The 115,020-nt window shown below is 60.4% G+C and carries 106 protein-coding genes and 4 tRNA genes (2 of these 110 only partly in view); 71 read left to right on the forward strand and 39 right to left on the reverse strand.

The window, feature by feature from the left end:
- Window positions 1–293 carry the 5' portion of a L,D-transpeptidase family protein gene (locus CYJ07_RS01335; RefSeq protein WP_104201859.1) on the reverse strand. It extends 784 nt beyond the left edge of the window, so only the first 293 of its 1,077 coding nucleotides appear in the window; the start codon lies at window positions 291–293; its stop codon lies beyond the left edge, outside the window.
- A 185-nt stretch (window positions 294–478) separates the two neighbouring features.
- Window positions 479–3,928, reverse strand: a complete 3,450-nt coding sequence (gene mfd / locus CYJ07_RS01340; protein WP_104201860.1) for a transcription-repair coupling factor — start codon at window positions 3,926–3,928, stop codon at window positions 479–481.
- A gap of 237 nt (window positions 3,929–4,165) precedes the next feature.
- Here mfd and CYJ07_RS01345 point away from each other — a divergent pair, with 237 nt between their 5' ends.
- The 29 genes from CYJ07_RS01345 (at window position 4,166) to CYJ07_RS01480 (ending at window position 38,374) form a co-directional block, all read left to right on the forward strand.
- On the forward strand, window positions 4,166–5,629 hold the full coding sequence (locus tag CYJ07_RS01345; RefSeq protein ID WP_104201861.1) for a glyceraldehyde-3-phosphate dehydrogenase: 1,464 nt from the start codon (window positions 4,166–4,168) through the stop codon (window positions 5,627–5,629).
- 363 nt (window positions 5,630–5,992) lie between these two features.
- Complete coding sequence (locus CYJ07_RS01350; RefSeq protein ID WP_104201862.1) at window positions 5,993–7,342, forward strand: Na(+)-translocating NADH-quinone reductase subunit A; 1,350 nt, start codon at window positions 5,993–5,995, stop codon at window positions 7,340–7,342.
- Entirely contained in the window at window positions 7,342–8,568 is a 1,227-nt protein-coding gene (locus CYJ07_RS01355; RefSeq protein WP_104201863.1) for an NADH:ubiquinone reductase (Na(+)-transporting) subunit B, read from the forward strand. The genes CYJ07_RS01350 and CYJ07_RS01355 overlap by 1 nt, the downstream gene beginning before the upstream one ends.
- On the forward strand, window positions 8,568–9,380 hold the full coding sequence (locus CYJ07_RS01360) for a Na(+)-translocating NADH-quinone reductase subunit C (RefSeq protein ID WP_104201864.1): 813 nt from the start codon (window positions 8,568–8,570) through the stop codon (window positions 9,378–9,380). The genes CYJ07_RS01355 and CYJ07_RS01360 overlap by 1 nt, the downstream gene beginning before the upstream one ends.
- A gap of 11 nt (window positions 9,381–9,391) precedes the next feature.
- On the forward strand, window positions 9,392–10,060 hold the full coding sequence (locus CYJ07_RS01365; protein ID WP_104201865.1) for an NADH:ubiquinone reductase (Na(+)-transporting) subunit D: 669 nt from the start codon (window positions 9,392–9,394) through the stop codon (window positions 10,058–10,060).
- A gap of 1 nt (window position 10,061) precedes the next feature.
- Window positions 10,062–10,679, forward strand: coding sequence for an NADH:ubiquinone reductase (Na(+)-transporting) subunit E (nqrE, locus tag CYJ07_RS01370; protein ID WP_104201866.1), 618 nt, complete (start codon window positions 10,062–10,064; stop codon window positions 10,677–10,679).
- A gap of 68 nt (window positions 10,680–10,747) precedes the next feature.
- Window positions 10,748–11,980: an NADH:ubiquinone reductase (Na(+)-transporting) subunit F gene (gene nqrF / locus CYJ07_RS01375; protein ID WP_104201867.1), complete on the forward strand. Its 1,233-nt coding sequence runs from the start codon at window positions 10,748–10,750 to the stop codon at window positions 11,978–11,980.
- Between the two features lie 56 nt (window positions 11,981–12,036).
- Window positions 12,037–12,750, forward strand: coding sequence for a hypothetical protein (locus CYJ07_RS01380; RefSeq protein WP_156085456.1), 714 nt, complete (start codon window positions 12,037–12,039; stop codon window positions 12,748–12,750).
- Window positions 12,751–12,768: 18 nt separating this feature from the next.
- Window positions 12,769–13,038, forward strand: coding sequence for a (Na+)-NQR maturation NqrM (nqrM, locus tag CYJ07_RS01385; protein ID WP_104201869.1), 270 nt, complete (start codon window positions 12,769–12,771; stop codon window positions 13,036–13,038).
- Window positions 13,039–13,088: 50 nt separating this feature from the next.
- Complete coding sequence (sthA, locus tag CYJ07_RS01390) at window positions 13,089–14,480, forward strand: Si-specific NAD(P)(+) transhydrogenase (protein ID WP_104201870.1); 1,392 nt, start codon at window positions 13,089–13,091, stop codon at window positions 14,478–14,480.
- Window positions 14,481–14,921: 441 nt separating this feature from the next.
- Window positions 14,922–16,997: an acyltransferase family protein gene (locus CYJ07_RS01395; protein WP_104201871.1), complete on the forward strand. Its 2,076-nt coding sequence runs from the start codon at window positions 14,922–14,924 to the stop codon at window positions 16,995–16,997.
- A gap of 29 nt (window positions 16,998–17,026) precedes the next feature.
- Window positions 17,027–18,073, forward strand: a complete 1,047-nt coding sequence (locus CYJ07_RS01400) for an NAD-dependent epimerase/dehydratase family protein (protein ID WP_104201872.1) — start codon at window positions 17,027–17,029, stop codon at window positions 18,071–18,073.
- A 54-nt stretch (window positions 18,074–18,127) separates the two neighbouring features.
- On the forward strand, window positions 18,128–18,904 hold the full coding sequence (gene rfbF / locus CYJ07_RS01405; protein ID WP_104201873.1) for a glucose-1-phosphate cytidylyltransferase: 777 nt from the start codon (window positions 18,128–18,130) through the stop codon (window positions 18,902–18,904).
- Window positions 18,905–18,956: 52 nt separating this feature from the next.
- Complete coding sequence (locus tag CYJ07_RS01410; protein ID WP_104201874.1) at window positions 18,957–20,279, forward strand: NAD(P)H-dependent oxidoreductase; 1,323 nt, start codon at window positions 18,957–18,959, stop codon at window positions 20,277–20,279.
- Between the two features lie 9 nt (window positions 20,280–20,288).
- Window positions 20,289–20,837: a dTDP-4-dehydrorhamnose 3,5-epimerase gene (gene rfbC, locus CYJ07_RS01415; protein WP_104201875.1), complete on the forward strand. Its 549-nt coding sequence runs from the start codon at window positions 20,289–20,291 to the stop codon at window positions 20,835–20,837.
- A gap of 46 nt (window positions 20,838–20,883) precedes the next feature.
- Entirely contained in the window at window positions 20,884–21,915 is a 1,032-nt protein-coding gene (locus CYJ07_RS01420; RefSeq protein WP_104201876.1) for a glycosyltransferase family 2 protein, read from the forward strand.
- A gap of 110 nt (window positions 21,916–22,025) precedes the next feature.
- Window positions 22,026–23,840, forward strand: coding sequence for an ABC transporter ATP-binding protein (locus CYJ07_RS01425; RefSeq protein ID WP_104201877.1), 1,815 nt, complete (start codon window positions 22,026–22,028; stop codon window positions 23,838–23,840).
- 30 nt (window positions 23,841–23,870) lie between these two features.
- Window positions 23,871–25,079, forward strand: a complete 1,209-nt coding sequence (locus tag CYJ07_RS20230; protein ID WP_156085457.1) for a NosD domain-containing protein — start codon at window positions 23,871–23,873, stop codon at window positions 25,077–25,079.
- Between the two features lie 564 nt (window positions 25,080–25,643).
- Window positions 25,644–26,765, forward strand: a complete 1,122-nt coding sequence (locus tag CYJ07_RS01430) for a polysaccharide export protein (RefSeq protein WP_104201878.1) — start codon at window positions 25,644–25,646, stop codon at window positions 26,763–26,765.
- 114 nt (window positions 26,766–26,879) lie between these two features.
- Window positions 26,880–29,117 carry a polysaccharide biosynthesis tyrosine autokinase gene (locus CYJ07_RS01435; protein ID WP_197038220.1) on the forward strand — a complete coding sequence of 746 codons (2,238 nt, stop codon included), beginning with the start codon at window positions 26,880–26,882 and terminating at the stop codon, window positions 29,115–29,117.
- Window positions 29,118–29,214: 97 nt separating this feature from the next.
- Window positions 29,215–30,546 carry a hypothetical protein gene (locus tag CYJ07_RS01440; protein ID WP_156085458.1) on the forward strand — a complete coding sequence of 444 codons (1,332 nt, stop codon included), beginning with the start codon at window positions 29,215–29,217 and terminating at the stop codon, window positions 30,544–30,546.
- Between the two features lie 53 nt (window positions 30,547–30,599).
- Window positions 30,600–31,547: a glycosyltransferase family 2 protein gene (locus CYJ07_RS01445; protein WP_104201881.1), complete on the forward strand. Its 948-nt coding sequence runs from the start codon at window positions 30,600–30,602 to the stop codon at window positions 31,545–31,547.
- A 39-nt stretch (window positions 31,548–31,586) separates the two neighbouring features.
- Window positions 31,587–32,456: an ATP-grasp fold amidoligase family protein gene (locus CYJ07_RS01450; protein ID WP_104201882.1), complete on the forward strand. Its 870-nt coding sequence runs from the start codon at window positions 31,587–31,589 to the stop codon at window positions 32,454–32,456.
- 48 nt (window positions 32,457–32,504) lie between these two features.
- Window positions 32,505–33,650 carry a glycosyltransferase gene (locus tag CYJ07_RS01455; protein ID WP_104201883.1) on the forward strand — a complete coding sequence of 382 codons (1,146 nt, stop codon included), beginning with the start codon at window positions 32,505–32,507 and terminating at the stop codon, window positions 33,648–33,650.
- Window position 33,651: 1 nt separating this feature from the next.
- On the forward strand, window positions 33,652–34,821 hold the full coding sequence (locus tag CYJ07_RS01460) for a glycosyltransferase family 4 protein (RefSeq protein ID WP_104201884.1): 1,170 nt from the start codon (window positions 33,652–33,654) through the stop codon (window positions 34,819–34,821).
- Window positions 34,776–35,396, forward strand: coding sequence for a sugar transferase (locus tag CYJ07_RS01465; RefSeq protein WP_104201885.1), 621 nt, complete (start codon window positions 34,776–34,778; stop codon window positions 35,394–35,396). Before CYJ07_RS01460 ends, CYJ07_RS01465 begins: the two co-directional genes overlap by 46 nt.
- On the forward strand, window positions 35,393–36,361 hold the full coding sequence (locus CYJ07_RS01470) for an ATP-grasp domain-containing protein (protein ID WP_197038222.1): 969 nt from the start codon (window positions 35,393–35,395) through the stop codon (window positions 36,359–36,361). The genes CYJ07_RS01465 and CYJ07_RS01470 overlap by 4 nt, the downstream gene beginning before the upstream one ends.
- 37 nt (window positions 36,362–36,398) lie before the next feature.
- Window positions 36,399–37,571 (forward strand): DegT/DnrJ/EryC1/StrS family aminotransferase, encoded by a 1,173-nt coding sequence (locus tag CYJ07_RS01475; protein ID WP_104201887.1) that lies wholly within the window; start codon window positions 36,399–36,401, stop codon window positions 37,569–37,571.
- A gap of 38 nt (window positions 37,572–37,609) precedes the next feature.
- Window positions 37,610–38,374: a YdcF family protein gene (locus tag CYJ07_RS01480; RefSeq protein WP_104201888.1), complete on the forward strand. Its 765-nt coding sequence runs from the start codon at window positions 37,610–37,612 to the stop codon at window positions 38,372–38,374.
- A gap of 90 nt (window positions 38,375–38,464) precedes the next feature.
- On the opposite strand, the gene CYJ07_RS01485 is transcribed toward CYJ07_RS01480, so the two are convergent.
- A complete protein-coding gene (locus CYJ07_RS01485; RefSeq protein WP_104201889.1) occupies window positions 38,465–40,474 on the reverse strand; it encodes a polysaccharide biosynthesis protein in 2,010 nt (669 codons plus the stop codon).
- Between the two features lie 690 nt (window positions 40,475–41,164).
- Between CYJ07_RS01485 and CYJ07_RS01490 the strand changes: the two genes are divergently transcribed.
- From CYJ07_RS01490 to CYJ07_RS01500, 4 genes are all read left to right on the forward strand, one after another.
- Window positions 41,165–41,602, forward strand: coding sequence for a low molecular weight protein-tyrosine-phosphatase (locus CYJ07_RS01490; RefSeq protein WP_104201890.1), 438 nt, complete (start codon window positions 41,165–41,167; stop codon window positions 41,600–41,602).
- Between the two features lie 391 nt (window positions 41,603–41,993).
- Window positions 41,994–43,019, forward strand: coding sequence for an O-antigen ligase family protein (locus CYJ07_RS01495; RefSeq protein ID WP_197038223.1), 1,026 nt, complete (start codon window positions 41,994–41,996; stop codon window positions 43,017–43,019).
- Between the two features lie 245 nt (window positions 43,020–43,264).
- On the forward strand, window positions 43,265–43,387 hold the full coding sequence (locus tag CYJ07_RS20725) for a hypothetical protein (RefSeq protein WP_269320526.1): 123 nt from the start codon (window positions 43,265–43,267) through the stop codon (window positions 43,385–43,387).
- A complete protein-coding gene (locus CYJ07_RS01500) occupies window positions 43,384–43,740 on the forward strand; it encodes a hypothetical protein (RefSeq protein WP_104201892.1) in 357 nt (118 codons plus the stop codon). Before CYJ07_RS20725 ends, CYJ07_RS01500 begins: the two co-directional genes overlap by 4 nt.
- Here the strand turns inward: CYJ07_RS01500 and CYJ07_RS01505 are convergent.
- Window positions 43,737–44,180, reverse strand: a complete 444-nt coding sequence (locus CYJ07_RS01505) for a DUF488 domain-containing protein (protein ID WP_104201893.1) — start codon at window positions 44,178–44,180, stop codon at window positions 43,737–43,739. The genes CYJ07_RS01500 and CYJ07_RS01505 overlap by 4 nt on opposite strands.
- 282 nt (window positions 44,181–44,462) lie before the next feature.
- Between CYJ07_RS01505 and CYJ07_RS01515 the strand changes: the two genes are divergently transcribed.
- Window positions 44,463–46,277: an asparagine synthetase B family protein gene (locus tag CYJ07_RS01515; RefSeq protein ID WP_156085459.1), complete on the forward strand. Its 1,815-nt coding sequence runs from the start codon at window positions 44,463–44,465 to the stop codon at window positions 46,275–46,277.
- Between the two features lie 23 nt (window positions 46,278–46,300).
- Here CYJ07_RS01515 and CYJ07_RS01520 read toward each other — a convergent pair whose 3' ends face one another.
- The 5 genes from CYJ07_RS01520 to leuS all read right to left on the reverse strand — a co-directional run bounded on the left by CYJ07_RS01520 (window position 46,301) and on the right by leuS (window position 52,049).
- Window positions 46,301–47,191 (reverse strand): PA2778 family cysteine peptidase, encoded by an 891-nt coding sequence (locus CYJ07_RS01520; RefSeq protein ID WP_331280917.1) that lies wholly within the window; start codon window positions 47,189–47,191, stop codon window positions 46,301–46,303.
- A 67-nt stretch (window positions 47,192–47,258) separates the two neighbouring features.
- The gene (locus CYJ07_RS01525; protein WP_104201897.1) at window positions 47,259–47,651 is read right to left on the reverse strand and encodes a PA2779 family protein; all 393 of its coding nucleotides are present in this window, start codon (window positions 47,649–47,651) and stop codon (window positions 47,259–47,261) included.
- A gap of 214 nt (window positions 47,652–47,865) precedes the next feature.
- On the reverse strand, window positions 47,866–48,924 hold the full coding sequence (holA, locus tag CYJ07_RS01530) for a DNA polymerase III subunit delta (protein ID WP_104201898.1): 1,059 nt from the start codon (window positions 48,922–48,924) through the stop codon (window positions 47,866–47,868).
- 21 nt (window positions 48,925–48,945) lie between these two features.
- Entirely contained in the window at window positions 48,946–49,443 is a 498-nt protein-coding gene (locus CYJ07_RS01535; protein ID WP_104201899.1) for an LPS-assembly lipoprotein LptE, read from the reverse strand.
- 23 nt (window positions 49,444–49,466) lie between these two features.
- Window positions 49,467–52,049 carry a leucine--tRNA ligase gene (leuS, locus tag CYJ07_RS01540; protein ID WP_104201900.1) on the reverse strand — a complete coding sequence of 861 codons (2,583 nt, stop codon included), beginning with the start codon at window positions 52,047–52,049 and terminating at the stop codon, window positions 49,467–49,469.
- A 206-nt stretch (window positions 52,050–52,255) separates the two neighbouring features.
- On the opposite strand from leuS, the gene CYJ07_RS01545 reads away from it, so the two are divergent.
- Window positions 52,256–52,771, forward strand: coding sequence for a zinc ribbon-containing protein (locus CYJ07_RS01545; RefSeq protein WP_104201901.1), 516 nt, complete (start codon window positions 52,256–52,258; stop codon window positions 52,769–52,771).
- Here CYJ07_RS01545 and CYJ07_RS01550 read toward each other — a convergent pair.
- From CYJ07_RS01550 to CYJ07_RS01565, 4 genes are all read right to left on the reverse strand, one after another.
- A complete protein-coding gene (locus CYJ07_RS01550) occupies window positions 52,695–53,453 on the reverse strand; it encodes a sugar transferase (protein ID WP_197038224.1) in 759 nt (252 codons plus the stop codon). The genes CYJ07_RS01545 and CYJ07_RS01550 overlap by 77 nt on opposite strands.
- A gap of 60 nt (window positions 53,454–53,513) precedes the next feature.
- A complete protein-coding gene (locus tag CYJ07_RS01555; RefSeq protein WP_104201902.1) occupies window positions 53,514–54,389 on the reverse strand; it encodes a hypothetical protein in 876 nt (291 codons plus the stop codon).
- A 198-nt stretch (window positions 54,390–54,587) separates the two neighbouring features.
- On the reverse strand, window positions 54,588–55,883 hold the full coding sequence (locus CYJ07_RS01560) for a hypothetical protein (RefSeq protein ID WP_104201903.1): 1,296 nt from the start codon (window positions 55,881–55,883) through the stop codon (window positions 54,588–54,590).
- A gap of 96 nt (window positions 55,884–55,979) precedes the next feature.
- Window positions 55,980–56,870 (reverse strand): LysR family transcriptional regulator, encoded by an 891-nt coding sequence (locus CYJ07_RS01565; RefSeq protein WP_104201904.1) that lies wholly within the window; start codon window positions 56,868–56,870, stop codon window positions 55,980–55,982.
- A gap of 282 nt (window positions 56,871–57,152) precedes the next feature.
- Between CYJ07_RS01565 and leuC the strand changes: the two genes are divergently transcribed.
- The 20 genes from leuC (at window position 57,153) to CYJ07_RS01665 (ending at window position 78,665) form a co-directional block, all read left to right on the forward strand.
- A complete protein-coding gene (leuC, locus tag CYJ07_RS01570) occupies window positions 57,153–58,598 on the forward strand; it encodes a 3-isopropylmalate dehydratase large subunit (protein WP_104201905.1) in 1,446 nt (481 codons plus the stop codon).
- A gap of 3 nt (window positions 58,599–58,601) precedes the next feature.
- A complete protein-coding gene (gene leuD / locus CYJ07_RS01575) occupies window positions 58,602–59,255 on the forward strand; it encodes a 3-isopropylmalate dehydratase small subunit (RefSeq protein ID WP_104201906.1) in 654 nt (217 codons plus the stop codon).
- Window positions 59,256–59,432: 177 nt separating this feature from the next.
- Window positions 59,433–60,512: a 3-isopropylmalate dehydrogenase gene (gene leuB / locus CYJ07_RS01580; protein ID WP_104201907.1), complete on the forward strand. Its 1,080-nt coding sequence runs from the start codon at window positions 59,433–59,435 to the stop codon at window positions 60,510–60,512.
- 106 nt (window positions 60,513–60,618) lie between these two features.
- On the forward strand, window positions 60,619–61,731 hold the full coding sequence (gene asd, locus CYJ07_RS01585) for an aspartate-semialdehyde dehydrogenase (protein ID WP_104201908.1): 1,113 nt from the start codon (window positions 60,619–60,621) through the stop codon (window positions 61,729–61,731).
- 207 nt (window positions 61,732–61,938) lie between these two features.
- The gene (locus CYJ07_RS01590; protein ID WP_104201909.1) at window positions 61,939–64,617 is read left to right on the forward strand and encodes a type IV pilus assembly protein FimV; all 2,679 of its coding nucleotides are present in this window, start codon (window positions 61,939–61,941) and stop codon (window positions 64,615–64,617) included.
- 7 nt (window positions 64,618–64,624) lie between these two features.
- Complete coding sequence (truA, locus tag CYJ07_RS01595) at window positions 64,625–65,566, forward strand: tRNA pseudouridine(38-40) synthase TruA (RefSeq protein ID WP_104201910.1); 942 nt, start codon at window positions 64,625–64,627, stop codon at window positions 65,564–65,566.
- A gap of 5 nt (window positions 65,567–65,571) precedes the next feature.
- Complete coding sequence (locus tag CYJ07_RS01600; protein WP_104202031.1) at window positions 65,572–66,213, forward strand: phosphoribosylanthranilate isomerase; 642 nt, start codon at window positions 65,572–65,574, stop codon at window positions 66,211–66,213.
- Window positions 66,214–66,281: 68 nt separating this feature from the next.
- Window positions 66,282–67,496, forward strand: coding sequence for a tryptophan synthase subunit beta (gene trpB / locus CYJ07_RS01605; RefSeq protein ID WP_104201911.1), 1,215 nt, complete (start codon window positions 66,282–66,284; stop codon window positions 67,494–67,496).
- Between the two features lie 2 nt (window positions 67,497–67,498).
- Window positions 67,499–68,314 carry a tryptophan synthase subunit alpha gene (trpA, locus tag CYJ07_RS01610; protein ID WP_104201912.1) on the forward strand — a complete coding sequence of 272 codons (816 nt, stop codon included), beginning with the start codon at window positions 67,499–67,501 and terminating at the stop codon, window positions 68,312–68,314.
- An 88-nt stretch (window positions 68,315–68,402) separates the two neighbouring features.
- Entirely contained in the window at window positions 68,403–69,431 is a 1,029-nt protein-coding gene (gene accD, locus CYJ07_RS01615) for an acetyl-CoA carboxylase, carboxyltransferase subunit beta (protein WP_104201913.1), read from the forward strand.
- A 5-nt stretch (window positions 69,432–69,436) separates the two neighbouring features.
- The gene (folC, locus tag CYJ07_RS01620; RefSeq protein ID WP_104201914.1) at window positions 69,437–70,723 is read left to right on the forward strand and encodes a bifunctional tetrahydrofolate synthase/dihydrofolate synthase; all 1,287 of its coding nucleotides are present in this window, start codon (window positions 69,437–69,439) and stop codon (window positions 70,721–70,723) included.
- A 24-nt stretch (window positions 70,724–70,747) separates the two neighbouring features.
- On the forward strand, window positions 70,748–71,440 hold the full coding sequence (locus CYJ07_RS01625) for an SPOR domain-containing protein (protein WP_197038225.1): 693 nt from the start codon (window positions 70,748–70,750) through the stop codon (window positions 71,438–71,440).
- Window positions 71,441–71,444: 4 nt separating this feature from the next.
- Window positions 71,445–72,005 carry a CvpA family protein gene (locus CYJ07_RS01630; RefSeq protein ID WP_104201915.1) on the forward strand — a complete coding sequence of 187 codons (561 nt, stop codon included), beginning with the start codon at window positions 71,445–71,447 and terminating at the stop codon, window positions 72,003–72,005.
- Between the two features lie 58 nt (window positions 72,006–72,063).
- Window positions 72,064–73,587, forward strand: coding sequence for an amidophosphoribosyltransferase (gene purF / locus CYJ07_RS01635; RefSeq protein WP_104201916.1), 1,524 nt, complete (start codon window positions 72,064–72,066; stop codon window positions 73,585–73,587).
- 8 nt (window positions 73,588–73,595) lie between these two features.
- Window positions 73,596–74,792 carry an O-succinylhomoserine sulfhydrylase gene (locus CYJ07_RS01640; protein WP_104201917.1) on the forward strand — a complete coding sequence of 399 codons (1,197 nt, stop codon included), beginning with the start codon at window positions 73,596–73,598 and terminating at the stop codon, window positions 74,790–74,792.
- Window positions 74,793–74,924: 132 nt separating this feature from the next.
- The gene (locus CYJ07_RS01645; protein ID WP_104201918.1) at window positions 74,925–75,479 is read left to right on the forward strand and encodes a cytochrome b; all 555 of its coding nucleotides are present in this window, start codon (window positions 74,925–74,927) and stop codon (window positions 75,477–75,479) included.
- Between the two features lie 40 nt (window positions 75,480–75,519).
- On the forward strand, window positions 75,520–76,104 hold the full coding sequence (locus tag CYJ07_RS01650; protein ID WP_104201919.1) for a YceI family protein: 585 nt from the start codon (window positions 75,520–75,522) through the stop codon (window positions 76,102–76,104).
- Between the two features lie 120 nt (window positions 76,105–76,224).
- Window positions 76,225–76,716, forward strand: coding sequence for a PAS domain-containing protein (locus tag CYJ07_RS01655; RefSeq protein WP_104201920.1), 492 nt, complete (start codon window positions 76,225–76,227; stop codon window positions 76,714–76,716).
- 29 nt (window positions 76,717–76,745) lie between these two features.
- Window positions 76,746–78,116 carry an MATE family efflux transporter gene (locus tag CYJ07_RS01660; RefSeq protein ID WP_104201921.1) on the forward strand — a complete coding sequence of 457 codons (1,371 nt, stop codon included), beginning with the start codon at window positions 76,746–76,748 and terminating at the stop codon, window positions 78,114–78,116.
- An 81-nt stretch (window positions 78,117–78,197) separates the two neighbouring features.
- Window positions 78,198–78,665, forward strand: a complete 468-nt coding sequence (locus tag CYJ07_RS01665; protein WP_104201922.1) for a Spy/CpxP family protein refolding chaperone — start codon at window positions 78,198–78,200, stop codon at window positions 78,663–78,665.
- A 261-nt stretch (window positions 78,666–78,926) separates the two neighbouring features.
- Here CYJ07_RS01665 and CYJ07_RS01675 read toward each other — a convergent pair whose 3' ends face one another.
- Window positions 78,927–80,465, reverse strand: a complete 1,539-nt coding sequence (locus tag CYJ07_RS01675; protein WP_104201924.1) for a uracil permease — start codon at window positions 80,463–80,465, stop codon at window positions 78,927–78,929.
- A 234-nt stretch (window positions 80,466–80,699) separates the two neighbouring features.
- On the opposite strand from CYJ07_RS01675, the gene CYJ07_RS01680 reads away from it, so the two are divergent.
- Complete coding sequence (locus CYJ07_RS01680) at window positions 80,700–81,443, forward strand: Crp/Fnr family transcriptional regulator (RefSeq protein WP_331280918.1); 744 nt, start codon at window positions 80,700–80,702, stop codon at window positions 81,441–81,443.
- A gap of 68 nt (window positions 81,444–81,511) precedes the next feature.
- Here the strand turns inward: CYJ07_RS01680 and CYJ07_RS01685 are convergent, their stop codons facing one another.
- From CYJ07_RS01685 to cfa, 3 genes are all read right to left on the reverse strand, one after another.
- Window positions 81,512–82,699, reverse strand: a complete 1,188-nt coding sequence (locus CYJ07_RS01685) for an amino acid aminotransferase (RefSeq protein ID WP_104201926.1) — start codon at window positions 82,697–82,699, stop codon at window positions 81,512–81,514.
- 117 nt (window positions 82,700–82,816) lie between these two features.
- Window positions 82,817–83,674, reverse strand: coding sequence for a GGDEF domain-containing protein (locus CYJ07_RS01690; protein WP_231489495.1), 858 nt, complete (start codon window positions 83,672–83,674; stop codon window positions 82,817–82,819).
- A gap of 274 nt (window positions 83,675–83,948) precedes the next feature.
- Entirely contained in the window at window positions 83,949–85,100 is a 1,152-nt protein-coding gene (gene cfa / locus CYJ07_RS01695; protein WP_104201928.1) for a cyclopropane fatty acyl phospholipid synthase, read from the reverse strand.
- 218 nt (window positions 85,101–85,318) lie between these two features.
- On the opposite strand from cfa, the gene pyrF reads away from it, so the two are divergent.
- Entirely contained in the window at window positions 85,319–86,020 is a 702-nt protein-coding gene (gene pyrF / locus CYJ07_RS01700) for an orotidine-5'-phosphate decarboxylase (RefSeq protein WP_104201929.1), read from the forward strand.
- A gap of 4 nt (window positions 86,021–86,024) precedes the next feature.
- Here the strand turns inward: pyrF and lapB are convergent, their stop codons facing one another.
- From lapB to CYJ07_RS01715, 3 genes are read right to left on the reverse strand one after another with little or no spacing between them, the layout of a single operon-like run.
- Entirely contained in the window at window positions 86,025–87,212 is a 1,188-nt protein-coding gene (gene lapB / locus CYJ07_RS01705; protein ID WP_104201930.1) for a lipopolysaccharide assembly protein LapB, read from the reverse strand.
- Window positions 87,213–87,518: a LapA family protein gene (locus CYJ07_RS01710; RefSeq protein ID WP_104201931.1), complete on the reverse strand. Its 306-nt coding sequence runs from the start codon at window positions 87,516–87,518 to the stop codon at window positions 87,213–87,215. It abuts the gene before it with no gap.
- Between the two features lie 28 nt (window positions 87,519–87,546).
- Window positions 87,547–87,843: an integration host factor subunit beta gene (locus tag CYJ07_RS01715; protein WP_104201932.1), complete on the reverse strand. Its 297-nt coding sequence runs from the start codon at window positions 87,841–87,843 to the stop codon at window positions 87,547–87,549.
- Window positions 87,844–88,047: 204 nt separating this feature from the next.
- Here CYJ07_RS01715 and CYJ07_RS01720 point away from each other — a divergent pair, with 204 nt between their 5' ends.
- Together CYJ07_RS01720 and CYJ07_RS01725 are read left to right on the forward strand one after the other, a co-directional pair.
- Window positions 88,048–88,341: an FAD assembly factor SdhE gene (locus CYJ07_RS01720; RefSeq protein WP_104201933.1), complete on the forward strand. Its 294-nt coding sequence runs from the start codon at window positions 88,048–88,050 to the stop codon at window positions 88,339–88,341.
- Window positions 88,342–88,351: 10 nt separating this feature from the next.
- Window positions 88,352–88,696: a hypothetical protein gene (locus tag CYJ07_RS01725; RefSeq protein WP_104201934.1), complete on the forward strand. Its 345-nt coding sequence runs from the start codon at window positions 88,352–88,354 to the stop codon at window positions 88,694–88,696.
- A 30-nt stretch (window positions 88,697–88,726) separates the two neighbouring features.
- On the opposite strand, the gene nadB is transcribed toward CYJ07_RS01725, so the two are convergent.
- Window positions 88,727–90,316, reverse strand: coding sequence for an L-aspartate oxidase (nadB, locus tag CYJ07_RS01730; protein WP_104201935.1), 1,590 nt, complete (start codon window positions 90,314–90,316; stop codon window positions 88,727–88,729).
- 554 nt (window positions 90,317–90,870) lie between these two features.
- On the opposite strand from nadB, the gene CYJ07_RS01735 reads away from it, so the two are divergent.
- Window positions 90,871–91,056, forward strand: a complete 186-nt coding sequence (locus tag CYJ07_RS01735; RefSeq protein ID WP_104201936.1) for a hypothetical protein — start codon at window positions 90,871–90,873, stop codon at window positions 91,054–91,056.
- A 5-nt stretch (window positions 91,057–91,061) separates the two neighbouring features.
- Window positions 91,062–91,364 carry a tyrosine-type recombinase/integrase gene (locus CYJ07_RS20870; RefSeq protein ID WP_422666935.1) on the forward strand — a complete coding sequence of 101 codons (303 nt, stop codon included), beginning with the start codon at window positions 91,062–91,064 and terminating at the stop codon, window positions 91,362–91,364.
- Between the two features lie 39 nt (window positions 91,365–91,403).
- On the opposite strand, the gene CYJ07_RS01745 is transcribed toward CYJ07_RS20870, so the two are convergent.
- The 6 genes from CYJ07_RS01745 to uvrY all read right to left on the reverse strand — a co-directional run bounded on the left by CYJ07_RS01745 (window position 91,404) and on the right by uvrY (window position 94,946).
- Window positions 91,404–91,490: transfer RNA gene (locus CYJ07_RS01745), tRNA-Leu, on the reverse strand.
- Window positions 91,491–91,527: 37 nt separating this feature from the next.
- Window positions 91,528–91,601: transfer RNA gene (locus CYJ07_RS01750), tRNA-Cys, on the reverse strand.
- Between the two features lie 80 nt (window positions 91,602–91,681).
- Window positions 91,682–91,756: transfer RNA gene (locus CYJ07_RS01755), tRNA-Gly, on the reverse strand.
- Window positions 91,757–91,820: 64 nt separating this feature from the next.
- Window positions 91,821–92,369, reverse strand: coding sequence for a CDP-diacylglycerol--glycerol-3-phosphate 3-phosphatidyltransferase (gene pgsA / locus CYJ07_RS01760; protein ID WP_104201938.1), 549 nt, complete (start codon window positions 92,367–92,369; stop codon window positions 91,821–91,823).
- Window positions 92,370–92,434: 65 nt separating this feature from the next.
- On the reverse strand, window positions 92,435–94,249 hold the full coding sequence (gene uvrC, locus CYJ07_RS01765) for an excinuclease ABC subunit UvrC (protein WP_231489505.1): 1,815 nt from the start codon (window positions 94,247–94,249) through the stop codon (window positions 92,435–92,437).
- 49 nt (window positions 94,250–94,298) lie between these two features.
- Window positions 94,299–94,946 carry a UvrY/SirA/GacA family response regulator transcription factor gene (gene uvrY / locus CYJ07_RS01770; RefSeq protein WP_104201940.1) on the reverse strand — a complete coding sequence of 216 codons (648 nt, stop codon included), beginning with the start codon at window positions 94,944–94,946 and terminating at the stop codon, window positions 94,299–94,301.
- Between the two features lie 258 nt (window positions 94,947–95,204).
- Here uvrY and CYJ07_RS01775 point away from each other — a divergent pair.
- Window positions 95,205–95,280: transfer RNA gene (locus CYJ07_RS01775), tRNA-Ala, on the forward strand.
- Window positions 95,281–95,405: 125 nt separating this feature from the next.
- Here CYJ07_RS01775 and CYJ07_RS01780 read toward each other — a convergent pair.
- The 7 genes from CYJ07_RS01780 to CYJ07_RS01810 form a co-directional block, all read right to left on the reverse strand.
- Complete coding sequence (locus CYJ07_RS01780; protein WP_104201941.1) at window positions 95,406–96,347, reverse strand: hydroxymethylglutaryl-CoA lyase; 942 nt, start codon at window positions 96,345–96,347, stop codon at window positions 95,406–95,408.
- Window positions 96,340–96,876, reverse strand: a complete 537-nt coding sequence (locus CYJ07_RS01785) for a TRAP transporter small permease (RefSeq protein WP_104201942.1) — start codon at window positions 96,874–96,876, stop codon at window positions 96,340–96,342. The genes CYJ07_RS01780 and CYJ07_RS01785 overlap by 8 nt, the downstream gene beginning before the upstream one ends.
- An 11-nt stretch (window positions 96,877–96,887) precedes the next feature.
- Window positions 96,888–97,934 (reverse strand): TRAP transporter substrate-binding protein, encoded by a 1,047-nt coding sequence (locus tag CYJ07_RS01790; protein ID WP_104201943.1) that lies wholly within the window; start codon window positions 97,932–97,934, stop codon window positions 96,888–96,890.
- A gap of 79 nt (window positions 97,935–98,013) precedes the next feature.
- A complete protein-coding gene (locus CYJ07_RS01795) occupies window positions 98,014–99,303 on the reverse strand; it encodes a TRAP transporter large permease (protein WP_104201944.1) in 1,290 nt (429 codons plus the stop codon).
- Window positions 99,304–99,312: 9 nt separating this feature from the next.
- Window positions 99,313–100,527: a CaiB/BaiF CoA transferase family protein gene (locus tag CYJ07_RS01800; protein ID WP_104201945.1), complete on the reverse strand. Its 1,215-nt coding sequence runs from the start codon at window positions 100,525–100,527 to the stop codon at window positions 99,313–99,315.
- Between the two features lie 22 nt (window positions 100,528–100,549).
- Complete coding sequence (locus CYJ07_RS01805) at window positions 100,550–101,260, reverse strand: GntR family transcriptional regulator (protein WP_231489496.1); 711 nt, start codon at window positions 101,258–101,260, stop codon at window positions 100,550–100,552.
- A 208-nt stretch (window positions 101,261–101,468) separates the two neighbouring features.
- The gene (locus CYJ07_RS01810; protein ID WP_104201946.1) at window positions 101,469–101,711 is read right to left on the reverse strand and encodes a hypothetical protein; all 243 of its coding nucleotides are present in this window, start codon (window positions 101,709–101,711) and stop codon (window positions 101,469–101,471) included.
- A 163-nt stretch (window positions 101,712–101,874) separates the two neighbouring features.
- On the opposite strand from CYJ07_RS01810, the gene CYJ07_RS01815 reads away from it, so the two are divergent.
- Window positions 101,875–102,852: an SDR family oxidoreductase gene (locus CYJ07_RS01815; protein ID WP_104201947.1), complete on the forward strand. Its 978-nt coding sequence runs from the start codon at window positions 101,875–101,877 to the stop codon at window positions 102,850–102,852.
- Here CYJ07_RS01815 and CYJ07_RS01820 read toward each other — a convergent pair whose 3' ends face one another.
- Complete coding sequence (locus tag CYJ07_RS01820) at window positions 102,853–103,383, reverse strand: HD domain-containing protein (protein WP_104201948.1); 531 nt, start codon at window positions 103,381–103,383, stop codon at window positions 102,853–102,855.
- A 126-nt stretch (window positions 103,384–103,509) separates the two neighbouring features.
- On the opposite strand from CYJ07_RS01820, the gene CYJ07_RS01825 reads away from it, so the two are divergent.
- A complete protein-coding gene (locus CYJ07_RS01825; RefSeq protein ID WP_104201949.1) occupies window positions 103,510–104,922 on the forward strand; it encodes an amidase in 1,413 nt (470 codons plus the stop codon).
- A gap of 17 nt (window positions 104,923–104,939) precedes the next feature.
- Here CYJ07_RS01825 and CYJ07_RS01830 read toward each other — a convergent pair whose 3' ends face one another.
- The gene (locus CYJ07_RS01830; RefSeq protein ID WP_104201950.1) at window positions 104,940–106,682 is read right to left on the reverse strand and encodes a putative bifunctional diguanylate cyclase/phosphodiesterase; all 1,743 of its coding nucleotides are present in this window, start codon (window positions 106,680–106,682) and stop codon (window positions 104,940–104,942) included.
- A 277-nt stretch (window positions 106,683–106,959) separates the two neighbouring features.
- On the opposite strand from CYJ07_RS01830, the gene CYJ07_RS01835 reads away from it, so the two are divergent.
- Entirely contained in the window at window positions 106,960–108,966 is a 2,007-nt protein-coding gene (locus tag CYJ07_RS01835) for a sensor domain-containing diguanylate cyclase (RefSeq protein WP_104201951.1), read from the forward strand.
- A 264-nt stretch (window positions 108,967–109,230) separates the two neighbouring features.
- Here the strand turns inward: CYJ07_RS01835 and CYJ07_RS01840 are convergent, their stop codons facing one another.
- From CYJ07_RS01840 to flgA, 3 genes are all read right to left on the reverse strand, one after another.
- Window positions 109,231–109,680, reverse strand: coding sequence for a flagella synthesis protein FlgN (locus CYJ07_RS01840; protein ID WP_104201952.1), 450 nt, complete (start codon window positions 109,678–109,680; stop codon window positions 109,231–109,233).
- Window positions 109,677–109,958 carry a flagellar biosynthesis anti-sigma factor FlgM gene (gene flgM / locus CYJ07_RS01845; protein ID WP_231489497.1) on the reverse strand — a complete coding sequence of 94 codons (282 nt, stop codon included), beginning with the start codon at window positions 109,956–109,958 and terminating at the stop codon, window positions 109,677–109,679. Before flgM ends, CYJ07_RS01840 begins: the two co-directional genes overlap by 4 nt.
- A 185-nt stretch (window positions 109,959–110,143) precedes the next feature.
- Window positions 110,144–110,848 carry a flagellar basal body P-ring formation chaperone FlgA gene (gene flgA, locus CYJ07_RS01850; protein ID WP_104201954.1) on the reverse strand — a complete coding sequence of 235 codons (705 nt, stop codon included), beginning with the start codon at window positions 110,846–110,848 and terminating at the stop codon, window positions 110,144–110,146.
- 181 nt (window positions 110,849–111,029) lie between these two features.
- Here flgA and flgB point away from each other — a divergent pair, with 181 nt between their 5' ends.
- From flgB to flgG, 6 genes are all read left to right on the forward strand, one after another.
- Window positions 111,030–111,443: a flagellar basal body rod protein FlgB gene (gene flgB / locus CYJ07_RS01855; protein WP_104201955.1), complete on the forward strand. Its 414-nt coding sequence runs from the start codon at window positions 111,030–111,032 to the stop codon at window positions 111,441–111,443.
- Window positions 111,444–111,474: 31 nt separating this feature from the next.
- The gene (flgC, locus tag CYJ07_RS01860) at window positions 111,475–111,882 is read left to right on the forward strand and encodes a flagellar basal body rod protein FlgC (protein ID WP_104201956.1); all 408 of its coding nucleotides are present in this window, start codon (window positions 111,475–111,477) and stop codon (window positions 111,880–111,882) included.
- Window positions 111,883–111,884: 2 nt separating this feature from the next.
- Window positions 111,885–112,574, forward strand: a complete 690-nt coding sequence (locus tag CYJ07_RS01865; RefSeq protein WP_104201957.1) for a flagellar hook assembly protein FlgD — start codon at window positions 111,885–111,887, stop codon at window positions 112,572–112,574.
- A 69-nt stretch (window positions 112,575–112,643) separates the two neighbouring features.
- On the forward strand, window positions 112,644–113,912 hold the full coding sequence (gene flgE / locus CYJ07_RS01870; RefSeq protein WP_104201958.1) for a flagellar hook protein FlgE: 1,269 nt from the start codon (window positions 112,644–112,646) through the stop codon (window positions 113,910–113,912).
- A 20-nt stretch (window positions 113,913–113,932) separates the two neighbouring features.
- On the forward strand, window positions 113,933–114,685 hold the full coding sequence (locus tag CYJ07_RS01875; RefSeq protein ID WP_104201959.1) for a flagellar basal body rod protein FlgF: 753 nt from the start codon (window positions 113,933–113,935) through the stop codon (window positions 114,683–114,685).
- Window positions 114,686–114,711: 26 nt separating this feature from the next.
- Window positions 114,712–115,020, forward strand: partial view of a flagellar basal-body rod protein FlgG gene (gene flgG / locus CYJ07_RS01880; RefSeq protein ID WP_104201960.1) — the 5' end (the start) only. The gene runs 474 nt beyond the window's last position; the window shows 309 of its 783 coding nt (coding positions 1–309); its start codon is at window positions 114,712–114,714; the stop codon falls past the right edge of the window.

The raw sequence follows: 115,020 nt of genomic DNA on the forward strand, positions 1-115,020 counted from the left end.
TCGGTGCCCGGCCGGGGGGCCCAGACGCTGACTTCGGGGTTGGCCATTCGCATCCCCTCGTAGCCCACGTTGTGGCGGCGTCCGATATCGAGCAGGGTCTCCCCTTCCTCTACGGTCACGGTGTAGATCCCACCGATCACGTTGCCCTCGTCCGGCATGTGATAGTGGCCACGGGGCAGGGAGTCGCGTTCTTCCGCGTCCTCCTCGGCGATGGCGGGAAAAGTCAGCAGGGTAGCCAGGCCCAGCAGGGCGGCACCAAGACCGATCCGCATGGCCAATGTCGGGTTCTTCATCAACGTTGCTTTCTCGTCATTGGGTCGCCTGCCGGAGGGACGCTTCCTGGCATCCGGCACCGTTCAGCACGACGATCAAGCGCCACTCAAGGTGGCGCAGAGGTTGTGTCGGACTGCGATAAGACACTTGCGCATAGTATAGCGTTCTGCGGCGCGGGGGGAGCCCCAGCACCGACGGGGTGCGCTCAGGCGGCCTCGGTCTTGCGGTTGAGCGTGTCGAGAAGCTCTTCCACGGCCTGGAATCGGGCCTCCTCGTTATCCATGGCGGCCTCGAAGCGCAGCGTGTCGGCGCCGTCGAGCCGGTAACGCTTGGGTGCACCCTGGATCAGCTTGACCAGGATCAGCGGGTCGACGCGAGTCTGGGCGCCGAAGATTACCCGCCCGCGTTCGGTGCCGGCCTCGAGGCGCACCACGCCGAGACGCTCGGCACGCTGGCGTAGCCGAGTCTGGCGCATCAGCGTCTTGACCGGTGCCGGCAACAGGCCGAAACGATCGATCATTTCCACCTGCAGCTCCTTGAGCTCGCCTTCGTCGCTGGCGCTGGCGATGCGCTTGTACATCACCAGGCGTTGCTGTACGTCGGGCAGATAGTCGTCGGGGATCAGGGCGGGCAGGTTGAGGCTGACTTCGACGCCTTCGTTGAGCGGCGCCTCGATGTTGGGCGTCTTGCCCGCGCGGATGGCGGCCACGGCACGGTCGAGCATCTCCATGTAGAGGGTGTAGCCGATGGCTTCCATCTGGCCGCTCTGCTCATCGCCGAGCAGCTCGCCTGCGCCACGAATCTCCATGTCGTGGCTGGCCAGGGTAAACCCGGCGCCGAGATCCTCGGCGGCGCCGATCGCCTCAAGGCGCTTGACGGCGTCCTTGGTGATGGCCCGCGGTGGCGGAGCGAGCAGATAAGCGTAAGCCTGGTGGTGGCTTCGGCCCACGCGGCCGCGCAACTGGTGCAACTGGGCCAGGCCGAACTTGTCGGCTCGCTCGATGACGATGGTATTGGCGCTCGGCACGTCGATGCCGGTCTCGATGATCGTGGAACAGACCAGCACGTTGTAGCGCTTGTGATAGAAATCCGACATGACCCGCTCCAGCGCCCGTTCGGGCAACTGGCCGTGGGCGACCGCCACCCGTGCTTCCGGCACCAGCGCGCGAATCGTCTCGGCGGCGGTCTCGATGGTCCTGACTTCGTTGTGCAGGTAGTAGACCTGGCCGCCACGCAGGATCTCGCGCAGGATCGCCTCCTTGATGATCGATTCGTCGCGCTGCTGGACGAAGGTCTTCACCGACAGGCGGCGCGCCGGCGGTGTGGCAATGATCGACAGGTCACGAATGCCGCTCATGGCCATGTTGAGGGTGCGCGGGATCGGCGTGGCGGTGAGTGTGAGGATGTCGACCTCGGCACGCAGTTCCTTCAGTCGCTCCTTCTGGGAGACGCCGAAGCGGTGCTCCTCGTCGATGATGAGAAGTCCCATATTGGGCAGTTTCATCGACTTCGACAGCAGCTTGTGGGTGCCAATGACGATGTCCGCCTGGCCGTTCTCGATACGCTTGAGCGACTCAGCCTGTCCCTTGCCGGCGGTGAATCGCGACACCAGCTCGATTTGCACCGCGGTATCGGCGAAGCGATCGCGGAAGTTTTCGTAGTGCTGTCGGGCGAGAAGGGTGGTGGGAACCAGTACCACCACTTGGCGTCCCGAATGCACGGCGAGGAAGGCGGCACGCATGGCGACTTCGGTCTTGCCGAAGCCGACATCGCCACAGACCACGCGATCCATGGGGCGCGGTGCGGTCATGTCGCCGATGACGGCGGCGATGGCGGCGCGCTGATCGGGAGTCTCCTCGAACGGGAAGCTGGCGGCGAAACGAGCGTATTCTTCATCGGGCGGGGTGCAGGCGAACCCCTCGCGGGCCTCGCGGCGTGCGTAGACGTCGAGCAGCTCGGCGGCGGTGTCGCGGATCTTCTCGGCGGCACGACGCCGCGCCTTGTCCCACTGGTCGGAGCCGAGGCGATGCAGCGGGGCGAGCTCGTCGTCGGTACCGGCATAGCGTGAAATGAGGTGCAGATTGTCCACCGGCACGTAGAGCTTGGCGCCCTCGGCGTACTCGAGCGCCACGAATTCCGCAGCCTGGCCGCCGGCCTCGAGTCGCTCGAGACCGCGGTAGCGTCCCACGCCATGGGTTTGGTGCACCACCGGTGCCCCTGGGCGCAGCTCCGAGAGATGCCGTATTGCCAGTTCGCCGAGGTCCGTCGCCTTCTCGCGGCGTCGGCTCTGGCGCACCACGTCGCCGAACAGCTCGGTCTCGCTGATCACGACGAGTTCCGGGTCCTCCAGCCACAGCCCGGCATCGATCTCGCCCTCGGTGACGGCCAGACGCATGTCGCCGGCCAGGAAGGTGGCGAAGTCTGCGACATGAGGAAGCGTCAGAGGCAGCGGGGCCAGGGTTTCCTCCAGCGCCTCGCGGCGTCCCCGCGATTCGGCGACGAACAGTACCCGGGTCTCGCCTTGCTCCTCCAGAAAGCGCGCCAGCGATGCCAGCGGCCGCTTCGCACGGGCGTTCACCGCCACTTCAGGCAGGGCGCGAGCGGCAGGTGTCAGGGCATGACGACGTTCGGGGTCGGCGACCAGTTCGACCCGAGGGTGGCGCTTGATGGCGCCGAACGCCTCGGCCACCGGGACGAAGGCGCGATGGGGTGGCAACAGCGGCCGGGTGGGATCGACGCCGAGATTCTCGTAGCGACTCTCGATCGCCGCCCAGTGGTGCTCGGCGGCGGGGTAGGTCTCGGGAAGCAGCGCGATCCGGGTGCCTTCGGCCAGATGGTCGAACAGCGTCGCTGTCTCCTCGAAGAACAGCGGCAGATATTGCTCCAGGCCGGGGGAGGGTATGCCTTTGAGGGCGTCCACGTAGAGCGGACACTGGCGGGGGTCGACATCGAACAGGGTCTCGAAGCCCTCGCGGAAACAGGCAATGGCCGAGCGCGACAGCGAATATTCGTGGGCGGGCAGCAGCTCCACCCGCTCCACCTTGTCCTGGCTGCGCTGGGTATCTGGGTCGAAGCGGCGCAGACTGTCGATCTCGTCGTCGAACAGGTCGATGCGCAGCGGGCCGTCACTGCCCATCGGGAACAGATCGATCAGCGCACCGCGCAAGGCGTACTCACCCGGCTCGTAGACGGTTTCCACGGCTCGATAGCCAGCCCGGGAGAGGCTCTCGCGAAATCCCTCGCGATTCAGCGTCTGCCCCACTTCGAGCGTCATCACGCGCCCGGCGATGTAGTCGACCGGTGGCAGTCGCTGCATCAGGGTGTTGATCGACACCAACACGATGCCATGCTCGCCGTTCTGCAGCCGACGTAGCGTGCGCAGGCGCTCCGAGACGATATCCTGATGCGGCGAGAAGCTGTCGTAAGGCAGGGTCTCCCAGTCGGGAAACGGCAATACCGACACCGAGGCGAAGAAACGCAGGTCGTTCTCGAGCCGCTGGGCGGCAGCGGTATCGGGAGCGATCACCAGCAGGGGAGCATCCTCGGCGAGATGGGCCAGCGCCAGGGCGGGCGCACTGCCGGGCGGCATGTGCCAGTAAAGTGTGTCACGCACGCCTTGAGGGCGTGGCGGGTCGAGCGGCGAAAAGTTGGGCATGGTGTCGTCAGGCCATGTCGTGTGTCGTGAATGCGAGCGGTCAGGGCCGGTCGCGACGCCTGTCAAAGGGCGTTTGCGAAGAGTGGAAGAGCATCATACCAGCCCGATGCGACGCTTGTAGTCAAACTCGGTTTCCTGTAATCCCCCTACAGCGTCTGCGACTATCCTTCGATTGCCCCACCGAAGCGTGAACGGGATAATGTGACGGAATTCCCGACTATATGAGAGAGGCTTCACGTGAGTCAGCAACCCCTCGAGACCGTCTTCCAGGAGTGGCACGACAACCAGGCGCTCGCCGAGCAGATGATCCCGCTGATCGGCAGCCTCTATCGCCAAAACAATGTGGTTACCACGCTCTACGGGCGTTCACTGTTCAACCGCTCGGTGATCCGCATTCTGAAGGATCATCGCTTCGTCAGGAAGGTCGAGGGAACCGAGCTCTCGGTGCGGGATACCCTGCCGCTGGTCCAGGCCATGGCCGAGCTCAACCTGGGGCCGGCTCACGTCGACGTGGGCAAGCTGGGCGTGGCGTTCAAGAAGCGCGGCGGCGTCGACGCCAAGGCCTTTCTGCGCGAGGAGCTTGCCGAGATCGTCGATGCGCACGATCAGAACGGTAACAACGGCCAATCCAAGGATGTGGTGCTCTACGGCTTCGGCCGCATCGGCCGTCTGTTGGCCCGGGTGCTGGTGGAGAAGGCCGGCGGCGGCAACCTGTTGCGCCTGCGTGCGATCGTGGTGCGTGGGCGCGGCGACATCGCCAAGGACCTCGAGAAGCGGGCGAGCCTGCTGCGCCGTGACTCGGTCCATGGTCCTTTCGACGGCACCATCCACGTCGATACCGAAGCGCGTACCATCACCGCCAACGGTAACGTCATTCATGTGATCTATGCCGACAAGCCCAGCGACGTCGACTATACCGCCTACGGCATCGACAATGCCGTGGTAGTCGATAACACCGGCATCTGGCGTGACGAAGAGGGCCTCGGCCAGCACTTGCAGTGCAAGGGCGTGTCCAAGGCGCTCCTGACCGCACCGGGCAAGGGCGACATCAAGAACATCGTGTTCGGCATCAACCATGGCGATATCGAAGAGAACGACACCATCCTCTCGGCGGCGTCATGCACCACCAACGCCATCGTGCCGGTGCTCAAGGTGCTCAACGACGAGTACGGCATCGAATGCGGTCACGTGGAGACGGTGCACGCCTACACCAACGACCAGAATCTGATCGACAATTACCACAAGGGCGACCGTCGCGGTCGCAGCGCGCCGCTCAACATGGTGTTGACCGAGACCGGGGCGGCCAAGGCGGTGGCCAAGGCGCTGCCGGAGCTGACCGGCAAGCTGACCGGCAACGCCATCCGCGTGCCGATTCCCAATGTCTCCATGGCTATCCTCAATCTGACCCTGGGGCACGAGACCGACGCGGCGGCGCTCAACGACTACCTGCGTCGCATGTCGATCGACTCCGCCTATCAGAAGCAGATCGACTTCGTCGATTCGCCCGAGGTGGTCTCGTCGGATTTCGTGGGCAACCGCCACGCTGGTATTGTCGACGCCAAGGCGACCATCGCCAGCGGCAAGCAGGCCGTGCTCTACGTGTGGTACGACAACGAGTTCGGCTACAGTTGCCAGGTGGTGCGGATCCTGCAGCACATCTCCAACGTACACTTCCTCAAGCTTCCTCGCGCCCAGGCCTAGCCTTGCGGCACCGGCCATTCCCGACCTCGCGGGTCGGGAATGGCTGATCCAGGTCATCTTCACGTCATTTGAGCCAATGTCCCGGTTGGCCGGTTCGATCCACCAGGACCTTCCCAGCCCTTGAACGAGCGCCTTTCAACGCCTATTGAACCTAGCCGAAGCCGCGTGACAGGCGCTTTTCTCCCCTCTTTTGCGACCTTAGGCCGTGTGGTCTTTGGTCGCGCTTGTCTTTATAATACTGTGGATTTTTTCGGGGTGGCCCGAACCGCTCGGGCCTGACTGGTAACGTACTGACGCAATAAGAATTCGAATCCATTCGAACCCCTTTCCTTCGTATATCCGATCCATCAACTGGGCGAGACTATGATCGAAGTCAAGAAAGGCCTGGATCTCCCCATCATGGGGGCGCCCGAGCCGCGCATCGACGATGCTCGGTCCGTGCGCCACGTGGCCATCCTGGGTACCGACTACGTCGGCATGAAGCCGACCATGGAGGTCCGGGAAGGGGACAAGGTGAAACTGGGCCAACTCCTCTTCACCGACAAGAAGAATGAAGGCGTACGCTTCACGGCTCCGGCGGCCGGTGAGGTCGTCGCGATCAACCGTGGGGAGAAGCGCAAGCTGCTCTCGGTCGTCGTCAAGGTCGACGAGAACGAGGAGGCGGTGGAGTTCACCGCTCACGATCGCGACAAGCTCGAGAGCCTCGAGCGCAAGACGGTCGTCGAGCAGCTGGTCGAGTCGGGCCTGTGGACGGCCCTGCGTACGCGTCCTTATTCCCGCACGCCGGCGATCGACAGCGAGCCGGCGGACATCTTCGTCACGGCTATCGACACTCACCCCCTGTGTGCCAATCCCGCCGACGTCATCGGTGAGCAGCCGCAGGCGTTCGAAGATGGTCTCAAGGTGCTCACGCGGCTGACCCAGGGCAAGGTTTTCCTGTGCACCGCGCCCAACGCACCCATTCCCGGCGGCGACGTGGCGGGCGTGCAGGTCGAGACCTTTGGCGGCCCGCATCCGGCCGGTCTGGTCGGTACGCACATCCATTTCCTGTCGCCGGTCGCTCTGCACAGGCGTGTCTGGCATATCGGCTATCAGGACGTGATCGCCTTCGGCAAGCTTTTCACCGAAGGCAGGCTCGACATGTCGCGAATCGTCGCCGTGGGCGGGCCGCGTGCCGAGAAGCCGCGCCTGCTGCGGACACGAATCGGGGCCAGCACCGAGGAACTGTTGGCGGGAGAAATCCTCCAACCCGAAGATACGCGCGTGATCTCCGGTTCGGTGTTCTCGGGGTTCACTGCGGAGGGCAGCCTGCGTTATCTGGGACGCTTTCACAACCAGTTCAGCCTGCTCGAAGAGGGCAACAAGCGCAGCTTCCTGGGCTGGCTGTCGCCGGGCAACAACCGCCATTCCGTGCTGGGCATCTACCTGTCGAGGTTCATGGGGCTCAACAATTATGCGCCCAACACCTCCACCAACGGCTCCGAGCGCGCCATGGTGCCGGTGGGGGTCTACGAGGAAGTGATGCCATTGGACATTCTTCCGACCCAATTGCTGCGTACGCTGATCGTCGGCGACATCGAGGTGGCCATGCAACTCGGGTGCCTGGAGCTGGATGAAGAGGACCTGGCGCTGTGCACCTACGTGTGCCCGGGCAAGTACGAATACGGTCCCATCCTGCGTGAAAACCTCACCATGATCGAGAAAGAGGCCTGATGATGGGTATCCGACAGACACTCGACAATCTCGAACCCCATTTCCACAAGGGTGGCAAGTACGAGAAGTGGTATCCGCTCTTTGAAGCGGTCGACACCATCTTCTATTCGCCGCCCAGCGTGACCAAGACCACGGCGCATGTGCGCGACGGCATCGACCTGAAGCGCATCATGATCACCGTATGGTTATGTACCTTCCCGGCCATGTTCTTCGGCATGTGGAATGTCGGCTGGCTGGCCAATATGGCGATCGCTGACGGCTACGAGGCGCTGGGTGGGTGGCGCGAAGCCGTGGTGATGCTGCTGGCGGGCAGCCACGACCCGGGCAGCCTGTGGGCCAACTTCGTGCTCGGCGCCACCTACTTCCTGCCGATCTACCTGGTGACCTTCGTTGTCGGTGGGTTCTGGGAAGTGGTGTTCGCGATCAAGCGCGGCCACGAGGTCAACGAAGGCTTCTTCGTCACGTCCGTGCTCTACGCCTTGGTTCTGCCCGCGACCATCCCGCTGTGGCAGGTGGCGCTGGGTATCACGTTCGGCGTGGTGATCGGCAAGGAGATCTTCGGCGGCACCGGCAAGAACTTCCTCAACCCGGCGCTGACCGGTCGTGCCTTTCTTTACTTCGCCTACCCGGCGCAGATCTCGGGCGATGAGGTCTGGGTGGCGGCCGACGGTTATACCGGCGCGACGCCTCTCTCCATCGCCTTCCAGGAGGGCATGGTGGAGCTGACTTCCCAGTACAGCTGGTGGGATGCCTTCCTCGGCTTCCTGCCCGGTTCCGTGGGTGAGGTTTCGGCCCTGGCCATTTTGATCGGCGCCGCGGTGCTGCTGTGGACCAAGATCGCCTCCTGGCGAATCATGCTGGGTTGCTTGATCGGTATGGTCGGCACCAGCATGCTATTCAATCTGGTCGGCTCCGAGAGCAATCCCATGTTCGCCATGCCGTGGTACTGGCATCTGGTAATCGGGGGCTTCGCTTTCGGCATGGTCTTCATGGCGACTGATCCGGTGTCCGCTTCGATGACCAATCCCGGTCGACTGATCTTCGGCATTCTGATCGGTGTAATGACCGTGCTGATTCGCGTGGTGAACCCGGCATTCCCTGAAGGCATCATGCTGGCGATCCTGTTTGCCAACCTGTTCGCTCCGCTGATCGATCACTTCTTTGTTCAGGCCAACATCAAGCGTCGCATGCGGCGCGTCGGTGTGCCGGCCGGGGAGACCGCCTGATGGCACAGAGCAATAACTCCATCAAGAAGATTCTCACGGTGGCGTTCGCACTCTGTATCGTGTGTTCGGTCATCGTGTCGACCGCGGCGGTGGCGCTGCGGCCCAAGCAACAGCTCAACCAGGAACTCGATCGCAAGACGAACATCCTGAGCGTGGCCAACCTGTACGAGCCGGGCATGGATGTCGAGGAGGCATTCAGCGAGGTCACCCCACGCGTGGTCGATATGCGCACGGGGGAGTACACCGATGAGCTCGATCCGGAGACTTTCGACCACTTCCAGGCAGCGCGCGATCCGGCCATGGGGCGTACTCTGTCGGGTGACCGCGACATAGCAGGTCTGAGCCGCGTGGAGAACTTCGCCACGGTCTATCTGGTCGGTGACGCCGAGGACCCGGACCAGATCATTCTGCCGATTCGCGGTCAGGGCCTGTGGGGGCTGATGCGTGGCTTCATGTCGGTGGAAGGCGATGGCAACACCATCGTCGGTATCACCTACTACGAGCACAGCGAGACGCCTGGGTTGGGCGCCGAGGTCAACAATCCGCGCTGGCAGGCCCAGTGGGAAGGCAAGAAGATCTTCGCCGACGGGGAAGATCTGACACCTGCCATCCATCTGACCAAGGGTGGCGCTGATGACGAGACCGAAATCGATGCGCTGTCTGGCGCTACCCTGACCAGCAACGGCGTCACCAATATGCTGCAGTTCTGGTTGAGTCCGGAGGGCTTCGGTACCTACCTGGCGCGCTTCCGTAGCGAAGTCGACCGGGAAGAGGTGCAGGAAGCCGACGTCGAACTCGAAGCCGAAGCTTAAGGAGCCTGAACATGTCCGCTGTGACTCCCAAGGGCGTCCTGACGACCCCGATCTTCAACAACAACCCCATCGCCCTTCAGGTACTCGGTATCTGCTCGGCGCTGGCGGTGACGACCAGCATGAGCGTTTCGCTGGTCATGGCGCTGGCCGTTATCTCGGTAACGGCGTTCTCCAACCTGTTCGTGTCACTCATTCGCCACCATATCCCATCCTCGATTCGCATCATCGTCCAGATGACCATCATCGCCTCGCTGGTGATCGTGGTGGATCAGGTGCTCAAGGCGTTCGCCTACGAGATGTCCAAACAGCTCTCGGTGTTCGTTGGCCTGATCATTACCAACTGTATCGTGATGGGGCGTGCCGAAGGCTTCGCCATGCAGAACTCGCCGGGCCTCTCGTTCCTGGACGGTGTCGGCAACGGGCTGGGCTACGGTTTCATTCTGATGACCGTCGGCTTCTTCCGTGAGCTGCTCGGTTCTGGGAGCATCTTCGGTTTTACCGTGTTGCAGACGGTGCAGGATGGCGGCTGGTATGTGCCCAACGGCCTGCTGCTGCTGCCGCCGTCTGCGTTCTTCATCATCGGCCTGATCATCTGGGCGCTGCGCGAGACGCATCCGGAGCAGGTCGAGAGGAACGAGTTCGTGATGAGAAAGAACAGCATGCCGAAGGAGGCCGTGTAACATGGAACACTACATCAGCCTGTTCGTCGCCTCGGTCTTCGTCGAGAACCTGGCGCTGGCGTTCTTCCTCGGCATGTGTACCTTCCTGGCGGTTTCCAAGAAGGTCTCGGCGGCCATTGGTCTCGGCATCGCGGTGATCGTGGTGCTGACCATCTCCGTGCCGGTCAACAACGTCATCTACAACGCGTTGTTGGCCGAGGGGGCTCTGACCTGGACCGGTATCGAAGGTGCCGAGAACATCGATCTATCCTTCCTGGGCCTGCTCTCCTATATCGGCGTCATCGCCGCTCTGGTGCAGATCCTCGAGATGTTCCTCGACAAGTACGTGCCGGCTCTCTACAACGCGCTGGGTGTATTCCTGCCGCTTATCACCGTGAACTGCGCCATCCTCGGTGGCGTGCTGTTCATGGTCGAGCGTAACTACGGCTTCGGAGAATCCGTGGTCTACGGCCTGGGTTCCGGTGTCGGCTGGGCGCTGGCCATCACCGCACTGGCGGGGATTCGCGAGAGGCTCAAGTACAGCGACGTGCCGGCCGGTCTGCAGGGACTGGGCATCACTTTCATTACCGTGGGGTTGATGTCGCTGGGCTTCATGTCTTTCTCGGGCATCCAGCTCTGAGCCAGGGCGCGTTTCCGGCGGCGCTCGCGCCGCCGGGAAACAGGTCACACAGCAAATAGGAAACCGACATGGTTGAAACATCTATCATCTTGCTCGGTGTGTTCATGTTCACCGTGGTCGTCATCGGCCTCGTCGCGGTGATCCTGGCGGCGCGCAGCAAGCTCGTCAGCACCGGCGACGTGTCCATTGAGATCAACGGCGACCCGGAGCACACCATCACGACCCAGGCCGGTGGCAAGCTACTCAACACACTGGCGGCGAATGGCATCTTCCTTTCCTCCGCCTGTGGCGGCGGTGGTTCCTGCGCTCAGTGCAAGTGCCGGGTGGAAGAGGGCGGCGGCTCCATTCTGCCGACCGAGGAGTCCCACTTCACCCTGCGCGAGAAGAAGGAGGGCTGGCGCCTCTCTTGCCAGGTGCCGGTGAAGCAGGACATGAAGATTGAAGTGCCGGAGGAGGTTTTCGGCGTCAAGAAATGGGAGTGCGAGGTCATCTCCAACCCCAACGTCGCCACCTTCATCAAGGAGCTGAACCTGCGTCTGCCCGAGGGCGAGGAAGTGGCCTTCCGCGCCGGCGGTTACGTTCAGCTGGTAGCACCGCCCTACGATATCAAGTTTTCGGACTTCGATATCGAGGAGGAGTATCGCGGCGACTGGGAGAAATTCGATCTGTTCAAGATCTCCCACAAGAACGACGAGGAAGTCATTCGCGCCTACTCGATGGCGAACTACCCCGAAGAGAAGGGGATTCTCAAGTTCAACATCCGTATCGCCACGCCGCCTCCCGGCTCCAACCATCCGCCGGGCCTGATGTCGACTTACGTCTTCAACCTGAAGCCGGGCGATAGGGTCACGGTGATGGGGCCCTTCGGCGAGTTCTTTGCCAAGGAGACCGACGCCGAGATGGTGTTCATCGGCGGTGGTGCCGGCATGGCGCCGATGCGCAGCCATATCTTCGATCAGCTCAAGCGTCTCGACTCGAAGCGCAAGATCAGCTTCTGGTACGGTGCGCGCTCCTGGCGCGAAACCTTCTACAACGAAGAGTACGACAAGCTGGCCGAGGAGCACTCCAACTTCGAGTGGCACCTGGCCCTGTCCGATCCGCAACCCGAAGACAACTGGACCGGGCCGACCGGGTTCATTCACAACGTGCTGTACGAGAACTACCTCAAGGACCATCCGGCTCCCGAGGATTGCGAGTACTACATGTGCGGACCGCCCATGATGAACGCCTCGGTGATCAAGATGCTGCTCGATCTGGGGGTAGAACCCGAAAACATCCTGTTGGATGACTTCGGCGGATGATCTCCCTCGCCCTAGGGCGATTTTCAGGGCTGACCCGCAGCGGGTCAGCCCTGTTCATGTTCGTCGTGATGCTGCCCATGGCGCTGAGCGCCTGCCGCCATCAAATCAGCGAGCACCATCTACAGGGCGCGACCCTGGGAACGGGCTACCATATCACCCTGTATGCCGATCTGAGTGACGCGGCGCTCCTGGCGCTGGAGACCGGCATACAAGGTGAACTGGAAGACCTGCAACGTCAGCGCGAACTCTACGTACGCGCACTCGATGCCGCTTTCGCTCGGGTCGGGATGTCGGCGCCGACCATTCTATTGGGCGAATTGGATCACATGGTTCATGCTCTGGCCGTCGACCGCATGGTTGAATGGCTGGATGCACGCGAGGACTTGGCCGCGCTGGTCGAGGTGGGCGGCGTGATGCGCGCTGCGGCTGCCCCGCCGAATGGCGGCTGGCGCTTGTCACTGGAGCGCGCCGGACTGCCCAAGCTATCCGAAGAGCGTTACCTCTACCTGCATGACGCTGCACTGGTGCATCGTTTCACGGAACTGGAAGCATCTCCGCTGATGTCGCTTCCGACACCGCTGGGTGTTAGCGTCGTGGCCGAAACGGCGAGCGAGGCCATGCGGCAAGCCAACCGGATGATGCTGGCCGAGCCGGGCGACGCCCTGGCATATGCCGCGCGTACGGATAGAGCGGCCAGGCTTGTTGTCAAGACACCCCAAGGCATCGTCATTCATCAAACCGCGGCGCTCGAACCCTGGTTCGAGGGATAGCCGCAAGGAGTGCTATCCATGACCACATTCTTCGTTGTCCTGGGCTTCATGCTCTTGATCATGGCCGCCATGGCGATCGGTGTGATAGCCGGGCGCAAGCCCATTGCCGGCTCATGCGGAGGGCTCAACAAGCTTGGCCTCAAGGAAGGCTGCGATATCTGCGGTGGCAAGGACGAGGTCTGCGAGGAAGAGAACCGCAAGCGCAACGAGGGGCAGCAGGCCAGTGCCCGCCGCCGCAGCGACGAGAGTCGCGGTGCCGACCTTGGCTACGACGCCACCAAGCGCTGAGCGCAGGAGCCGACGACTACATCGACAAGGGATAGGAGACGCGAGAGCCCATGGCAGTGCATAACTACGACGTGGTAGTGATTGGTACCGGGCCGGCCGGCGAGAGCGCCGCGATCAATGCAGCCAAGCATGGCAAGCGAGTGGCGGTTGTCGAGAAACAGCCGGTACTTGGCGGCAACTGCACGCACTGGGGCACGATTCCCTCCAAGGCGCTGCGCCATCAAGTCAAGCAGATCATGCAATTCAATACCAATCGCATGTTTCGGGATATCGGCGAGCCGCGTTGGTTCTCCTTTCCCAGGGTAATGGAGCGTTCGCGCATGACCATCGACCAACAGGTCGAGATGCGCACCAAATTCTATGCCCGTAACCGCATCGACCTGTTCAGCGGTGTGGCACGCTTCAAGGACGAACATACCCTGCTGGTACGCGACCGCCAGGAAGCGCTGGAGGAACTGGTGGCTCAGAAGGTCGTCATCGCCACCGGTTCGCGTCCCTATCGGCCGGCCGACATCAATTTTCGGCATCCGCGCATCTATGATTCCGATACCATCCTCAGTTTGTCGCATACGCCACGGACCCTGATCATCTTTGGTGCCGGTGTGATCGGCTGTGAGTACGCCTCGATCTTTTCCGGGCTGGGCGTCAAGGTCGATCTCATCAACAACCGGGACCGGCTGCTGTCTTTCCTGGATGACGAGATCTCCGATGCGCTCTCCTACCATCTGCGCAAGCATGGCGTACTGATTCGCCACAACGAAGAGTACGAGCGCGTCGAAGGCGATGAGTCCGGGGTCGTGGTCTACCTCAAGTCGGGCAAGAAACTGCGTGCCGACGCTTTCCTGTGGGCCAACGGCCGCACCGGTAACACCGACGAGCTGGGGCTCGAGAACATCGGCCTCGAGGCGAACGGTCGCGGGCAGCTACAGGTCGACGATCACTACCGCACTGCGCGTCCGCACATTTATGCCGCGGGTGATGTAATCGGCTGGCCGAGCCTGGCGAGTGCCGCTTACGATCAAGGGCTCAATGCATGCGATGAGCTGCTCGAGCGCGATTACCGCTTCGTCAGTGAAGTACCGACAGGCATCTACACCATACCCGAGATCAGCTCTTTCGGTCGCAGCGAGCGCGAGCTGACCGAGGCGAAGGTGCCTTATGAAGTTGCTCAGGCTTTCTTCAAGGATACCGCCCGTGCCCAGATCACCGGCGATACAGTGGGTATGCTCAAGATCCTGTTCCATCAGGATACTTTGGAGATCTTCGGCATCCACTGTTTCGGTGACCAAGCCTCGGAGATCGTCCACATCGGCCAGGCGATCATGCAACAGAAGGGCGAGGCCAACACGCTCAAATATTTCGTCAATACCACCTTCAACTATCCCACCATGGCTGAAGCTTATCGGGTAGCGGCCCAGAATGGCCTGAATCGGGTGTTCTGAGCCCTACTTCCTTTCAGCTTCATCACTGTTTAATAGTCTGTAGCCTGCTCTCTTAAGAGGGCAGGCTTTTTTGTCTGTAGCTCGCCTATCAGAACACCTTTTCTCAGGTTACCGAACCGTAGAAAAACCCTAATAACAAAGCATCAGATTTTTAGCCGAATCAGGAAAGCCCATTCGTCAGGATGACGTTCGCCTCAAACCAGGTATGGGAAAAACCAACTACGCAAAAAGTAAGTACGTTTAGTAACATGCCGAAGGAAAACATAACAATGGAAGCAATCCAGTTGGAACGGAAAGGGAGATCCACCATGAGCTCCTCTGGCGGTAGCGTGGCCTGGAATAATCCACCCTGAGATTTATTAACTTAATTGATTGTTTTTAAAGGGCGAGGGTGTCTATGACACATACTTCAGATTGAAATAAAGGCGCGTCGAGGACAAAATGACGACTCATTATAGGCCTGAGGTCGATGGGCTAAGAGCCGTAGCCGTTATACCCGTTATATTCTTTCACGCAGGGTTTGATACCTTTAGTGGCGGGTACGTTGGTGTCGATATATTTTTCGTAATAAGCGGCTATCTGATCACTGGAATAATTTACAATGAAATAGTCGAAAAGAAATTTTCGATCGTGAATTTTTACGAGAGACGGGCGAGGAGAATTCTTCCGGCGCTATTCTTTGTCAGCATCATATGTATGGCCGTGGCGTGGGTATGGATGCTACCGGAAGAATTCGCGAGCCTGAGCAAGAGCCTGATTGCCGTCAATCTGTTCGTCTCAAATATTCATTTCTGGCAGGACATGGATTACTTTGCCGGCCCGGCAGAGATGAAGCCCTTTCTGCATACATGGAGCCTGGCCGTCGAAGAGCAGTTCTATTTGTTCTTCCCTCTTTTCATGCTGTTGGCGGGGTGGCTCAGAAAAGGGCTGCTCATGGGCATCCTGCTGTTGGGTTTCCTTGCCAGCTTAGCCCTATCGGAATATGGCTCAACCCATCACCCTTCAGCCAATTTCTATTTGCTGCCGACTCGGGCCTGGGAACTGCTGGCGGGATCGATCGTGGCTGTCTATCTGCACCGGCACAAGTCGCAGCCTCCCGCCTGGCTCGGCAATCTGGCAGGTTTGTTCGGACTAGCGCTGCTCCTGTATGCAATCTTCGTATTCGATCAGAGTGTTCCTTTCCCTGGCCTGTGGGCCCTCGTACCCGTCCTCGGAACCGTTCTCATCATACTCTTTGCCGGTGAAAGAGATATTGCAGGAAGGTTGCTGTCCTTCAAGCCTATGGTCGGGATCGGTCTGATCAGTTACAGCGCCTACCTCTGGCACCAGCCGGTCTTTGCCTTCGCCAGGGAACGTAGCATGGGGCCCATCTCCGATGTCGACTTCATTCTGCTGAGCATACTCTCACTGCTGTTGGCCTGGTTCTCCTGGCGCTATGTCGAACTACCCTTCCGTAACCGTCTTAACTTCACCCGGCCGCAGATATTCAAGTCGGCATTGGTTATGTCCTGCCTGATGATCGGGGTTGGTCTCTACGGCAGCCACTCCCAAGGTATTCCGTGGCGCTTCGACGAAGAGGTTGAAAGCCTGGCGATGGTGCGCTCCCAGAAGCACATCAACTCCGAGAATTGCCAGAGCACGCCGGGTAACCTGCGGCCTCTCGATGCGATCTGCGTATATAACGAGAGCGGAGAAAGAACCGTGGTGGTATGGGGTGACAGCCAAGCGACGCCACTAGTCGGACCGATAGCCGAACGAGTGGATGCGTTGGGGATGCAAGTCAAGCAGTTCGTTTATACCAACTGCCTGCCTATTGCGGGCTATACCCGTAGCGATGATCCGCTGTGTGGTCGCCACAACGAGCAGGTGCTGGAGTACGTGCTGGAAGATGCAAGTGTCGAGCTCGTGGTCATGCTGGGTCGTTATCCTCTTCAATTCGAAGGCCTCGCATTCAATAACGGAGAAGGAGGTATCGAGCACGATGAGGCCGTGCGTGCCGTACCCATGGATCGTCTCGATATGGCAAACAACCCACTTCGAGTGGAGGAGGTTGGCAGACTGCTGCAGGAAACCGTCAACAGGATGATCGAGGCGGGGAAGCGGGTCGTCTTGATTTATCCGGTGCCCGAGGTGGGGTGGGATGTGCCCTATCTGTTGAGCAAGGAGAGATTATACGGTATCGAACGGTTTTCGCCCTTATCAACCAGCTACGAAGTTTTCAAGCAGCGAACGTCATCTTCTTACGAGCAGTTTTCCAGGATAGGGGAACACGATAACTTGCTGAAAGTCGAGCCGGCCAGCTTGTTCTGCAATACCTACATACCCAGTCGATGTGCCGCTCAGATCGAAGACGAAATCCTCTATTACGACAATAACCACTTGAGCGTAACCGGCGCCTCGATGCTGGTATCGCAAATATTCGTAAAAATGAGAAGAAAGGGATGGATGAGCGAAGAGGAACACAAGTTGAGCATGCTGAGCGATGACTCAGCGGTTAGTGTCATGCAGCAAAGGTGAGTTAAATATCCACGAAGAGAGGGAAAATAATGAGAGTATTGATTCTCGGGAACATGGGGTATGTGGGGCCCGAAGTCGTCAAGGAGCTAAGGCGTCAACATCCCGAATCGGTATTGCATGGCTATGACAATGCCTATTTCGCTCACTGTCTTACGGGTGTGGACCGCATTCCGGAGAGTTACCTGGACAAGCAATATTACGGAGACGTTCGCCATCTCCCTGAAGGGATGCTGGAGGGCTATACCGCCGTGGTGCAGCTTGCCGCCGTTTCCAATGATCCCATGGGCCACCGTTTCGAGACTGTCACTCAGGAGATCAATCAGGAAGCCTCCATAAGGATTGCTCGGCAGGCGGCGCAGGCTGGCGTGAGCCATTTCGTCTTCGCGTCGAGCTGCAGCGTCTATGGACTCGCCAGTGGTGAGCCGCGCAAGGAAACCGACCCGCTCGCACCGATGACCGCCTATGCCAGGTCCAAGATCGGCTCCGAAGATGCACTTGCTGGAATCGGTGGCGACATGGTCATTACCAACCTGAGATTCGCGACCGCTTGCGGCATGTCTGCGCGGCTCCGTCTGGATCTGGTTCTGAACGACTTCGTCGCTTGCGCCCTGTCACAGAAGAAAATCACCGTGCTCAGCGATGGAACACCATGGCGGCCTCTTATCGACGTCAGCGATATGGCGAGGGCGATCGACTGGGCCATTCAGCGGCAGGCAGCCAATGGGGGGCGTATCCTGAGCGTCAATACCGGCTCCAACCGTCGCAATCACCAGGTACGCGACCTGGCAGAGGCCGTCTCCGATGCGATTCCAGGCACGACCGTGCACATCAACGAGAAAGAAGCAGTCGATAGCCGCTCTTACAAGGTGGATTTTGGGCTCTTCGAAGAGCTTGCTCCCGATCATCAACCCCAGATGACTCTTCAGGACTCCATTCAAGAATTGATTGATGGGCTTTCTCGCATGCAATTTACGGATTCAGATTTCCGCAACTCACACTGGATGCGGCTAAGAGTTCTACAAGCACACGTCGAGCAGGGGCGCCTGTCAGAGGGTTTGGAATGGAGAGTGAGATGACACTCGCCAGCCAAAGAACTTTGCTGTAGCACCTAATTAAAAAGGGGATATGCCATGAAAGTCGTGATACTTGCAGGTGGTTTCGGAACGCGGCTCAGTGAAGAAACTTCCATTCGACCGAAACCGATGGTTGAAGTAGGGGGGCGCCCCATACTTTGGCATATTATGAAAATATATTCACATTATGGCTTCAAGGATTTTGTGATCCTTGGTGGCTACAAGGTCGATTACATCCGAGATTACTTTCTCAATTATCGCGGAAAGCAGACTGACTACAGCATCGACTTGAAGACCGGGCGAGTCGAATGGTTGAACGGAGTCAGTGAGGATTGGAATGTGACGGTCCTCGATACCGGAGCTGATTCGCTGACAGGTGGCAGGATAAAGCGTGCAAAACATCTTATCGACGACGAGACGTTCTGCTTGACATATGGAGACGGTGTCAGCGATGTGAATATCGGTAAGCTGGTGCAAAGCCACAAGGAATCAGGTTGCTGGTGCACGCTGACGGCGGTGACTCAGCCGGGGCGTTATGGTGCTCTCAGACTGGACGAGGACAGCAATCACGTCAGGGCATTCCGTGAAAAGGGAGCCGTGGACGGAGGTTTGATAAATGGTGGATTTTTTGTCTGCGAGCCCGAGGTGCTGGACCTGATCGACGATGACCGCACGACTTGGGAGAACGAGCCCATGGAGCGCATGGTGCAGATGGGGAAGCTGGGTTACTACCATCATCAGGGCTACTGGCAGAGCATGGATTCGCTGCGTGACAAAATGGTGCTCGAAACGGCCTGGGCCGATACGCCACCGTGGAAAGTCTGGAAGGATTGAGTAGGGAGTCAGCCTTCCGTAGCCCATCAGCAGCCAGGATAAAAAGAAAGCGATGATTATTGTAGATACGGCACTAGCGAAACGAAAAGCGGATAACAATCCAATACGCGTCGGCATGGTCGGCGCGGGATTTCAGGGCAAAGGTATCGGATTGCAGATCATGACCGCGACACCCGGCATGACGCTCTGCGCCATCGCGAATCGCCATGTCGAGTCGGCAATCGACGTATACGGCCAGGTAGGGATTGAGCCTCAGCGATGCGAGACGACGGCGGAGATCGAATCGGCGATCGCCAGCGGCCGGCCTGTGGTCACGGAAGACGCCAAGGCCATGGCCGCATCTGATGGCCTGGATGCCATCATTGAAGTTACGGGTTCGATCGAATATGCGGCAGAAGCGGTACTGGCAGCCATCTCATACGGTAAGCACGTCATTCAGATGAATGCGGAACTCGATGGGACGATCGGCCCGATCTTGAAATACAAGGCGGAACAAGCCGGACTGATCTACACCTTCTCGGATGGCGACCAACCGGGCGTGCAGATGAACTTGTTTCGGTTCACCGAAGGGCTAGGTATCAAGCCTGTATTGTGCGGAAATATCAAGGGATTGCATGATCCGTACCGCAACCCAGAAACACAACGCGCGTTTGCGGAGCGGTGGGGACAGAAACCCGCCATGGTCGCCTCATTCGCCGATGGCACGAAGATATCCTTCGAGCAGGCGATAGTAGCGAATGGTACGGGGATGCAGGTGGCTCGCCGCGGCATGTTGGGACCCGATTTCTCGAACGGCGATCCCGGCTCGCCGCTGGTGCCTATCGAAGAGACGCTATCGCGCTTCGAACCTTACCTGGATCCTGCGGGGCCAGGGCTCGTCGACTATGTAGTGGGCGCGCGGCCAGGTCCTGGCGTCTTTGTCATCGGGACATTAGCTGATCCGCGAAAACAACACTACCTTGAGCTCTACAAGCTCGGAAAGGGCCCTTACTACTGTTTTTACACGCCCTACCATCTATGCCATTTCGAAGTGCCCACCTCGGTCGCGCGAGCAGTTTTGTTCAATGATCCTGTGTTGACACCTCGTGGCGCTCCGCTGGTAGGGGTGATAGCCATGGCCAAGAAGGATCTGAAAGAGGGAGAAGTAATCGGAGAGTTCGGAGGTTTCGAAGTTTACGGAGTCGCCGATAACATGGAAAATATTCGTCAAGAGAGGCTTCTGCCCATTGGCCTGGCACTCGATTGCGTCGTAAGAAAAAGTGTTAAACAGGATACGCCGCTGACTTTCGATGATGTCCAGTTCCCCGAGGGACGCTTGGTCGACCGACTCTATGGCGAGCAGGAAAACATATTCTTTGGAAAAAGCGGAGAATAAGGGGGACATATGAAGTTCATCCAGACAGATCTCAAGGATGCCTACCTGGTGGAACTCGATCTTCGTGGCGATGAAAGAGGATTCTTTGCAAGAACGATGTGCCGCGAGGAGTTCGCCACGATTGGTATCGAAAGCAGCTTCGTTCAGCAGAACACGTCCTACTCGGCGCATCGAGGGACTCTTCGCGGACTCCACTTCCAAAAGACTCCTCATGGAGAAAGTAAGCTGATTCGCTGCATCAGCGGAGCCATCGTTGATGTCATCGTGGATATCCGACAGGACTCCCCCACTTACATGCAGCACCAGATGTTTGAGCTGACAAGCAGGAATAGGTTGCAACTCTTTGTTCCCAAAGGCTTCGCCCACTCTTTCATGACGCTGGAGGACAATGTAGAAGTCAGCTATCTAGTGAGCGCACCCTATACACCTTCCGCCGAAGATGGGCTCAGATACAATGACGAGGAACTCGGAATCGAATGGCCCTTGCCGGTTTCGGTAATTTCAGAAAAAGATGCCAGTTGGCCATTGGTAAGAGAACGCACCCATCAGCTTTATTGATGATGGTCACCATATAACCTATAGCGATGATCGCAGGGAGAACATCATGGCCACCAAGGTGATCGGCGTTATCCTTACGTACAATCGAAAAGAACTTCTCGAACTCTGTCTAAAGGCCATTCATTCGCAGACCCGGCCATGTGACATGATCCTGGTTATCAATAATGCTAGCACCGATGGAACGCTGGAATTTCTGAAAAGTGGAAAATACCCGAATATAAAAGTTTATTCATTGAAGATAAACGTTGGTGCAGCTGGTGGCTTTAATACTGGATTCCGGCTAGCATACGATAATGGTGCTGATCATGTCTGGATGATGGATGATGATGTTATTCCTGAGTCCGATGCCTTGGAAAAGCTGCTGGTCGCTGATGAGCTGCTTGAAAGAAAGGGAATGAGCAGAAGCTATCTTCTCTCAACTGCCTATACCGAACATGGCCAGGTGACCAACACGCCACAGGTTAGTAATGCTAGGAACAGAGCGGGTTACTTTGGTTGGCCCGAACAACTTGAGCATGGCCTGGTGGCGGTCGGAAGTGGTACTTTTGTCTCGATACTAGTGCCTCGTAACACTTTGGAAAAATACGGTCTTCCTATTTCATCAATGTACATCTGGGGTGAGGATGCCGAGTTTACCTTGCGAATCACGAGGGACAAGCCCGGATATTTGGTCGGTACTAGCCGTGTCGCACATCTACGGCATGGAGGCGGCACGATCAGTATCGTCACCGAGTCAAATCCCATTAGAATCAGGTACTATAAAAACTTCATTAGAAATAATCTGTATATATCCAGAAAATACAAGACAAGGCGCCGGACAGTCTCGATCTTGTTTAATAATGTAGTGCTCGCTCTGAAAATGTTAGTGAAAAGACGGCCCCGCAAAGCCTGTATCATAGTATTGGGGCTGGTGCAAAGTTTTGGTTTTCGTCCAAAAATTGACTTTGTGAATAGTGATTACGATTATTCAAACGTCAGAGTGTCGTTTCCTGCTGCGGATTGTGAGGAAGTTGAAGCCAACAACAGTCAGGAGCGAGTGGAAGGGATTTCACAATTAGAGTATGTGCGTCAAACTTGAAGTTTATTGATGTAAAGCATGAGGGGAGGGTGAGTTATTGCAATAATAACGTCGATGGTTGAATGGGGTTTCCATATCATAATGGTAGAAAACGGTGCAAGGAAGGTATCATGCTGAGAAGTCTAAAGGAGTTATACTCACTGCTAACAAGAGAGCAGCGAAAAAAGCTCCTGAAGTTGCAGGGCCTTATCATCATAATGTCCTTTGCAGAGATTGCAGGTGTCATGTCTATTGGCCCCTTCATGGCGCTTGTGGGGGACATGACCTTGCTGGAAAACTCAGAAGGGATTGCCTCGACACTGTATCGTATGAGTGGTGTTGAAACACCTCGAGATTTTCTTTTCTGGCTGGGCATCATGGTCTTGTTGGTGTTAACAGCAGCCTCTATCGTTTCCATGTTTACGGTTTGGCGCTTATCGCTATACGGAGCAAAAGTAGGTGCAGAGTTAGGCAACAGGCTTTACCGCTACTATATGTATCAGCCTTGGCTGTATCACGCGAACACGAGCAGCAGTCATCTTACCAAGCAGATTTCACAAGAAACCCTGCGAATGACTAATTTCGTTATCAATCCATTGCTTCATATGAATGCGAAACTGGTCATGGCCTTCTTCATGGCGATTGTAATATTTCTTTATGACCCTATGGTTGCAGTTACAGGAATCACGATATTCGTTGTTTCATATTACCTTCTCTTCGTGACGGTGCGCCGGCGGCTTGTAAAAAATGGCAAGGCAATCTCGGAAACACAATCACTGAGGTTTAAGTTAATGGCGGAGGGTTTTGGCGGAATCAAAGACGCATTGCTGCTGGGGCATCAAAAAACTTTTATAGACAGATTCCAGAAACCCAGCCTGCATTTTGCGCAAGCGGCTGGCAGCAACCAGGCCATTAGTCAGGTTCCGCGGTATGCGATGGAGCTCATAGCCTTCTCCAGTGTGATCTTCTTAGTGCTGTACCTGCTGGCCACGCACAATGGCAACCTTGGCACCATTTTACCCGTGCTCTCCATTTATGCGATGGCAGGCTTCAAAATATTGCCAGCACTGCAGAAGGTCTATTCCAGTATGTCACAGATTCGCGGAAATCTAGCCTCTTTCGATGCGGTGAGGGATGACCTTTACGAAAGTTCTGAGCCAAGGGAACAGGAGCGAGGTTTAATGGTAAGAGAGAGTGCAGGGGAAAGTCTGATTCCTCATGATGTTATTCGTCTCGACAACATAGTTTTTACTTATCCCGGGACCCGTGAATTCGCCCTTAACGGTGTCAACATGGAGATTCCTGCAAATCGCATGATTGGTATTGTAGGTGCATCAGGCTCCGGAAAATCCACCATTATTGATATTCTGCTTGGCCTAATCGAACCGGATCAGGGCGATATCAGCGTCGATGGCGTCCGCATCGAAAAGCGCAACAGGCGTCAATGGCAGAATACACTCGGGTTCGTGCCACAAAGCATTTTCCTCGCGGATGCAAGTATTCGGGAAAATATCGCATTTGGCGTAGCGCCTGAAGAGATAGACGAGGAAGGCGTCATGCGTGCCGCCAGCATGGCCAATCTACACGAGCTGCTCAATGAGCTGCCAAATGGGCTAGATACTTGTGTAGGGGAGAGGGGCGTTCAACTCTCCGGTGGGCAGCGCCAGCGCATTGGCATCGCTCGGGCTCTGTATCATGACGCAGAAGTGCTTATTCTGGATGAAGCAACCAGTGCCTTGGATGGAATAACTGAGAAGCTCATCATGGAAGCCATTCATGAGATCATGGGCAAGAAAACGATCATCATGATCGCGCATCGACTTGCTACAGTTCGCCAATGCAACCGTATCTATCTTATGAAAGAAGGTAAGGTAATCGATTCAGGAAGCTACAGTGAGCTGTCCAGCAGCAATGAAATATTCAAGCGAATGGCAGCACATAGCTGAACCAGCTGAGCACGTGAAGGAGGTCTGATCATGTCACTCGGGTCAGTAACAGGCGCGGCCAATATTCCGCAAACTTCTTTGGCGGCCGGTACGCAAGCCATGGCCAATGCTAGCAAAGCAAGGGGGACAGTCGCAGCAAGGTGCAGGCCTCATAGCGTGACAACCAGCGAAATGGGCATGGCACCCTCGGGTGATCCCATTCATGATCAGCAGCAGTTGCAAACATTCCTAGATAATATTGCCACCGATGGCACGGTCGGCATAATCGAGACGGGGCATTGGTTGATTCATCGAAAGCTACGGTTGCACGATGGAATTCGCGTCTGTGGGCAAGGTATGGAAAGGACCATTCTGGAAGCCCGACCCGAGGACTGGCGTCAGGACGACTATGTCGCAATGCATCTGGACGTTGGCGAGACCCTTCATCCGCACGGAATATTTCTTTCCGACTTTTCCGTGGTTGGCGCTGATAAAAGTGCCACAGATAACGGGCCACTGATTCGGCTCGAGGGGATGTCTGATTTTTTGATAGAAAGAGTGAGGACAGTCGATGCGTCGAGTTATGGAATCTTCGTGACTGGTTATGGCATTGGCCGCTTTACTAACGACATACATAGTAATTTCTGGAATTCGACCCACCGTGGCATCATTCGTCAGTGCCGATCACTGCGAGGTCAAGTCGGGATAGGCTGCGAAGGGGGGGCGCAGAACATTCTAATCATGGGCAACCATACAGATGGTCAGGTACTCCATGGATTTCGCCTAGCCTCGGCTTATGATACTCAGCTCATAGGGAATAGTGCAAAGAACACAAGAAACGGTTACTGGATAGACCGTCACCGAGGCGTTCATGTCTTGCACAATACTGCAAGCCATGTAGAGCGAGGGTGTGTCTATGGTGGCTTCCATAAGTCGCGTGACGATGAGATTTCGACAGGTCTATGGATAATGGGAAATCAGTTCAAGTCATCGAAATCAGCTATCACTGATGCCTATCAAGGGAATAATGAAAAATACACGCGTATAGTAAAGATAAAGGACAACTATTTGCAAGGGGGAGGCATACGACTTCTCTGGTCAAGGCAGGTGGATGTTCAAGGTAATGATGGCGATGGCCGAAATGCCATTGTAACCTCTCACCAAGTCACCGGCATGATAGGAAACAATTTTATGCGCTTAATCAACAGGGCCGACGGGGTGGAAGACATCGGAAGAAACACTTCTCCTTCTATGCACTAGATTAAAGAGCTTCCTCTGTATTCGATTAAGCGCGCCATTTTCGTAGCAGTTACCTCGCTAACGAATGCCCTCGTCGAGGCTGGCTTTCCGGGTCCAGCGTAGCGTCCGACTGCGTATACGATACTAATACAGAACTGGCTAAGACGGTGCGCAATCGTACATTCGGTTGCTCGCACAACCTCTGTTGCTGCTTGAACGTCGACTAATGAAGGCCTATCTAGCCCCTTATTCGAATGCTGAATCTAAGTAGTTCAGTGGATTAGACTATGCGCGTATGAATTGAAGCACACTACCAATAATGTCCCGGCTCAACATTCAAGGATGAAAAAAATCATGCTCTTACGAATTCGTATTTCTTGTAATCTTGTGTAAGTATTATTTTAGTCCTGTAACCTTGCGCCTTGTGGTCAGTGGCTATATGGCTTTCAGATTGCGGAAGTGAAGCAGGCAAAGGATACGAATCTAGCCATGCAATAACCCTAGAGTTTCTCTGTCTCTTGGTTGCATGCGTTAGGGGATCTCGGCAAGAGCACGCGGAATGTCTCGAAAGCAAGGGAGAAGACAATGAATAAGTTCGCACGTGGTACATGCCTCGCTGTTGCGTTATTGCCATTGGGAGTGATAGGTGGGTGTGCCCTTGCGCCTGGAGGTCATATCGACTATGAAGCCCAGGAAGTCTCCTTGGATGAGCAAGTGGATATCGTTACGATTACCCCAGAGCTGATATCAATTTATCGAACTGATAACGGTACCAGTAAAGCACAAGGTGTCACTCCTGAGTTGGAACTTGAACTAGAGAATTATGAGTATCGCGTTGGTCCCGGTGATGTACTGAATATCGTTGTCTACGAGCATCCTGAACTTACTATTCCGGCGGGTGGGGAGCGAAGTGCAGAAGAATCGGGTAACATCGTTCATGCGGATGGAACCATTTACTATCCTTACATCGGTGTCGTAAAAGTCGAAGGGCGTACAATTGGAGAAATCAGAAATATCATTACCAGTCGCTTAGCGACTTACGTTACAGAGCCGCAAGTTGAAGTTAGAGTGGCTGCTTTTAACTCAAAGAAAGTTTACGTAAGCGGGGAAGTCAATGCCCCTGGAACCCAGCCCATTACAAATGTCCCTTTGACTATCCTAGACGCTATCAGCGCGGCTGGGGGAGCAACAGAAAACGCCAACTGGCATAGCATTACTCTAACCCGAAATGGGCAAGAAAGAACTCTCTCCCTTTATGAAATGCTCAAGAGGGGTGACCTTGCTCAAAATTCGCTTTTACAGCCAGGCGACGTTCTTCATATAGCGTCAGCTGAAAACCAAAATATATCGGTAATGGGACAAGTACGAAATCCCGGAAATATTACAACGGGTAGAGAGCGTATGAGCCTTACCGATGCGCTCGGTCGCGCAGGAGGCGTTGTCGAGTCTAGAGCGGAGCCTTCAGGTATTTTCGTGATTCGTGGTAATCCTGCTGGAAGCGAAAAGATGGCTACGGTTTACCAGCTTGATATTTCGAATGCCGTTGCACTCAATATGGGATCTTATTTTCCACTCGAGCCACATGATGTGGTTTACGTAACGTCGGCACCGCTGGCGCGCTGGAACAATGTTATTAGCTTGCTCCTGCCATCGATCTCACTGCCAGGTAATGTGGCGTCAACTTCCAATGAAGTGGGCGACCTCTAAAAATATAGATGCACTTATTATGGCGGATACTTTCTAGAAGTGCTTAGGAAAGTGTTCGCCATGGTCTAGAGTTTTCCGAATCATATCTTAGCGCGTTCAGAGGGATGACTGACGATGAATAGCTTGAGTTCAAATAGTCCGGTGCTACAGACCGGATCCGGCTCGGCGCCGGCCTCAAGCATGCCTCCTGGAGAAGAAAACATCGACTTGGGGCGCATGCTGGGCATGCTTGTAGACAATAAATGGAAAATTGTTTTCATAACCCTGCTTTTTGGTGTTGGAGGAGCTATATATTCGCTGTTGGCTACGCCCATTTATCAAGGCGATGCGCTGGTTCAGGTCGAAAAAACAGGGCCCAGAACGGGGGCTGATGAGGTTGCAGCGATGCTGTTACAGGAAGAGCCCATCACCGGAGCTCAGATTGAAATACTCCAATCCAGGCTCATTGTTGGCCAAGCTGCCAACCAACAAAATCTTGATATCAGCGTGACCCCTGTCGTGTTTCCCGTCATCGGCAATGCTCTTATCCGCTATGACATTACTCGTCCTGATTTCGCACAGGGAAGGCCCGAAATTTGGGGGGGGGAAAGCATTTTTGTCGAATCATTGAGCGTTGCGCCGGAGCTAGTTAACAAATCGCTGACGCTTGAAATAATGGAAGGTGGATATCGCATTTTGGGACCGGAGGGAGAAGAGCTTCTATTCGGTCGTGCTGGTGAGCGCTCCGAGTCTAACAATCCTTGGCTGGAAATCTATGTGAGCGAGATACAGGCGCCAGCAGGGGCTCAGTTCTCCTTACGCAAGCGCAGCCAGCAGGCCACCATCGATTATCTCCGAAGTCGCTTTGTCGTTGCTCAGAAAGGGGAGCGAGATACTGGGGTTCTGCAACTAGTCCTGACCGGGCCTGATATCAACGAAGTCGAGTCGTCGCTCAACGCGATTACCGAAGTCTACCTGGCCCAAAATATCGCACGGCAAGCTGCCGAAGCGGAGAACAGTCTCCAATTCTTGGACGAACAGCTGCCAAACGTACGCGAGCAGCTGGTGGAGGCGGAGAATCGGCTCAATGCCTACAGAATGGAACAGGAAAGCGTGGATCTTACTGAAGAGACGCGAAATATGCTTACTGGGATGGTGGATATCGAAAGCCGATTAAATGATCTGGAAATGCAGGAATCAGAGCTGTCACGTCGCTTCACTCCCAATCATCCAGTCTATGCCGCGCTGCTGGAAAAAAGGGCGCAGCTTGAGAGGGAGCGCGCCAACCTGGAACAGCGTACCAGCAACCTGCCAGAAACCCAGCAGCAGATTTTGCGCATGACTCGTGACGTTGAGGTCACCCAACAGATCTACGTGCAGTTGCTGAATCGTATGCAGGAACTGAACATTGCTAAGGCTGCGACCGTAGGCAACGTCAGAATTATTGACTTCGCCATGACCCGATCAAGCCCCATCAAACCAAAATCCGCCTTGATCGTCATTATCTGTCTATTGGTAGGTTGCTTGCTGGCAGTAAGCTGGATACTGCTTCGTGGATTCCTCAGCAAAGGAGTGGAAAATGCTGAGCAGCTAGAAGATATAGGCTTACCTGTCTATGCAACGGTTCCGCGATCTGCAGACCAGATGAAACTGGTCAAGCGCATCAAATATCGTAATAACAAGACTAGCCAACATGCCATAGGCAGCTTTCTCGCTAAGCTATACCCGACAGATATGGCAGTAGAGGCCATACGTGGGCTCCGTACCAGTCTGCATTTCGCCATGATGGACGCACGCAATAACGCCATCATGATTACAGGGCCCAGCCCGGGTATAGGTAAGAGCTTCGTTACGATTAACCTTGCATTCGTCTGCGCGCAAGCAGGTCAGCGAGTTTTAGTCATCGACGCGGATATGCGCAAGGGTAATATGCATTTTACCTTTAATGACAAGTCGGAGAACGGACTCTCGGAAGTCCTTTCGGGAAAACTTGCTGCCGAAAAGGCGATAAGAAGATCGGATGTGCCTGGCATGCACTACATGACCCGAGGCGTAGCACCGCCCAACCCATCGGAACTTCTAATGCGCCATAGCTTTGCTGAGATGATCGGTGAGGTGGGGAAGAACTATGATCTTGTGCTCATCGATACTCCTCCAATTCTGGCGGTCACTGATGCCTCCATTATTGGCAAGGTTGCTGGAACTTCTCTTCTCGTTGCACGTTTTGGTGTCAATCCGGTCAGGGAGGTCAAGGTTGCTGCACGCCGTCTGGCAAATACAGGCGTTCATGTTCAAGGTTGCATTCTAAATGCCATCGAGAAGACGGCAGCCATCAGTTACGGCTACGGCTATTATAGTTATTCCTACAAGTAAGGTAGAGCGATCCGCCCCAGGCTGAGAAGCAAGGATCAGTCTGGCGGCGGAGCAGACTTGTAAGTTTATCGAAATTGATATATTGAGGTGGGTAACCGTGAAGTACACGACCAAAACTGCAGATGTAGATAGCTTTCGCGGTGGACTCCGTTATATACATGGCATTACCTATACGCACGTTTGCTGGCTTACGCTATTTCTCTATCTTTACCTGTTGAGTCCATATTTTGATCTGCGAGTTGCCGTGCTTCATGGTGGGATGTTGTCGATTGTTCTTTTTCTAGGTGCTCATCCGGCTATTGCTCTTAAGGCCATACAGCAAATTCCATTGGTAGCAACCTTCATCGGGCTTTGTCTTTTTTGTTTATATAATTTAGTTGTTTTTATCTTCTATACAGAGATATTTGCCACGACCTTCTTGACATATATGTTTCAAGTCGCTCTATATATAATGCTTGGTTATGTCATGGCCTTGTCATTAATCATTAAAGCGTTGGACATGGATCAAGTCTTGACATTGATGTTTAAACTTGTGGCGTTTGTCGTTTTTGTTAATTCAATAATAATTCTCGTCGAATATAACTTCCCTCCTTTCAGGAATTTCATTGAGTCGATGCTTTATCTGCCAGAGAATTCAAACATCGATTATCTGACGAGAGAGTTTCGGCTTCGTGGAATTGCTTCCGGAGGTGCGGCTAATCTCTCATTGTTCCATGGCACAGTCTTGATACTGCTGCAGGCGCTTTATATTAAACGAAAGATTGGCTTTCTTTACTTCTTAGCTGCATCGGTGACTATTTTTACGTCGCTGTTGTTTATTGGGCGGACAGGCATTGTTGTGGCAATTATTGGAATTGTTTTGTTTCATATTCTTAATTTTATCCTTTCCAAGAACAAGTTATCGATTCGCCGAGTGTTGCTATACGCTACCATTGCTGCGACCGTCATGTCTGTTCCTCCTGTATTTGCCATCTTATTTCCCGAGAATGTACTTTCCTATTCAATTTCTTTTCTTTATCAGGGAATAGAAGGTGTTCAGAAGGAAGGCACCACAGGGGCGCTAATGAGGATGATAAATATTCCAAATGAATGGCCTAAGCTTTTATTTGGCGTGGGTGTGCATAGTGGAGACTTTGATTTGAGAGGAAGTGTGGATCTTGGCTATATGCGCATGTTCACAGCATTGGGAATCCCCGTAGCCATTGCATTCTATATCTTCGTGGCATATCTCGGTAAATGTGTATTCAGCGTTACACATTACAGAAGCTTTTGGCTCGTGTTCATGATTATTATGTTTATCGCTGAGTACAAGGAGCCTTTTATCTTTAAAGGTTATTCGGCACGGCTTATGTGGTTGGTTATCGGTGTGGGGCTCTGCTACAAATTCTCTAGTTTGCATTATTTTTATAGAAAGTCAGTCGCCGTGTAGTGCTGGAATATTATCTAAAATTGCAGTCTTTGCATAAATTTGGGGAGCTTGCCATGCACACACTTATTTCCATTATTATGCCTGTTTATAACAAGGAAAAATACATATCCCGTGCGATACAGTCTGTGCTAAATCAGACATATTCAGAGTTTGAGCTTCTCATCGTAGATGATGCTTCCAGTGATCAAAGCTTGAACAGAGTGGCGGAATTCAGCGACCCGAGAATCCGAGTGCTGCGCCGATTGAACCCCGGTCCGGGAGGTTATGCCGCTAGAAATCACGGTATCAGAGAAGCTAAGGGGACTTGGGTCGCCTTGCTCGATGCGGATGATGCCTGGTTTCCCGAGCATCTTACCCAATCGATGCGCATTGCCAGTGAATTTCCAGACATTCCGATTTTAAGCGCCGCTCGGATGAGCGAGATGGGCGGCAAGGAGAAGTTGGATCCTTTTGCAAAGCGTTTTATCTCGCAAGGCCCACAGATACTTTATTTTTCCGACTACCTTGAGTTCGCTTGCAAGGGGTTGCGGGCAATGGGTACCAATTCGATTCTTCTCAAGCGTGAGTCGCTATATCGGGACTCAATTTTTCCTGAAGGCCGTACCGACCGTTCAGGTGACCTGTATACTTGGGTGGAGTTACTGGCAAGGATGAAGCTCATGGTCTGGTCGCCTCATGTCGCTTCCATTTCCTATCGCGATGCATCCCATGTCTCGAAAAATAGCACTCCTTCGATCGAACTTTTCCGTGAAATGGTAAGTGATTTGAAGCCATATATAAGTTCTCGTGATGAAAAATATTTGCAGCTCTATGCGAACAAGATGATCAAGTACGCGTGGCTAGAAAATAAAAAACAACACATGCCCGTTTCGCTATCCCAGCTACCTAAATCTTTCTTTTGGGCACACGATCTTTTTTATTGCATGAAATGGACTCTTATTTCCATGCTTCCCTTCGGCCTGCTTGAGTCTCTGCGCAGACGCTTCCTGACCGACAAGTAACCCCTATATCGCAGATCAAAATGCATCCAAGGGTTGAATATGAAAAAGCTTTATCGGCTGGTTCCCGTTCCAATTCGTGAGCGCGCGGCTTTTGTAGTGCGCGCCGGTTATTTTCCTCAATTCAAACACCCGGTTACGTATAACCAGAAGATCAATCATAGAAAATTCAATTGGCGAAACCCGCTCTTCGTTACTTGCGCTGATAAGATTGCCGTCAAGGATTATGTCGCCGAGAAGATTGGGCGGGAATATGTGATCGAGAATGTATTCTTGGGCGATAAAATAACGAACACTGAGGCTAAATGGTTGCTAGGGCAGCATGGTGCGCTAGTCGTCAAGGCTAATCATAACTCCGGCCCCGTTCAGTTTCTCTATCCTGGAGATCGTGATGATCGCATTCAGGCGGTCTGCCAAAGTATTAATCAGCAGCTAAAGGAAGATTACGGGAAGGACAAGCAGGAGCCATGGTACAGCCATATCAAACCACGGGTACTTGTAGAGCGGAAGCTTCGGATGGATGATGGAAGTGATCTTCGCGATTATAAATTTCATGTATTCAATGGCAAGCAGGAAGGTAGCCAGACGGTTCTGTTGCACATCGATTATGACAGGCACGGTCAACCACATCGCTCCTTTTTCAGTGAATCACTTGAATGGCTTCCTTTTTCTTTGACTCATCCCTGTCTCAAAACCAGTATTGATCGGCCCGAGAGTTACGATTTGATGGTAAAGATAGCCAAGTTGCTTGCGCGTTCTTTTTCTTACGCCAGAATAGATCTTTATAACGTTAATGGAAAAATTTATTTCGGCGAAATAACTTTTGCTCATGGTGCAGGCAGGTCTAAATTTTCTTCCATCATTTACGACAAGTGGATGGGAAAGCTGTGGGAGCTTGACCCTGCCGTTTAAAGTTTGAATGTTGGTTTGTACTATTCGCTATCGGGAAAGTTTTTCGTAATGCATATACTTCATATAATCACCAGTCTTTATTCTGGTGGAGCGCAGTCGGCATTATGCCGTCTATGCTTGAACGATAGAAGTAACAGACACACCGTCGTTACCATGATCGGTGGTGGCGAGCTTGAGAGGAAGCTTGGGGACCAAGGCATTACTGTCGAGACGTTGGGGTTTACTCGCCGAGATGGGCTATTCAAGGGTTCCTTGGCGCTCTGGAGATTATTAAGGTCACATCGTCCGGATCTCGTGCAGACATGGATGTATCACCCGGACTTGATTGGCGGCCTTTGTGCTCGTCTTGCTGGCATTCGCCATGTCTGTTGGGGGATTCGTCATACCGCACTGGAATCTGGCAGGAGTTCGCGATCTTCAATATTGATCGCGCGCTTGTGCGCCTCGCTGTCGGGAATGATTCCCGCCAGGATAGTTTGCTGTGCACATGAAGCGGCTCGAGTGCATGAGGCACTTGGGTACCGGTCCGACAAGATGGTTGTGATACCTAACGGTTACGATCTTTCGGATTTTTATCCTTATGTCCTGGACGACAAGCGCTGTCGGGCCTTTCTGGAGGCCGACGAGCTTCATTTGCCCATCCTGGGGATGGTGGGACGATTCAATGCCCAGAAGGATCATAAAAATCTTCTGCGAGCATTGGCTGAGCTCAAATCACGCGGCGTGGACTTTCGCTGCCTATTGGTGGGGGCCGACCTCAATGCCGGCAATGAGATACTGGCCGAGTGGATTGACGAGCTAGGTCTGCAGAACAAAATAGAATTGTTAGGATTGCGTTCGGATATCCCGGCAATCATGAATAGGCTCGACCTGCATATTCTCTCGAGTTCCTTTGGTGAAGCTTTTCCCAATGTAATTGCCGAGGCAATGGCGTGTGGAACTCCCTGCGTCGGCACGGATGTAGGTGATACAGCGATGATTATCGGGGAGTGGGGCTGGGTTGTTCCCCCCCGCGATTCGCTGCGGTTAGCCGACGCCATTCATGCGGCCATCCAGGAGCGCGAACTATCCCCTTCGCTTTGGGCTCAGCGTCGCCGCTCCTCAGCGGAGCATATAAGAATGCATTTCACTATCGACAAAATGGTAACTGCTTTCGATAACGTGTGGTCAGGCTGCATGGAGGCCAGGAAATAATATGAAATTTCTCATCATTGCCGGCGCGTCGGGATCGCTGATAAATTTTCGCGGTCAGCTCATCATGGAACTTATCAAAAGCGGACTCGAGGTACATGCTGCCGCACCGGATCTCAACAAGGACGAGCTGACACGTATGAAACTGGTGAGGATGGGAGCAAGGGTACACGATATTCATCTTAATCGGACCGGTATGAACCCTCTTCACGATCTGCGCACACTATTGGGCTTGGTGCGCCTCATGGGTAACTTGAAGCCCGATTATGTGATGGGCTACACGATTAAACCTGTCATCTTCGGCACTCTGGCAGCAGTCCTGACACGTTGTCCAAGGCGCTTTGCGCTGATTACTGGTTTGGGATATTGTTTTTCGGGCTATGGTCAAACGCCTAGAACCCGCTTCATCGGAAGCATCGCCGCCAGCCTTTATCGGCAATCGTTGCGTTTCGCCAACAAGGTTTTCTTCCAGAATCCTGACGACCAAGCTTTGTTTCGCGATCGAAACATCATAGGTGAGTCTGTTCCCTCCGTTGTCGTCAACGGTTCCGGCGTCGACATTGATCACTTTATGCCGCGTGAGTATCCTCGACAGGTTGTGTTCTTGCTGATTGCCCGGCTATTGGTGGACAAGGGTGTCCGCGAATACGCTGAGGCGGCTTATCGCCTCAAGGCCGAATACCCCGAGGCCGTCTTCATGCTGGTGGGTGATCTCGATAGCAATCCCAATTCCATTACCGCTCAGGAACTCGATCGCTGGGTGCAGGACGGTGTCATTAACTATCTAGGCAAGTTGGACGATGTGCGTGATGCTCTGGGTAGCGCCAGCGTCTTCGTGCTACCCACCTTTTACCGCGAGGGAATACCCCGAACGATCCTAGAAGCCTTGGCAATGGGACGTCCCATCATCACTACGAATACCCCCGGATGTCGTGAGACGGTCATAGATGGTGTAAACGGTTACCTGGTGCCACCCCAAGATACCACAGAGCTGGCGAACGCCATGCGCGCTTTCATTCATACACCGCAGCTTATCGCCACCATGGGCAAGCGTTCACGCGAGCAGGCGCTTCGGAAGTACGACGTATGCAAAGTCAATGCTGTCATGCTCAGGGAGATGGGGATTCCATGTTCAAGCGTTTCTTCGATATCGGCGTTGCCGCGGTCCTGTTGATCGTTCTGTCGCCACTCATGCTCGCGATTGCCGCCTTGGTTCGGCTCAAGCTCGGCACTCCCGTGCTGTTCAGTCAAGATCGTCCCGGCTTGCAGGGGCGACCTTTTCGGATGTTCAAGTTCCGCACCATGCTGGATATGCGTGATGCCGATGGTGAGCTGCTGGCCTCGGACAGGCGATTGACTCGTTTTGGCAAGAAATTGCGAGCGACGAGTCTGGACGAGCTACCGGAACTCTGGAACGTGCTCAAGGGTGAGATGAGTCTTGTCGGGCCCCGGCCGCTACTCATGGAGTATCTTCCTCTCTACACCCCGGCCCAATACCGTCGACACGAAGTGCGCCCGGGCATAACCGGCTGGGCTCAAGTCAACGGTCGCAACAATCTGAGCTGGGAAGAGAAGTTTCGTCTAGACGTATGGTATGTCGATCATCAATCACTATGGCTCGACGTCAAGATACTGTTTCTCACCTCGGCGAAAGTCGTGGCTCGCGAAGGGGTCACTCCCCGCAGCCATGAGGTAACTCCGCGTTTCAGTGGCACTCACAATGCTCACTCATCGGAAAGAAGTACATGATGCGGTCCAACATACTTCTCCTTTCGGCGGGGCGCCGCGTCGAGTTGCTTCGATCCTTCCGATATTCGCTAGACATTCACTTGCCGCAAGCCAAGATATTTGCAGCCGATACGGCGCCTCAGTACTCAGCCGCCTGTCAAGTAGCTGATGAATGCTTCGACATACCCCGTGTATCGGCTCCCGGCTATATCGACGCCTTGCTGGCGCTGTGTCGGGAGTTGCGGGTTGGGTTGATTATCCCGACGATCGATACCGAACTCATGGCCCTCTCGCGTTATCGGTATCGATTTCTTGAGGAATCGATCCAGCCTGTCATATCGGATGCCATGCTTATCGCACAGTGTCGCGACAAGCGGCTTACCGCCAAGCTGTTCAAGTCGATCGGGGTCGATACACCCGTGATCTATCCGCGGAACTCTCTGGCATACCCCTGCTTCTGCAAGCCGTACGACGGCAGCAGCGGTGAAGGTGCCGTCGTTGTCTCCGGGCCCGAGCGTCTCAGCCGTTCGATGCTCGATGATGAGCGAAACATGTTCATGGAACTGGTTGGCAACGACTATCAGGAGTACACCGTCGACGCCTACTACGACCGGCATGGACGTTTGCGGTGCCTTGTGCCGCGTCAGCGGCTCGAGGTTCGAGGCGGCGAAGTCAGCAAGGGCATCACCCGCAGAGGATATGTATACGACTACCTGGCCAGGCGACTCACGCGGCTAAGTGGCGCGCGTGGCTGCATCACCGTGCAGCTCTTCTTTCATCCCGTTACTCGAAGCATCAAGGCCTTCGAGATCAACCCGCGCTTTGGGGGCGGCTTCCCGCTGGCTGATGCCGCCGGCGCCCGTTATCCCGACTGGCTGATTCGCGAATACCTCTTGGGGCAAGCGATCGATAGCTTCGACAGCTGGCAACAGAACCTTCTGATGCTTCGTTACGACGCCAAGGTGTTGGTGCCACTCGACAGGTAGCGTCTTTCAGCGTGCATTCACAAACGAAGGGGTATTTATGTTGAATACAAATTTTTCTCCATGGCCCTCCTTTACCTTGGAAGAAGCCAAAGCGGTCGAGCAGGTGCTGCTGTCCAATAAAGTCAACTACTGGACCGGCGATGAAGGTCGGTCTTTCGAGCAGGAATTCGCCATGGCATCTGGCTGCGAGTATGCCATCGCTGTCAGCAATGGCACGGTCGCCCTCGAACTGGCGTTGCGTGGACTGGGCATTGGCCCCGGTGATGAGGTCATCGTCACCTCTCGCACATTCATGGCTTGCGCTTCCTGTATCGTCGCGGTGGGCGCGACGCCGGTCTTTGCCGACGTCGACCGGGAATCCCAGAACGTCTCTCTCGCTACCGTTGCCGCCAAGATCACCCCACACACGCGCGCCATCATCGCGGTTCATCTGGCAGGGTGGCCCTGCGACATGGATGGCCTCATGGCACTGGCGCGCAACGGCATCGAGGTGATCGAGGACTGCGCCCAGGCTCATGGAGCGCGCTACCGGGGCCGCGGCGTCGGATCCATCGCCAAGGTTGGCTGCTGGTCCTTCTGTCAGGACAAGATCATGACGACAGGTGGAGAGGGCGGAATGGTCACGACCAACGACCCGGACCTCTGGCGGCGTATGTGGTCCTACAAGGATCATGGCAAAAACTGGGATGCCGTGTACCAGGAACGGCATCCGCCCGGCTTTCGCTGGCTGCATCACCACTTCGGCACGAACTGGCGACTCACCGAGATGCAGGCGGCCATCGGAAGGCTCCAACTGCGCCATCTGGCGGAATGGTCGGAGAAGCGTCGGTACAATGCCCAGCGCATCTGGGAGGCCGCCCGGCAGTGCCCGGGGTTGCGGGTGCCGACGCCTCCCGAGTACATTCAGCATGCTGCCTACAAATGCTACGTGTTCGTCGAACCGGAGGCGCTAGCGGAGGGCTGGAATAGGGATCGCATCGTTGACGAGATCGGCTCTCGCGGCGTGCCTTGCTACAGTGGCTCCTGTTCCGAGATATACCTGGAGAAGGCCTTTGACGGAACCGGCTGGCAACCGCCGGAGGGGCTGCCGGTGGCGAGGGAGTTGGGTCGGACCAGCCTGATGTTCCTCTGTCATCCCACACTCACTGAGGCAGAGATAGATCTCACCTGCCGGGTACTGACCGAGGTGATGTCGCTTGCCGTTGATTGAATTGGCATCACCCTTCGCGCTGCACTTACAGGAGCTTCATGTTCTCCACCCTGAAGGAACTGATCGCCGTCTACGCGATGCCGTTACCGCTCTTTCTCTGCCTTCTTGGGCTCGCTGCGCTGTTGTTCTTCAGTGGCCGGCGGCGAGCTGGGCTTGGCACAGGTGTGTTGGCAACGGTCATGCTGCTGCTGGCCGCTTGGAGTCCGGTGGCCGACCGGTTACTGGAGCCCCTCGAGAGTCGTTATCCGCCGCTGCAGATATCGGATGGCGAGCCGTGGGTGGAAACCATCGTGGTGCTGGGAGGAGGGTGGCAGCCTGAGCGGGGCGGCTCCAGCCTGTCGCGTCTGAATGAAAGCTCACTTTATCGGCTGACCGAGGGGCTGAAGCTGCTGAAGGATTTCCCCCAGGCTCGCTTGGTGGTCAGCGGGGGCAGTCGGGTGGAGGGATTGGCCCCGGTGGCAGAAGCTTATGCCCGGGCCGCCAACGAGCTTGGCGTATCTTCCGAGAGGTTGGTGGTTATCGACTGGCCCACTGATACCGCAGGCGAGGCCCAGGCGGTGCGCGATCTGCTCGGTGAGGACAGTCGGCCATTGTTGGTGACATCAGCCTCCCACATGCCCAGGGCCATGGCCCATTTCCGAGCGGTGGGCCTCGATCCCGTGGCGGCCCCAACCCATCGGATGGTCAATCCCGGGATGAAATGGAGCTTGATTGATTGGCTGCCCACTAGCCAGGCTCTCAGCAAGACCGAGCGGGCGCTTCATGAATACATGGGGCTGGCCGCTTTGCAATGGGAGCACTAAAAGACCCTCTCGCCATGTCTCGAACGCGTTGCGCCGTGGCCTCGAGCCATTTCCCGTTTGTCATCTCTTGGGCGGCTTCTGCTCATCCCTTTAGGGAAGTGGAGGATATGAAGCGGTGGGAGCGGACTCGCGTGAATCCCGTGTCGTTGCCGACCGGTTTCCGGCTTCAGTAGGCAGATCCAGCAAGCGTTGCCTGGTAGGGGCGGGTGTACGACCGAGCCATATCAGGTCGACGATCTCGTCTCGTGGAACATAGCCCGTGGGGGCCGTCATCAGCAGTTCCCGGATTCGCTCTTGCTGATGGTGTTCGACAGCTTGCAGCAGCTGACCCAAATAGGCTTCCAGGCGTGACCAGGGCCAGTAGTGTTCCCTGGCGGTCTTGATACGCGGGTGGGCCGTAGGCGCTTCGTTCTCTCCGATCAACAGCTCTTCATAGAGCTTCTCGCCGGGTCGCAAACCGGTATGACGAATCTCGATGTCACCTTCGGGATTTTTCGCGCTCAACACTTCCAGCCCCGACAGCCGGACCATTTCCGCTGCCAGGTCCGCAATGCGTACCGGTTTGCCCATGTCGAGGACGAAGACATCGCCACCGCTACCCATCGCTCCCGCCTGGATCACCAGTTGGGCGGCCTCTGGAATGGTCATGAAATAGCGTGTCACTTCGGGGTGGGTCACGGTAATGGGGCCTCCCCGGGCGATTTGCTCACGGAACAGCGGAACTACCGAGCCCGAGGAGCCCAGGACGTTGCCGAAACGCACCATGCTGAAGCGCGTCTGTGATTGATGGTCGGCCAGCGCCTGGCAGATCAACTCCGCAATCCGCTTGGTGGTGCCCATCACGTTGGTCGGACGTACCGCCTTGTCGGTCGAGACCAGCACGAAGGTCTCCACCTTGCAAGCCACAGCCGCCTGAGCCGTGGCCAAGGTGCCGAAGACATTGTTGAGAATGCCCTGGGTCACATTGTGCTCCACCATGGGAACATGCTTGAAGGCGGCAGCATGGTAGATGGTTTCCACGCCGAAGGTACGCATCACGCTATCCAGGCGCGGTCGATCTTGCACAGAGCCCAGCAAAGCCTTCACCGATACCTCCAGTCCCTGCTCCTGCACTCGCTGCTGCAGGGTGCGTTCAATGGCGTAGAGCGAAAACTCGCACAGTTCGAACAGCAGCAGCTGACTGGGACCCTGCTGGAGCAACTGGTGGCACAGCTCTGAGCCGATGGACCCTCCCGCGCCGGTGACCATGACCACCTTGCCACGAACATTGGCGTCCAGCAGTTCCTGATTCGGCGGCACGGGGTCGCGTCCCAGCAGGTCCTCCACGGTGACATCGCGAATCTCGTTGAGGCGTGCATGGCCGGCGATCATGTCCTCCATGCTTGGCAGGGTCTGAACGGGGACGGACAAAGGCTCCAGAATACGCAGGATTTCCCGCCTGCGGGACCGCGGCGCACTGGGCATGGCCAGCAGGATTCGTTCGGCCCCGTAATGCTTGAGCAGGCGCGGCAGCGCATCAGGGTCATAGACTTGCAACCCCTCGACGAAGGTGCCATGCATACCCCGCCAGTCGTCGACGAAGGCAACCGGGGCATATTCCGACCCCTGCCGGAGGCTATTCACTAGCTGCGAGCCCGCCGCACCGGCCCCGTAGATGATGACTCTCGCCTTGTAGCGGATCATGCTGTGCATGTTCAGTGAGCGCAGGAAATAGCGCACGCCGCCTACGCTGAGCAATGCCAGCATCGGATAGATCAGGCAGGTAGTCCGCGGCAGGGAGATGGAGAGCAGGCTGGAGATGATCACGAGCAGAGCCGCAGAGGCCGTAATTCCGATCAGTAGCGTTTTCATCGCCTTGACGCTCAGATAGCGAATCACCGCGCGGTAGAATCCCAGTCTCGCGAATATGGCCAGGCTTATCGGAAGCACGGTCAACCACATCATCCAGATTCCATGGTCGCGGAGTGGCTCCAAGTTCTCGAGGCGCAACCAGATGGCCATGACGAAGCTGAATGTCAGTAAGATGGCATCAATGAAAAGCTGGATCAGGCGCTTGTATTGGCGTGGCAAACGAAAAAGACGATAGAGAATCCCCACCATGTCGGGTCCTTCCTTTGGCTAAATAACGTAACAATCCTTGAACCAACCTTCCACTTCGGTAGTCTGTGTCTGCCGTCGTTGTTTGTTAATCAATGTTACAAAGCATATGAAAGTTGATCTGAATTCCCAAGTTGGTTTTCCTCAACTCGGATGTGCTAGTAAGAACGCTGTTCCCATTGCGAACGCATGAGAAAATAAGAAAAGAATAGGGAGGGGGCTCATTAGTGATGGTATGAGTGGTGAGACCGGCTTTGCTAGCTGCTCTGGTTAGAGAGGAGGAATGATTAACCATGTTATCAACTGATTTGTTTGATTCTCTTGAGTGCTAGGAACGGCATTACAAGAGCGCAATGAATCTCTCAGCACATGACATGTCAACACATGGCATGATAATTTAATAAGCATATTGAACGATTTTGCTAATCATGGATCGCATTGTGTCATTGCTTGGAGCAGGCAAGTGAGTGATTCCTTGCCTAATACACCGAGATAGCGGAAAACTATTCTCGTGCCTTGGCGAATAAAGCATCATGCTGCCATTGGCGATACAAATCTTTATTCATAGGACTCCGCTGGATAAGCTATGGATCGTGACTGTGCTCTACATGAAGCGATGTGCCTGGGCGTGGCTGTCTTATGATTGACCGACCGAAGCCTGGCCAACCCGGCCAACGACATCATTGAGGCGTTATGTTTCAACGAATCCTGGTTCTTTGCACTGGCAATATCTGTCGCAGCCCTGTCGCTGCGGCCATGTTGGAGACTCGACTACCCCACAAGCAGATCGAGACAGCGGGCCTGAACGCTTTGGAAGGCCAAGGGGTGGAACCCACGGCTCGCTCCCTGGCCGAGGCCGAGGGGCTGAACGTCAGTGCCCACCAAGCGCGTCAAGTCAGTTTGGACATCCTGCACAGGGCCGATCTCGTACTGGTGATGTCCGATGGACAACGCCTCGCCGTCGGTCAGATGGCTCCCTCCGTACTGGGCAAGACAATGCTTTTCGGTCGTTGGCTGGATGGTGGCCAGGGGCGCGAAATTCCCGATCCCTACCGCAAGAGCGCCGAGGCTTTTCGGCAAGTGCACCAACTGCTCCACGAGGCTGCCGATAGCTGGGTGGGAAAGCTGTGAGCAGAGCGCCTGGGCGCAGCTCGGATAACTCGTGACGGAGCAGGTCGATCAACGCAGGTTGGGAGCGTAGCGAATGTCGCAAGCGACGTTGGGGCAACGAGTGTCCGAGCTAGGCAGCAGTCCTTGGCGAGGCGTGAATACGATGCTGCTGGGAGCCTTCGTTTCACTACTGCTCCTGGTACCCTGGGGATACAAGGTAGTGCCTTCGTTGGCATTGGTGCTGGCTCTCGCTGGGACAGTGCTGTACCGCGACCCGACAAGGGAGGGAGCGGGGAGGCTGGATGGTGAGGATCGGCTCTGGGTGCTGTCTCTTGCGGCTTTCTCCGGTCTGTGGTGCTTGGATATAGCACGTAGCGGTGTATTACACGCCTCGGAGCAGGGTAGTGGGACGATGCCATGCTGGCCTCTGTTGGTGGCGGGGCTCCTGGTATGGTGGCGACGACATCCCCCCCTGGGGGTGGGCTTGTGGCTGGGTCTGGTGGTGGGAGGGTCGGGAGCCGGTGTCATCGCCTTGTACGAACGCTTCGTGCTCGGCGCCTATCGCGCCGACAACGGCATGAACGCCATACCCTTCGGCAATCTCTCCCTCCTACTCGGCGTGCTGGCACTGGTGGCCATGCTGGGTCGCCTGTATCGTCCGACCCCCTCCTGGTCCTGGCTCACTCCGGCATTGGGGCTAGCCGCGGTCGCCGGTCTTGCTGCCTCTTTCCTGTCCGGCACCCGCGGCGGCTGGGTGGCCGTACCCCTGCTGGCCTGGATGAGCTACAGCACCTTTCGTCCGGTTCTTTCCCGGCGCCAGCGACTGAAGCTGGCCGGGGGGAGCTGGTTACTGACGATAGGTCTGGTGGCGATGACCGCAATCACGGACTACGGCGTAACCAAGCGAGTGGAACGAGCCATTGACGATATTCGGGACTACATGGTCGAGGGGGATGGTGGTAGTTCAGTGGGGCTGCGGCTGGAGATGTGGCAAGCCGGAGGACGAATGTTCATGGAGAAGCCGCTGCTGGGTTGGGGAGAGAGGGGGCTCGAGGAGGCACGCAATACCATGGTTGATCGCGGGCTGCTGCACCCAGGAGCGAGACGTCACGACCAACTGCACAGCGACTTAGTGGATACAGCGGCACGGCGCGGGCTGGCGGGGGTTGTGGCGTTATTGACGCTCTACGGTGTGCCGGCCGTACTGTTCATGCGCCACTTGCGTCGCTCCCGCGACGCCCGGACGAGGGTCTTGGCTTTATCAGGCTTGTTGGTTGTCATCGCATTCATAGGATTCGGGTTGACGCAGTCCATGCTGCGTGACGTGAGGGGATTGAGCGGCTACATGGGGTTGTCAATGGCCTGCTGGGTATTGCTGAAGGCACGTCTGGCTGTACTGGATTTCGAATCACGCGGCGGGATCGGTGCGACAAGATAAGGTATCGGGATGGCGTACCTCGGCGAACGGTGGCATAACGAAAAACATGTTAATTTCTGTATCTGTGTTATTTTGTGTATAGAGATAGTCGCATTGAATCCTCTGTCTGCGACGGTATGGCAAGAGTTTGGTCGAGAATAAAGAGGCATCGACTATTTCATTCATGAGAACGGATGCTGACAGAGGCCTGCAACACTAAATGTGTCATGATCAAGCAGGAATAACATCAGATAAATGGCGGTTTGATGCAACCGAATACGCCTCTTCACCTGATGAATTTAATGATCATTGCAACGCATTTTTTTGCTGCTGGCGCTACTGAAAGCAACTCATCAAAAACCGGTTTTTCTGATGAGGCGCTTAAATGAACAAGATGAATACCGTAAGTCTTCCCGTGGCCCGATCATCGAAGGAGCTGCGCAAGGAGATGCTGCACGCCAATCGATTCCTGGGGAAGCATCAGGCATGGTGGGGGCTGGTGCTGACGCCTGTGGTCCTTTGTTTATTCGAATCGCTGACTGTCGGTGGCTGGAGATGGTGGTGGCCCTTCACCGCCTTCGTGCTGGCGTGGGGAGGCGTCGAGCTCTGCTTCCTTCCGCGTCGCCTGGCAATTCAACGGCTTGCAGCAATGGAGAGCCGTGCCGAAGTGGTGAGGCTGGCCTGGATACATGGCGTGGCATTGCGCGACGTCATGGGAAAACGTCATCGCAGCGGTCTCTAGTCACGACCGTTCTGCCCATCCCGGTCCAACATTCCCAGGTAACAGGGAGGAGAGGAGGGCAAGGCATCTTCGGCGTCTTCCTGCTGCAGCGCGCCCAGTATCGCCTCCCGTAGGAGGGGCAGGTGGGACGCTTCCAGATCGCGCGCCGCTGAAAGCAACGTAAGCCTGCCTCGGCGGGCATGGCGCATGAGGGGGAACAGGTTGTTGGGAACATCGCGTAGCTCCCCCCGGTAGCGAACGGCAAACACGGCATTGCTGATCTCTCCCGTGCGGAGCTGTCGGCTCAGCGCCAGGGACGGCGAGGCATCGCGATACCAGTCGGTCAGCTCCAGTCGCTCCCTCGGCATGCCGCGAGGCCAGAGCCTGTCCACCAGAATACGAGCGCCATCGCTGGAGTCGGGCTCGGCATAGATTCTCTTCAGTGCAATGTCGTAAGACATGGGCACCTCCTCTCCTTGTCCGGGAAGCTTAGTTTCGTCATTACCTTCGGTGGGGGCAACTCATACCTGACCCGTTGCTTTTTCGGTCCGCCGTCTCACCGTATGGACTCGCCTCGGGTGCCTGCATGGGGCGAACCCGATGCCGCCGCTCGGGCGGGTGCGGGGCGGGGTTGGACGGCGCGATATGGCTGAGGTGTACTGATATGGATTTCGTTAGGCTCCGGCATCGATGAGCCCAATCCTTGGGTTATCGTCGGATCCGTCATCAATGCGAGGGATTGTATGAGCGACTTCCTGTTCAGTTCCAGGCGTCTTCCCCCTGGTTGCCTCGCCGAGGAACTGAAATCGATCTACCTCGAGGATCCCGCTCCTGCCACGGAGTATCATGGCGATTGGGGATCTCTTGCCGTAACCCGGTCCTGCTATGCCGGCTTCGCTCCTGTCGAGAGCGGGAGTCATCTCTGCGTAGTCATCGGCGGCCCGGTGCTGTATTTCCATGACAACCATTTCCTGACAGGCAACGACGATCAGGCGGGCACGAGAGCCATTCTCGCTCACTGGAAAGGAGGTCAGGTGGATTGGAGCGAGGACCTCAGCGGTCCCTTCGTGATCTTGATTATCGACAAGGCCTCGCATCGCGTCACCTGTATCACCGACCTCATGATGTTCATACCCGTCTATCGATACCAGCGAAAGTCGTGGCTGGCATTGGGAACACATGTCGATGCCTTGGCGAGAGCCTGCGGCCTGGAGGTAGATTTCGATGAGGCCTCGCTGATCGATTTCATTCTGCACGATGTCGTGACCTTCCCCTATAGCGCTTATCGTCAGATTCGTCAGTGCTATCCTGCAACGAAGCATGAGTTCCGGTTGCGCAATGAACAGGTTCCTTCCCAGGAGCGTACACCCTACTGGCTACCCGAAGAGACAGCACCGTTCAGCAACCTCGGGGAAGCGGCCAAGGCCTTGAGGGAAGGGCTCGATGGCTACATCGAGAGGGTCACGGGCCCGATGCGGCGGGTGGCCCAGTTCATCAGCGGTGGAGAAGACTCCCGGGTGCTGGCAGCAATGTTGCCGACGCGGCTGGAGCGAGACAGCTTCATCTTTCTCAATAGCATGACCCGCGAGGGGCGCATAGCCGAGAAGGTGGCATCCGCTTCGGGGGCTCGCTTCTTTCCCGACTATCGAGACGATCTGCACTACTTGATCATACTGCCGGAAGCTGCGCGCCTGGTGGGCAGTGGGCACCAGTACATTCATGCGCATGCCTTGGGCTTTCACCGGCGCCACAGGCTTGCGGATTACGATGCCGTCTTTGGAGGTTACGTCAGCGATACCCTGCTCAAGTCTCGCTCCGCGAGGAAGCCGCCATTGTCCAGTTTCTTCAGCTTCCTGCCGCAGTGGCAGTTGCCAGGCGAGACACGGACCCGTCCGGTGAAGAGCCACCTGTTTCCCGACCATCTGCTGCAGGAAGTGACGCGTCGACGTCGCGAGCATTTTCACAAGGTGAGAGCCATGCGGCCGCAAAGCGCCCATGAGTGGTTCTCGCTATGGCCGATGACGATGCGCCTAGGAATTTCCAACCTCTATAGTAATCGTCGCCTGTTCAAGAGCTACGAGGTGTTCATGGCCAAGGAGGCGGTGAAGGTCAGCGCCGCCTGTCCCGCGCGCTGGAAGCTCAATCGACGGTTGTTCCTCGCCGCGTTCGGGCCGTACCTGAAGCAGACCCGCTTTTTGTTGCATGCTGACGGTCGGCTTCCGGCCTTCCCCTGGTGGGTGAACTTTCCGTTGCATACGCTCCTGTGGAGCGCTCGGGAGCTGGCGAGACGCTTGGGCTTGCAGACGCGCTATCAGGGCTCTTGGTCCGATTGGAAGAAGGTAATGGCCAGTCCGGAGTGGGCAATGGCAAGAGACGGTGTGAGGCCCGAGTACGTGCCGCTCCCGGCGCTGAGTGCTGCAGTGGCGTCGGGCGCTCTGAGGGAGCAAGGGCTCACCGTCCTTCAACGTGTCAACCTTCTGCAAACGTGCCATTTGGTCGGCGTTGTGGGCTTGGATCGGAAAGAGAACTGCAATGGCGCCGCGATCCGAGCGTTCTGAGCTCTGGGGTTCAAGCTGCAGCGCTATGTTTCCAGCGCCTCCTTCGCGCGCTCCTGCCACGGGCCGGGCAGCTCGGCGGCGCGTGTCAACGCCTGCCTGGCTTCCTCGGGCCTGCCGTGGGCTCGCAACAGCAGTCCCAGGTTCAACCACGCCGCGCCATGGTCATCGCGGCGCGCGACGGCGGCGCGGAAGCCCTCGATGGCACCTTCAGCGTCCCCTGTCGCATGCCGGGCGTTACCCAGGGCGAAAAAGCCCATGGCCGCATCGGGAAAGCGTTCTACGTAGGCCTCCCAGGCGGGAAGTGTCGCTTCGGCTCCCTGCACCTGCTCGAAAGTGGCGATCGCCTCCAGTGTGCGTCGCTCGCTGGCGCCATGCGGCAATTCACCCGGCGGCAGGGCAATGAACGCCCAGCGTCCACTCCGGGCCCAAGTGGCGTCGAAACGTCGGAACGACTCGATACGCTGCGCCTCTTCGCCGCTGTGCAGCGTCATCTCCTCGGCTTCCCGGTCGTAGCCGATGGCGACGGCGTAGTGCCACATTGGCCAAGCGGGCAGTGACAAATTCTGCATTACCACCGCGGGATGGCCGGCAGCGATCTCGGTCAGTAGCGCATCGAAGGAATCATTGAGCACGAAGGGAATGCGACCGTGGCGTCGAACGGTGGCGAGCATCTCGGGTTGCACGCTGCCCTCGCGTCCAGGAATGAAGACCTGCGGAATGAGCGTTTCCATGGGCACGTCCACTCCCGCCTGGTTGAGCACCATGGCCAGCGAAGCGGGGCCGCACTGATAGTCCCGCTGGGCGTGGAATGGCACTCCTTCGATGAGTGTCTGGCTTGGCAGCGTACGCTCGCTGGTCTCGTTCAAGCGCGGTGTGGTGGCGCAACCGGCCAGTATTGACAGGAGCAATGTCAACAGCAGAACGCCCGCAGGGCGGGCGTTCGCTAAACGTCGTGCATGATGGCGAGTCATGTGGCAGCCATCAGCGGGTGAAGGGGAAGACGTTGGTCAGCCCCAGAATATCGGTGACCAGCAGGACCAGGAACACCACCAACAGGGCGCCTACGACGCTGGCACCCGCCGGCAATTGGTCGAGCTGCTCGGCCATTTGGCGCGCCTCCTCGTCGGAGAGGGCCGCCACGCGGGCCTCAACTTCGTCGAGGTCGACGCCCTGGGCGACGAGCTGTTCCTGCACGTCGGCTCGAGAAAGGATCTCCTGGATGCGCTCGCGATCGGCAGTGGCGCTTTCTGCGGACAGGGCGGCCTGGGTGGAGACCAGATCGCTGGCCGGGAGAGGAGCGGCGGTGGCCGAGACGCTACCGAGCACGAGGGCCAGGATCAGCAGCGGGCTGAGAAAGCGGCGAAGTGTTTTCATGGTTTGGTTCCTTCTTTCTTGGGATGGGCTTCCGGCTCTTGAATGATCCAACGCTCACCGGTCAGTGAACTTTTTCGCGCTCCAGCGATGCCATATCAGTATAAGCAGAAAGCGCTTGCGATTTCATGCCCTTGCACGCTTATCGCATCGATGCCCAGCGAAGGGAGTCGGTAAAGGGGGAAAGCCGCTGCGCTTGGCTGAGGCTGGGGCGGCATTAACCAACCCGATACGACGAGGGTAGCTCAGCCAGTAGGCCACGACCGCCGGCCAGGGTCAGGGCCAGATCGTGCAAGCCCTCCCAGGGGGGAAGAGGGTTGGCGCCCTTGATCGCCAGATCCAGGCGCTGGGCGAACAGCAGCAGTTTATGCAGCCGCTTGCGCGGCAGTCGGGCGATGGCCTGTTGATAAGCGGGGCGGCGCTTGTCGAAAATTGCCGGCTTCTGCGCCTTGCACGCCGACTCGAAGCTCTGCCCCTGATCGAGATGCTGATGCAGCGACAATAGCGTGCGCAGCTCACGACTCAGTGCCCACAGCACGATGGGGCTCTCCACCCCTTCGCCACGCAGACCGCGCACGATCCGCGAGACTCGCTCCCGCTCTCCCTTGAGGCAGGCCTCGGTCAGGGTGAAGACATCGTAGCGGGCGCTGTCCTCCACTCCGCCAGCGATCTGTGCCGGGCCGACGCGACTGCCGGGCGGGAGGAGCAGTGCCAGCTTCTGTAATTCCTGATCCGCGGCAAGCAGGTTGCCTTCAGTGCGCTCGCCGAGCAGGCGGGCGGCATCGAGGTCGAGGGAAAAGCCGTGACGCTCGGCGCGGTCGCGCAGCCAGAAGCCCAGCCGCGAGACGTCGACCGGCCATACCGGCACGAACAAGCCGAGCTTGTCGAGCGCCTGGAACCAGGCGCTCTTCTGTTGACGGAAGTCCAGCTTGCCCATGGCGATCAGCAGCACATTGTCGCGAAGGCCGGGGGCGTCGGCGTACTCCTTCAATGCACGCCCCCCCTCTTGTCCCAGGCTATGGCTGCCCAGGCGCAGCTCGATCAGTTTGCTCGAGGCGAAAAGCGACAGGCTGGCTGCGGCCTCGTGCAGCTTCCCCCAGGCGAAGTTGGCCTCCACGTGCAGCACCTCGCGCTCCTCGATGCCGCGCTCGCGTGCTGCGGCACGCACGGCGTCGCAGGCTTCCATGTGCTGCAGCGGCTCATCACCGGCCACGATCACCACCGGAGGCAGCTTCTTGGAGAGGGCTTCAGGGAGCTTGTCGGCAAAGACTTTCACGTGAATACCTTCAGGGCATCTTCATGGCGAGGCGTCTTCCAGCGCGCGCAGACGTTCGAGCAACTGGCGCAGGGCTTCACGGCGCAGCTCCTGGTGGGCCTCTTCACGCAGGTCGTCCTGGGCTAGCAGGTTGTCGTCGTTGACGCTGATGCGCGTGCTTGCCTCGAGTCGCTGCTGCTGGAGATGGAAGGCGCCATCGCGGCGACGCTGCACCGAGAACGGCAGTGCCAGGGTTATCTCCAGTTCACGCGAGCCACTGTCGAGCACGCTCAACGAGCGCTCGCGCACGGTCTCTTCGCCCAGGTTGAGCACCAAGGGGGCATCATCGTGCACGCGCGTGCCGGCGGCGATGAGATGCTCTTCGGTCATGCGCAGGAATTCGCTGTCGACCCCGGCCAGGGCGATCTGGTCAATGACCGGTCCTGAATCATCGAAACCGCGCAGGCGAAAGCCGCAGCCGGCGAATGCCAGGCTGGCGCCGCCGGCCAGGGCAAGCGTGAGAAAACTGCGTCGTTGCATGTGCGCTCCCGTCACGAGGTGATTCAAGCAACCACTATATTGACCAGCTTGCCAGGCACGACGACCACCTTGCGTACCGTCTTGCCTTCGGTATGGCGCTGTACGTTCTCGGCGGCGAAGGCTTCGGCTTCGATGCTGTCCTTGTCGGCGTTGGGGTCGACCTCGATGCGAGCCCGCAGCTTGCCGTTGACCTGCACCACCAGCTCGATGCTGTCTCGTGCCAGGGCGGCTTCGTCAACCGTCGGCCAAGGCGCATCGATCACTGGCTCGACATGACCGAGTTCTCGCCACAGGGCATGACAGGCATGCGGGACGATCGGGGCGAGCAGCAGTACGCAGGCTTCGATGGCCTCGCGGGCCACGGCCAGGCCGTGCGGTGAAGCGTCATCGAACTTCGACAGTGCGTTGGTCAGTTCCATCACCGCGGCGATGGCGGTATTGAACGTGGTGCGTCGACCGATGTCGTCGCTCGCTTTCCTGATCGTCTCGTGGGTCTTGCGTCGCAAATCCCGCTGAGCGGCATCGAGTGACTCAGCGTCCAGGGCGCTCGGCTCGCCGGCCGACAGATGCTCGGCTGCCAGGCGCCAAAGACGCTTGAGGAAACGGTTGGCACCTTCGACCCCCGAATCGGACCACTCCAGCGACTGTTCGGGGGGAGCGGCGAACATCATGAAAAGACGCACGGTATCGGCGCCGAAGCGGTCGATCATCGCCTGAGGGTCGACGCCGTTGTTCTTCGACTTCGACATCTTCTCGATGCCGCCCATTTCCACCGGCTGACCGTCGCTGATCAAAACCGCGCTCACCGGGCGGCCCTTGTCGTCGCGCTTGACCTCGACGTCGGCGGGGTTGAACCATTGCTTGCCACCGTTTTCGGTCAGGCGGTAGAAAGTCTCGGCAATCACCATGCCCTGGGTCAGCAACTGCTGAAAGGGTTCATCAGATTTCACCAAACCGAAATCACGCATCAACTTGTGGAAGAAGCGCGCGTAGAGCAGGTGAAGGATGGCGTGCTCGATACCTCCGATATAAAGGTCGACCGGCAGCCAATAATCGGCGCGCTCGTCGAGCATGGCTTCGTGGTTGTCGGCGCAGGCGAAGCGCGCGTAGTACCACGACGACTCCATGAAGGTGTCGAAGGTATCGGTCTCGCGCACCCAGCCGTCGCCGAGGTCGGAAAACGCCGGCATCTTCTTGAGCGGCGATCCCGAAGCGTCGACGGTAACTTCCATCGGCAGTTCGACCGGCAGCTCGTCATCGGTCAACGGCACTGTCTGGCCTTCGGGGCCGTACTTGACCGGAATCGGCGCACCCCAGTAGCGCTGGCGCGCCACGCCCCAGTCGCGCAGGCGGAAGTTGGTTTTCACCTCACCGTGGCCCTGCTGCTCGAGACGTGCCGCAATGGCATCGAAGGCCGCCTGGAAATCGAGGCCGTCGAATTCGCCGGAATTGATCAGCGTGCCGTACTCGATATAGGCGCCCTGTGAGAGATCCGGCGCCTGGCCCTGGGCATCGGCGATCACCGGCTCGATGGGCAGACCATACTTGGTGGCGAATTCCCAGTCGCGCTGGTCGTGGCCGGGTACCGCCATCACCGCTCCGGTGCCGTACTCCATGAGCACGAAGTTGGCCACGTAGACCGGCACCTCGCGCCCCGTGAGCGGGTGAACGGCGCGATGCCCGGTGGGCATGCCCTTTTTCTCCATCACCGCCAGTTCGGCCTCTGAGGTGCCGCCGCGGGCGCACTCCGCGACGAAGGCGGCCAACTCAGAGTCGTCTTCGGCCGCTTGCCTGGCCAGGGGATGCCCGGCGGCAACGGCGACGTAGGTGACCCCCATCAGGGTGTCGGGGCGAGTGGTATAGACCCGCAGCGGCTCGAGCGGTTCGCCTGCCTTGCCGGCGATATCGAAGGCGAGCTCAATCCCCTTCGACTTGCCGATCCAGTTGCGCTGCATGGTCTTGACCTGTTCGGGCCATTCGACCTTGTCCAGGTCGGCCAGCAGCTCCTCGGCGTAATCGGTGATCTTGAGGAACCACAGCGGGATTTCCTTGCGCACGACCAGTGCACCGGAGCGCCAGCCGCGGCCGTCGATGACCTGCTCGTTGGCGAGTACGGTCTGGTCGACCGGGTCCCAGTTGACGGTGGCCATCTTCTTGTAGACCAGCCCCTTCTCGACCAGCTTGGTGAAGAACCACTGCTCCCAGCGGTAATAGTCGCTGTCGCAGGTGGCGAACTCGCGGCTCCAGTCGTAGGCGAAGCCGAGCGCCTTCAGTTGGCGACGCATGTAAGCGATGTTGTCATAGGTCCACTTGGCTGGCGGCACCTGGTTCTGGATGGCTGCGTTCTCGGCCGGCATGCCGAAGGCATCCCAGCCCATCGGCTGCATCACGTTTCGACCCTGCATGCGCTGGAAACGCGAAACCACGTCGCCGATGGTGTAGTTGCGCACATGCCCCATGTGTAGTTTGCCGCTGGGGTAGGGGAACATCGACAGGCAGTAGAACTTCTCGCGGCTGGTGTCTTCCACCGCCTTGAAGCACTGGTTCGTATCCCAGAACTGCTGGGCGTCGCGTTCGATTTCAAAGGGGTTGTACTGTGCGTCCATCGGCTTTCGTAATGACCTTAGAGTGTTCGGGCACGGGGGCCGTGCGATTCCGCTGGAAAATGTCCGTCGTCAGTCAACGCCCGCATGTCGATGATAAAACATTGATCAGACGGCGAGATGACGTCTAAATGGTAACCAAGGATACCCCAGTAGGGCAGGCCCGGCCATGCCCGGTCCTTGCCATGAGCCGCTTCGAGGAGATGAACATGAGCGAACGTCCCGACTCACATCGCGAACATCGGATGCGTGAAGGCTACGAGCGCATGCTGACCCGCCTGCGCGAGGGTGCAGGCGACCTGAGCTGGGAGAACCTTCAACGGGAACTGGATGAGGCCGTGGAGTTCGAAGCCGAGTTCGAAGAGTTCACCAAGGACGAACTCGCGCTGCTCAGGGCCTGGGTGGAGCGTGATCTTCGTGATATGCGGCGCTACCTGGCCGCGGGCGGCGAAGGCGTAGCGAGCTGGCTGGGCATCGACCTGACTGTGCTGTCACGCAAGGTGGCCGACTCGCTGCTGTCGATCGCCGATCGCAGCATCGTCGAGAACGTTCGGCTCAATGATGATCTCGAGGCTTCGCGTGCCGATTACTGCGAGGGCGAGATCGCCGCACCGGGGCGCATGGTTTGCGTGCACTGCGGTGCCGAGGTCAATTTGGAGGGGGTGGCGCGCATCGAGCCCTGCCATCAATGCGGGCACCGCTACTTTTCCCGCGCTCCGAAGTAGACGCGGGCCTTTTCTGGCTTCGAGTTGGGGGCGCTTTGCCATTGCTGTGGGAGGCTCCCCAACTGGTGCCCTTAGGATGCCTGGCCACCGTGCGCCAGATGAACTTGAGGTCTTCGGCAAGGCTCCATTCCCTTAGATAATGCAGGTTGATGCGGACCTTGTCCGGCCAGATGACATTGCGGTTGAAGTCCTCCGGATCCACCGCGTTGCCGAGAAGCTCCTCTTCATCCCGGTATTTGAGCGTAGCGGGGCCGGTGATGCCGGGGCGTACACGCAGCAGCAGGCGCTGCTCACCTTCCAGGCTGTCGGCGAAACCCTCGACGTCGGGTCGAGGGCCAACGAAACTCATATCGCCTTTCAGCACGTTCCAGAGTTGTGGTAGCTCGTCCACCTTGGTCCGGCGAAGCAAGTATCCCAGTGGCGTGATTCTTGGATCCCGGGCGCAGGTTACCGTCGTGGTGACACCTGGAGCATCCTTCATGGTTCGGATCTTGTAGAGCGTGAAAGTCTTGCCATTCATGCCGATACGTCGCTGCATGAAGAACCCATTTCTGCGGGTATCGATGGTGGCCGCAATCCAGGCCAGACCGATCAGCCACCAGACGAGAAGCAGTCCCAGGGAGGCCAGGAAAATATCCAGCTTACGCTTCTTTCTACGTGATACGGGTCGAAAGAGGTTCACGGTGTCGCTCCAGTCATCGTGATTATCGTACTGCCGGTCTGGAACAGGGGAAGCAAGAGGTCAGCCGGTTACCGTCCGTGTGTCTCGATGGATCCGGAAGGAGCGCCGTATGGCTTCCTGTTCCAGCAGCACGGTTATTTTCTTCCATACCTTTCCTCGGGCCTGGCCTATTCGTCGACGAAAGGGAAAGAGTGCATGAATCACCGGAGTCAGCAGCGGGAAGTAGGCGATATGCAACCTTGCGTAAGCCCTGCGAAACCCGAAGCGCTCGATGAGGAAATCGTGTATGCCGGTTTCGTGGCTGATGTTTCTGGCGCCATCCGAGACATAGGCGAGTCCTCGCACGTTGAGGTAGTGCCGGTTCATGTGATGGATCAAAGCGTAGGATGCGTATCGCTTCAGAGAGTCGGGCGTTACCCAGATGGAGAGATAGAAACAGGCTCCATCCATGACGAGGTTCTCGCTGAAAGCTTCCATCTTCCCGCTTTTCCGGTCGCGGACGGCCCAGAATTCGGTCTCCGTCGGCAGGTCGAGAATCGCTCTGACGAAGTCGGGCCTCGACATCATGCTCTCGAAGGTGTCGTAGCGCTGATAAGCCTTGCAGTAAACGGCATGCCCCTCCTCCAGGATTACATCTCGAATCACCGGCTCGATGAGAAACTGCCGCTCGCCTCTGCGAACCTTGCTGCGGGTGTTGGCGCTGAGATGCTGTAACTCCTCGGGCTCCGACTTGATGACATGCCACCACTCCGTGCGCGTGTCGCTATCAAAATCGGACTCCCAGCGGATCAAGTAAGCAAAATGCTTGGCCAGCAGCGCCATGGCCTGAGATTGGCGAAGTCCAGGGTTTCGGTGTGGCATCGACAAAGGCATCAGGGCGCCAAGATGTTTGCGCCAGAGAAAACCGTTGTTACGAAAATAGTGATACCCGATCATGAGCGCCTCAAGAAAGTGCGTTCCCAGCGAAGAGTGTTGCGCCTGTAATTCGTCACGTAGTGTTACATGGCGGGGCGAGGCGTTCCTCCTGAAATTCTTCGCTGTGTCGCATGAAATGCGCTGGCGAGTGTCAAAGAGGCGGGACGGAGTGATCTGCTATTGCGGCGTGTGATTTCTGATAGCTCAGGGTCACGATTGTCATGCGAATAGCGCCCAGGTCTCGTTGAAAAGAATGATGACTACCACCAGTGCAGTCATCGTCGCGGCATAAATCAGATTGTGCCGCATCATGCGATAACCGCTGACACCGTAGCGCCCTTGCAGCGACAGATTGATGCCCGAAAGGGGGCCCACCGAAGTGCCTACCGCCCACGAGGCCAGGCCGGTAAAAGCGAACAGGGTCGGTTCGTTACCAGAGAGATCGAGCATCGAGGCGAGTACCGAGACGCCGATAATGGGATGAAGGCCGACCACGGCACTGGCAACAATCGCCAGGAAACTCATTACGGCCTGAACAGGGCCGAAGTGAACGAACAGAGTCCACTCGCTGCCCGTCGCGGAGGAGACGAGCGTGGACAGTCCCAGGGTGAGCAGGCCTGCCGAGAGGAAGAGCGCAATTTCGCCGCGCATGGCCGGCAACCGCGTCAGCGTATGCTGGCGTACGCGACGCAGAGTCCAGCGAGGCCCGGCGGGTAGGTTGGTGACGAGGGCCACTGCCGGCAGCAGGAAGGTGATGATGCTGACGATGCCGAGCTCGGGGGTGAGCCGAAAGTGAAACAGCATGACCAGCACGGCCATCGCGACCGGCATCAGCAAGCTACGGGGCGATAGTGAGAAGCCCGCCACGTCGCTGAGGTCGAAGCGCCGCGACAACTCCAGTGTGGTCAACAGGCCGCTGAGCAGGGCCAATGGCAGGCCGACGATCAGGATGCGGGAATAATCCATGGCTGGGGCCAGCGTCATTACCACCCCCATCGAGGCGAAGAAAGGCGACCACAGCGCGGCGCTGGAGAGGCCGCGGTTGAGTGCCAGCAACTGCGGGCTGGTCAGCGGGCCGCGGCGGGCAAGTCGGTCGCCGATCATGAACACCGTCGACAGGTTGAGGATGGTGCCGAGCAGGTGTACGCCGAGCCAGGTACCCGTAGTGCCTCGCAGTCCGGTTATCGGCCGGCCGAGAGGACGCTTGGAACCGCTGCGGTTGCCGATCAGGCCGATGAAGCTCACTCCGACCAGCATTGCCACTACGTAGGTATTGCCGCTGGTGATCGACGGCCAGGTGACATCGGCGTCGTAGCGCCACCGCGCCAGGATCAGCAACCCAAGGCCGAGTGCCGCCAGCGCGCCGGCCTGCCAGCGGGTGCGGGGGGGAATATCGCACCACAGCAACAGGGTGGCCAGCCACAGTGCGTAGCCGACGCCGTTTGGCAGCGGTGTCAGCCCGGCGAAGCCGAGAATCTGAAGCACCAGGCCGATCAGTATCAGCACGCCAGCCAGGGTGTGGCGTGTGGAGGACGATGGCGAGTCGGGCGAGGGGGCGATGACGTCGGGCTCCGGATCGAGGTGTTTTGTAAGCAGTCTAACAATATTTCCTCATGCGCGGCGACTCGCCAAGTCACGCGCCTTTTCCAGCAGTGCCAGCATCGCCCGCGCGGCATTCGACAGAGTACGGCTACGGTGCACCAGATAGCCCAAGGAGCGATGAATAATGGGATGGTCCACGTCCAGCTCGTGCAGTTCGCCGGCTACCAGCCGCTCCGGCAGCAGGCTCCAACCCAGGCCTATCGCCGTCATCATCTTGAGCGTCTCTAGGTAATTGGTGGAAAGTGCCACGGGTAGCGTAAGGCCGGCAGCGGCGAAGCGCGACTCGATCAAGGTGCGGGTAAAGGTCAAGGGGCCGGGCAGTACGGCATCGAAGTCGCACAGCTCGTGTAGCGTAAGGCGCGCGCGACTCGCCAGCGAATGATCGTGGGCGCAAACGAAGCACATTCGATCGTCCCACACCGGCACCACGTCGAGTTGCGGGTCCGGGTGCGGGGCCAGGGTCACCACGGCCATTTCGAGCTCGCCGTCTAATACTCCCTGATAGGCCTGCTCCGAGTCGAGGAAACGGAGATCCAGGCGCACCTCTGGGTGTGCGTGGGTGTAAGCTTTTAGCAGTGGCGGCAGGCGGTGCAGGCCGATGTGATGGCTGGTCGCGAGCGTCAGGCTGCCGGCGACCTTGCCCTCGAGGTTGGTCAGGGCGCGGCGGCTGTCGTCGACCATCACCAGAATCTGTCGGGCGCGGGGCAGCAGCACCTGCCCGGCCTCGGTCAGCGTGACGCGGCGGCCGATGCGGTCGAATAGCCGCGCGTCGATCTGCGTTTCTAGCGTGGCGATGCGCTTGGAAACCGCTGGCTGGGTCAGATAGAGCTGCTCGGCGGCGCGTGAAAAGCTGCCGCAGTCGGCCACGGCAAGGAAGGCTTGCAGGCTTTGTGTGTCCATTGTTCGTTGTATTCCTTTATGGAATCCAATGAATAAATAACATGAATTGCTTTTATGGGCGAGCCGCGCAAGACTTGGTCAAGAAAACTGCACTGAGCGGCGCCGGGGGCAGGTCATAGCGGAGGTCATTTGCCAATGGATGGCAAATGTAGCGTACAGGGATGGGTTTATAGCATCTCCGCGAGACCTGCCGACGGAGAGCCGCGTCGCAGGCAACGAGAGACGCAACTGCGACAACTCGGACCGGACAGGCAAAGGGCCCCCAGAGCCCGGGAGAACGACATGGCAGGCCAGACGCTTTATGACAAGCTGTGGTCGCAGCACCTGGTAAAGGAGCGCGACGACGGTACCGCACTGATCTACATCGACCGCCAACTGCTGCATGAAGTGACCTCGCCGCAGGCCTTCGAGGGCCTGCGCCTGGCCGGGCGCAAGCCATGGCGGCTCGACGCCAACCTGGCCACGCCGGACCACAACGTGCCGACCACGCTCAAGGAGCGCGCCGAGGGCAACGCCGGCATCAAGGACCCTGTGTCGCTGATCCAGGTGCAGACGCTCGACGACAACTGCGTCGAGTTCGGCATCGAGGAGTTCAAGATCAACGACCCGCGCCAGGGTATCGTCCACGTGGTGGGGCCGGAGCAGGGCGCCACCCTGCCGGGCATGACCGTGGTGTGCGGCGATTCCCACACCGCTACCCATGGCGCCTTCGCCGCGCTAGCCCATGGCATCGGCACTTCCGAGGTGGAGCACGTGCTCGCCACCCAGTGTCTGCTGGCGCAGAAGATGAAGAACATGCAGGTGCGCGTCGAGGGCAAGCTCGGCGCCGGCGTCACCGCCAAGGATGTGGTGTTGGCCATCATCGGCAGGATCGGTACTGCCGGGGGCACCGGCTACGCCATCGAATTCGCCGGCAGCGTCATCCGCGAGCTTTCCATGGAAGGCCGCATGACGATGTGCAACATGGCCATCGAGGCCGGCGCCCGCGTCGGCCTGATCGCCGTGGACGACACCACAATCGACTACCTCGCCGAGCGCCCCTTCGCGCCCCGGGGCGAGCAGTGGCAAGCCGCGGTGGCCGACTGGCGCAACCTGGTCTCCGACCCGGACGCCGTGTTCGACAAGGTGGTGACGCTGGACGCCGCCGAGATCGAGCCGCAGGTGAGCTGGGGCACCAGCCCCGAGATGGTCACCGGCATCTCGGGCGAGGTACCCGACCCGGCCGAGACCGACGACGATACCGTGCGCCGCGGCTACGCCCGGGCGCTGGAGTACATGGGGCTCGCGCCGAAGCAGAAGATCAGCGACATTCGCCTCGACAAGGTATTCATCGGCTCGTGCACCAACTCGCGCATCGAGGACCTGCGCGAAGCGGCGAAAGTGGCGCGCGGCAAGAAGGTCGCCGACTCCATCAAGCTCGCCATGGTGGTGCCGGGTTCCGGCCTGGTGAAGCGCCAGGCCGAGGCCGAGGGGCTCGACCAGATCTTCATCGAGGCGGGCTTCGAGTGGCGGGAGCCGGGCTGTTCCATGTGCCTGGCGATGAACGCCGACAAGCTCGGTGCCGGCGAGCATTGCGCCTCCACCTCGAATCGCAACTTCGAGGGCCGCCAAGGCTACGGTGGGCGCACCCACCTGGTCAGTCCGGCCATGGCCGCCGCCGCCGCTATTGCCGGTCACTTCGTCGATGTCCGTAGTTTCGGCGCCCAGCCCGTCGCAGAGGAGGCCTGAGCCATGCGAAAGTTCGAACGTACCGAAGGGCTCGTCGCCCCGCTCGATCGGGCCAACGTCGACACCGACCTGATCATCCCGAAACAGTTCTTGAAGTCGATCAAGCGCACCGGCTTCGGCGTCAACCTGTTCGACGAGCTGCGCTACCTCGACGAGGGCCAGCCCGGCCAGGATTGCTCGAAGCGTCCGCTCAATCCAGACTTCGTGCTCAACCAGCCGCGTTACCAGGGCGCCAGCGTCTTGCTTGCTCGGCGCAACTTCGGCTGCGGCAGCTCTCGTGAGCACGCCCCCTGGGCGCTAGAGGACTTCGGCTTCCGCGCGGTGATCGCGCCGAGCTTTGCCGACATCTTCTACAACAATGCCTTCAAGAACGGTCTGCTGCTGATCACCCTTCCGGAGGAGACGGTAGATCGTCTTTTCCGCGAGGTGGAGGCCAGCGAAGGCTATCGCCTCGACGTGGACTTGGAGAGTCAGCGGGTAATCACGCCGAGTGGTGAGATTCTCGAGTTCGAGGTCGATGCCTTCCGCAAGCACTGCCTGCTCGAGGGGCTCGACGACATCGGTCTCACGCTGCAGGACGAGGATGCCATTCGTGCCTTCGAGCAGCGCCATCGCGCCGAGCGGCCGTGGCTGTTCCGCGATACCGCCCAGGCCTGATCGCTCTTACTTTACATCCGTCGGCGGTGCGGGGCTGAACCGGCGGCAGGCCTGCGAGGAGGCGCTGTGAACCCATCCCTGGGCGCTACATTTGCCATCCATGGCAAATGACCTCCTCTCCGGCCTGCCCTCGGCGCTCCGCTTGACGACTGACGGCAGTCAATCAAGGACGTTACGATGACACGCAAGATTCTGGTACTGCCTGGTGACGGCATCGGCCCCGAGATCACTGCCCAGGCGAGCCGCATCCTGACCGCCTGCCAGGCCCGCGGCCTGGATGTTGAAGTGGATGAGGCACTGGTTGGCGGCGCCGCCTATGACGAGCACGGCGAGCCGCTGCCCGGCGTGACGCTGGACAAGGCCAAGGCGGCGGATGCCATTCTGCTCGGTGCCGTGGGCGGACCCAAGTGGGACAAGCTCGAGGATCTTGCCAAGCGGCCCGAGAAGGGGCTGCTCGGTCTGCGCAAGAACCTCGGCCTGTTCAGTAACCTGCGCCCGGCCATCACCTACCCGCAGTTGGCTTCCGCTTCCAGCCTCAAGCCCGAGCTGGTCGCAGGGCTCGACATCATGATCGTGCGCGAGCTGACCGGCGGCATCTACTTTGGCCAGCCCCGTGGCATCGAAGTGCGCGACGGACAGCGCGTTGGCTTCAATACCTATGTCTACTCCGAGAGCGAGATCGAGCGCATCGGCCGGGTCGCCTTCGAGCTGGCGCAAAAGCGCGGCAAGCGCCTGTGTAGCGTCGACAAGGCCAACGTGCTCGAGGTCACCATCCTGTGGCGCGAGGTGATGGAGCGCCTGGCGCCGGAGTATCCCGACGTCGAGCTCTCCCACATGTACGTCGACAACGCCGCCATGCAGCTGGTACGCGCACCCAAGCAGTTCGACGTGATGGTCACCGGCAACATGTTCGGCGACATCCTGTCCGACGCCGCGGCGATGCTCACCGGCTCCATCGGCATGCTGCCCTCCGCCTCGCTCAACGAGAGTGGCCAGGGCATGTACGAGCCGTGTCACGGCAGCGCGCCGGACATCGCCGGGAAGAACGTCGCCAACCCGCTGGCCACCATTCTCTCGGTGGCGATGATGCTGCGCTATTCGCTCACCGAGCCCGAACTCGCCCAGCGCATCGAGCAAGCCGTAGGGAAAGTGTTGGACGACGGCCTGCGGACCGCTGACATTGCCTCCGAGGGGACCCGCACCGTCTCCACCCGCGAAATGGGGGATGCCGTGCTGGCGGCCTTCGAGGCGGCCTGACCGCCGTCCCTACCAAGGAGCGTCGTTGCCCCGGGCCCGGGCTCGCCTGCGAGGTGGGCACGGGTCATGTATACTATTGGCCTCATTCTCTCCAGGAGGACTTCACATGTTGAAAGTCGGTTTCGTCGGTTGGCGCGGCATGGTGGGCTCGGTGCTCATGCAGCGCATGCAGGAGGATGGTGATTTCGACGGCATCGAGCCGATCTTCTTCACTACCTCCCAGGTCGGCAAGCCCGGCCCGGACATCGGCGTGGACGTTCCTCCGCTCAAGGATGCCACTGACCTCGACGAGCTCAAGGCTCTGGACGTCGTGATCACCTGCCAGGGCGGCGACTACACCAAGCAGGTCTACGGGGATCTGCGCGGTAGCGGCTGGAAGGGCTACTGGATCGACGCCGCCAGCACCCTGCGCATGGAGGACGAGGCGACCATCGTGCTCGACCCGGTCAATCGTCGTGTCATCGACGACCAGCTGGCGCGCGGTGCCAAGACCTTCGTCGGCGGCAACTGTACGGTCAGTTTGATGCTGATGGGCCTGGGTGGGCTGTTCGAGGCCGACCTGATCGAATGGATGACTTCCATGACCTATCAGGCCGCTTCCGGTTCCGGCGCCAAGCATATGCGCGAGCTGCTCCTGCAGATGGGTGCGCTGCGCGACAGCGTAGCCGATGAGCTGGACGATCCCGCCAGTGCCATTCTCGATGTCGATCGCAGGGTCACGCAGGCCATGCGTGGCGGTGACTTCCCGATCGAGAACTTCACGGCACCGCTGGCAGGCAGCCTGCTGCCCTGGATCGACACCAAGCTGGACAACGGCCAGAGTCGCGAAGAGTGGAAGGGCAGTGTCGAGACCAACAAGATCCTCGGTCTGCAGGACAATCCGGTGCCCATCGACGGTCTCTGCGTTCGCATCGGTGCCATGCGCTCTCACAGCCAAGCCTTCACCATCAAGTTGAAGAAGGATGTGCCGATAGATGAGATCGAGGAGCGCATCGCCAAGCACAACGAGTGGGTCAAGGTAATCCCCAACGACAAGGAGGCCACCATCGCCGGGCTGACGCCATCGGTGGTCACCGGCACCTTGAGCGTCCCGGTGGGGCGCCTGCGCAAGATGCGCATGGGTGGGGAGTACCTCTCGGCCTTCACGGCCGGCGATCAGCTGCTGTGGGGGGCTGCCGAACCACTCAAGCGTATGTTGAAGATCCTGCGCGAACAGTGATCCACCGCGAGCGGTGACGGCGGGGCATCTCCTTCGGGAGGTGCCCCGCTTTCGTATCCGGGACACGGGCACAGCGTCACGCCTGCCGCTGCGGCCAGGGGCGGGCGCGTCATACTAGATTTGTGATACATATTTCCGATAAGGCCTCTCATCCATTTCGATACCACCGGATCGACTGGCTGCATAACGGCAACGCAAGGGAACTCAATGAGACGCAAGCTGACCATTGCCATGCTTCTGTCGCTATCGGCAGCAGGTTCGCCGCTGGCGCTGGCACTCGGCGTGGGTGAGGCCGACGTGCGCTCCACGCTCAACGCACCGCTGCGGGCCGTCGTTCCGCTTACCGACACCGCGGGGCTCGACCCCGAGCGGCTCAAGGTGAGTGTCGCCGATACGCGAGAGTTCGAATCCGCCGGGCTGGCCCGCACACCACTCGCGGCCAGCGTGCGTGCCGATGTCGAAGTGCATCAAGGGCAATGGGTGGTCAAGCTCGCCAGCGAGCGAGTGGTTCGCGAGCCATGGATGGATCTGCTGCTGCGCTTCGACTGGCCGGATGGCCGCCAGTTTCGCGAACTCACCCTGCTGGTTGACCCACCCAACTACGATCAATTGCCGGTGCTGGTCGACGGCACGGCCGCCTCGCGTCGCGCGGTGAGCGAGCGTGACGCGACCGAGGTCGCGACAGCGGCCGAAGACGGGACGGCCGTGCGTCAGCCGCTGCCGAGCGGGCGCGGCGAGCCCGCTTGGGTCGGTAGTGGCGATACGCTGTGGTCGGTGGCGAGCCGACTGCGGCCCGACAGCGATATCAGCATGGACCAGATGATGGTGGCGCTGGTCGAAGCCAATCCCGAGGTCTTTCCCTCTGGCAACATCAATGCCATGAGAGCTGGGCATGCCCTGGCGGTGCCATCCCGCGATGCCATTGCCTCACGTTCCCCCGCGGAAGCCGAACGTATCGTCCAGGCCATGAACCAGGTCTGGGCCAATCGAGGCAGTGGCCCCCCCGCTCGTGTACCGCTGGGCTTACCGGCAAGCGCGCCCATCGAAACGGCGGCGGTCCAGGCGGCTCAGGCGATTGTCCCCGAGACGCCATCACCTGAGGCGGCTGCAGTCGAGACGACCCCGGCTGCGTCGGAGGAGGGCGCCGAAGCACCCGTTTCGAACGCCGAGCCGCCACGCCTGACCTTGTTGAGCGATGCCGAGTTGGCTGCCGAGGTTGCCCGAAACGTGGCCAGCGAAGGACTCTCGGCGCAAGGGAGCGGTCCCCGACTCGATGCCCGCGTCCTGGCGACGTTGGGTGCCGGCAATCTAACGCTGGGACGAAGCGATCCGGGGCTCGACCGGCTCGCACGGCAATGGCAGGAGAATCAGGCGGCACTCGAGGAGGTCAAGGCTGAGCGCGATGCCATGGAGCGGGAGCTGAGCGCACTGCGCGGCGAGGTCGATGCCATGCGTGACCAGCTGACTGCGCTACTGGCCGACGGAGCGGGTGCCGAGGAAGACGTCGGCCCGGAAAGCGTCGTGACCCAGGCACCTCGCCCCGAAGCCGAGCCCTGGTGGGGGGCGCTGTATCCGGGCAGGCTCGACCGTAACCTGATACTGGGAGGGGCGGGGCTCGCTGCGCTGCTCGGTCTGTGGCTATGGGTGCGCCGCCGCCGTCAGCGGGAGGCTGCGTCATCAAAAGACTTCTCCTCCATGCCCAGCGTGGTGCACGGCATGCCACCTTCCGCCATCGCCATGCCGACGGCCGGCACGTCGATGCCTCCCATGGCCGCAAGCATGACCGTCGACAGCGCAAAGCCCGAGGAGGCGTCGCCGGAGCGCGTCGCGATGCCTCAGGCCGAAGCCATCAGCGAGGCGGACATCTTCATGGCCTACGGGCGCTACGACCAGGCAAGGGAATTGCTGGAAGCCGGCCTCGAGCATGAGCCGGAGCGTCACGACCTACGCCTCAAGCTACTCAAGGTGCAGGTGGAGCAAGGTCACTGGGAAGCCGCCGAGCGGGAGGTGCAGAAGTTGGCTGAAGCGGGCGATTCCACCTTGTTGGCCGAAGCCGGCCGGCTGATGGCTCGGCGCCAGGCGGCGCGTGCCGGCGCCGGCGAAGACAAGGGTGGGAGCGAGCCGGATGCCATGCCGGCGGGTGAGGCCGAGCTGAACGACGACACGCTTCCGGTCGAGGAAGGCGACATGCCTGCCGAGGCGTACTCGGCCGAGACGACGCCTGCCGACATCGCCAGCGTACACGTGGCGGAGGGCGAGCATGCAAGCGAAGCCGCGCCGCTTCAGGCCGAGACGCGACCGGCGAGCGAGTTCTCCCGGGGCGAGACGCCTCTTGACGGGGTAGCGATCGACGCATCGAGCGACGACACCGGCGAGCGAAAGACAGAACTCACGGCCGGGGCCGATCCATCCGGGGAGGAGGGCGATTCCTCCGAGGAAGAGGCGCTCCGCGGCTCACCGAGCCTGACGGCCGAAGAGGGCACGGGGCTGGCGCCGCCCGACCAGGCCGGAGCGGTGGAGTGGGATGTGATCGATTACCAGCCTCCCTCTCTCGACCCCGAGCCGCCACAGCGAGTGGAGACGCCGATGCAGCCCAGTGTCGACTTTACGCTTGCAGACTTCCCGTCTGAAGACGATCGGGAGCGTGACGAGACGGTGTCCGAACCCGAGTGGGAGGTGGAGGAGGTGGCCTTTCCGCCGCTGGACCCGGATAATGATGGGCTTCCTGACCAGGACGAACGGCAGCGGGAACTTGATCGGGCCCGGCGTCTGCTCGAGGACGGCGAGCCGGAGCGAGCTCGCCCGGTGCTGCGGCGGCTGGCTGGCGACGGCGATCCGCGACTGCGTGACCAGGCTCAGGATCTGATCACCCACTACCGACTCTGATGGCGTCATGACCCTGTTTCGACCCCTCGATGATCGCCACCCCCTGAACGGCCGCCTGGCGCTGGGGGTGGAATACGACGGCAGCGCCTACTGTGGCTGGCAGCGCCTGAAGCACGCCCCCTCGATCCAGGCCGAACTGGAGCGGGCGCTGTCCAAGGTGGCCAGCCGGCCGGTGACGGTGCATGCCAGCGGGCGCACCGACTCCGGGGTGCACGCCACTCGCCAGATCGTGCATTTCGACGCGCCGGCGCCTCGCTCGCAGAAGGCCTGGGTATTCGGGGTCAACGCCAATCTGGCGCGGGACATCGCCGTGCGCTGGGTGCGCGAGGTGTCGGATGATTTCCATGCCCGCTTCAAGGCGCTGGCGCGGCGCTATCGCTACATCATTCTCAATCAGCCGAGTCGTCCGGTGCTGGAGCGGGCCAACGCCACCTGGTGTCGCGACCCGCTTGATGCCGAGGCCATGCATCGTGCCGCCCAGGTGCTGGTCGGCGAACACGACTTCTCGAGCTTCCGTGCCGCCGGCTGCCAGTCGAAGACGCCTTGGCGCCATCTGCATTTCATCGAGGTGCATCGGCACGGGCCGTTGGTGGTGATCGACGTGCAGGGCAACGCTTTTCTGCACCACATGATTCGCAACATTGCCGGTGCGCTGGTTACCGTGGGGCGCGGGGAACGTGGCGACGATTACCTGGCCGAGCTGCTGGCACTCAAGGACCGCACGCTCTCCGACGTTACCGCGCCGGCCTGTGGGCTGCACTTCGTCGATTCCCTTTACGACGAAGCCTGGGGGCTTCCTCGCGAGCCGCTGGGGCCGAATCTGCTGGCCTTCCTCGGCGAATGGACCGGCGAGCGCGAACTGCCGGCCTGCCCCATGGTCGAATTCCGTCGAGGCCGTCCCGTGACCGAGACGCGTGCAAGCGACCCTAGCCTAGAGGAGAAGCTCTAATGACGATGTCCGCTACGGCGGGGCGTACCCGCATCAAGTTCTGCGGCCTGACCCGCGAGCGGGACGTGGCCGATGCCATCGCCGCCGGTGCCGACGCGCTCGGCTTCGTGCTCTGGCCCGGTAGCCGGCGCTACGTTGACGAGGATCGCCTCTCCGTGCTGACCGCCAACGTGCCCGCCTTCGTCACTCGCGTGGGCCTGTTCGTCGACGCCTCGCCCGAGCTAATCCTGCGAGCCAGCCGGCACCTCGACCTGCTACAGTTCCACGGCGACGAGACGCCGGCGTACTGTGGCGGTTTCGAGCGACCCTGGATCAAAGCGCTGCGCATGCGTGACGGTATCGACCTTAACGCCGCGGCCGAAGCCTACGACGGCGCCCAGGCGCTGCTGCTGGATGCCTATCGTCCGGGGCTGCCGGGCGGTACCGGCGAAACCTTCGACTGGTCGCGAATCCCCGCAAGCCTGGCAAAACCTGTTATTCTCGCCGGTGGGTTGACGTCGGACAATGTGGCCGATGCCATCGCGCGCGTACGACCCTTCGCGGTGGATGTCTCCGGCGGTGTGGAGGTTGCGCCCGGCCACAAGGATCCGCAGCGATTGATGGCGTTTGCCCACGCGGTGAGCGCCGCCGACCGGCCGCGCGGCTGAGCCCGTGCCGCTACTTCGTCTTCCCGATCTTATCCTGTCCCTTCTGGCGACCCTGTGAGGTGTCTTTCGTGAGCAAGTTCAGTGACCTGACCCGACTGCCGGATGCCCGCGGCCATTTCGGCCCCTATGGCGGCCGGTTCGTCTCGGAGACCCTGAGCTTCGCCCTGGACGAGCTGGAGAAGACCTACCTGGGTCTTCGCGACGATCCGGATTTCCAGGCCGAATTCGACTACGACCTGGCCCATTACGTGGGCCGTCCGTCACCGCTCTATCATGCCGAGCGATGGTCGAAGCAGCTCGGCGGGGCACAGGTCTGGCTCAAGCGCGAGGACCTCAATCACACCGGTGCGCACAAGGTGAACAACACCATCGGCCAGGCCCTGCTGGCCAAGATGAGTGGCAAGCCGCGGGTGATCGCCGAGACCGGCGCCGGCCAGCACGGCGTGGCCACCGCTACCGTGGCGGCGCGTCTGGGCTTGAAGTGCGAAGTCTATATGGGAGCCGAGGACGTCGAGCGTCAGAAGCTCAACGTCTACCGCATGCGCTTGCTCGGCGCCACCGTGATACCGGTGACCTCGGGCACGCGCACCCTCAAGGACGCCATGAACGAGGCGCTGCGCGACTGGGTGACCAACGTCGACGATACCTTCTACATCATCGGTACCGTGGCCGGGCCGCACCCATATCCCATGCTGGTGCGCGACTTCAACGCCGTGGTTGGGCGCGAGGCGCGCCGTCAGTCGCTGGAGGAGTTCGGCAAGCTGCCCGACGCGCTGATCGCCTGCGTCGGCGGCGGCTCCAACGCCATGGGGCTGTTCTATCCCTTCGTCGAGGATGACGAGGTCGCCATGTACGGCGTCGAGGCCGGCGGTGACGGCGTCGATACCGGGCGCCATGCCGCGCCGCTGGCTTCCAATGCGCCGCGCGGCGTGCTGCATGGCAACCGCACCTACCTGATGTCCGACGAGGGCGGCCAGGTCTCGGATACCCACTCGATCTCGGCCGGCCTGGACTACCCTGGCGTGGGTCCCGAGCATGCTCTGTGGAAGGACGTGGGCCGAGTCAATTACGTGGCCGCCAACGACGACGCCGTGCTCGAGGCGTTCCGCGAATTGACCCGGGTGGAGGGCATCATGCCCGCACTGGAATCGGCACATGCCCTGGCCCATGCCAAGGTGCTGGCGCCGACCATGCGGTCCGAGCAGCATATCGTCGTCAACCTCTCGGGGCGCGGCGACAAGGACATCATGACGGTCGCCAAGATCGACGGGCTGGAGTTTTGAGGATGAATCGAATCGATCAACGCTTCGCCGAACTCAAGGCTCAGGGCCGCCGGGCACTGATCCCCTACATCACCGCCGGCGACCCCACACCGCAGTACACCGTCGGTTTCCTGCATGCGCTGGTGGCAGCCGGTGCCGATGTGCTCGAGCTGGGAGTGCCATTCTCCGATCCGATGGCCGATGGCCCGGTGATCCAGAAAGCCTGCGAACGGGCACTCAGGCACAACGTGCGCCTAAGCCACCTGTTCGAGATGGTGCGGGAATTTCGCCAGACCGATCGCGACACGCCGGTCGTGCTGATGGGCTACCTCAATCCCGTTGAGCGCATCGGTCTCGAGGCATTTGCCGATCAGGCCGCAGACGCCGGTATCGACGGCGTACTGACCGTGGACATGCCGCCCGAGGAGGCCGATGAGTTCGGTCCGATCCTCAAGGCGCGCGGACTCGCCTCTATCTTTCTCGTCGCCCCTACCACTTCAAGGGAGCGGGCCGCTACAATATGCGCCCATGGCGAGGGCTACCTCTACTACGTCGCGCTCAAGGGCGTGACCGGGGCCGCAACGCTCAACGCCGACGACGTGGCAAGCCATCTGGCGCCCCTGCGCGAACTGACCGATCTGCCGTTGTGCGTGGGCTTCGGCATTCGCGACGGCGCCTCGGCCGCTGAGGTCGGCAAGGTGGCGGATGGCGTCATCGTCGGCAGCGCCCTGGTCGGACGCATTGCCGAGCATGCCGAGCATCCGGAGACGATCGCCGGGGAGCTGTCGGCGGTGCTCGCCGAGATGCGCCAGGCTCTGGATGCGCTGCCGCCGCGTTAGGCTTTGTCCGAATCGTTGCCCTTGCCCAAGGTTATGACTCACGACGCCCGGTCCTGCCGGGCGCAACAGCATACGGATGCCTTCTGACATGAGCTGGCTCGACAAGATTGTTCCCTCGATGGGACGGATTCAGCGCAAGGACCGCCGGGCCAGCGTGCCCGACGGTCTGTGGCGCAAGTGCCCCAAGTGTGAGGCGGTGCTCTACCTTCCCGAGTTGGAGAAGCACCACAACGTCTGTCCCAAGTGCGATCACCACCTGCGCTTGACCGCGCGCAAACGCCTCGACTGGTTCCTCGACAAGGAAGGGCGCGAGGAGATCTCGGCCGACCTCGAGCCGGTCGATCGTCTCAAGTTCCGCGACTCCAAGAAGTACAAGGACCGCCTCAATGCGGCTCAGAAGGAGACCGGCGAGAACGATGCCCTGGTCGCGATGCGCGGCACGCTGGATGACCTTCCGGTGATCGTCGTGGCCTTCGAATTCACCTTCATGGGGGGGTCCATGGGCGCCGTCGTGGGGGAGAAATTCGTCCGCGCCGCGACGCTGGCGCTGGAGGAACGCATTCCCTTCATCTGCTTTTCCGCTTCGGGCGGAGCGCGGATGCAGGAGGCGCTGTTCTCGCTGATGCAGATGGCCAAGACATCGGCCGCTCTGGAGCGGCTGCGTGAGGCCGGCGTTCCCTACATCTCGGTACTGACGGATCCCGTATTCGGCGGTGTTTCGGCGTCGTTGGCCATGCTCGGCGATCTCAACGTCGCCGAGCCCAATGCCCTGATCGGCTTCGCCGGACCGCGAGTGATTGAGCAGACGGTACGCGAGAAGCTCCCCGAGGGCTTCCAGCGCAGCGAGTTCCTGCTCGAGCATGGCACGGTGGACATGATCGTACACCGCGGCGAGATGCGCGATCGCTTGGGTGCGGTACTGCGCAAGCTGACCCATCAGCCGCCCAACGGCATCGAGGACTCCATGCTGCTCGAGCCCGATCTAGTCGACGAGGCCGAGCGTGCGGAGGCAACGGAAGGCGAATACGAGCCCGCCTCCGAGCAGTTCGAGCCGGAGGAGGAGAACGCATCCTACGCCGACGACGAGGATGCCGATCGTTCCGATGCGCCGCGCTGACACCCGTGACCCCTTCTGACGCATCGCGCCTCGACGCCTGGCTGACGTATCTGGAGCAGGTCCACCCGGTGGGGATAGACCTCGGCCTCGACAGGGTCGCCGAGGTCGCTCGCCGCATGGGGCTCTTGCACGAGCGTCTGGCCGGGCGCGTCATTACCGTTGCCGGCACCAACGGCAAGGGGTCCACGGTGGCCATGCTCGATGCCGTGGCACGCGCTCATGGCGTCACTACCGCGGCCTACACGTCCCCCCACCTGCTGCGTTACAACGAACGCCTGCGGCTGAACGGCAGCGAAGCGGAAGACGCCACGCTGATTGCCGGCTTCGAAGCCGTGGAAGCCGCGCGACTGACCGATGAACCGATCAGCCTGACGTATTTCGAAGCGGGAACGCTGGCCGCCTTGTGGGCGATTGGCCGCCAGCGGCCCGACCTCGCCATCCTCGAAGTCGGTCTGGGCGGGCGCCTCGATGCGGTCAACGTGCTCGACGCCGATGTGGCGGTCATCACGCCCATCGCTCGCGATCATGCCGCCTTTCTGGGCGACGACCTGGAGGGAATCGGGCGAGAGAAGGCCGGTATCCTGCGTACGGGACGGCCGGCCGTGCTGGGCAGTCGGGAGCTTCCTTCCAGCGTACGTGAGTGCGCCGATGCACGTGGTGCGCCCGTGGTGGCGCTGGGCGAAGCGTTCGACTGGCATCGAGCGGTTCCCGGCCGCTGGGAGTGGATCGGCTTGGGCGACGGCGGCGCTTCCCACGAGCTGGTCGATTTGCCCGATCCAGGACTGCCGCTGGACAATGCCGCCACGGCTCTGCAGGCACTGGCATCGGCCGGTGTCGCGTTGGAATCTGCGACCTGTCGCCAGGCGCTCGGCGCCGTGCAGTTGCCGGGTCGCATGCAGTGGGTGGGGCCTTGGTGTCTCGATGTGGGTCACAATCCTCATGCCGCCGCCTATCTTGCGGGGCAGCTCAGCGTCATGCCTTGCCGCGGTCGCACCTGGATACTGCTTGGCATGTTGGGCGACAAAGATGCCGACGGTGTGATCGCGGCGCTGACGCGAGTGGCGGACGGCTGGGTGACGGTATCACTGGACGGCGAGCGCGCTCGCAGTGCCGAAGACCTGGCTGCACGGATCGAGGCGCAGGGCGGTCATGTCGCCTACCGGGGGGAGTCGCCCGAGGCCGGCGCGCGGTGGCTGGCCGACCGTCTGGGGCCCGACGACCGTGTGCTGGCGTGCGGTTCCTTCTTTACCGTCGCGGCCATATTGACATGGAAACAGGCGCAGATGGCCTAGCCTGGGCCTGGGGCAGGAGGGCATATGAAATACGGAATGCGTGAACGAATCAGCGGGGCGGTCATCCTGATCGCGCTGGCGGTGATCTTCGTACCGATGTTGTTCGATGAACCGGCGCCGCGCGACGAGCGGCCTCAGCCGAAGCTCACCATTGAGCAGCCGGTGCCGGTCGAGCGCCGGGACGTTCCCGATCCCCAGCCGCCGGAAAGCCTGGGACAGATTCGTCCACCGGAACCTCAAGCCCCTCGGATCGAGCCGCCTCCCCCGCTGGAGGAAGATCAGGCGACGGAACCGGACCCAAGGGTGGAGGTGCCGCCCGTGGTCGCCACACCGTCACCTGACGGCGAAACCGAGACTTCGTCGCCGAACGCCGACGAAGCGCCGCGTGAGGATCCGATTGCCGAACTGGCCCAGGCGGCTTCCAGCCGCAACGAGAGTGATCGCCGATCTTCTGAATCGAGTGGCTCGCCTGCGTCCGCTTCGCCCGATGGCGAGTGGGCCGTACAGGTCGGCAGTTTCGGCGAGGCGGGTAACGCCGAGCGCCTGCAGGCTCGCCTGCAGGAGCAGGGCTTTTCCGTCTACAGTCGCCGGCGCGACAATGACATGACGACCGTTTACGTGGGACCTTATGCCAGCTCGGAGGCCGGCGAACGCGCCATGAGCGAGGTCAAGGAGCAGGCCAACCTGCAGGGTCTGCTGGTGCGGGTAAGAGAGTGAGTCGATGACGCTGACCTGGATCGATTGGGGTTTTCTGGCTCTCTTATCCGTCTCGACTCTGGCGGGTTTCATGCGCGGCCTGGTGCGCGAAGGCCTGGGGCTGGCCGCCTGGATCATCGCGCTGCTGGCCGCGCGTCTGCTGGCCGAGCCGGTGGCCGACCTGCTCGCCGGTGTGATCGACAATCCCGACGGTCGGCTGGTGCTGGCGTTTGTGCTGGTCATTCTTGGCGTGGTATTGCTTTGCGGAATCGTCATCCGCATGGTCCATGCCGCCGTGGAATGGGTCGGCATGGGGTTCTTCAATCGTGTCTCCGGCGCCTGTTTCGGGGCCGCGCGCGGCGCGGCGGTGCTGGTGGTGGCCACGATATTGATCAGTCTGACCCCGCTCGTTCAGCTGCAGGCGTGGCAGCAGGCCCAGTTGCGCCCGTCATTCGAGCAACTGCGCGACTGGGTGGTGGATCAGCTCGAAGGCTGGGAGGGGCGTGTGCCCCAGGCGGAAAGGTGGCATCAGCTTTCGCTCCCTGATCGCGCCAACGACAGTGAGCGCGACGATGGCACGCGCTGATGCGATACTGATTTCTTCTGCCGGTCGCGGCCGGCAACAGCATGCGAGGTAAGGTGGAATGTGCGGTATCGTAGGCCTTCTGGCCAAGCAGACCGTGAACCAGGCGATCTATGACGCTCTGACGGTGCTTCAGCACCGCGGCCAGGATGCCGCCGGAATGATGACGTGGAACGACGGGCGCTTTCTGCTGCGCAAGAGCAATGGCCTGGTTCGTGACGTGTTCCACACCCGACACATGGCACGCCTGAAGGGCAGCCTGGGCATCGGTCACGTGCGCTATCCGACCGCCGGGTCGGCGAGCGAAGCGGAATCCCAGCCGTTCTACGTCAATTCGCCCTACGGCATCGCGCTTGCCCACAACGGCAATCTGACCAATTCGGAGCAGATCAAGCAGGAGCTCTTCTCCTCCGATCTTCGCCATATCAACACCAGCTCCGATTCCGAGGTGCTGCTCAACGTCTTCGCCCATGAGCTGGGCAAGCAGGGGCTGCATCTGACACCTGGCGACATCTTCGACGCGGTGCGTCGCGTGCATCGCCGTTGCCGTGGTGGCTATGCCGCGGTGGCAATCATCAATGGCGTCGGCCTGGTGGCGTTCCGCGACCCGAATGGTATCCGTCCGGTCGTGTTCGGTACCCGCGACGAGGGCGCCGGCCAGGAGGTGATGATCGCTTCCGAGTCCGTGGCGCTCGACGTGGGGGGCTTCGAACTGCACCGCGACCTGGCTCCGGGCGAGGCGATCTTCGTCGACATGAACGGCGAGTTCCATACCCAGCAGTGCGCCGATGCGCCCTCGCTGGCGCCGTGCATCTTCGAGCACGTCTACTTGGCCCGCCCCGACTCCATTCTCGATGGCGCCTACGTCTACGGTACGCGCATGCAGATGGGGCGCAAGCTCGGCGACCGCATTCGCAACGAATGGCCCGACCACGACATCGACGTGGTGATCCCGATTCCCGATACCTCACGGACCTCGGCCCTGGAACTGGCTCAGCACCTGGGCGTCACCTATCGTGAAGGCTTCATGAAGAATCGCTATATCGGGCGGACCTTCATCATGCCGGGACAGACCCAGCGCAAGAAGTCAGTGCGTCAGAAGCTCAATGCCATTGGTATCGAGTTCAAGGGCAAGAATGTGCTGCTGATGGATGACTCCATCGTGCGCGGCACGACGTGCAAGCAGATTATCCAGATGGCCCGAGAGGCCGGTGCCAACAAGGTCTATTTCGCCTCGGCGGCGCCGCCGGTACGCTACCCTAATGTCTACGGCATCGACATGCCGGCGGCCTCGGAGCTGATCGCCCACGGGCGCAGCGAAGCGGAAGTGGGCGAGCTGATAGGCGCCGACCGCATCTTCTACCAGGACCTGGAGGATCTCAAGGCGGCCTGCCGCGAAGTCAATCCCGGCCTGGAGCAGTTCGACTGCTCGGTATTCGATGGTCGCTACGTCACTGGTGATATCGATGACGGCTATCTATCGGCGCTCGAGGCGTCGCGCAACGATGCGGCCAAGGAGCAGCAAAGCCTCGGTGCGCATGCGCTGGTGGGCATGCACAATCAGGAAGACGACATCGACGACTGAGGGCCATCATGCACGACGATACGAAACAGGATGCGGACTGGGCGCTGGAAACCCTGGCCATCCGCGCCGGCCATCAGCGCACCCACGAGCAGGAGCACGGCGAGCCGATCTTTCCCACCTCGAGTTTCGTCTATGGCAGCGCGGCCGAGGCGGCGCGCAAGTTCGGCGGTGAGGAGCCAGGTAACATCTATTCGCGCTTCACCAACCCGACGGTACACACCTTCGAGCAACGCCTGGCGTCGCTGGAGGGCGGGGAGCGCTGTGTCGCGACGAGCTCCGGCATGGCGGCGATTCTGTCCACGGTCATCGCGCTGCTCGCGGCGGGCGACGAGATCGTCGCTTCGCGCTCGTTGTTCGGCTCTACCGTTAGCCTGTTCGACAAGTATTTCGGCAAGCTGGGTATCGTCACGCGCTATGTCGAGCTGTCGGATCTGACGGCCTGGGAGGCGGCGATCACGCCACGGACGCGCCTGCTGTTCGCGGAGACACCCTCCAATCCGCTCTCCGAGGTGGTCGACATCGCCGCGCTGGCCGAGATCGCCCATCGCCACGGCGCGTTGCTGGCCATCGACAATTGTTTTCTGACCCCGGCGCTGCAGCGGCCGCTGGCGCTGGGCGCCGACCTGGTGATCCATTCCGCCACCAAATACCTCGATGGCCAAGGCCGTACGGTGGGCGGAGCCGTGGTGGGGCGCAACCAGGAATTGGAGGAGGTCTTCGGCGTGGTGCGCACCTGCGGACCGTGCTTGAGCCCGTTCAATGCCTGGGTCTTCACCAAGGGGCTCGAGACCCTGAACCTGCGCATGCGAGCCCACTGCGATAATGCGCAAAAATTGGCCGAATGGCTGCAAGATCATCCGGCCGTGGCGAAAGTGCACTACAGCGGTTTGCCGGACCATCCACAGCACGTGTTGGCCGGGAAGCAACAGCTGGGGTTCGGCGCGGTGCTTGGCTTCGAGGTCGAAGGTGGGCGAGAGGCCGCCTGGTCGGTGATCGATGCCACGCGGATGCTTTCCATCACCGGCAACCTGGGCGACGTCAAGACCACCATCACGCATCCGGCTACCACCACTCATGGCCGTCTCTCCGAAGCACAGAAGGAGGCCGCCGGTATCGGCGACGGACTGATACGCGTGTCGGTGGGGCTCGAGGCGTTAGAGGACATTCGTGCCGACCTGGCGCGAGGCCTCGATGCGTTGATTTGAACCGCAGGCGCCGCTTCAATGGCGCCTGCATGTAATTTTAACGAACGTAGCGTTCGGCTTTTTTCAGCACATTACGCTGACGTACTGCGGTATGCTCCCCATCAATATTGGCGAAGCTCAACGGGGGCGGCGATGTGGTCCAACACTCGGTCAGGCTGGGGTCTGATCAGCATAGCCCTGCATTGGCTCAGTGCTCTGGTCGTGGTCGGCCTGTTCGCCCTGGGCTGGTGGATGACGGACCTGGGCTACTTCGACGCCTGGTACAACCGCGCCCCCTGGTGGCATCGTTCCATCGGTATGCTGCTACTGTTTGCCACGCTGCTGCGCATCGTCTGGCGCCTGGCCCAGCCGACACCGCAGGCTCACGGCAGCCGCCTCGAACGGCTCGCGGCGCATTTCGGCCATATCGCCTTGTACGTTCTGATGCTTGCCGTCCTGTTCAGCGGCTACCTCATCTCGACGGCGAAGGGACGCGGCATCAGCGTCTTCGACTGGTTCGAGGTGCCGGCTCTGATCAGCGGACTGCCCGACCAGGCCAGCGTCGCCGGAGCGATCCATTGGTACAGTGCCCTGGCCCTGATAGTGTTGGCGGTCGGTCATACCCTGGCAGCCCTCAAGCATCATTTCCTCGATCGTCACGATACCCTCGTGCGCATGCTCAATCCGGCGCGTGCGCGCCGTCGCTGAACATCTGCGTCCACGAGGACGCTCAACCAAGGAGAGACCCATGTTCAAGAGAGCCGCAATCGTTACTGCCCTGAGCGCCGCTTCCCTGGCCGTGGCCGGCCATGCATTGGCTGATGACTACGTGATCGACACCGAAGGCCAACACGCCTTCGTCCAGTTCAAGATCAACCATCTCGGTTTCTCCTATATTCTCGGCCAGTTCGAGGATTTCGAAGGCAGCTTCCACTATGATCCGGACGATCTCGAGGCCTCGAGCGTCGAGATGGAAGTTCAGGTGGGCAGCCTGCATACCAACCACGCCGAACGCGATCGCCACTTCCTGAGCGACGATTTCCTCAGCGCCGACGAGTATCCGACCGCCACCTTCGTCTCCACCGGCTTCGAGCCGAAGGGAGAGGACGAGGGAGTACTGTCAGGTGAGCTGACGCTGAAGGGCGAGACCCGCGAAATCGAGATGCCGGTCACCCTGATGGGCGAGGGCGACGATCCGTGGGGCAACTATCGCGCTGGGTTCGAAGGCTCGACCACGTTGACGCTGGCCGATTACGGCATCGACATGAGCGACTTTCCCGAAGTCATGCACGAGCTCGAGCTCTACGTGACTTTCGAGGGCGTGCGTCAGTAGTCCGTTCTCGGTCGACGCGATCCTGTCGCCCCCGGCTTGCCGGGGGCGCTTTTTTGCTCCCGCCACCTGTGCGGATTCGGCTACCATCCCTTTCATTCCTTGCCGCGGAGCTGCCCCCTCATGCGCCTGTCGACAGAGCCGGTCCGTCGTCTACTGAGCCGCTTCCGCCGTCGGGAGGTTGCCACGTTGTCTCGCTCGGGAGAGGTACGCTTCCGTGAGCTGCTGGAGAGCTTGCCCAACATTGCCGTGCAGGGCTACGACCGTAACAGGCAAGTGGTGTACTGGAACGAGGAGAGCGCTCGACTTTATGGTTATCAGAAGTCGGAAGCGCTGGGTCGGCGTCTGGAGGAGCTCATCATTCCTATCGACATGCGCGAACAGGTGATTGCGCTTCATGAGGCTTGGATAAGAGAAGGCAGAGCGATACCGGCAGGGCGTCTGATACTTCACGATCGAGCGTGTCGTCCGGTGCCCGTCTACTCCTACCACGTGATGCTGGGCGACCTCACTCGCGATCCCGTCATGTTCTGTGTAGACGTTCCTGTCGGCAGCGAGATAAGCAGTTCCCGCTCTGAGTGGACGCCCCCCGCCTCCGAGCTGGAGGCACCGTGACGCCTCAATCTTCTTCAAGTGATCGAGAGATGCCTTCCCTGGGCAGGTCTCTCTGGCGCCAGACCTGGCCGATGGCTATCGGTGTCATGGCGTTGCTCGGCTTTCAGCTAGTCGATAGCGTCTTCATCGCGCATTTGGGCACGGCACCGCTGGCAGCCCAATCCTTCACTTTTCCGCTGTCCTTTCTGATCATCGGTATCCAGGTCGGGCTCGGCATCGCCATCGCCGCGCTGATATCGCGCTCGCTGGGAGCAGGGGAGGTAGATCGAGCCCGACGGCTCGGCACATTGGTGCTGCTGGCAGGCAGTGCCATTATCGGGCTGCTGGCGCTGCTGCTCTGGTGGATTCAGGATCCGATATTCGCCCGCCTGGGTGCCGATGCCGCGACGCGAGCACTGATTCGCGGGTATTGGGCGCCGCAGCTGTTCGCCTCCTGGCTGGGGGCGGTGCTCTATTTCGTCTACAGCCTGTTTCGCGCTCATGGCGATACGCGTCTGCCGGGAAAGATGATGGTAGTCACGAGCCTACTCAATCTGGTGCTCGATCCTCTGCTGATCTTCGGTGTCGGTAACTGGCCGGGATTGGGGCTGCCCGGAGCGGCCTGGGCCACGGCCGCTGCCTTTGGTGGTGGATTGCTGGTGGTGGGTGGCAGGCTGAAACGAACCGATTGGCTGGCACGGCAGGGACTCGGCCATGAGGTGTCGCACTCGGCGCGACCGTTCGCCGCCATTGCGGCACCCGCCATGGTCGGCCAGCTGATGCCGCCGCTGGCGGCCATGCTGGCGGTATCGGTGGCGGCCGGCCTGGGCGAGTCGACGGTGGCGGCCTGGGGCTTGGCGAGTCGGCTCGAGACGCTCGCCCTGGTCGTGGTGCTGGCGATGACCATGTCGTTGCCGCCCTGGCTGGGGCGTTGCTATGGTGCAGGTGACTGGGAACAGGTAAGGCGGCTGTTGCGGCTGGCACTCAAGGTAGTGGTCGTCTGGCAGCTCATCCTGGGTCTGACGCTGGCATTGGCATCGCCCTGGGTAGCCCAGATGCTCTCCGGCAGTTCAGAGGTACGCGATGATCTGGCCATACTGATTCGCTTCCTGCTGCCGAGCTATGCCGCGCTAGGAACCTGCATGCTGGTGGTCTCGGCCGGCAATGCGCTGGGTTGGCCGCTGCGATCCATGCTGCTTTCTGCGGCTCGCCTGTTCCTCTTCTATCTGCCATGTCTATGGCTGGGCGCTCGTGTCGCCGGACTACCGGGACTGGCCATGGGCGCGGCCATGGGAAACCTGCTGGCCGGCCTGGCGGCCTGGCAGTTGCTGCGTCGGCGGCTCAACGACGCGGCGTGCGGCTCCGCTTGTGCCTCGCATCGTGAAGCGGAGCCATCTTTTACCCAGCGCAGACGAACCTGACGCAGATTTCGCTGTCAGGGATAGGACGTGGTGGCCGACGCCATCGTGCCATAAATGCACTTGAAGGCAATGGAGTAAGCAATGAAGCTAGTCAACATCCTGGTGACGATCGCGCTGAGTCTGGGCATGGCTTCGGCAGCAACCGCACAGCAGCAGATGCAGGCCCCGCCACAGGGAGACCAGGTGGATCAGCTCGACCAGCTTCTCGACCTGGACGAGAACCAGCAGCAGGAGATTCGTCGCTTGCTGGACGAGGCGCAGAGCCAGATGGCGCCCAAGGAGCAGGAAGTGCAGGCTCTTCAGGCACGCCTTGGTGAGCATGTCGGTCCCGACTTCGACGAGGCGGCAATCCGTCAGGATGCTTCTCGTCTCGGCGAGCTGACCGGCGAACTCACCGCCGAGAGCGTCCTGTTGCAATCCCGTGTGGAAGCCGTGTTCACCGAGGAACAGCGTGAACGGCTGGAGCAGGAGATTGCTCAACAGCAGCAGCAGATGCGCGACTTGCAGGACCAGATGCAGCAGCAGGGTGGCCAGCCGCCCGCCCAGTAACCTGCTACGTCAACCGGTGGTCGCCCATGGCGGCCACCGGTATCTTCCTCTCCCTTCTTGTTCTCTCATTCTAGGCTGGTCAATGGGCTGCGGTAGCGGACAGCTATTGGCAGACCTGATGGACGGCCGTCACCCAGCGATCGATACGAGCGGCCTGGATGTCCCGAGTTACGCCGTGTGACCGCGAGGCGTGACCGAGTAAGCCGAACGTTGTAAAGGCCCTGCCGATCCGGCAGGGCCTTTAGCTGCGAGCGGTGGGGGTCAGTCTGCAGTGGGTGGCTGCGTGGCCGGCGCCGGTCGCGGGGAGGCGTCATGGGGTGCAGTCAGCTTCTCCTGCTGCCAGGCGAAGTAGAGGAAGAGCACCCCCATCACCAGGTAGCCGAGGGTGAAGTCCCAAGAGGCATTGAAGGCAAGCTTGGGAGCATGCATCAGGCCCACGAAGGAGAAGCCGGCGGCAGTCGCAGCGAATGCCGCTGCGCGACGGAACTGGTGGTCGATAACCGACACCGTCATGGCGCCGATGAAGATGGCCATGAACATCGCCCCCTGGCCCATGGCGACGATGCCACTCGAGATGTCCGCCACCACCTCGCCAGCGCCGCGGTTGAATCGCGTCATCACGTAGTTGGCGAAGTAGGGCAACATAGCCAGCGCCACGGCCGGATAGTAACGGGTGTCGTTGCTCTGGAACGCGGTCGCGATCATCGACATGCCAACGAATACCAGGATCGGGGCAACCACCGAGACCGGGATAATGGCCGCCAGGGCGGCGATCAGGCCGAACATGGTGGCCACCGCATAGACCGCACCGTTGAGGATGCTGTAACCGCGTCCCGCGCCCATCCACTTGGCGCCTACGGTGGCGATGTAGACGGTAGTGGGAAAAACGCCGCCGAACAGGGCGCCGATCATGGTTCCCGCGCCATCCACGGCCTGACACTCACGCACGTCGTACTTGTCGCCTGCCGCTTCCATGGCCTCGACGTTGTTCATCGTCTCGATGGCGTTGTACAGCGTGATGGGTAGCACCACGGTCAACACGGCGAGCATGCTGGTGAATAGCAGCCCCAGCCCCTCGAACCAAGCCATGTTCGGCAGCAGCGGATAGAAACCGAGGTGGGTGAAGGCGTCGCTGAATCGCTCACTGCCTGCGTCGCCGATCAGGTAGGCCATGGCGGTACCGATGACGATGGCGAACAGGGAAGTAGGCAGACGGAAGGGCATGCTCACCCTCGCTACCAGACCGACAATAATGATGGCCAGTACCAGCAGGCCGATGACCGGCATCTCCAGAGTCTTGAACAGCATTTCACCGGCAATGAAAGTCAGAGCCACGCCCGCCACTGCGCCTAGCATGGCGGCGCGCGGCAGGTGATACTGAACCCAGCGACCCACTAAGCTGACGAGCGCTTCGATGGCGCCGCTGATGAAGCAGGCGGCAACAGCGACCTTCCAGGCCAGAGTCGCATCGCCGGTGAGCTGCTTGGCCGGCAGCAGTACGCCGAACAGGAAGACGAACATCACTGGAGTGGAAATACCGTAGGAGAGCGCCGTGACATCGGCACGATTCTCCTTACGGGCCAGGCGAGCGGCGGACCAGGCGTAGTAGAAGTTGCCGATCATTACCGCAACCGCGGCGCCGGGCAGCACTTGGCCAAACACGATGGAAGCCGGGAAATCCATACCCAGCATGGTGATGGCGATGATGACGAAGTTGGCGATGTTGTTCTGGAACAGGGCAAAGAAGGCATCGGTGTCCTCCTTCTTGTACCAGGGATAGTGCACAGGGGAAGCCGCCATGTTGAGCCTCTTGTGTTATGGGGTTGTATACAAGGCAGTGGTCAGTTTGGCCACAGTCTGACTGAGTGGTCAAGCCTGCCTTTGTCGTAGCTGGTGTACTCGGAGCCACTTGCCCGCCAAGCACCCTCGACGCCTACAGCGTTATCTGTTTGGCTTGGGAGGGCGGCATCAGGTGAACGAGGCGTATTCTACCGAAACAGGGGGGTTCCGATGGATGGGAAAGAGAGCTGTATCGTGCGGCATTTCAGCTATTACTACGAACTGTCGGAACACGACAAGTCGCTGCTTCTCGCATTGGAACAGAGCCCGATGGCCGTCGAGACAGGCACGACACTCTGGGAAGAGGGGGATGAAGCCAAGGAGTTCTGTACGTTTAAGAAGGGATGGGCCTATTCGTATCGCTTCCTCGAGAACGGTTCGCGGCAACTGATCGAATTGTACCTGCCAGGCGATATCATCGGTCTACGGGAATTCGCGTTCTCGCAGCGCCTCGCCGGGGTGAAAATGGTCGAAGATGGTGAGGTCTGCTTCTTTCCGCACCAGCACCTGTTGGACCTGTTTCGCCGCTCCTTCGTCCTGACCTCGATCCTTTTCGCCATAGCGAGTCGCCAACAGGTGCTGATCACCGAGCGACTGGTCAACCTGGCGAGACGTAATGCTCGCCAGAAACTGGCTCACTTCCTGCTGGAGATTTCGCAGCGCCTTAGCCAGACCCAGACCGGCTCTCTGAGCGACAGTTTTCACTTACCGCTGTCTCAGGAGCTTTTCGCCGATCTGCTGGGACTCAGTCCGGTGCATGTCAGTCGTACCTTCAGCGCGCTGCACGAAGCCGGGCTGGTCCATCGCGAACGGCATCACGTGACGCTTCACGACTTGCAGGCGCTGAAACGTGAAGCGGATTTCGACGAGCGCTACCTGATTGACAATATGCGGCCGCTATTCAGCGGCCTGCCTCGTATCAGCGACAAGGCCAGTTGACTCGGCTGACGAAACGACAACCCCCGGGCGTCTGGCCCGGGGGGATAGGTCACTAGCGAGGCATACGCTCAGTTGACTGCGGCGATCGCCTTGGCCAAATAGGGAAGATTGGCGTGGGAGAAGCCGGCCACATTGGCACGACCCGAGCGCACCATGTAGATACCGAACTCGTCACGCAGACGATCGACCTGGTCCGGCTTGAGACCGGTATAGGAGAACATGCCGCGCTGTTCGGCTACACAGGCATACTTCTGGTCGAGGCCGTAGGGCTTCAGCGCTTCGACGAAATCGCGGCGCAGGGTATTGATACGATCGCGCATCTCGGTGAGCTCTTCGCGCCAGACGGCGGCCAGCTCGGCAGAATGCAGGATCTCGCTGACGATGGCACCGCCGTGCGCCGGCGGGTTGGAATAGTTCTCGCGGGCCACGATGGCCACTTGGGAGCGAACGTTCTCCATCTGCTCGCTGTTCCCGGCGATCATGATCAGGCAACCGGTGCGCTCGCAATAGATGCCGAAGTTCTTGGAGCAGGAACTGGTGATGATCACCTCGTCGAGGTTTTCCGCCAGCAGGCGTACGCCATAGGCATCCTCGTCCAATCCCTCGCCGAAGCCCTGGTAGGCGAAATCCACCAATGGCAGCAGGTTGCGCTCCCGAACCACCTCGAGGACCGTTTGCCACTGCTCACGGGAAAGATCGAAACCGGTGGGGTTATGGCAGCAGGCGTGCAGCACTACCACGTCACCGTTCGGGATCTGCTTGAGCGCCGCCAGCATGCCTTCGAAGTCGAGGCGATTCTCGGCATCGACGTAGGGATACTTGTGCAGTTCGATGCCCGCGGCGGTGAAGATACCGAGATGGTTTGGCCAGGTGGGGTCGCTTACCCAGATACCCTTGCCGGGAAGCTGCTGGGCAATGAAATCCGCCGCCAGGCGCAGGGCGCCGGTGCCGCCGGGCGACTGGGTGGCACTGGCGCGCCGGGCCTCGAGCACCGGTGAGTTCTCGCCCAGCACCATGGGCAGGATCACCTCGCCGTAGCTTGGGTCGCCATGGGAACCGATATAGGTCTTGGTGGCTTCGTTCTTGAGCAGCAGGGCTTCGGCCTCCTTGACGGCGCGCATCACGGGAGTGTTGCCTTCGGCATCCTTGTAGACACCGACGCCGAGATCGACCTTCTGCGGATTGGTATCCTTCTTGAAGGCCTCGATCAGACCGAGGATGGCGTCCCCGGGTACCCGCTCAATATGTTCGAACATGTAACTCGCTACCTCGATTCTAGCGGCAAGGAATGGAACACCTCCATGATGCCACCGCATTCGGCGATCCGCCACTCGGGCCCAGTCGACAATGCGTAGACGGCGTATCCGCCCGGCTCAACTGACCACGCGATTGCGTCCTTGATGCTTGGCGGCGTACAGGCTGCGATCGGCGCGGGCGATCAGTGCGTCGCGAGGCTCTCCCAGGCGGTACTCGGCCAGACCGATGCTGACGGTGATCTGGCCGGCGGTGATGCCGAAATCATGCTCGGCGATGGCCTGGCGCAGCCGATCGGCGAGGGGGTGACTGGCCACCAGTGGCGTCAGCGGCATGACGACGGCGAACTCCTCGCCACCAAGACGCCCGATGATATCCTCCTGGCGCATCCGTTCGCGGCAAAGCCGGGCCAATTCGCTCAACACCTGGTCGCCCTGAAGATGTCCCCAGGTATCGTTGATTCGCTTGAAGTAGTCGAGGTCGAGCAACAACAGCGACAGTGGAGTGCCGTGGCGATGGCTTTTGGCGATCTCTTCGTTCAGCCGGGTCAGTAGCTTGCGCCTATTCGCCAGGCCCGTCAGGTCATCGGTATCGGAGAGCCGGCGCAGACGCGCCTCCTCGATCATTTGTTCGGTGATGTCGATCATCAGACCGTGCCACAATACGCCGGTCGGGGAATTCTCCGGCTGGGCGCGCAGGGCCACCCAGCGATGGCGACGACTCGACAGGTGCAGGCGAAACTTGGTGGCGATGGGGATGCCCCAACGTGCCGAACGCTCGATGGCGGCCATCAAGCGTGGGTAATCCTCCTCGTCGAGCCGGTCGAGCATATGCCGGGCATCCCGGCCCAAGGCCTCGCGATCGATTCCGGGCAGATCGGTACCGCTTCCGGCCAAGTAGGGGAAGTGCATGTGGCCTTGACGGTCACGATGAAACTGAAAGACGACACCGGGCAGGCGCTGTGTGAAGTCGCACACGTCAACCGGCTCATTCAGACCCCTACCCGTCATGGCGTTTTCTTCTGGCATGCGGGCGTCCTTTGTTCCCTGCTGCGTGCAGGCGCAATCCGCTTCGTTATGTCGGCTCAGTACGGTGCCGCAACGTGCCATGGCGTTCGCCGGGAGCAGCCAGTGTCGAGGGCCGAGCCGTTGGGTGGCTTTAATATACGATGTAACAGGACGTAAATCACCTGGCTGTCGATGTAGGAAATCGGCGACAGCTCATGTAAGCGCTCACGCCGCCAGCTATGTCTCAGCGTGGAGCGTCATAGCGCGTCGGGCGCTTGCGCGAGAAAACCACTTGCCACAGCTGGATGTCCCGAGCACGGAACGCGCCTGCGCACACCGAGAGGTAGTAGCGGAACATACGCCTGATTCGCTCGCTGTAGCGATCGGCGATCTCGGGCCAGTGGGCATCGAAGTTGTCGCGCCAGGCCATCAGGGTTTTGTCGTAGTCGGGGCCGAAGTTCTGCCAATCCTCCATCAACAGTAGCCCCTCGCTGGCTTCGGCGATATGCCGGGCGGAAGGCAGTACACCGTTGGGGAAGATATAGCGATCGATCCACGGATCGACGCTGATTTCCGAGCTGTTCGAACCTATCGTATGCAGGAGGAACAAGCCGTTCTCGGCAAGTACGTTCTCGACGGTTTCGAAATAGGCGGAATAGTTGCGATGACCGACATGTTCGAACATGCCGATAGACACGATGCGGTCGTAGCAACCTTCCAAATCGCGGTAATCCTTGAGTTCGATCTCGACCGGCAGGCCGGCACAGCGCTGCCGGGCGAGTTCCGCCTGCTCGCGTGAAATAGTAATGCCCGTGACCGCGACGCCATGACGCCTCGCCGCGTATTCTGCGAAGCTGCCCCAACCGCAGCCGATATCGAGTACGCGCATGCCGGGACGCAGGTCGAGCTTGCGGCAGGCCAGCTCCAGCTTGGCCAGTTGAGCGTCGTGCAGGTTGCCGGCCTGCTTCCAGTAGCCACACGAGTAGCACATGGTGGGGTCTAGCATGCGCTCGAAAAGGTCGTTGCCTAAATCGTAGTGAGCCTCGCCGACGATGTAGGCGCGCGCCTTGCTTTGCAGGTTTATCAGCCCGGCCTGAAGGCGATACATCAGGCGGTCGGAGGGCGGACGGGCTCGTTCGCCCAAGCCGTGCAACAATAGGCGACACGCCAGTTCGTCGATGCGCTCGCATTCCCACCACCCGTCCATATAGGACTCGCCGAGTCCCAGGGAACCCTGGCGCAGGATGCGCGAGCAGAAATCGGGATGGTAGATCTGCGGGTCCCAGGGAGCGTCGCCGTTGAGTGTCACGCCCGAGCCGGCCAGCAACGATTCGAGAACTCGCCGTGCGCGGCTGTCGGGCAGGACAATGGGGCCAATGCGTTGTTCGCTGGTCATGGAGTCCTCCCGGTCCATCGATTCAAGCCATGGCAAATGCCATTGTGGTGTTGTGATTGTGTTGTTCGCCTGAAGGTCGTGTGACGCGTTGCGCATGGCGCGATGCGCAATGTAAGGAAGTACTGGGTAGAGGATAGACCAGGCTCGCGGGAACGGTTAGGCGCAAGGGGCTGGTATACTGGGGGTCGTCTATCACTCTCACGTCGGAGCCCTGTAACGTGTCCCTCGACTCGCCACTGATCATCGCCTTGGACTATTCCTCTCTTGACGCCGCGCTGTGCCTGGCCGATCGGCTCGATCCGGCCCGCTGTCGGGTCAAGGTGGGCAAGGAGCTCTTTACTCGCAGCGGCCCCGAGGTGATCGAGGCGCTTCACGGCCGTGGATTCGAGGTGTTTCTGGATCTCAAGTTTCACGATATCCCCAACACCGTGGCCGGTGCCGTGCAGGCGGCAGCCGAGCAGGGCGTGTGGATGGTCAACGTGCACGCCGGTGGCGGTCGGCGCATGATGGAGGCGGCACGCGAGCGGTTGGATCGTCACGGTCTCGATACCCACCTGATCGCCGTGACCGTCCTGACCAGTATGCTGACCGATGATCTGGTCGAAATCGGTATTGCCGAATCGCCCGCAACACAGGTCGAGCGGCTGGCTCGGTTGGCGCAGGACAGTGGCATGCACGGTGTCGTTTGCTCAGCTCAGGAGTCGGCGCGCTTGAAGGAGCTGTGCGGAGAGGCATTTCTCAAGGTCACGCCGGGTATCCGGCCGCGCAGCGCCGAACAGGGCGATCAGCGACGTGTGATGACGCCGGCAGACGCCATGGCGGCCGGCAGCACGCATCTCGTGGTCGGACGTCCGGTGACCCGGGCCGAAGACCCTATGGCCGCGCTGGAGGCCATCCAGCGGGAGCTGACCTTGGCCTGAGCGCTCATTCCCCTTCGATGCCGGTAATGGGGCGGGTGGTCCCCCAACTGCGACAGCGTGGACACTGCCAATGCAGCGGCTGGCCGGCGAAGCCGCAACGATGGCAGCGGTGGCGCGGGCGAGCCGCTAGCAGGGTGTGGGTGTGCTGCTTGAGCAGCAGTATCCGGCTGTCGGGCTCGCCACGTTCGAGCTGCTGGTGGCGATAGAGATCCAGAAGGTAGTCAAGCGCGCCCAGGCTGGGCGCCCGGTTGAGCTGTTCGCTGACCAGCTCGATGGCGGCTCGGAGTCCTTGTCGCTTACGCTGGGTTTCAGCCAGCATGATAATCAGGCTGGTCACGTGAGCGCGTGCCAGAAGGCCCTCCAGGCAAGCCACCAGACCGGTCTCGTCGTCAAGCATGAGAAAGGCGTGCTGAAGGGGCTCCAACACGGTCGGCATGAAATCCAGGTCCTGGTCGGGTATCCGCATCAGGGTGCGAATGGCATCGCGATAATGGCCGGTATCCTGAGCTAGCGCGGCGAGTAACAGGTTGGCTCGAACGCAGCGAGGATCGATGGAAAGGGCGCGTCGTAGATGCTTGCGTGCCAGCCCAGGGCTGGCTGAGTGGCGTTCCTGGTCGGCCAGTTCGCAAAGCCAGTGGGCGGCGGCTCGGCGGATATCCTCATGTTCGCGTATCAGGCTGGGGTAGGCTACGTCGAAGGCGGCCTGCCACTCTTTCTCACGATCTAGCAAGTCGGCCAATAGCCGCTTCGCGGCATGGCGAATATCGTCATGGGCGGAATCGCGAATGAGCTGCTGCTGCAGCCGCTCGGCGCGATCGAACAGGCCGAGGTGCAGGAAGTCACGGGAAAGCTCAAGCTGGACTTGGTCGCTCTGCAGCGCCGTCAGGGTTGGTCGGGCCAGCAGATTCTGGTGAATTTTAACGGCCCGGTCGGCTTCACCGCGGGTGCGAAATAGATTGCCCAGCGTGATGTGGGTATCGATGGTTTCGCTGTTGACTTCCAGTGCGTTGACGAACGTCTCGATGGCGCGGTCCGGTTGCTCGTTGAGCAGATAGTTCAGGCCGACGAAATAATCCCGCGATAGCGTGTTGGGTGGCGCGGGGCTCTTGTCGCCCTGACGCTCGCGGCGGCCAAGCCACCAGCCGATGGCGATGGCCGCCACCAGCAGGATCAGCAGCAGGGCATCGGGCATCTAGGGCAGTTCCTTGAGCTCCTGGACACGCAGGCGGTCGAGTTCCTTGCGCTGTTGCCGATTGAGGCGCTGTGCGCGTGAAAGCGCGGTGCGCAGCCGAAGCCAGACCCCGGTCATCGCCAGCATGCCGAGCAGGACGCCGCAGACCAGCGCTGCCAGGAGCCAGACGGAGAGCGATATCGCCGGCAGTTCCCACCAGATCAGGTTGAGCGGCACTGTCTGCTGGTTGTTGACGGCAAATAGAATGCCGATCAGCAGCACTGCCAGCAGTATGATGGCCAGGATCAGGCCTTTGAGCCAACGCATGTTTCTATCCCTTGTGAATGAAAAGAAATTAATAGCCGAGGGCGCGGCTGGCATTGACCTGCTCGCGTAGCTCCTTACCGGGCTTGAAGTGTGGCACGAACTTGCCATCGAGCGCGACCGGTTCGCCGGTCTTCGGGTTGCGGCCGACCCTGGGCTCACGATAGTGCAGAGAGAAACTCCCGAACCCACGGATTTCGACTCGGCCTCCCTCGGCCAGGGTGTCCGTAATATCATCGAGGATCAGGCGAACCGCAGATTCGACTTCCTTGATCGATAGCTCCGGCTGGCGCATGGCGATCTGTTCGATCAATTCGGATTTGGTCATCGGTCATCTCCAGGCGGTACCCGGTCCGGTGGGACCTGGGCGGGCGGCATTCTTGTTGTTTCGTCAGCATACTGCTCAAACCGAGATAAAACAACGCACTACGCCCATGGTCAAGGAAATCTGACAAAGCCCTCCCAAGCGCTGCTCGTCGGTGGCGGCTCCGGTATACTGGTGCCACATTCATTCGTACCATCGAGGCCGACGTTGAGCGAAGCGACCAACATCGACGCCGCAGCCCTGCGCAAGCGGCTCTACTGGCATTCTCGCCGGGGAATGTGGGAACTCGACCTGCTGTTGATCCCCTTTCTCGAGCACTGTTATGACGGGCTCGAAGCCGGGGATCAGGCGGCCTACCGCGCCCTGATCGAAGGTGAGGATCAAGATCTGTTCGCCTGGCTGATGCAGCGGGAGCCCGCCCCCCCTTCCTTTCGTCGTATCGTGACGTTGATTCAGGCACATGCCGAGAACGCCGACAACGATCCGCGTCGTCCCATCTAGACTGGCCGCCTTGTGCCAGACGCTGTTGGCCCTGGCCATCGTCGGCGCGCTGCTGGGCTATGCGTCGATCTGGCTGGTCGCTTCGGGTGTGATCTGGTTGGTGGCGCTGGGCGTATGGCTACGACGCAGGCAACCGTGCGGGGAGTTGCGTCTGGTGCCAGGGCCCGATGCCGGTTGGCGCTGGCTGTGGAGGCCGGAAGGAGAGAGTGAATCGCAGCCGGTCACGCTGCGCTGCGTCTATATGGGGCCGTGGCTGGTGGGGCTGGTGCTGGATGGGCGTTCGCTGTGGTTATGGCCCGACAGTGCACCGCGCGAAGCGCTGAGGCAGCTGCGCCGTGCGTTGATCCGAGTCTGATTCGCGGCTTCCTGGAGCGCACCCCTGCCATCAGGCGACCGGCTCCAGATCGGCGAGGCGCAACCGTGAGGAGCGGGACGCCTGTCCGGACTCGCTATGGTGCGGGCAGGCGGGGTTGTAGTGCAGTCCTCGCGATTCGCGTCGTGCGCGAGCGGCCTTTACCGTCAGGCGGGCGAGCCTGAGTGCGTGCCACAGGCTCGCCAGTGTCGCGCTGGGCGCTGCCTCCGGCATGACGGCCATCACCTCGCGACTCAACGCTTCCAGTTCGCGAGCCGCAGCGTCGAGTCCGGCATCGCGGCGCACGATCGCCACATGGCGGCTCATCGTATCCCGCAGGCACAGGCGCCACTCGCGGAGGCGCTGGGCGTCGACGTGACGCTCACCGGTCCGAGGCGACGACGGGGGGGAGGAATCCATAGGTTCTGCTTGAGCCAGGCGCGCCGCGCAGCTGCGGGCATACACGAGACACTCCAGCAGTGAATTGCTGGCCATGCGGTTGGCGCCGTGCAGCCCCGTGCAGGCGACCTCGCCGATGGCGTAGAGGCGCGGGACGCTCGAGCTGCCATCGAGCTCCGTCGCCACGCCGCCGCAGCTGTAGTGCGCGGCGGGCACAACGGGGATTGGTTGGCGAGTGATGTCGAGTCCGCGTGCCAGACAGTGGGCATGGATGGTGGGGAAATGATGGCGTATGGCCGCTTCCCCCAAATGCTGGATGTCCAGCCACACGTGCGGAGACTCGGTGCGCTGCATCTCGGCGTCGATGGCGCGCGCCACGATATCGCGCGGGGCGAGTTCGGCGCGTTCGTCCCGTTCGAGCATGAAGCGACGACCATCGTTGCTCAGCAGCCTGCCTCCTTCGCCGCGCACCGCCTCGCTGATCAGAAAGGGCGGTCCCTCCGGATCGTAGAGGCAGGTCGGGTGGAATTGCTGGAACTCAAGGTTCATCAGTTCGGCGCCCAGTTCGGCGGCCATCATCATGCCTTCGCCGCTGGCGGGGTGGGGGCTGGTGGTGTGGCGATACAGTCCGCTGGCCCCGCCGGTGGCTAGAACCGTATCGTGAGCCAAGAGCTCCAGGAGGCGACCCTGGTTGTCCAGACAGCGTGCGCCCCGACAATTTCCCTCGGCGTCGCCCAGCAGGCCGATGGCGGTGAGATCGTCGCGAATGACAATTGACGGATGCGCCACGGCATGGCGCTTCAAGGTGTCGAGCACGGCGCGTCCGGTGGCGTCTTCGGCATGAATGATGCGGCGCGCCCCGTGACCCCCCTCGCGCGTCAGGTGGTAGGGGTAGCTGGCGGTGGGGCTGGAGTCGCGCGTGAACGGCACGCCCAGAGACAGTAGCCATTCGATGGCCGAGGGGCCCTGCTCGACGGTGAAGCGTACCGCGCGCTCATCGCAGAGGCCGTCGCCGGCCACCAGCGTGTCCGCCACATGAGCCTCGAAGTCGTCCTGGGGAGAGAGTACCGCCGCGATGCCGCCCTGTGCCCAGCGACTGGCGCCCTGATCGTCGCTGGCGGGGCGTACAAGCGTCACGCGTCGGCTGTCAGCCACGTGAAGGGCCAGAGTCAGGCCGGCTACGCCACCGCCGACAACCAGTACGTCATGTTCGCTACGGGACATGGCCTTACTCGCTGAAGCTATGGCATCAGCTAGCCTGGCTCGAAGTTCCGCACAGCAAAGGTCAGGCTGGCGAGGCGCCTGGTGCCCGGAGCCGGGCTCGAACCGGCACGGTGTTGCCACCGAGAGATTTTAAGTTCGTTCCGAGGCTGCGCTTGCACTGCGGTTCCTTGTAGAATCAACAAGCTAGCGGATGCAATGTTTGTGTTGGCCGCCATAATAGCATGGATTTTGCGACCAAAATGCGACCAAGCGAGTGCCACGCGCCATGCTCGCCATGGCAGGTAGTATTCAGAAGGAAGGACTCATGGGGAAGGCTCTGCTTGATCATGCGGGCGAGCGGGGCGGCTGATACCGCCGTGGCAGACAGGACGCCCAGTACGCCATCGGGAATGATGCCCTCCCAGACAGGCAGGGGAGGCGCCGGGAGTGAGCCGGCAGGGCGGCATTAACTGGAAACCGTACGAATACGGGAGATAATTAACGTTGAGTGTAACTTCGTGTGACCTAGTGTAAGCAATGTGGACAATGCTTACGCAGCGACACGGAGCGAAGATATGAACAAGACAGAGCAAACGGCAGATACGAAGCGGCTGCATTTTGGCCTCGGCCAGATCCGACGCAAGGAAGATGGGCCAATCAGCGCGCAGCAGGCTGCCAATCTTCGGCGAGCGGCCGAGTATGCCGCAAGGCGCAGCGGCATCAAGGAAGCGCTTATTCAGCTTTGGAAGGTTGTCCATTGATTGCAGTGCACGAAAAAGCCCCGCCGGTTAGGGCAGGGCTTCATTCGAACTATGGCTGCGGGCGTACCTCTAACAGCCTGAAGGCGAGGGCGGCAGTAGGGCGGCCGGACCTGCGGTTCCATGACTTGCGACACACCTATGCCTCGCTACTGGCTGAAGCCGGCGAGGTGATGACGACGGTGCAGGCGTTGTTGGGCCACAGCAGTCTCGGAGTGACGAGCCGGTACGCTCACATGTTCGATACGAGACTGGACCGGGTCGCAGGGAAGCTGCCGAGGTTCTGCTACCAAACTGCGACCACGCATTAGGTCACAAGAGATGAAATTGACGTAAGGGGCTGATCTGCTTGGTGCCCGGAGCCGGGCTCGAACCGGCACGGTGTTGCCACCGAGAGATTTTAAGTCTCTTGCGTCTACCAATTTCGCCATCCGGGCGGCACGGTTTCGAGCAGGCAGCTGAAGGGAAAAGAAGTGGAGGCTGGAGTCGGAATCGAACCGGCGTACACGGAGTTGCAGTCCGCTGCATAACCACTCTGCCATCCAGCCTCGGGGAGTCGTCTCTGCGAGAACTTCATGCTGCCGGCGCACCGTACATGAATTTGGCTCTTCGCATCGTGACTCGAGTCTGGAGCGGGAAAGGAGATTCGAACTCCCGACCCTCGCCTTGGCAAGGCGATGCTCTACCACTGAGCTATTCCCGCTCGACTCGAGTGCGAATTATACGGATAAGCCGGTACCTGTCAATCACTTGTTGGCCTGCGGGGACTACATGGAACGGCTCAGATGGGGCCAGGCGGCACGCAGGTAGAGCACCATGGACCACAGCGTGAGGAGCGCGGCCACATGCAGGGTCACGACGCCGACCATGGACAACGGCGTACCCGGGGCAAAGGCCAGCAACAGCAGTAGGGCGACCATCTGCAGGGTGGTCTTGACCTTGCCCAGCCACGAGACGGCCACGTTGCCTCGCTTGCCCATCTCGGCCATCCATTCCCGCAGTGCCGAGATCACGATCTCGCGGCCGATGATCACCAGTGCCGGCAGCGTCAACCAGATGCTGTCGAAGCGTTCAATCAGCAGGGCAAGGGCGACGGCAACCATGACCTTGTCGGCCACCGGATCGAGAAAGGCGCCGAAGGGAGTGGACTGGTCCCACAGCCGTGCCAGGTAGCCGTCGAGCCAGTCGGTCACCGCGGCCAGGGCGAAAAGGGCCGCCGCCACAGGCAGGCTCCAGGAATAGGGAAGATAGAAGAACACCACCAGCAGCGGGATGAAGGCGATTCTTGCCAGCGTCAGGATGTTGGGGATGTTCATCGAGGGGAGATCCTTGCCTGGGTCTGGTTGCCGAAGGACTTCCATTCTATCGATAGCCGACGCCTTCATCCATGCAGCGAACGATGAATCGTTTCGGCCAGCGTGGCACTGATGCCGGGAACGCGAGCCAGCTCCTCACGGCTCGCCTGCTTGACGCCCTGCAGGCCGCCGAAGAAGCGCAGCAGTTCGCGACGCCGCTTGGGCCCGATGCCCTCGATATCCTCCAGCGCCGAGCTGCGCCGGGCCTTGTCGCGCCGACTGCGATGACCGGTGATGGCGAAACGGTGGGCTTCGTCGCGCACGTGCTGGATGAGGTGCAGGGCCGGAGATGCCGGCTCCAGGTCAAGCGTGTGGTCCACGGTCTCGACGAACAGGGTTTCGAGGCCGGCCTTGCGCGTGGTGCCCTTGGCGACGCCGAGCAGGCGAATGTCGCGCAGGCCCAGCTCGACGAGGATCTCGCGCGCCAGGTTGAGCTGTCCCTTGCCGCCGTCGATCAGCAGGATATCCGGTGCCACGCCTTCACCTTCCGTCAGGCGTCGGAAGCGGCGGCTCAGTGCCTGACGCATGGCGGCATAGTCATCCCCCGCGGCCACGCCTTCGATGTTGAAGCGACGGTAATCGGATTTGCGCGGGCCGTTGTGGTCGAAGACCACGCAGGAGGCGACGGTCGCCTCGCCATGGCTGTGGCTGATATCGAAGCACTCCAGGCGCTCGGGAGCGGTTTCCAGATGAAGCGCATCGCGTAGCGCATCGAAGCGCCGGTCGAGTTCGGTCTGGCTGGCCAAACGGCTGGCAAGTTGTTGCTCGGCGTTGGTGCGGGCGAGCTCCTGCCATTGGCTGCGGTGGCCGCGAACACGGTGTGTGAGGCGTACACGCCGCTCGGCGCGAGTGGTCAAGGCGCTTTCGAGAATGTCGACGTCGGGCAGCGGCAGGCTGGTGATTACTTCTCTGGGGATCTCCCGCGCGTGACCGAGGTAGTACTGGCTGACGAACTCACCGAGCAGCTCGGAGGATTCCAGGCCCAGGTCATTGCCGGGAGCGTGGTGGCGGGCACCCAGCAGGCGACCCTGGCGTACCGTCAGCACCGAGATGCACAGGGCGCCTTGTCCTTCGGCCAGGGCGAAGACGTCGGCATCGCCACCCTCGGTGTCGACGAACTGACGCTGCTGCAACTGGCGAAGATGCTGGATCTGGTCGCGCAGTCGAGCGGCTTCCTCGAAGGCTAGGTTGCGACTGGCTGTTTCCATGGCCTCGGTGAGCTCCTGTGTGACCTGCTCGCTGCGCCCCTCCAGGCACATCACGGCATGCTCCAGGTCGCGACGATAGCCGGCTTCGTCGATGTAACCCACGCAGGGCGCACTGCAGCGGTGAATCTGGTATTGCAGGCAGGGGCGCGTGCGGTGGGCGAAGACGCTGTCCTCGCAGTTGCGTATGCGAAAGATCTTCTGCATCAGCGATAGACTCTCGCGTACCGCGCCGCTGCTGGGGTAGGGCCCCAGGTAACGGCCGTCGTCGTGACGCCTGCGGGCCCGCTTGTACTCGAGGGCGGGGTAGGGGTGACGATCGCTGACGAAGACGAAGGGATACGATTTGTCGTCACGCAGCAGGATGTTGTAGGGCGGACGCAACTCCTTTATCAGCGTCTGCTCGAGCAGCAGCGCCTCGATCTCGCTACGGGTAACGGTGACCTGAACATCAGCGATGCGCGACACCATGGCCTGCGTCTTGGCATTGAGCGCGCCACGGAAATAGCTCGCCAAGCGAGCCTTCAGCCTCTTGGCCTTGCCAACGTAGAGAGTATCGCCCCGCTCGTCGAGCATGCGATAGATGCCCGGCGACTGGGTCAGGTTGGCGAGGAACTGACGTGAATCGAAGGTCATCGTGGTGCGGCGGTGAAGCATGGAAAGTGAGCTTACCAGATCGCCGGCCTCATTGGGTGGTGTCGAATCCCTCAACCAGGCCGTGCTTAAGCCCCAGGTGCGTCAGCTCCACATCGGTCTGCACGCCGAGTTTCTCGAAGATCCGGTAACGGTAGGTGTTGACCGTCTTGGGGCTGAGGAAGAGCCGGTCGGAGATCTCCGAGACCCGCTGACAGTTGACGATCATCATGGCGACCTGCAGCTCGCGCTGGGAGAGCTGGTCGAAGGGATTCTCCTCAGAATCGAAGCGCGATAGCACCAGGCGCTGGGCGATATCGGGACTGATGTAACGATGTCCGGCGAAGACGCTGCGAATGGCATCGACCATGTCGGATACCTGGGTATCCTTGCTGATGAAGCCGCCGGCACCGGCCTCGAGCAGCCGCTGGGCGAAATTGTCCTCCATGAAGCCGGTCAGGGCCAACACGCGGACATCGGTGTTGTTGCGCATGATCTTGCGGGTCGCTTCCAGCCCGCCAATGCCGGGCATACGCAGGTCCATCAGCACGACGTCGGGGTCGAGCTTGCGACTCAACGTAATGGCTTCCTCGCCGCTGGCAGCCTCGCCAACCACCTCGATATCCTCTTCGTTTTCCAACAGGCGAGCGAGGCTGGTGCGAACCAGGTGGTGATCATCGACTATGAGAACCTTGATCAAGGCTGACATCCTCGTCGTAACGGAGAGCGTCCGCAGGCATAGCGCCTGCGGAGCCGAATACGGGCTTCCGCTGATTCGGAAACCGGCTGCGCGTGTCGTGTAAAGCGAAGCTTGCCACAATCGCGGAGCAAGGGAAATTGAACGAGCTTCCTGTTTCCTTCTTTGCCGATCAACGCGAAGGGACCTCGCGCACGCAGGGTTGACGCCCTACCAGGTCCTGGATAAGATACGCCTCGTTCTCGCATGGCGAGACATATTGGGGCCTTAGCTCAGCTGGGAGAGCGCAACACTGGCAGTGTTGAGGTCAGCGGTTCGATCCCGCTAGGCTCCACCAAGAATACCTTACAAAAGAGCCGTCCAGCGAAATCGCCGGACGGCTCTTTTTTGTGTGCCTGAAAATTCATTGCCCTAAAATCCGTCAAGATCGCCACGCTCAGGTGTAGCCGAGCGGGACGTTTCTCACCAGCACAATCGCTCCCGAGGCACCTGGCGCAGGTGGCTCGCTGTCTTGCCACCGGGTAGCGCGGCCATGCGATCGGCGGCGGCGAGTAGCCGCGGCAGGTCGATGCCGGTCTGCACACCGCTGCGCTGCAGGGCATAGACCAGGTCCTCGGTGGCCGTATTGCCGGTGGCCCCGGGGGCGAAGGGGCAGCCTCCCAGGCCGCCGCAGGCGGCATCGATGGCCGTGGCGCCGTGATGTATGGCGAACAGGGCGTTGGCCACGCCCATGCCGTAGGTGTCGTGGCCGTGGAAGGCCCAGTCGAGGCCCTCGCGTGCATGTCGCCCGCGCAGTCGGGTGAAATGCTCCGCCACTTGATAGGGGCTGGCGCGACCGGTGGTGTCGCACAGTGCGACTTCCAACGGCAGATCTGCCGTGAGGCCGAGCGCCTTGGCCAGTACGGCATCCACCTGTTGCCAGGAGATGGCGCCGTCGAAGGGGCAGTCGAAGCTGGTGCCTAGATCCAGGCGTAATACGGTGCCATCGGCATTGCGCAGGCATTCGACCACTCTGGCCAGGTCGTCTAGCGACTCTTCGACGCTGCGTCGCACATTGCTCCGGTTGTGTGTTTCCGAGACCGAGAGCACGTAAACGACTTCGCGAACGCCATGTGCGAGCGCCAGCTTCGCTCCCTTGAGGTTGGGTACCAGCGCCGCTAGACGCAACCCCGTTTGGTTGGCGAAGTTGGCGACCAGCTCGCCGGTGTCGGCCATTTGAGGCAGGGCCCTGGGGCTGACGAACGAGCCGATCTCCATGCGCGTGATGCCGGCTTCGACGAGAGCCTGGATGCAGCGCTGCTTATCGACGGTGGGCAAGGGCGTTTGAATCGATTGGAAGCCGTCGCGCGGTGCGACTTCGACGATCTCCACCGCCGCGGGGGGAGCCAGGGGCGTCTCAGACATCGCTGGGCACCCCCTTAGACGGACGCGGTACGGATTCCGGATAAAATACGCGACGTCCGGCCCGCCAAGTGTCGAGCAGGAACTGCAGGCCCAGCAGGCCGAAGCCGATGGGCAGCATGGCGTAGGGAATACCGGTCGGTGTGCCCAGCGAGCTGGACACGCGCTCGCCATATTCGAACGCTTGCCACGCCATGATGCCGCCGCGCCACAGCATGATGAAGCTGAAGGTGGCGCCGAGCAGGCCGGTGACCACGCCGGACAGGGCCTGAAGGCGTAGCGGGAGCTTGTCGGCGAAGAACTCGATGCGGATATGAGCATCGTGACGTTGGGCCTCGGCCGCCCCCATCACGGCCAGGTAGACGAGCAGAAAGGAGTTGATTTCCAGGCTCCAACTGGTCGGAGCGGAGAAAGCGTGGCGCATCATGGCGTCGTAGCAGATGGTGAGCGCCATGAAGACGAGCACCAGTATCGAGGCGCCGCGCAGGACGGCCATCAGGCCGTCCCAGGTGCGCATGGCGTTGACGGTCATGGCTATCTCCTTCAAGCCTCGCCGAGCGCCAGGGCAATGGCGCGGTTGCCGACCTCTTCGCCGACTTCGCTCTTCCAGTGCTCCCACACCGCCTCGGTGGATTCGTTGAACGCCGTCAGGTCTTCTTCGGAAGGATCGATGACCTCGATGCCGGCCTCCTCCATCATCGGCCAGTATTCGTTGGGGTAGACCTCTTCGTTGCAGTGCTCGATGAAGTTGTCGTCGTACCACTGGGCGGCCTCCTCGAGCGCGGCGCGCACCTCCCCGTCCAGGTTGTCCCAGCGGTCGCGCAGCATGAAGGGAGCCACGGTGAAACCGGTGATGGGAAGCTTGTAGCAGACGGCCAACTGCTCGTGAAGGCTGCGTCCCACGATCGTGGAGATATTGAAGATGCCGGCGTCCACGGTGCCGCGCTGCAGGGCCTGATAGGTTTCCGACGACGGGATGCGGGTGGCGCCGATGTCATACTCCTCCAGCGCGGTGGTGGCCTCGTAGCCGACCACGCGGATCTTCTTGCCGCGCAGGTCCTCGAGCGAACGGATCGGGTTCTCCTCGGTGCTCCAGATATATTCCGGTTCGAGAATGCCGCCGCCGGAGCAGAGCATGTAGAGATTCTCCTCGGCGAGCTGCTCATTGATCAGGGCCATCAACGGGCTGCCCAGCTTTAGGCGCTCGGGATGCCGGTAGAGTTCATTGACCACCCCGGGCAGGCCGGTAATGCCGAGGATCGGCAGCGAGCGCGTGATGTAGGAGAGCGTGTGAAACATGAAGTCCACACTGCCGGCGCGCAGGCCGGGCAACTGCTCGTCGGCGGTGAGCAACTGTCCGGAGTGGTGGTAGTCGAAGTCGATGACGTTGGCATGGTGCTCGGCCAGGTAGTTGACGAAACCGTCGGATCCGTAACTCAGAGCCTTGTAGGAGGGCGTGATGTAGTTCACCCCGGTCAGGGAGGTAGCTGCCATGGCGCGGGGGGAGAACAGGCTGTGCCCGCCCATCATGGCGGCGCCGGCGGTGGCGAAGGTGCCGTACTTGAGCAGTTGGCGGCGGGTGAGGGTCATGTCATTGTCTCCAGCTTGTTGTTGTACTCGACTCGTGCGCGAGCCTACTGAGTGCGGCCGGAGCCGCCTTTTTGCCGGGCTACATCAGTCCCGGCAACCACAGGCTGAGGCTGGGGAAGAACACGAACAGCATCAGCACCAGGAACTGCACGGCAACGAACGGAAGTGCGCTGCGGATGATCTCCTCGATGGTGAGTCCGGGGCATACGCCGCGCAGGGCATAGAGATTCAAGCCCACCGGCGGAGTGACCACGGCAATCTCAAGATTGAGCACCATGACGATACCGAACCACAGCGGGTCATAGCCCAGCGCCTCGATCAGCGGCAGCAGCACCGGTGTGGTGACCACGATCAGTGATACCGCGTCGACCAGCATGCCGAGGAGGATCAGCATCAGCATCACCGCCAGCAGAATGGACCAGGTGGGCAGGCCGCTGGTGGTGAGGGTTTCGGTGAGCAGCTGCGGCACGCGCACCATGTTGAGGTAGTCGCCGAAGATCTTGGCGCAGCCCATAATCAGCAGGATGGCGCCGCTGATTCGTGCCGTGGTGCCGAGAATCTGGACCAGCTTGGCCCAGGTCAGGCTGCGAAAGACCACCGTGGCGATGAAGAAGGCGCCTAGCGCCCCGACGCCGGCCGCTTCGCTGGGTGTGGCGAAGCCGGTATAGATCGATCCCAGCACCGCCAGCACGAGCAGGGCGGCATGCCAGATCTGGCCCAGGCTATGGAAGCGCTCTGGCCAGGTGAAGCGTTGCTCGGCGACAGGCGCTTCCCCGGGGTTGAGGCTGACGCGCAGAAAGATATAGAGCGAAAGCGCCAGGGCCAGCACGATTCCCGGCACGATTCCGCCGATGAACAGATCGGCCACCGACACGCTGGAAACCGCGCCGTAGATGATGAATGGCACGCTGGGCGGGATCAGCATCGCCAATGCACCGGCGGTGACCACCGAGCCGGCAGCCAGGGTGCGGCTGTAGCCTCTCTCGAGCATCTGCGGCACTGCGATCGAGCCCACTGCGGCCACGCCCGCCAGGCTGACGCCCGAGACGGCGCCGAACATTGCCGAGGCCCCAACCGAAGAGATCGCCAGGCTGCCGCGCAGCCAGTTGAGCCAGCGGACCGCTGCCTGGAACAGGTTGGCGCCGACCGGCGTGGCGCCGAGCAGGCTGCCCATCAGGATGAACAGCGGCAGCGCGACCATCTCGAATACGTTGAGCTGGCCGAACAGCGATGTGGGGGCGAAGAAGAACGCCAGCGAGCCGCGCGCCATGTACAGGCCGATGAGACCGGCGACCCCCAGCGACAGGAAGATCGGCACGCCGAGCCCGATCATCGCGATCAGGGCGAGGACTACCAGTAAGGGATCCATGGGCGTCTCCTAGATCACCTGGTCGCGTCGAAGCGCTTCGAGCGTGGCCGCGTCGCAGCCCAGCCAGTCCGCCAGGATCGCATCGGTGTGTTCGCCGAGCGCCGGGCCCACCCGACGCACCCGCCCGGGCGTGCTCGACAACTGCGGAAAGACGTTCTGCATGGGCAAGGGACGGCCATCGCGGTCGGGCACTTCGACGATGGACTCGCGGGCTCGAAAATGCGGATCGGCGAGCATGTCCGGTGCGCGATAGACCAGCCCCGCCGGCACGCCGGCCTCGGCGAGGATGTCGACGACCTGCTGGGCGTCGTGCTGGCGCGTCCAGGCCGCTATCAGCTCGTCGATGGACTGCTGATGCTCGCCACGTGCGCGATGGGTGGCATAGTCGGGATGGTCGGCCAGAGTCGGCTGGCCCATGGCCTTGCAGAGACGTCGGAAGACCGTGTCCTGATTGGCGCCGATGACGACATCGCGACTGTCGCGCGCCGGGTAGGCGTTCGACGGGGCGATCTTGGGCAGGAAACTGCCGCTGCGCTCGCGGACCTTGCCGGCCCGGGCATACTCCGGAACCAGGCTCTCCATCATTGCCAGCACCGACTCGAAGATCGAGCTATCGACGATCTGACCGCGACCGCTGCGGGCACGCTGGTGCAGCGCCATCATGGCACCCAGGGCGGCATGCAGACCGGCCAGCGTGTCGCCCAGCGAAATGCCCACCCGTACCGGCGGGCGATCCGGGTAGCCGCTGACATAGCGCAGGCCGCCCATTGCTTCGCACACCGAGGCGAAGCCGGCGCGGCTGGCATAGGGGCCGTCCTGACCGAAGCCGGTGACACGCACCATCACCAGGCCGGGATTGTCCTGCGAGAGCGTTTCGTAACCGAGTCCCCAGCGTTCCATGGTGCCGGGGCGGAAATTCTCGATGACGACATCGGCCTCGCGGGCCAGCTCCCGCAACAGCGACTGGCCGCGCGGCTGGCGCAGATCCAGCGTCAGCGACTGCTTGTTGCGTGCGATGACGTTCCACCACAGCGGTTCGCCGGTGTCGCGGTCCGCCTCGCCCCACTGGCGCATGGCGTCGCCCTTGCCGGGTGGCTCCACCTTGATGACCTGGGCGCCGAAGTCGGCCAGCACCTGGCCACAATAGGGGCCGGCGATGAGCTGACCGAGTTCGATAACCTTGATGTCGCTGAGGGGTACGGGGGAATGAGCATGTCGGGTCATTGTTGTTGTGGATCTCCTTGGTTCAGCGGTGGGATGGCTCCGGCCGGTCGGGAGCGTCGGTGAAGCGGACATGGAGCGCTTGAGCGGCCAGCAGGTGGGCACGCATCACGCTTTCCGCCCACGCAGGGCTGCCGGCGGCGATGGCCTGCAGGATCTCGCGGTGATGATGCATGCTGCGGCGCAGGTTGGTGACGTCGTAATTGCCGAAGTTGCGCCGTATCACCGAGGTGCGCACCACGCTGTCGAGCACGTTGGCCAGACGCTGGTTGTCGCTGGCGAGAATGAGCTCGCGGTGAAATTCGTGATTGAGGTGGGCAATCTCGTTGCGCACGCCGGGGTCTCTCTCGATCTGTTCGGTGAGCGTCTCCATGCGGGCGGCCAGTGTCTCTAGGCGCTCGAGCCGCTGGCGGTCCATGCGCTCGCTGGCCAGACGAACCGCCATGGGCTCCAGGACCAGTCGTAGCTCGAAAACCTCACGAGCGTCCTTTTCCGTCCAGGCCACCACTCGTGCCCCGTGGTGGGGAATCGCCTCGAGCCAGCCCTCGGAAACCAGTTCCCGTAGCGCTTCACGCACCGGGGTACGGCTTACCTCGAGCTCGCGCGCAACGTTGTGTTCACGAATGTATTCATGTGCCTGGTATCGGCCGTCCAGAATCCGTTGCTTGATTACGTCATGGACCTCGGCTGTCGCCGTTCGCACGATGGATGCCGGTTTGATGACCGCTTTCGCCATGAGCGATTCCTTATTGCATGCAACTTTTAAGTTAGCTCGCGAAAATTACGGCGTGTAGTTAGACTTTGGTGGAATATTGCATGCAATTGTCGAGCCTGTCTCGACTCAGTTGGCTGCGCCTAAGACCTGGTCCGGAGCTGGCGCGAGGCACTTGGCGTGTTTTCGGAAGGAAGGGGTAGGCGGGATATTCGCTGGCCGGCATGACGCGTCAGTCGCCTAGGCACCATTCCGCATAGGTTCCACGGTCGTCGGGATGACCCAAGCGCCATTTCTGGGCGACGTCGAGCATTTCCTCCCGCCGCCACTGCTCTACCTGCTCGCAGTAACGCAACTGCTCTGGCGTAAGATTGGCCGGATCGACCGTGATCGCCTTTTCGTTAGACGAGTTGAGTAGATAAGTGCCGCCACCGATCGTGGCGACACAGACGCTGGCGGCCAGGACCTTGTTCATGGCTTCTTCCTGTTTTTGTCTATCGTTTTACCAAGCGTAGCTCCTTGAAACCTTTTGATACAAAACTCAACTCCGCCTTGCCGGGCTTTCCCTTTCTGGCGTCGCTAAGGTAGGAAGGAGAGTCGCAACGCGCTGGGACAAATCATCGGCAAAGGAGGGCAGGATGCGATCGTATAACTTGGACGGGGCCGTTGTCGTACTGACGGGAGCTTCCAGCGGTATCGGCCGAGCCTGTGCGTATGAGTTCGCACGACGCGGCGCGACGCTGTTTCTTGCCGCTCGTGATCGCCACGCTCTACATGACGTGGCCGAGGCGTGCCATCGGCTGGGTGGGCAAGCCAGGATCGAAGTGGCGGATGTTACCCAGCCGGATGATATGGAGCGACTGGCACGAAGCGCGATCGATGCCGCCGATCGCATCGACGTCTGGGTCAACAATGCCGGTATCGGCGTTCTGGGCGCCTTCGATGAGGTCCCGCTCGAGGCGCATGAACAAGTCATCCAGACCGACCTGCTGGGCTGCGTACGTGGTGCCCATGCCGTGTTGCCTTACTTCAAGCGTCAACGGAGCGGCATCCTGATTCATAACATCTCCTTGGGTGGCTGGGCTCCGCAGCCCTATGCGGCGGCCTATAGCGCGGCCAAGTTCGGCTTGCGGGCGTTTACCGAAAGCCTGCGCGGCGAGCTGCATGCCTGGCCGGGTATCCATGTCTGCGGCGTTTATCCCTCGGTGATGGACACGCCAGGGTTTCGCGACGGGGGCAACTACACCGGTCGCGAGGTGAAACCCATACCGCCGGTCTACGATCCGCAGCGAACGGCGGAGGCAATCGTGGGTCTGGCGGAGCGCCCGCGCCATAGTGTTTACGTGGGCATGCCGGCCGTATTGTCGCGCCTGGCTCAGGCGGTACCGGGCTATGCGGCGATCAACGCTCGGCTGGTGGACGCCGCTCTGCGCCGGGCCAGGCCGAGGCCGACTTCCTCTGGAAATCTTTTTGCGCCGCCCAGCGGAGAGCGGCGAATCGAAGGGGGATATCGTGATCGCAATGCGCGTCGCGCCGGCTGGTGGCTTGCCGCCTCGGTGGCGGCGGCCACCGTGGCCGGTGCTTGGCTGGTGAAGCAGCGAAGAGAGGGCGGTTGATTACCCTCTTCCGCGCAGCTTCCCGGTGGCTTGGGTCAAGGTATCGATGGCGCGCTGCCTCAGCGCGGGATTGCCGTCTCGCATGACGTCGACGAGCTGGTGCTGTTCCTCGAGGTAGACGCGCGCGAAGCCGGGATCATGCTCGATGATGCTGCCGATGTTGTGGATCAGATCGGCGTATTTGATCGTCTGCGCGTCGGAACCGGCAGCGGCCAGCCGCTCGGCGGTACGCCGCTTGCGCATGGCGCGATTGCCGTCGGCCGGTGTCTGCAGATCGGAAAGGGCGTCGACGAGAAGTACGATCTCTGGCTCGAACTCGACGGCGAGTTGCTCGAGGGAGATCGCGGTATCTTCCACCACGTCATGTAGCCAGGCGGCGGCAATCATCGCGGCGCTGCCTCCGTGTTCGGCGACGAGGAGCGCTACCGCTCTCGGGTGCTCGATATAGGGAGTGTTCCGGTATTTTCGGCGCTGGCCGATGGCGGCATGCGCGGCGGTGGCATAGATTCTGGCCTTCTCGATGGTGTTCATGCGTGGCACGCTCCCTGATCGGTATGGGCGGTGATGCTCGGTCTTTCCCTCTGCGCTGCTGATTTGGTCTTTGGGCCGCAATTTCCCACAATCAAGAGAGCACTCACTCGAAAAAGGGAGGTTCTTGTGAGCGACACCGATCTTGGCACCATGGATGCGGGACAGTTGTGCGATCGCTTTGCCTCGAGAGAGACTTCGCCATTGGAAGCGACACGTGCCGCACTCGAGCGTATCGATCGTTTCAACGATGCCGTGAAGGCATATGTGCTGGTCGACCACGAGGGGGCCGAGGCCGCTGCCGAGGCGTCGACGCGTCGCTGGCGGAAAGGTCGACCATTGAGCCCGATCGACGGAGTCCCCGTTTCATTGAAGGATCTTACCGAATCGGCCGGCCTGCCGGCACGGAAGGGGTCGCTTACCGTGCCCGAAACACCCTGCGAGCGGGACTCTCCTCCAGCGCAAATGCTGCGTGAGGCTGGAGCGATCATCCTGGGCAAGACCAATACGCCCGAGTTCGGCTGGAAGGCGATCACCGATAACCGTGTCTTCGGGGCCACTGCCAACCCCTGGGATACGCGGCTGACACCGGGCGGTTCCTCGGGAGGGGCGGCAGTAGCGGCTGCACTCAATATGGGCGTGCTGCACCAGGGTGGCGACTCGGGCGGTTCGATTCGCATTCCGGCTGCGTTTACCGGCGTCTTCGGTTTCAAGCCGACTTTCGGCTGGACGCCCGAATGGCCCCGCTCGAAGGAGGCGTCATTGTCACACTTGGGCCCCCTGACTCGTACGGTTCCCGATGCGGCGCGCATGCTCAATGTGATCGGGCGCTACGACTATCGGGATCCTTATGCATTGCGCGGCCAGCCGGACGACTGGGGGAAGCATCTGGACAAGGGCATTCGTGGCCTGCGCATCGCGTTTTCACCGACGCTGGGCTATGCACGGGTCGAGCCCGAAGTCGCCGAGCGGGTACGCGAGGCGGCGCGGCGGCTGGAAGCGCTGGGCGCCGAGGTGGAGGAGATCGACCCCGGTTTCGAGTCGCCCATCCGCACCTTCAACACGTTCTGGTTCACCGCGTCGCTTGCCGTCTATCGTGAGCACAGCGAGCGTCAACGCCGCCTGCTCGACCCGGGCATGGTGGAGGATGCCAAGCGTGCAGAGCGGTGGAGTGCGCTGGACATGTTCTATGCACTGAAGGCGCGAGCTCGGCTCACCGAAAAGCTCGAGCATTTCAACCAACGCTACCATCTGCTGATGACGCCTTCGGTGGCGGTGCAGCCGTTTGCGCTTCAACATGACGTGCCGCCGGGCAGCGGAATGCGCGACTGGGAGGAGTGGGCACCGTTCTCCTACCCCTTCAACCTCAGCCATCAACCGGCGGCATCGGTTCCGTGCGGTTTCACGGCGGAGGGTCTGCCCGTCGGTTTCCAACTGGCCGGTGGCAAGCACGACGACACTCGCGTACTACGCGCGAGCCATGCCTATCTAATGGCGCATCCGCCGGCGTTTCCCGAAGCACCCGATCCGATGGGCCGCTAAGTGTGGCGCGGCTGCGCTCAACCGCAAGGAGCGGTGTGCTCGCTCAGCCAGCGCCCGAGCTCTTCGGCGGGCAGCGCGGGACAATGCAAGTCGCCCTGCACCCGCCGAGCGGATACCCCTTCGATTCGGGCGGCCAGAGTAGGATCGTCGACGCCTGCGATCACGGCTTCGATGCCTAGCGCCTCAAGCAGGCGGCATGAAGCCTCGATCAAGCGCTCGCCACCTGGCCGCTGGACGATCGGGCCGGCGGCGATGGTGGCTTTGGTAAACGGTAAGCGAGCGAGCCAACCTAGGTCGATGGGGCTGGCACCGACGTCATCCACAGCCAGACGTATGCCGAGCTGCTCGATTCGCTTGAGCATGTGGGTCGCGGTGTCGAGGTGGCTACTCAGACCCTGGCCGGGTACCTTGAGCGTCAGCCAGTCGAACGAGACGGCACCCTGATGGCGCAGAAAGTGGTCGAGCGGTCGGCGATCGAAAGTGTCGTGGGCCAGGTGGGATTCGCAAAGCGGTACGGCAACCGGCAGTTCGCCGAGCGGTGAGCCGTCTTCGAGCCATTGACGGTGATCGCTGATGACGCCCTGGATCATCCAGCGATTGAGCCTGACACCAAGTCCGAGCTGTGCGATGACCTCCAGGTAGGCACTGGGAGGTTCCTGCCAGCGCTTGGGCTGCTTCCAGCGCAGTATCGACTCGAGGCCGGTACAGCGGCCTGAGGCGCGATCGAATTCGGGCTGGTAATACAGCAGGAAGTGTTGATCCGGCAGGTGGATGGCCTCGCTGAGCAGACCCTCGATGCGATGCTTCTCTTTAAGCCGCGCCGTCAGCCGGTGATCGACGAAAGCGAGCCGCCCCGGTCCCTTCCTGCGCGCGGTGTACATGGCGCTGCGCGCCGCCGTGATCAATGTCTCCTCGTCCTGCGCATCGCCGGGGTAGAGCGCGATGCCGATGGATGCCGTCATCAGGAGATAGCGACCGCTGGAGATGAACGGCGGCTCCAGCATTTCCTGAAGGCGTTCGGCTACCAACTGAGCCGCTTCGGCGGTGCCGTCCTTCTCCAATAGCACCACGAACTGATCGCTGCCGAGCCGGGCCAGGGTGTCCTTGCTGCGCACTGCGCGTTGAAGGCGCTGGGCCAGCTCTCCCAACATGCGGTCGCCTTCGATGTGGCCGACCACATCGTTGATCGCCTTGAAGCGGTCGATGTCGATGAACAGCAGAGCAAGCGTGCTATCGGCTCGCTCGGCCTGGGCGATGGCATGGTTGAGGCGATCGCGCAGCAGTAGCCAGTTGGGCAGACCCGTCATGGGGTCGACGTGGATCCAGTGACGATTGTCAATGCGTTCGCCTTCTGGAGACGTCAGCAGAATGAAGGTATGCAGGTAGTATTGGGGGCGATGCTCATCGTCGAGCAGCGAATCGACCATCATCAGTACCGGTATCGACTCGCCGTCGTCGCGGCGGCACAGGACCTCCTGCTGCCAGGAGAGCGGCGCTCGCTGACGGTTCCGGTCCTCTTCCGCCAGGCCGGGCTGGGGACTCAGGGAGGTATAGAAGTGAGCGATCGGCCAGCCGATGGTCTCGGTCCGGTCGCAGCCGGCAATGGTGCAGAAAGCATGGTTGGCCAGCACGATGAGCCCATCGGCATCGGTGATGACCACGCCCGCATGGCTCTGCTCGAAGGCGCGCTGAACGAGCCGGGCCGGATGCTGGGCAATAGCTTGGACGCTGTCGCCCGCAGGGTGTTTGCCTTGGTTCATCGATTCGCTGTCGTCAATTTAGGATAGATACCCGTATAGCTGTTTATCGTCCTGCGCGGCACGGACTTTAGCTGTTTCTCACGCCTCCGTTGACGTGGCGCAGTGTGATGTTCGGTAACATGGTTGGATGCGCTCCAAGGACTCAAGTTCATCCCTTGGCTGCCGATATCGCGGTTAACTCTCATGTTTCCTCATGTGGGTCGCCAGGGGAAGGCGAACATATCCCTACGCCTATCGGCAGCGGGATCGCTATTCACCTCGACCGAAGGGGAACTCATTGCAAGTATCGGCTCGTATTGCGTCGTTGGCCCGTTCCATCTGCTCCCTTCAGGGGCGGTTGCTGGCCGGCCTGGCCGGAACCTGGCTGGTTATTGTAGGCATCGTGCTGATGCTGGCCTGGTGGTTCGGCAAGACGCTGGTCGACGACGTCAATCTCGCCCACCTGCGCTATGAATCGCAACTGATCGCGGACGATTTGACCGAGCAGGTCAATCGTCGGCTGCGCACGCTGGAGCGTCTCGAGCAGAGCTTGCGCGGAGTGGAGCCGGATGAGCTGCATGAACGTCTGGAGAGCCATCAAGTGCTGTTGGAGTGGTTCGAAGGCTTGATGGTAACGGGGCCGGAGGGGCGTGTGCAGGCCGATTGGCCCATCGTGCCGGGACGGACGGGGCTCGATACGTCGCAGACCGAGTATTTCCGCTTGATTCGCAGCGCGCCCTGGCCTTACGTCAGTCGGCCTTTCATCGGCAGGGCGAGCAGCGATGCGCTGATTCTCATGCTGGTGCCGCGTTTCGACGAGGCAGGTAGGTTTGCCGGCGTCGTGGGCGGCATGATCAACCTGACCCGGGGCGGCCTGTTCCGGCGGTTGGAAAGCACGCGTCTGGGCGAGCAAGGCTACGTATCGGTCTTCACGGCAGCGGGGGAGCGCTTGTTTCACCCGCGGCGGCAACTCTCGCGTGGCCGGAACAACGCCTTTGACGACTCTGAGGCGCGGGATCTCGCCTTGGATGGTTGGCAAGGCGAGACCGTCGCCATGGGCAACGATGGCACCCCCACCCTGATGTCCTATCGCCAGATCTGGCCGGCCGGCTGGATCGTCAAGGTGGCTCTACCCCAGCAGCAGGTGCGTGCACCGCTGGCCGATTTCCTCGGCAGGCTATGGTGGGCCTGGCTCACCCTGGCGGTCGTGCTGATGATCAGCATGCGCTGGCTGGTCAGGCGACTGCTGAAGCCGTTGCATCGACTCGAACGCCAGATCGCCCAAGTCGGCGAAGGCAAACGGCGCTACCTCGAACTGTCGACCAACATGCACGAATTGCGTCAGGTCGCAGGCAGTTTCAACCGACTTGAACACGAGCGCCTGGCGGCACTGGAACATTTGCGCGATCGGCAAGCCTTTCTCGATGCGGTGCTTGGCTCGACGCCCATCGGCATGTTCGTGGCCGATCTCAACGGGCACCTCAACTATATGAATCCGTCCCTGCTCGATCTGCTGGGCTTGGACGCCACCTTCAGCGGGCGCGACTGGTGGGAGCGCATCCATCCGGACGATCGCCAGGGTACCGAGGACATGTGGCGACATACCCTGGTGACCGGAAGCGACTTCATGCGCCAGGTGCGCTTTAAACATCCTGGCGGCGTGACGCTGTGGTTGGAAGTGCATGCCAGCCAGGTGCGTGGTAACGAGCTGCCGCTTGGATTCGTCGGCATGGTCAAGGACATCACCGAGCGCCGCCAGCAGGAGGCCCTCCAGCGCTGGGAAGCGGAGCACGATCCTTTGACCGGCCTGCTCAACCGACGCGGTTTCGAGCGTCGGCTGGAGGAGGCTTTGGCGGAGTATGCCAAGACTGGGACTCCTTCTGTGCTGATTCTATTCGACCTCGATCACTTCAAGCCGATCAACGACGAGGGTGGGCATGCCCTGGGCGACGAAATGCTGCGGCGGATTGCCCAGGTGGTGGCATGGGAAGTGCGTCGCAGCGACCATGTCGCACGCCAGGGCGGCGACGAGTTTGCCGTGCTGTTGCCCAGTTGCACGCTCAAGCAGGCAGGCGAAATCGCCGAATCCCTGCGTCGCGTGGTCTCGGAGGTAACGGTGACCAATGAGGGCAAGGTCTACAGCATTACCTTGAGCATGGGGGTCACCTCGCTGCAGGAGGGTGACGATGCCGCCGAGACGGTATTGGCCCGTGCCGATGCGGCGAGCTACAAGGCCAAGGCCGATGGGCGAAACACGGTGGTACTGGCCGCCCCGGATGACGATCTGATCGACTCGCTCTGGTAGCCGCTTCCATTCGCTGCCGGTGGTCGGCAGATGGCTACGCCCTGCAGCGAGGATGGGCACCGTACCAGCAATCGCCCGTGAGTCTCGGGCATTGAAGGAGCGAGGAGGGAAAGAGGATTGCGCCTGGGGCCATCGCGGCTGGGGTGCGACAGCGACAGCTGAGATTGCCATCGCGTCAAGCGCGAGCGGAAAGGCAGGAAGCGGAACAGCAGCGAGCGATCGTACCGGGCTGCGGTGCGATCGCTCAAGAGGAAAAGGGGAGTCCTAGACCGAGGCGTTGAACCGGCCTGATTGGGCTGCCACGCGACCGCTGGCGCGGTAGACGGTCTTTTCTGCCGCTTGATGAATGAAGCCGAGCAGGCGGCTGTTCTGCTCCATGCGCAGCCCGACCAGTTCACCATTCAGCGTGTTGAGGCGCCGGGCTTCCCGGGTCAGCTCGAGCGTCGAGTCCCAGGCTTCCAGGCAACCCGCTTCCATAGCGGCCTGGCGTGCCCCGGCGGTGCCTTCGGCATAGCCGAGGCGGCGCTGCACGCTCTGCCGCATCGTTTCCGTCGCTTCCAGCTTGGCCAAGAGTTGCTGCTTGCGCGAGGCCAGGTCGGTCAGCGCCTGTCCGCCCATGTCGGCACTCGCCAGCAGGCTGCGCTCATGCTGCAGCAGTTGGGTGAGGTCATGCAAGCGCTGTTGCTGCTCCCGAAGTAACTTGAGCAGGCTCATTTATCGCGCGTCTCCGCTGCCAGCGATTCGATGAGGGCATCGGCGATCCGCTCGGCGCGGACTTCCAGACGACCTTCGCGAATCGCTTCGCGAATCTCCTCGACTCTTGCCGTGTCGATGTCGCGCGCGGCGTCGGCGGCGCCATGGCGCAAGTGCGTGGTGGCTCCCGGGCCGGCATCCTTCTGGTTGGACGGGGCGGGACCCTTGACCGGCTGCGCCTCTTCACGTGACGTCGTCGGAGACGGGCGGGTCAGGGGATTCTGGCTGTTGATCTTCACAATAGTGGCCTCATGACCGGTGCTTTCCCACCTTATCGGCAGCCTTGCAGAGAACTTTAGGCAAAAAGTGGGGGGCGCGTCCATTCGCGTGGAAGCATGGCTTGATGGCTGTGTTTACATCGCTCCAGTATGCGCGTCAATCCACCCCTGTGAATCGACACCATCCTCGACGCAACCCGAAGGGCTCAGAAATCCACGGCCAGCCTGCCTTCACCGACCACCTCTGCCATCACCACCTCGCGCGAGTCGAAGCGTGCGCGGATCCTGTCGCCCATCGCGCCTGGCTCCAACGCCTGGCCTTCGCGCTCGATGCGAAACCCTTTTCCCCTGGCTTCGATCACGACGCGCTGGTTGCGCTCCACCAGTGGCAGGCTGCGGAAATGGTGCTCCTGGAGAGATTGACCGGGTTCGATCGCTCGAGTTGCGGCCTGGCCGACGATTTCCTCTATATCGATCACGCTGCGGTTCGGCAGCTCCGCCAGGTTGCCCTGGCGCATCACGAGATCGTCGCGGCGAACGGTCTCGCCGGCCCGTAGCGGGCGGGCGAGTACTGGATAATCGCCGATCACGCCGACTTCGGCCTGCAGATAGCGTACCTGGCGACCCTCGCTGCCGCAGCGAACGCCGACCGATATTCGCCCCAGGGGAACATCGCCCGGGCGCGTCAGGAAGGGGTCAGGCGACTCACAGGCCGGCAGTCGGGCCGAAGGGGGGCGTAATTCGATGATTAATTCATCACCCAGCGACTGTGCTTCGCGATGCAGAAAGGCGTGCACGGCTTCGAGCATGGCGTCATCGTCGGCCGCATGTACTGCAGGCGTCGCCAGCAGGCTCGCAAGAACGAGCCAGAGCATGGACAGGGTGGGCCGGAACGAGCGGACGGCAAGCATGAAGGAGGATCCCGCATTGAGGGCGATGTCAGGATTCTAGCGCTCGGGTAAAAAGTGAAACAGCGGAAATGAACCAGGAAAACCGGTCTGTTCGTGCCATTGAGGTGACAGGCCTCTGGCTATTCTTCACCCTCAAGAAGTTCCGCAAGTTTTCCATCTGGTTTCGCACGGGAGTGCCGGCATGATCGACCAGCTCGAGGCCGCCTTTAATTTTCACCAGCAAGCGCTGGGACTGCGTCAGGAGCGCCATAAGGTGCTGGCCAGCAATATCGCCAACGCCGATACGCCCAACTACAAGGCGCGTGACATCGACTTCGCCAGTGAACTCAAGAAGGCGGTCGAGCAAGGGAGTACGGGAGGGCGGGGGCTCGCGCTGGCGCGAACCTCCGATGGCCATCTGGCCGGCCAGGGCCTTGCCACTCCGCGCCAGGAACTGCTCTATCGCGTACCGGATCAGCCAAGCCTGGACGGTAATACCGTGGATATGGACCGAGAGCGCACCCAGTTCGCCGACAACTCGGTTCGCTATCAGGCGGCGCTGACTTTCCTGAATAGCCGCATCCAGGGGCTCAAGAATGCCATGCAGCCGGAATAACCAAACCGGTTGAAGAGAGAGGGATCGTACCATGTCGATGTTTTCCGTGTTCGATATAGCCGGCTCGGCCATGAGCGCGCAGTCACAGCGCATGAACGTCACCGCCAGCAACCTGGCCAATGCCGACAGCGTGGCCGGACCTGACGGTGAGGCCTATCGCGCCAAGCAGGTGCTGTTCGAGTCTCGCCTGCAGGGCGGGCATGGCATTGGCGGCGTCGGTGTGCGCGAAGTCGTCGAGGACCCCGCGCCGCTGAGGCTGGAATACCGTCCGGAGCATCCGCTGGCCAACGAGGAGGGGTATGTGTCCATGCCCAACGTCGAGCCGGTGCACGAGATGGTCAACATGATCTCGGCCTCCCGCTCCTATCAGGCCAACGTGGAAGTCATGAATACAAGCAAGCAGATGATGCTCAAGACACTGACCCTGGGTGAGGGCTGATCATGTCCACCACCATCGATTCGAATGTTGTCACGCGGTTGAATCAGGGCGGCCCTTCCGCTCGCGATGCCAGCCAGTCCGCCGAGCTGCGCAATAATTTCATGACCCTGCTGATTGCCCAGATGCAGCATCAGGATCCACTCAAGCCGATGGACAATCACGAGATGACCAGTCAGCTGGCGCAGATCAATACTGTCAGCGGCATCGAGGATCTCAACAAGACGCTCGCCGGCATCACCGATCAGATGAACGCCGGCCAGACGCTGCAGGCCACCGGCTTGATCGGAAAAGGGGTGATGGTACCGGGCAATCGGGTCCTGCTGGAGCAGAGCGAAGATGGGACCCACACCACGCCGTTCGGCATCGAGCTCGAGCAGTCCGCTGAGAACGTTCGGGTGACCATCGCCAACGCCAGCGGCCAGGTGATCAACCGCTACGACATCGGGGCGGTACAGGCCGGAGTGGAATCCTTTACCTGGGATGGCATGACCAGTGAGGGCGAGGCGGCCGTTTCGGGCGCTTATCAGGTTCGCGTGGAAGCCACCAGCGGCGACAAGACACTGAACGCCACCACCCTCAACTATGCCGTGGTCGGTGGCGTGACCCCGCCCGACGGCAACGGGGGAGTGAAGCTCGACCTGGGAGCGGTTTACGGCCAGGTGGGGCTCGGCGAAGTCAAGCAGATTCTTTAACGCATCACACCGATTTCCATAAGAGAACCGCGGAAGCGGCATTTCAGCCGGTAGGCAGAGGAACGAAAAATGAGCTTTTCACAAGCGCTGAGTGGCCTGAATTCCCAGGCCCAGAAGCTAGGTACGATCGGCAACAACATCGCCAACTCCCAGACGGTGGGTTTCAAGGGATCCAACGTCCAGTTCTCCGACGTATTCGCCAACTCCAAGGTCGGCCTGGGTACGCGGGTGACGACCGTTATGCAGAACTTCAGCGAAGGTAACGTCGAGTCGACCAACCGCAATCTGGACCTGGCGGTGGCCGGCAGCGGCTTCTTCCGCTTCCAGGACACCAGCGGCGAGGTGGTCTATTCGCGCAACGGTCAGCTCTCCATGAAGGCCAACGGGGATCTGGTCAACGCCCAGGGTTTCCAGATCATGGGCTATGGCCTGAACGCACAGGGTGAAGTCCAGGTCGGTGGCCAGCCCCAGGCGCTGAACGTATCGGCAGAGGAATTGGCGGCAAGCGCAACGACTCGTGTCGGCACCACGCTCAACCTCGATGCGCGCAAGCAGCCCGGCTCCGATGATCTGAGCACCACCGAGGTCGTGGATTCCACAGGGAATCCGCAAATGATCGATTACCACTATTCGAACAACTTCACCGTCTATGATTCGCTGGGTAACCCGCGCAACGTCACGGTGTACTACGAAAAGACCGCGGCCAACGACTGGACCGCCAAGATGACGCTCGACGGCAAGACGCTGGACGACGGCGCGGGCAATGTGACGGCATACTCCGTCCAGTTCGACGCCAATGGCAAGCTGGTCAACGCGGCTGGCAGCGTCGATGCCAACGGCGCCATTCCGGGTGTCACGTTCAGTTCGGCCGACTATCTGGGCGGCGAGCCGGTGGATCTTACCTTCGATCTCAACCTGGCCGGCACCACCCAGTTTGGCAACACCTCCACGGTCAGCAGCCTGACGCAGAACGGCTACACCTCCGGTACGCTGGTGGGCATCACCATCGATGAGGATGGGGTCATCATGCGCAACTACTCCAATGAGGAGTCGCGCCCCGCCGGTCAGATCTCGCTGGTCAGCTTCCGTAATCCCGAGGGACTCACGCCTGCCGGTGACAACGTCTGGCGCGCCTCCAACGAGTCGGGTCAGGAACTGGTCGGCGCTCCGGGTACCGGGCTGCTGGGCGGCGTGGTGTCGGGTGCCGTCGAAACCTCCAATGTGGACATGGCGCGCGAACTGGTGAGCATGATCGTGGCGCAGCGGGCCTACCAGGCCAACTCGCAGACGATCAAGACCCAGGATGAACTCCTGCAGACCGCCATCAACCTGCGTTAAGCGAATAGGGTAACCGAGTCATGGATCGCATCCTCTATACCGCCATGAGCGGGGCCAAGCAGAGCATGGATCAACAGGCGGTGGTCAGCCACAACCTGTCGAACGTCTCAACCAGCGGCTTCCGTGCCCAGCTGCATGCCATGCGCGCCGTGCCGGTACAGGGCGAAGGTGCGCCGACCCGAGTATCGGTAGCGGCGTCCACTCCCGGCAGCGATTTCAGCCCGGGGCCCATTACCCATACCGGGCGTGAGCTTGACGTTGCGCTGCAGGGCGATTCCTGGCTCGCGGTGCAGGCCGATGACGGCACCGAGGCCTATACCCGTCGGGGCGACCTCGAGGTGGATGGCGATGGCCTCGTCACCGTGATGGGGCGACCGGTGATCGGTGATGGGGGGCCCATCATCGTGCCGCTGGGCTCGAGCGTCTCGGTGGGTGCCGACGGTACCTTGAGTGCCATCGGAGAAGGGGAAGGGCCCGAAGCCCTGGTGGACGTCGGTCGTCTGAAGCTCGTCACACCCGAGCGGAACCTTCAGCGTGGCGAAGACGGGTTGTTCCGCCTGCCGCCCAATGCCGAGGGCGAAGTGGCGGCGCTGCCCGCCGACGAGAATGCCCGGGTCGCCGGTGGTGCGCTCGAAGGCAGCAACGTGAGCGCGGTGGAGGCCATGGTCGCAATGATCGACGTGGGCCGCCGCTACGAAATGCAGATGAAGGTTATCAGTACCGCGGACGAAAACGCCCAGCGGGCCAATAACCTCTTGTCTCTCCAAGGTTGATGCTTCGAGCGTAAGGAAGATATCAAATGATCAAGTCTCTATGGACGGCCAAGACCGGCCTCGAATCCCAGCAGGTCAAGCTGGACGTCATCTCCAACAACCTGGCCAACGTCAGCACCAACGGCTTCAAGCGCTCGCGTGCGGTGTTCGAGGACCTGCTGTACCAGAACCTGCGCCAGCCGGGCGCGCAGAACGACGTACAGAATCGTCTGCCATCAGGCATGCAGGTGGGTACCGGCGTGCGTCCGGTAGCCACCGAGCGTCTCCATACTCAGGGCGGTCTGGAACACACCGAGAACTCGCGCGACCTGGCGATCAACGGTAACGGCTTCTTC

Origin of the sequence: Billgrantia saliphila (assembly GCF_002930105.1) — a bacterium.
Classification (GTDB): domain Bacteria; phylum Pseudomonadota; class Gammaproteobacteria; order Pseudomonadales; family Halomonadaceae; genus Halomonas; species Halomonas saliphila.

Excerpts from the sequence above, each read along its gene's own strand:
- truA (WP_104201910.1), top strand. The coding sequence starts at position 64,625 with ATGACCCTGTTTCGACCCCTCGATGATCGCCACCCCCTGAACGGCCGC.
- CYJ07_RS01465 (WP_104201885.1), top strand. The coding sequence starts at position 34,776 with ATGTTCAAGCGTTTCTTCGATATCGGCGTTGCCGCGGTCCTGTTGATC.
- flgA (WP_104201954.1), bottom strand. The coding sequence starts at position 110,848 with ATGCTTGCCGTCCGCTCGTTCCGGCCCACCCTGTCCATGCTCTGGCTC.
- nqrE (WP_104201866.1), top strand. The coding sequence starts at position 10,062 with ATGGAACACTACATCAGCCTGTTCGTCGCCTCGGTCTTCGTCGAGAAC.
- CYJ07_RS01660 (WP_104201921.1), top strand. The coding sequence starts at position 76,746 with ATGCCTTCCCTGGGCAGGTCTCTCTGGCGCCAGACCTGGCCGATGGCT.
- CYJ07_RS01365 (WP_104201865.1), top strand. The coding sequence starts at position 9,392 with ATGTCCGCTGTGACTCCCAAGGGCGTCCTGACGACCCCGATCTTCAAC.
- CYJ07_RS01565 (WP_104201904.1), bottom strand. The coding sequence starts at position 56,870 with ATGGACACACAAAGCCTGCAAGCCTTCCTTGCCGTGGCCGACTGCGGC.
- CYJ07_RS01830 (WP_104201950.1), bottom strand. The coding sequence starts at position 106,682 with ATGAACCAAGGCAAACACCCTGCGGGCGACAGCGTCCAAGCTATTGCC.
- asd (WP_104201908.1), top strand. The coding sequence starts at position 60,619 with ATGTTGAAAGTCGGTTTCGTCGGTTGGCGCGGCATGGTGGGCTCGGTG.
- CYJ07_RS01505 (WP_104201893.1), bottom strand. The coding sequence starts at position 44,180 with ATGTCTTACGACATTGCACTGAAGAGAATCTATGCCGAGCCCGACTCC.
- CYJ07_RS01630 (WP_104201915.1), top strand. The coding sequence starts at position 71,445 with ATGACGCTGACCTGGATCGATTGGGGTTTTCTGGCTCTCTTATCCGTC.
- CYJ07_RS01355 (WP_104201863.1), top strand. The coding sequence starts at position 7,342 with ATGATGGGTATCCGACAGACACTCGACAATCTCGAACCCCATTTCCAC.
- CYJ07_RS01810 (WP_104201946.1), bottom strand. The coding sequence starts at position 101,711 with ATGAACAAGGTCCTGGCCGCCAGCGTCTGTGTCGCCACGATCGGTGGC.
- CYJ07_RS01555 (WP_104201902.1), bottom strand. The coding sequence starts at position 54,389 with ATGATCGGGTATCACTATTTTCGTAACAACGGTTTTCTCTGGCGCAAA.
- CYJ07_RS01455 (WP_104201883.1), top strand. The coding sequence starts at position 32,505 with ATGCATATACTTCATATAATCACCAGTCTTTATTCTGGTGGAGCGCAG.
- CYJ07_RS01815 (WP_104201947.1), top strand. The coding sequence starts at position 101,875 with ATGCGATCGTATAACTTGGACGGGGCCGTTGTCGTACTGACGGGAGCT.
- CYJ07_RS20230 (WP_156085457.1), top strand. The coding sequence starts at position 23,871 with ATGTCACTCGGGTCAGTAACAGGCGCGGCCAATATTCCGCAAACTTCT.
- CYJ07_RS01650 (WP_104201919.1), top strand. The coding sequence starts at position 75,520 with ATGTTCAAGAGAGCCGCAATCGTTACTGCCCTGAGCGCCGCTTCCCTG.
- CYJ07_RS01685 (WP_104201926.1), bottom strand. The coding sequence starts at position 82,699 with ATGTTCGAACATATTGAGCGGGTACCCGGGGACGCCATCCTCGGTCTG.
- CYJ07_RS01495 (WP_197038223.1), top strand. The coding sequence starts at position 41,994 with ATGCCATGCTGGCCTCTGTTGGTGGCGGGGCTCCTGGTATGGTGGCGA.
- CYJ07_RS01400 (WP_104201872.1), top strand. The coding sequence starts at position 17,027 with ATGAGAGTATTGATTCTCGGGAACATGGGGTATGTGGGGCCCGAAGTC.
- trpA (WP_104201912.1), top strand. The coding sequence starts at position 67,499 with ATGAATCGAATCGATCAACGCTTCGCCGAACTCAAGGCTCAGGGCCGC.
- CYJ07_RS01590 (WP_104201909.1), top strand. The coding sequence starts at position 61,939 with ATGAGACGCAAGCTGACCATTGCCATGCTTCTGTCGCTATCGGCAGCA.
- CYJ07_RS01420 (WP_104201876.1), top strand. The coding sequence starts at position 20,884 with ATGGCCACCAAGGTGATCGGCGTTATCCTTACGTACAATCGAAAAGAA.
- CYJ07_RS01840 (WP_104201952.1), bottom strand. The coding sequence starts at position 109,680 with ATGAGCCTGCTCAAGTTACTTCGGGAGCAGCAACAGCGCTTGCATGAC.
- CYJ07_RS01790 (WP_104201943.1), bottom strand. The coding sequence starts at position 97,934 with ATGACCCTCACCCGCCGCCAACTGCTCAAGTACGGCACCTTCGCCACC.
- CYJ07_RS01445 (WP_104201881.1), top strand. The coding sequence starts at position 30,600 with ATGCACACACTTATTTCCATTATTATGCCTGTTTATAACAAGGAAAAA.
- CYJ07_RS20725 (WP_269320526.1), top strand. The coding sequence starts at position 43,265 with ATGCAACCGAATACGCCTCTTCACCTGATGAATTTAATGATCATTGCA.
- CYJ07_RS01425 (WP_104201877.1), top strand. The coding sequence starts at position 22,026 with ATGCTGAGAAGTCTAAAGGAGTTATACTCACTGCTAACAAGAGAGCAG.
- accD (WP_104201913.1), top strand. The coding sequence starts at position 68,403 with ATGAGCTGGCTCGACAAGATTGTTCCCTCGATGGGACGGATTCAGCGC.
- CYJ07_RS01485 (WP_104201889.1), bottom strand. The coding sequence starts at position 40,474 with ATGGTGGGGATTCTCTATCGTCTTTTTCGTTTGCCACGCCAATACAAG.
- CYJ07_RS01675 (WP_104201924.1), bottom strand. The coding sequence starts at position 80,465 with ATGGCGGCTTCCCCTGTGCACTATCCCTGGTACAAGAAGGAGGACACC.
- leuS (WP_104201900.1), bottom strand. The coding sequence starts at position 52,049 with ATGGACGCACAGTACAACCCCTTTGAAATCGAACGCGACGCCCAGCAG.
- purF (WP_104201916.1), top strand. The coding sequence starts at position 72,064 with ATGTGCGGTATCGTAGGCCTTCTGGCCAAGCAGACCGTGAACCAGGCG.
- leuB (WP_104201907.1), top strand. The coding sequence starts at position 59,433 with ATGACACGCAAGATTCTGGTACTGCCTGGTGACGGCATCGGCCCCGAG.
- CYJ07_RS01820 (WP_104201948.1), bottom strand. The coding sequence starts at position 103,383 with ATGAACACCATCGAGAAGGCCAGAATCTATGCCACCGCCGCGCATGCC.
- CYJ07_RS01430 (WP_104201878.1), top strand. The coding sequence starts at position 25,644 with ATGAATAAGTTCGCACGTGGTACATGCCTCGCTGTTGCGTTATTGCCA.
- CYJ07_RS01875 (WP_104201959.1), top strand. The coding sequence starts at position 113,933 with ATGGATCGCATCCTCTATACCGCCATGAGCGGGGCCAAGCAGAGCATG.
- CYJ07_RS01395 (WP_104201871.1), top strand. The coding sequence starts at position 14,922 with ATGACGACTCATTATAGGCCTGAGGTCGATGGGCTAAGAGCCGTAGCC.
- CYJ07_RS01490 (WP_104201890.1), top strand. The coding sequence starts at position 41,165 with ATGTTTCAACGAATCCTGGTTCTTTGCACTGGCAATATCTGTCGCAGC.
- CYJ07_RS01600 (WP_104202031.1), top strand. The coding sequence starts at position 65,572 with ATGTCCGCTACGGCGGGGCGTACCCGCATCAAGTTCTGCGGCCTGACC.
- sthA (WP_104201870.1), top strand. The coding sequence starts at position 13,089 with ATGGCAGTGCATAACTACGACGTGGTAGTGATTGGTACCGGGCCGGCC.
- mfd (WP_104201860.1), bottom strand. The coding sequence starts at position 3,928 with ATGCCCAACTTTTCGCCGCTCGACCCGCCACGCCCTCAAGGCGTGCGT.
- CYJ07_RS01410 (WP_104201874.1), top strand. The coding sequence starts at position 18,957 with ATGATTATTGTAGATACGGCACTAGCGAAACGAAAAGCGGATAACAAT.
- CYJ07_RS01525 (WP_104201897.1), bottom strand. The coding sequence starts at position 47,651 with ATGAAAACACTTCGCCGCTTTCTCAGCCCGCTGCTGATCCTGGCCCTC.
- CYJ07_RS01435 (WP_197038220.1), top strand. The coding sequence starts at position 26,880 with ATGAATAGCTTGAGTTCAAATAGTCCGGTGCTACAGACCGGATCCGGC.
- CYJ07_RS01545 (WP_104201901.1), top strand. The coding sequence starts at position 52,256 with ATGAGCGAACGTCCCGACTCACATCGCGAACATCGGATGCGTGAAGGC.
- nqrF (WP_104201867.1), top strand. The coding sequence starts at position 10,748 with ATGGTTGAAACATCTATCATCTTGCTCGGTGTGTTCATGTTCACCGTG.
- rfbF (WP_104201873.1), top strand. The coding sequence starts at position 18,128 with ATGAAAGTCGTGATACTTGCAGGTGGTTTCGGAACGCGGCTCAGTGAA.
- pgsA (WP_104201938.1), bottom strand. The coding sequence starts at position 92,369 with ATGAACATCCCCAACATCCTGACGCTGGCAAGAATCGCCTTCATCCCG.
- CYJ07_RS01640 (WP_104201917.1), top strand. The coding sequence starts at position 73,596 with ATGCACGACGATACGAAACAGGATGCGGACTGGGCGCTGGAAACCCTG.
- CYJ07_RS01710 (WP_104201931.1), bottom strand. The coding sequence starts at position 87,518 with ATGCGTTGGCTCAAAGGCCTGATCCTGGCCATCATACTGCTGGCAGTG.
- CYJ07_RS01475 (WP_104201887.1), top strand. The coding sequence starts at position 36,399 with ATGTTGAATACAAATTTTTCTCCATGGCCCTCCTTTACCTTGGAAGAA.
- nqrM (WP_104201869.1), top strand. The coding sequence starts at position 12,769 with ATGACCACATTCTTCGTTGTCCTGGGCTTCATGCTCTTGATCATGGCC.
- leuD (WP_104201906.1), top strand. The coding sequence starts at position 58,602 with ATGCGAAAGTTCGAACGTACCGAAGGGCTCGTCGCCCCGCTCGATCGG.
- CYJ07_RS01350 (WP_104201862.1), top strand. The coding sequence starts at position 5,993 with ATGATCGAAGTCAAGAAAGGCCTGGATCTCCCCATCATGGGGGCGCCC.
- CYJ07_RS01715 (WP_104201932.1), bottom strand. The coding sequence starts at position 87,843 with ATGACCAAATCCGAATTGATCGAACAGATCGCCATGCGCCAGCCGGAG.
- CYJ07_RS01535 (WP_104201899.1), bottom strand. The coding sequence starts at position 49,443 with ATGCAACGACGCAGTTTTCTCACGCTTGCCCTGGCCGGCGGCGCCAGC.
- nadB (WP_104201935.1), bottom strand. The coding sequence starts at position 90,316 with ATGTCCCGTAGCGAACATGACGTACTGGTTGTCGGCGGTGGCGTAGCC.
- CYJ07_RS01645 (WP_104201918.1), top strand. The coding sequence starts at position 74,925 with ATGTGGTCCAACACTCGGTCAGGCTGGGGTCTGATCAGCATAGCCCTG.
- CYJ07_RS01450 (WP_104201882.1), top strand. The coding sequence starts at position 31,587 with ATGAAAAAGCTTTATCGGCTGGTTCCCGTTCCAATTCGTGAGCGCGCG.
- CYJ07_RS01460 (WP_104201884.1), top strand. The coding sequence starts at position 33,652 with ATGAAATTTCTCATCATTGCCGGCGCGTCGGGATCGCTGATAAATTTT.
- CYJ07_RS01500 (WP_104201892.1), top strand. The coding sequence starts at position 43,384 with ATGAACAAGATGAATACCGTAAGTCTTCCCGTGGCCCGATCATCGAAG.
- CYJ07_RS01625 (WP_197038225.1), top strand. The coding sequence starts at position 70,748 with ATGAAATACGGAATGCGTGAACGAATCAGCGGGGCGGTCATCCTGATC.
- CYJ07_RS01360 (WP_104201864.1), top strand. The coding sequence starts at position 8,568 with ATGGCACAGAGCAATAACTCCATCAAGAAGATTCTCACGGTGGCGTTC.
- leuC (WP_104201905.1), top strand. The coding sequence starts at position 57,153 with ATGGCAGGCCAGACGCTTTATGACAAGCTGTGGTCGCAGCACCTGGTA.
- CYJ07_RS01380 (WP_156085456.1), top strand. The coding sequence starts at position 12,037 with ATGTTCGTCGTGATGCTGCCCATGGCGCTGAGCGCCTGCCGCCATCAA.
- CYJ07_RS01785 (WP_104201942.1), bottom strand. The coding sequence starts at position 96,876 with ATGACCGTCAACGCCATGCGCACCTGGGACGGCCTGATGGCCGTCCTG.
- CYJ07_RS01795 (WP_104201944.1), bottom strand. The coding sequence starts at position 99,303 with ATGGATCCCTTACTGGTAGTCCTCGCCCTGATCGCGATGATCGGGCTC.
- CYJ07_RS01665 (WP_104201922.1), top strand. The coding sequence starts at position 78,198 with ATGAAGCTAGTCAACATCCTGGTGACGATCGCGCTGAGTCTGGGCATG.
- flgE (WP_104201958.1), top strand. The coding sequence starts at position 112,644 with ATGAGCTTTTCACAAGCGCTGAGTGGCCTGAATTCCCAGGCCCAGAAG.
- CYJ07_RS01780 (WP_104201941.1), bottom strand. The coding sequence starts at position 96,347 with ATGTCTGAGACGCCCCTGGCTCCCCCCGCGGCGGTGGAGATCGTCGAA.
- lapB (WP_104201930.1), bottom strand. The coding sequence starts at position 87,212 with ATGCCCGATGCCCTGCTGCTGATCCTGCTGGTGGCGGCCATCGCCATC.
- CYJ07_RS01655 (WP_104201920.1), top strand. The coding sequence starts at position 76,225 with ATGCGCCTGTCGACAGAGCCGGTCCGTCGTCTACTGAGCCGCTTCCGC.
- CYJ07_RS01805 (WP_231489496.1), bottom strand. The coding sequence starts at position 101,260 with ATGGCGAAAGCGGTCATCAAACCGGCATCCATCGTGCGAACGGCGACA.
- CYJ07_RS01865 (WP_104201957.1), top strand. The coding sequence starts at position 111,885 with ATGTCCACCACCATCGATTCGAATGTTGTCACGCGGTTGAATCAGGGC.
- rfbC (WP_104201875.1), top strand. The coding sequence starts at position 20,289 with ATGAAGTTCATCCAGACAGATCTCAAGGATGCCTACCTGGTGGAACTC.
- flgC (WP_104201956.1), top strand. The coding sequence starts at position 111,475 with ATGTCGATGTTTTCCGTGTTCGATATAGCCGGCTCGGCCATGAGCGCG.
- uvrC (WP_231489505.1), bottom strand. The coding sequence starts at position 94,249 with ATGACCTTCGATTCACGTCAGTTCCTCGCCAACCTGACCCAGTCGCCG.
- CYJ07_RS01480 (WP_104201888.1), top strand. The coding sequence starts at position 37,610 with ATGTTCTCCACCCTGAAGGAACTGATCGCCGTCTACGCGATGCCGTTA.
- CYJ07_RS01515 (WP_156085459.1), top strand. The coding sequence starts at position 44,463 with ATGAGCGACTTCCTGTTCAGTTCCAGGCGTCTTCCCCCTGGTTGCCTC.
- flgB (WP_104201955.1), top strand. The coding sequence starts at position 111,030 with ATGATCGACCAGCTCGAGGCCGCCTTTAATTTTCACCAGCAAGCGCTG.
- CYJ07_RS01470 (WP_197038222.1), top strand. The coding sequence starts at position 35,393 with ATGATGCGGTCCAACATACTTCTCCTTTCGGCGGGGCGCCGCGTCGAG.
- CYJ07_RS01800 (WP_104201945.1), bottom strand. The coding sequence starts at position 100,527 with ATGACCCGACATGCTCATTCCCCCGTACCCCTCAGCGACATCAAGGTT.
- cfa (WP_104201928.1), bottom strand. The coding sequence starts at position 85,100 with ATGACCAGCGAACAACGCATTGGCCCCATTGTCCTGCCCGACAGCCGC.
- CYJ07_RS01735 (WP_104201936.1), top strand. The coding sequence starts at position 90,871 with ATGAACAAGACAGAGCAAACGGCAGATACGAAGCGGCTGCATTTTGGC.